Raw genomic sequence first — 88393 nt, forward strand, 5'->3', positions numbered from 1 at the left:
AAGTCGAAACTGGATAAAGTAGCCGATGTTTTGAACAATCTGAAAGGCAGCGATAATAAACTAATCCCTGTTATTTTCAGACCGTGGCATGAGTTTGACGGTAGCTGGTTTTGGTGGGGTGCCGATTACTGTACACCACAACAGTATAAAGAAGCATGGCAATTTACCGTTGAGTACTTGCGAGACACCAAAAATGTACACAACGTGCTATATGCCTTCTCTCCTGATAATTCGTACAGTACCGATACACAATACCTTAGCCGTTATCCCGGCGATGAGTATATTGATCTTTTAGGGATGGATAACTACGGAGATTTTGCCAATGGTAGTGCTAATGGCGTAACAACAGCCAACAATAAACTAAAAATGGTATCTGACCTTGCAAAAGAAAAAGTAAAAATTGCTGCAATGACCGAAACAGGCTACAGGGTTACATCATCTACCAGCCCACTGGATGGCTTTTTTGCCAACAATATATATAAAGCTATGACAGATAATAATGTAGAATTGGCTTTTGTAATGTTTTGGAGCAACAACCAGGAAGGGTATTATGTACCACCCGCCGGACAATCTGACACACAAGATTTTGTAGATTTTGCAAATAAAGCAGAATCAGTATTAGTAAACACAATCCCTGATATGTACATCATTTCAGAATAAATATCTACAACTATGAAAAACACTAAACTGCTACTATACTTTGCAGCCTTTCAGCTACTTATTTCTTGTGGGGATAAGAAGAAGAAAGAAGAAACAACCGAAAATCAAACCGAACAGGCCGCCATAGAAAGAATAACCGTAAAAGGAACACAGTTTTACAAAGGCGACCAACCGTACCATTATGTAGGTACAAACTACTGGTATGGCTCTTTATTAGGAGCTAAGGAAGGCGGAAACCGTGAACGCCTTGCCGAAGAACTGGACATGATGAAAGCCAATGGTATTGATAACCTTCGGATAATGGTGGGTGCAGAATCAGGGGAACAGGATTATACCGTTACCCCTGCGCTACAACCCAAACAGGGGGAGTATAACAACAATCTGCTCGATGGGCTTGACTATCTGCTTAATGAAATGCGCAAAAGGGATATGCGTGCTGTGCTTTACCTTACCAATAATTGGGAATGGAGCGGCGGTATGGCGCAGTACTTAGAGTGGAACGGTAAAGGCAAACTGCCCAACCCTAACATTCCGCCTAACACCTGGCCACAGTTTATGGAATATACCAAGCAGTTTCACAGTTGCGAACCTTGTATGGAAGCATTTAATAACCATATTAAATTTATATTGGGGCGCTCCAATGCTTATAATAACATAAAATATACAGAGGATAATACCATTATGGCATGGCAAGTAGCCAATGAACCAAGAGTATTTACCGCCGATAACGAAGAGAAATTTACCAAATGGCTTACAAATGTAGTAGCACTGATAGATGAACTTGACCCTAACCACCTGATTTCGACAGGAAGCGAAGGCAAAGCAGGCTCGGCAGATGATATTGCTATTTTTGAGCGCACACACAACAACCCGAAAATAGATTACTTAACCATGCATACCTGGCCAAAAAACTGGGGTTGGTATGACCATGCTAATGCGGAACAAACATTACCAAAAGCTATAGACGGAGCAATCAGTTATATTAACGAACACATACAAATAGCACAAAAATTCAGTAAACCGATAGTTTTAGAGGAATTTGGTTTGCCCAGAGCAGGAGAAAGTTTAGACAAAACCTCATCTACCGCAGATAGGGATACTTTTTATAAAGCAATATTTGAAAGACTGGAGCAAAGCGTAAAAAATAACGAGGCATTTGCTGCGGTTAATTTTTGGGGATTTGGCGGTACAGGTAAAAATGACCCTAACGATGGCAAGTGGGACAAAGGTGAAGATTATACTACCGACCCTCCTCAGGAACCGCAAGGGCTAAATTCAGTTTTTGCTTCCGATACTTCAACCCTTACTATAATAAAAGAATACAATCAGAAACTTAATCCGTAAAAGCAGTCTTTACTGTGTATTATTGAATATAGCTGTTAATCATGCGTTAAACGCCTGTACATTTCGGTACTATATTAGTAACTTTATGCTATCGAGATGATTTTTTAATTTAAAAACAATATTACTATGGCTATTGAAAATGAGAAGAACAGAGAGAAAAGCACAATAGAGAGTCAGAATGCTTCGGTAGGAAAAAGCAAGCCCGCCGACACATCGCCATCAAACGATCCGGCAATAATAAACCCTGAAGAATTGGCTACTTTTCCTAAACAGAAAGAAACTAAAAAACCCAACCTTGAAGAAGAGCGCGACAGTCACTTAGCAAACAAGGTAAGATCAGAAGAAAGAAGAGGGCGTAATATAACCAATACAGGCACTATGCCGGATGATGACGGGTTTATGTAAAAATTATATAAGTACAGGAGAAAGGAGCGAAAGCTCCTTTTTTTGATTAATGCTATAATAAATCTTGTATGAAGAAACATAAAAAACGCTGGATTACCATTGGGTCAATAATAGCATTTTTAATCATCGCTAACTTTGCCCTCGAACCTGTTGCCTTGCATTATGCCAACAAAGCGTTGAGCAAACTGGAAGGCTATGAGGGCAGCATAAAAAATATCGACATCCACTTATACCGAGGGGCTTATCGTATAGACTCGTTAGCAATAAACAAAATTGAAAAAGGTAATTCAAAGCCATTTGTTGCTGTAGATGCGATAGATATTTCCATTGAATGGAAATCCTTATTTAAAGGAGCGATTACAGGCGAATTTTATGTGGAACATCCGGTAATCAATTTTATAAAAAGAGGCGATGAAGTTGATACAGGAGGCGATAATGATTTTATACAAACCATAAAAGACCTCTCTCCTACCACCATAAACAGGTTCGAAATAAATAGTGGCGAAATACATTATATTGATTACTCCTCGAGCCCTAATATAGACATAGCTGCTACAAACATACACGCCCTTGCAACCAACCTTACCAATGTAGATAATAAAGACACGGCACTGCCCTCTGATATTATACTTACGGCTAATACCAGCGGTAACGGTCATATAAACAGCAGTATGAAAATTAATGTACTGAAAAAAGTTCCTGATTTTGATTTTAACTTTAAATTGGAAAAAATGGATCTTACCTATCTTAAAGATTTTACGGATGCCTATGCTAAATTTACTTTTAAAAAAGGAACATTTGATGTTACAACAGAGCTGGCAATGGAAGACCGGGAATATACAGGCTATGTAAAGCCCGTTCTGGATAATATCAGAATTATAGACCTTACACCCGATACGGAAAGAGAAAAGAAGCGAGGCTTTTTTAAAAAAGTATGGGAACTTATAGTAGGCGGAACTGTAGCCGTTGTGAAAAACAAACCAAAAGACAGGCTGGCTACCAGAATACCGCTTAAGGGCAACGTTAAGGGTACAGAACCCTTTACATGGACACTCATTATTAACGTACTGCGCAACGGATTTATAAAAGCTTTTGATAATAATATTGAAGGTTCTATTGATTTTAATGATGCAAAAGCAGAAAAAACTTCCGAAAACTAAATGCTGCCAATAACAGAAAACCAAACAATTATGAGCTATATAGAAATAGTAGGTATATTGGCTGCAATTTTTACAACAGTTGCAAATATTCCGCAAGCTATTAAAGTAATACGCACCCGTTCTACAAAAAGCCTTTCGGCAGTAACCTATTCTTTCCTTTTTATGGGTATGGTACTCTGGGTATTATATGGTATTGAGCGCAAGGATATACCCATTATAGTAACCAATTCCATAGCAGGATTACTATGCGGCATCATACTCACCATGAAACTGATTGGGCTCTACAATAACCGAAAGGATATAGAAACCTTTTCAAAATAAAAATAACAAGCATATTAATAAACCTAACGTTTAAGACATTGCCCCTATTACTTTTCAGGTTTCAAATAGTTTTACATAAATTTACCCCATTCGCTTTTGGCAATAATAGTTAACCTATAACTTATATGTATATTAATGCTTTGGGGTTTGCAGTTTGTGCAGCCATTATATTTTTTGCAGGTAAAAAACTGTCTTATTATGGCGACCTTTTAGCAGAACTTACAGGCATGGGCAAAGCCTGGATAGGATTCATACTCATGTCAACAGTAACCTCGCTACCCGAACTTATGGTGGGCATAAGCTCGGTGTCTATAGTAGGGTCTGCCGATTTGGCTGTGGGTAACATTGTAGGTAGTTGTGCCTTCAACTTAGGCATCCTCTCTTTGATGGATGTATTTATGCCCAAAAACAAACCACTTTTCAGCCAGGTATCGCAAAGCCATATACTGGCAGCTTCTTTCGGTATCATACTCATCGTTTTGGTAGGCTTAGGGCTGTATCTGGACGATATTGTCATTTCACCCTCTATGGGACTAATCAGCCTTTCTTTCGGAGTTATTTATTTACTATCCGTGCGCTCTATATACAACTATCAAAAAATACACCCTGTTGAGGAAGTAGCCGAAGCCATTCAGCAATCTCCTGAAATAACTTTGCGAAGCGTAAGCTTAAAGTACGCGGGTTTTGCTTTAATTATTATCGCTACGGCTTTGGCGCTACCTTACTTTGCCGAAAATATTGCAGCCTATACAGGTTTAGGAGAGTCGTTTGTAGGAACGTTGTTTCTTGCAGTTTCTACCTCTTTGCCCGAAATTGCCATATCAATAATAGCCATTCGTACAGGCTCTACAGATATGGCTGTTGGTAATTTATTAGGCAGTAATATCTTTAATGTGTTTATCCTTTTCTTTGGTGATATTTTTTATACAAAAGGACTATTACTAAAAGATGCATCAGACGCCAACCTTATCTCGGTTTTTGCGGTAGTTATCATGACTGCCGTAGCCATAATAGGCTTTATAGCACCGGGACGCAGCAAAAGGATATTTTTAGCATGGGATACATTGGCTATATTGTTATTATATATACTGAATATGATATTATTATATAAATTGTCTTAAATTTATATGGCGGTGTAACAAAATATGCTGCTTAGTAACTAATTAACAGCAATCAAAAAAATATAATATATATGACATCACACGAAATAGATTACGAAATATTTGGCGAAGAAATGCAGTATGTAGAAATAGAGCTCGACCCTCAGGAGGCTGTAGTAGCCGAAGCAGGCAGCTTTATGATGATGGATAACGGCATACAAATGGAAACCATTTTTGGCGATGGTGGTAACCAAAGCCAGGGCGTTATGGGCAAACTGTTCTCGGCAGGTAAGCGTTTGCTTACAGGCGAAAGCCTTTTTATGACGGTTTTTTTAAATCAATACCACGATAAGCGCAAAGTTAGCTTTGCATCGCCCTACCCCGGTAAAATTCTGGCTATAGACCTTACACACTATGGCGGTCGTTTTGTTTGCCAAAAAGATGCTTTTTTATGCGCTGCCAAAGGCGTAACCATAGGCATTGAGTTTTCTAAAAAACTCGGTCGCGGTTTGTTTGGCGGCGAAGGTTTTATTATGCAAAAACTGGAAGGCGACGGTATGGCATTTGTACACGCAGGCGGTACATTAGCTAAAAAAGAACTGGCAGCAGGCGAAATCCTGAAAGTAGATACCGGCTGTATAGTGGGCTTTACGAAAGAGGTAGATTATGATATTGAGTTTGTGGGCGGAATAAAAAACACATTGTTTGGCGGCGAAGGCTTATTCTATGCCACACTGCGCGGTCCGGGCACAGTGTATATACAATCTTTACCATTTAGCAGGCTTGCCGGCAGAATATATGCCTCAGCACCGCAAGGTGGTGGTAACCAGCGTGGCGAGGGCAGTATTTTAGGCGGACTTGGCAACCTGCTGGACGGCGATAATCGATATTAATCTTTTTATTATTACAATATTATACAACAACAGCAGGCAAAAGCCTGCTGTTGTTGTATATGGCATAATAGTGCAAAAACAGTAAAAATGATTTTTCTTAAATTAATTGACATTTGTCAAGTATATCTATTTTGTGCCAGCATAATTTTGTCGCAATAAAAAACCCAAAACCATGAAAAATTTTATTGCTGTTATTTTATGCATCACTGGATGCATTTGTTACGGACAAACCGGTGTAATAAGAGGTAAGGTTATCGACATACAATCGGAAACGCCACTTAGCGGTGCAACGGTAGAGGTTATAGATATGCCAAACGGCACTGCTACTACAGATGAATCGGGTAATTTTAAAATAGAAAACGTACCGTTGGGCAGACAATCGGTATTGGTAACATTTCTTGGTTATGAGGCATTTTTTGTAGGCGATATTGCTGTTACAACAGGTAAGGATGTGCAACTTAGCATAACCATGAATGAATCCTTTGATGAGTTGCAGGAGGTAGTTATTACCGCCGAGAGAGATAAAGTAAAAGCACTGAATAAAATGGCAACTGTATCGGCAAGGCAGTTTAGCCTTGAAGAAGTAAACCGATATGCAGGAGGAAGAAGCGATGTGGCAAGGCTTGCTGCAAATTTTGCAGGAGTCTCTACCGCCGATGACAGCAGGAACGATATAGTGGTGCGCGGTAACTCGCCCACAGGAATGTTGTGGCGCATAGAAGGCATACCTGTGCCAAGCCCTAACCACTTTGCAACCTTTGGCACTACAGGCAGCCCGGTATCAGCATTAAACCCCAACCTGCTTGCTAATTCTGATTTTTTAACATCGGCTTTCCCTGCCGAATACGGAAACGCCATTAGTGGTGTATTTGACCTTAACTTTCGAAAAGGAAATAACGAGGATTATGAATTTATGGCAAGCATCGGAGCTTTTCCCGGGTTGGAGTTTATGGCAGAAGGTCCGCTGGGTAAAAAAGGAGGCTCGTTTATAGGCGCGGCGCGCTATGGCGTGGCAGGTTTTGTGGGCGCGGGCGGTACAAGTGCACAACCTAACTATCGTGATGTTTCTTTTAATATCGATTTTGGTAATTTTTCTTTCGGTAACCTTACACTGTTTGGTATAGGGGGAACATCGGATATTGAGTTTTTAGGAAAAGATGCCGATGAAGATGATCTTTTTGCTGCTGAAGATGAAAACGCTGATGTTTACTCTGCATTTGGAGCTTTCGGGCTTACCCATACCATTACCATCAACGATAAATCATATCTCAGGACTACTGCCGGAGCATCTGTTGCTAAAAGTACTTATGAGCAGGAACGTTTATTTAATTATGGTACTCCTCAGGAAACTCCTTTACTTTTTACTGATGTTGATAATACCGAAAGCCGAATTACATTCTCTACGCTTTTTAATTCTAAAATAAGCCGGAGGTTTACATTAAGAACCGGACTGCTTTATGAAAATTTTTCGTTGGATGCCAACCTTTTTGACAGAGACCGACAGCCCGATAATGATAATGACGGCTACCCTGACTTAACTACTATATACCAAACCGATGGTACCTATGATGTTATACAACCTTATGCGCAGGGGCAGTTTCGACTTACGGAAAAACTTACGCTAAACGGGGGTATTCATGGGCAATATTTCTCAGTAAACGAAGAGTTTGCGATAGAACCAAGAGCTTCATTAACATGGGCTATAAGCCCCATACATTCTGTAAACTTTGGTTACGGAATACACCATCAAAATGTTGCTGCGCCGATACTTTTCCAGAATGCCAATATTAACGGCGAGTTGGTACAAACCAACAGAGATTTAGATTTGGTTCGCAGTACGCACTACGTGATAGGTTATGACGTTAAACTGGCAAAAAAATGGCGTGCCAAAGCCGAAGTATATTATCAGGATATTGCTAAAGCTGCTGTAGAACGGTTCCCGAGCAGCTATTCATCGCTTACCGAAGGATCTGACTTTGGTTTTTCTACCGATAAGCCATCGCTGATAAGCGAAGGGACAGGTTACAACACCGGTATAGAGTTTACCCTTGAAAAGTTTTTTAGCGATGGTTATCACGGGCTTATGACTACCTCTTTGTTTGAAAGTAAATATGAGGGCAGCGATGGTATAGAGCGCAATTCGCCATTTAATAACCAGTATGTTTTTAACCTGCTGGGAGGTAAAGAGTTTAAAATTGGCAGTCAAAAAACAAATGTTTTTTCTATTGATACTAAATTTACTACTGCGGGAGGCAGGTATTATACTCCTGTAGATTTAGCCTCGTCTGTTGCTGCGGGATATGAAATTACAGACGATGTCAGGGCATACAGCGAGCAGTATGATGCCTACCTTCGGTTGGATGTTAAATTCGGGATGAAGTTTAACAGCAAAACCAAAAAACAATCGCACCAGTTTTATATTGATTTACAAAATGTTACAAATAACAAAAATGTGTTTGTAAGGGAATATAACAGGTTAACCAATCGGGTAGATCAGGTCGATCAGATAGGCTTTTTCCCCGATTTCGGGTATAAATTTCAGTTTTAATTGATTCATATTATTTTTATTGATTTGATAAACAATATATACCCACTTAACGCTGTTGTTTAATGACTATTACATAAAAAAATGCTTGAACAGTTAAAGATATTTTCATTACGTTTCTGCGAACTATCAACCGAGGAACTCGGAAAACTTGCTGCGCTGTTTAGCCCAACACCTGTAAAAAGGCTCGACCACCTTTTTACTGAAGGGGACATGATTAATAAATTGTTTTTTATAAGCGATGGTGTTTGTCGCGGATATTACCTGAAAGACGGGACAGAGTGCACTACCAATTTTTATTTCGGTCCTTCAATCATGACAGATCTTATAGCTGTGAGAACAAAAAAACCTTCCTCACTAAACGTCCAGGCTTTAAAAAACTCGCAATGCTATACTGCTGATTTTGAAAATATTGAAGATATTATTTTTAAATATCCAAATGTATATACCATGTTTTTTAAAATGATTGAACATTTGTTTATGGAAAAAACAAAGCGGGAAGTTTCTTTTATATATGACAGCCCCGAAGAAAGGTATATTAAATTATTCAGCGAGCGACCAAAGGTTATTGCAGAGATACCTCAACAATATATAGCTTCATATATTGGTATAAAGCCTGAAACATTAAGCAGAATACGAAAAAAGATACTGTAATACAAAAAACTTAAATAGAGAATAAACGAAACAGCGAGCTTTAGGGCTCGCTGTTTCTACACATCTAAAAAAATTTGAATAAAATACGTTCAGTAATTAATATTTGGGCTGGATTCGCCGGGGGGCAAAATTTTTAAATTCTTTTTCCTAAAAACAAAGAAGCAGGCGGGTCCCGATTAGCAATTCAAGTTTTATTAACGTTCGGGGGGCTATAAAAATGAATCACATTCCCGCCTAGACTTCTTTTTCAGGATTTATCTATATATAAAAATATTATTATGTTTATCTCTTATCCTGATACAAAGTTGGGGAAATGATAAGGTATAGCACAGGTAGAAATTACCTGTTTTATAAAATCAGGTAATTTTACGTGTTTCTAAAAATTGATGAATAAAGTTTAAATAAGGGGTAGTTCTTCTACTTTCATTATGCCCTGTTGTATGGCATATATTACCAAGCCGGCTATGTTTTTTGCCCCTGTTTTTACAAACAGGTTGTTTTTATGCCCCTCGGCAGTACGCTGGGTAATAAAAAGTATATCGCCAATTTCTTTGGCTGTTTTTTGCCTGCAAATCAGGCGCAATACGTCTATCTCCCTTTCAGAGAGTGCCGCATCATCATTTAATATAGGTTTGGGTGTTTTTACGGCTATTTGCCCTCTTAGTACTTCGAGCTGATCTTCCTTAAAATAATAGCCTTGCTTGTGTACCGCCCGTATTACATCTACCAATTCAACGGGAGAGATTCCTTTTGGTAAAAAAGCCGAAACGCCTGTTTTTACCATAAAGCCCATAAATGATTTTTGATAGTGGGATGAAACTACTATAACCTTTATATCAGGATAATTTATTTTGAGGTGTTCGGTAACAGCTATACCATCCATACCATCCATTTTAAGGTCTAAAAGCAGTATTTGCGGAATGGTTTGCCCGGCAAGTTTGTCTAATAATTCATATCCACTGTTGGCTGTAAACAGCACTTGTATATCCTCGGTATTTTGTAAATACGATTGTAGCAGGCTTACTATTAAAGCATCATCATCGGTTATGCCCAGTATAATTTTATCCATTAGCCGTAATTTATGTAGCGGGAACAACAATAAGGGTTGTGGTTCCTTTACCTATAGTTGAGTCAACCCTATATTTGGCATTGAGGTACTGCATACGCAGCTCCATACTATTGAGCCCTAATCCTTTTTTTAAGATTGAGGTATCAAAACCAGCCCCGTTATCTTCTACCAAAAGTGTAAGACAATTGGACGTATGGCGCAAATGGACTTTTACCTCAGCAGCTTTGGCATGCTTAATTATATTAGTCATTAGCTCTTGCACTATGCGTACCATTTGTATTTTAATATTAGCCGATAATGTTTCTTCGAGTCTTACATCGCTAAAATAATCAATTTTAAGCTTTTCGCTCCATGGGTTAAGCAAATCGGCTATCAATTCCTGCAATGGTGTGTGCTCCAGTAAGGGCGGTGTCAGGTCATGCGATATCCTTCGTGCTTCGGCAATACCTTCACCCAGCATTATATCAATCTCGGTAGCAGGTACTCCTACCTGGCTTTTCATTCGTATTACGGTGAGTTTACCTATAAGACTGTCATGCAGGTCAGAGGCTATACGCATACGCTCTTTTTCCTGCGCCTGTAAGTTGGTTTCCAAAAGCTTTTTTTGGTGCTCCAGTTGCAGGCGGGCTTCGCGCAGGTTAGCCTCTGTCATTCGCTTATAGCCGGCATGCATTATTTTAACCACAAAAAGTAATATGGTAAAAATAAGTACCATTGCAATTGCAATCCATAACGCGATTACTTTCGGATCCTGCCATTTCTCCATATTTCACTTATTAAAAAACCATAAAAAATAACTACTAATATTAAGTTACATGCCCAAAAATAGAATTTTATACCACTTGCTTCATTTACTAAGAAATTAAAGGGTAAAAAAATTAAAGTATTTAGGGTAAAGAAAACTAATACCACTATATTTAACCTAAAATTATCCCATCTTGATTCCTTAAAGCTATTCATCTTTTCATATAGAAATGTAAGTGCTAATAAAATAATAATAAAATTATCTACTACTTTAGCGTAGGGTTGAAATTGTTCAGGTTTAGTATCATTTATAATAAAATAATATACTATTTCACCTATAATATAGATTGTCCCTAAGTAACCAGTAAAGATTAATATCTTATTTTTTTTAGAAAAAAGATAGTTTCTATATAGCAGTACAAAGACAAAAAGCTCTATCAGGCTATATACCAGAAGCATTATTTGATTATTAAAATAAAAATATTTTAATAATCTGCTTACAATGTCAACTATTAACATTGCAAGCAGATAAAAAAATATAGTTTTATGCAATCTGTCTATATACCTATAAGAAACTATACCAATAATTAAGCCTGTTGTAAGAAATATAGGGTAAAATTTCGGTAAATATTGGAGAATCTCAATAAACTTCATTAATCAGGATTATAACTGCAATAGGTAGAAGCTCTCAACAGATGCTGATGCACTAAATGGAGGAACTGGTTCTACATAATCATCATAAAAAACCCTGGTTTCATCTTTGTTGGTTACTACCAAATCGGCAATAGCGTGCCCAAACGGGTCATCAAGGTTGGCGCGAAGTGCGAAGTTAACCTGAGAGTCCGGCATTTCGAAATCTTCTGCATCAATTTTAAATGCTAAAAATATACCATCCGCAGTTTCGGCTTGTTTCGGCACCCATGTTTTATAATGATTATTCCATCGTTCCATTCTGTGTTTTGCCTCTCCTTCGGGTATTCTGCCCCCGCCTAAACTCCAAAAGACGGGGCTAACACTTACATATTGCGATATATCTTTTGCATACGCTTCATTATCATATTGGCTGGGTATCAGCATAAAAATCAAGCTATCATTATATATACCGGGGTAGGCATGTATATCTTCGGTAATTTCTGTAGAGCTACTCGCACTATAGTTAGATATATCAAAAAAGAAGCAATTTCCTTGCTCAAAATAAGTTACAAGAGCCTTACCGTCTCTGCTTATATTTTTCCAGTTGTTTATACTGTCGCTAATAGCTTGGTTTGTTAGGGTAAATGGTCTTTGTGTCATAATTGTGTTGATTTGGGTTAATAAATATGTGTGCTTGTATAGTATGAGCAAATATAAGAAGGTATTAACAAATGTACACACCAAGATTTAGATTATAACTAAAATATAAAGTACTATAACTTAAAGAGCGTTTTAATAATTAGGATAAATCATAGTCTTAAAAGGAGTACAAATACAATATTATTTAAATAATTATTTTAACTAAATAATAAATTTGGTATTGTAAAAAAAAAGACGCCTTTTTAGGCGCCTTTCACTAATATTAGAATATTTAAACGTATTTGCTGTTACAGAACTTCATGTTTAATTCCGTAAAGTGGCACTGCACCAGACCCGCTTTGGTTGTTTGCTCCTGCAAATGTTCCTGTTTTAATAGAGCCAGTAGGAACGTTAACTTCCCAGAAACTACCATCCTTGTCAGCTCCTGTACCCTTGTCACTCCATATTAAATTGCCAACTTGTGCTTCTTCAACCAAGTCTTCTCGTAAACAAACTACTGCCGCGTTGTCTGGTTTATTATACCCAGCAACACATAGTATGCCCATAGCTACGTACCCATCCGGAGCAATTGGTTCCCAAAAAGAACCATCCATATCGGCACCAGAACCTTTATCTGTGTAAATTAATTTATAATCTACCGGATGCTCTAAAACATTATCCTGAATGTCTTTAACAACAACTAATGAACCTGACGGAGAGCCGTAATTTGACTGTCCGTAAGAGCCAATAGAATGAAAACCAATCGGAATATCTATAGGGTTGTAAAAAGCGCCATCCATATCGCCGCCACTACCTTTGTCCGACCATGCTAATTTGAAAGAATTAACAATGCTAATTTTAATTTTTGCCATTTTTGTTTAGTTTATTTTTTAGTTATTATTTAACAGATACTCAAAGTATCATTTTTGTAATTAAGCTAATTGTAGCTACTCAATCGAATTTGTACTTATAATTACTTTTCAAATGTCAAATAAAAAAACCACTTTTGTCTGCGTATAATTACCTGATTTTAAATTATGTATAAATACTTATTTGTAAAGCACAGCCTATATTTAAATATCCTATTACATCAATTACTTATACAATGAAGAATTTATTTAAAATTGGTTTGTGTTTATAAATAATGGTTGTATATTTGCACCACAAACATCGCGGGATAGAGCAGTAGGTAGCTCGTCGGGCTCATAACCCGAAGGTCACAGGTTCGAGTCCTGTTCCCGCTACTAAGAAAACCCATCAGTAAAACTGGTGGGTTTTTTATTATACCCCCGTAAAGAATTCTGTGTATTTTTATACCGTAATTTTTTATACATGGCATTATATATAGTTTTAGGATTGTTATTGTTATTAGGGATTTATTTCTTTAAAGAATCCAAACGCCGGGTAGCACAGCCTTTTCCTGAAAAATGGCATGACTTGTTATTGGATAATGTGCTGTTTTATAGCAAGCTCCCCAAACAAAAGCAAATCGTTTTTCAAAAGCGTATGATGAAATTCCTGAGTGAGGTATATATTGACGGGGTACAGTTTGAAATAACAGATTTGGATAAAATCTTCGTTGCATCCAGTGCCGTAATACCTGTTTTTGGTTTTGACGAATGGCATTACTACAATTTAAGCGGAATTATACTGTATCCTGATCATTTTAATGAAGACCTTGAATTTGCCGACAATGTTGACTCGCGCCATGTTGGCGGACTGGTAGGTAGTGGCAGGTTTGAAAAACAAATGATTTTATCCCGAAAAGCACTCCATCAGGGTTTTACAAACACTACCGACAAAAACAATACGGGTATTCACGAATTTGTGCATTTAATTGACAAAATGGACGGGAATGTTGACGGAGTACCCCAAATATTATTGGGACACCAATATACCATCCCCTGGCTAAACCTTATTCATAAAAAAATGGAAGCCATAAACAATGATAAATCAGATATACGGGCATATGGAGGAACTAAACAAGCTGAGTTTTTTGCTGTAGCTTCAGAATATTTTTTTGAACGACCCCATTTATTCAGAAGAAAGCATCCTGAGCTGTATAAAATGATGAAAGCATGCTTTCGCCAAAAAGTAAAATCTGAATAATTATTTTAGCAAAAAAAGGTTCTGAAAACAAAATACGGCTATTAAACGTATCTTTTCATTACCTTTGCAGTATATTTTAACCTCTCATTCGAGAGGTTTTTTAATTTCCATACTATGGCACATAAAGCAGGTTTTGTAAATATTATAGGCAACCCCAACGTGGGCAAGAGTACCCTTATGAATGCGTTTGTGGGCGAACGCCTTTCTATCATTACCAGTAAGGCACAAACCACACGCCACCGCATACTGGGTATTGTGAATGGTGAAGATTTTCAGGTAGTACTGTCAGACACTCCGGGTATTATTAAGCCTGCCTATGAGTTACAATCTAATATGATGGATTTTGTAAAATCGGCATTTGAAGATGCTGATATACTAATCTATATGGTCGAGATTGGCGAGAAAGAACTTAAAGACGAAGCCTTCTTTAATAAAATAATTCATTCTAAAATACCGGTGCTGCTCTTATTAAACAAGATAGACAAATCCGGCCAGGAGCAACTGGAAGAGCAGGTACAGCTATGGCAGGAAAAAGTACCCAATGCTGAACTTTACCCCATATCGGCACTCGAAAACTTTAATGTAAAAGAAGTTTTTAACCGTATTATTGAGCTATTACCCGAATCGCCGCCATTTTACCCGAAAGATGCCCTGACCGATAAACCGGAACGCTTTTTTGTAAACGAAACCATACGCGAAAAAATATTGCTTAATTACGAAAAAGAAATACCCTATGCTGTAGAGATAGAAACAGAGGAATTTTTGGAAGATGATGACATTATTCGCATCCGTGCCGTAATTATGGTAGAGCGCGATACTCAAAAAGGAATTATAATAGGGCACAAAGGCGCTGCCATAAAAAAAGTGGGCATACAGGCTCGCGAAGACCTCGAAAAATTCTTTGGCAAACAAATACATATCGAAATGTTTGTAAAGGTTAATAAAAACTGGAGGAGCAACCCATATCAACTGAAACGTTTTGGGTACAATAATAATAAATAGTCTTATAAGTAAATAGGAAAAAGCCAATAGCCAATAGCTATTACTGCACGCTATTAATTAACTAATGGCTAATGCCTTATGGCTAATCACTTTTTATACTTACTTTTGCAAAAAATTTAAAACAAGTTAATGAATAATATCGTAGCCATAGTAGGACGCCCCAATGTAGGCAAATCAACTTTTTTTAACCGACTGATACAACGCAGGGAAGCTATTGTAGATTCCGTTAGCGGAGTTACGCGCGACAGGAACTATGGTAAAAGCGAGTGGAATGGTAAAGAATTCTCGGTTATTGATACCGGAGGGTATATAAAAGGGTCTGATGATGTATTCGAAGGCGAAATACGCAGGCAGGTAGAGCTTGCTATAGATGAGGCAGATGTTATTATATTTTTAGTAGATGTAGAAGAAGGTATTACCCCAATGGATGAGGAGGTTGCAAAACTGCTTCGAAAAGTAACCAAGCCCGTACTGCTTGCCGTAAATAAAGTTGATAACGCTATGCGCGAAAAAGATGCTATAGAGTTTTACAATTTAGGGCTGGGCGATTACTATACTTTTGCCGGAATGAGCGGTTCGGGCACAGGAGATTTACTGGATGCACTTGTAGAATTGTTGCCCAATGCACAAGAGCCTGACGAAAATGCCGAAGAGCTTCCGCGCTTTGCAGTAGTAGGGCGTCCCAATGCCGGTAAATCATCATTTATCAATGCACTTATTGGCGAAGACCGTTTTGTGGTTACTGATATTGCAGGCACTACCCGCGATGCTATAGATACTACCTACAACCGTTTTGGGTTTGAATTTAAATTGGTAGATACCGCAGGAATACGCCGTAAAGCTAAGGTAAAGGAAGATTTAGAATTTTACTCGGTAATGCGCTCCGTAAGAGCCATAGAGCATAGTGATATATGTATCTTAGTTATAGATGCCACTCGCGGATTTGAAGGTCAGGACCAAAGTATATTTTGGCTTGCTGAAAAAAACCGTAAAGGGGTAGTTATATTGGTTAACAAATGGGACTTGGTAGAAAAAGACACGATGAGCACACGAAATTATGAGCTCAAAATCAGAGAGGAACTGCAGCCTTTTACCGATGTGCCGATATTGTTCGTTTCTGCAATAACCAAACAGCGTTTGCTGAAAGCATTAGAAACTGCTGTTGAGGTTTTTGAAAACAGAAAACAGCGTATTGCTACCTCTAAACTTAACGAAATTATGTTGCCTATTATAGAGCAAAACCCACCACCGGCACTAAAAGGTAAATATGTAAAAATAAAATTCTGTATGCAGTTGCCCACCCCCACTCCACAGTTTGTATTTTTCTGCAACCTGCCACAGTATGTAAAAGAACCGTATAAACGTTTCCTTGAAAACAAGATGCGGGATATATTTAACCTATCAGGTGTACCGATAGATATCTATTTCCGTCAGAAATAATATAAAAAACCGAAGTTTACACTTCGGTTTTTTTGTTAATGTTTTATCTCCGTAACTCATAAACTTGCATTTTATATACTAAAGCGGTTATTTCGCAGTTTATAAGAGTAACCTTACTTAACCAACTAATAATATATTCATGCAAAAAGGCTTAACCCTCCTTCTATTACTATGCACGGCTTTATGCTTTAGTCAAAATGTAACGCTGAAAGGCAAAGTAACCGACCCTGATAATTTACCTCTCGAATCTGCTACCGTTTATCTCACTTCCGTTAAAGACTCTACGGTTATAGACTATACCCTAACTGACAAAAGCGGGAATTGGGAAATGAGGGCAAGAGTTAAAGATGAGCCTACAGACTTAAAAATATCTTTTATTGGTTTTACCGACTACAAACAACGGCTGGAAAAAATAACCGAAGATAAAGACTTTGGTACATTTAAAATGGCAGATAAATCTACCCAACTGAATGAGGTAGTAATAGAAAGTGAAGTACCTCCCATAAGGATGAAATCGGATACATTAGAGTTTAATGCATCCTCATTTAAAGTACGACCGGATGCCAATGTAGAAGCCCTGATAAAACAACTGCCGGGGGTAGAAATTGACAGCGAGGGTAAGATAACCGTAAACGGGAAAGAAGTAAACCAGATACTGGTAAACGGAAAACCATTTTTTGATAAAGACGGAAAAATTGCCTTGCAAAACCTGCCTGCCGAAATTATAGAAAAAGTACAGGTAAGCGATACTAAAACAAAAAAAGAAGAACTGACAGGGCAAGCGGCAAGCGGCAACAATGCCAGTATAAACCTAACCATACAGGAGGATAAAAACAAAGGATTATTCGGTAAGTTTATGGGAGGCTACGGTACTGATGAAAGGTATGAAAGCAGTGGCTTGATAAACTATTTTAAAGACAAACGAAAGATAAGCGTACTGGCTTCCAGCAACAACATTAACGCTTCGGGGTTTTCTATGAATGAAATATTCGACAATATGGGCGGCGGGCGTAACAGTAATACCTACAACATTATTAATGGCGCACGGAATAACGGCAGTGGTATTACCATATCGAACATGGTTGGGCTTAATTATGCGGATGAATGGATTAAAAATTTGGAGTCTAACCTGAGTTATTTTTATACCAGTGCCGATACTGAAAACAGAAACAGAACAAAACAGATTACTTACCTTACGGACAGCAACGGTGTTACCGGAAATAGTTTAATAACCGAATCGTCATCAACAACTGATAACGAACAATATGCGCATAACTTCAACACCCAGTTTGAGTTTAAAATTGACTCTACCTCTACTATTTATTTCGACCCGAAATTTAGCTTGGCAAATTCTAAGAACAGGAATACTTCGCAGGAGTCAACCCGCAACCAGGATGATATACTTCTTAATGAAAGTAACGGTTCTACTTTTTCTGAAAACGATAATAAGGGTTACAGCAGCTCATTAGATTATAATAAATCGTTTGGTAAAAAAGGGCGTTACCTGAATGTAGGATTTAATAATGACAACACAATTGATGAAGGTGCTAACTTTAATAACTCAATAACTACGTTTTATGACAATGAAACGGGAGAGGTAACTAATGATAACCGGGACCAGGTGCGCTATAACAGGCAGTTGAGCGACAGGTATACTATTGAATTAGAATATTCCGAACCTATTACCGATTCGCTGAAAATAATAACAGCGATAGATTATAGAATAGCGCGGGATATAGAAGACCGAGATGGTTTTAACTTTGAACCGGAAACCGATGCATATACCCGCAGAAACGACTCGCTTACCAATTATTTGGCGTCCGATATAAATACCGTTACTCCTACGATAGGAATAACATTAAACAAAAATAAATACTATTTGAGCATTTCGGGAGGAACAGCCATTACAGATTTTAATAATAACGGAAGCTACAGAGGTAATGATTATACTGTAAAGAAAAACTATATATTACCCAATATTGATGCAAACTTTAACTACAGGTTTACAAAAACAAAATCAGTGTATATGGGTTATGGCTATGATGTAGATTTTCCGCAAGCCAGACAGGTACTGCCTATAGAAGACGTTAGCAACGCACTGTTTACCCAAACGGGTAATCCTGATTTAGACCCTAATAAAAGTCATTTTCTGTACATGAATTATAGAAATTTTGATTATGCCACACGTTCCGGCTATAGTTTTTACGGAGGGGGCAATTTTTATGACAGCAGGATAGTAGCTACTACCGAGATTAGTAATACTGCCAAGCGTACAACCACTTATACCAATATATCAGGAACCTATAATACTTGGTTTGGGGGTAACTGGAGTAAGTCGGTAAAAGGAGAAGGACATACATACCGTTATAATATAGGGATTAACGGTAATTTTAATTTAGATAAAGGTTTTACAAATGGCGAAGCCTATGAAGCAAAACAAATAAGGATTTCCCCCCGTGTAAACTTTACTTGGGAGTATGGCGATTTACTTACCGTTAACCCCTCATACAACTTTAGTTATAATGAAACGAATTATACCAACTATACGATAGATGCAAACAATTATACCACGCACAGGTTGAATTTAGAAACCACATCGCGCTGGCCTAACCATTTTGTATTTGGTAACGACTTCGGGTACACCTACAATTCTAACTTGGGCGATGGGTTTAAAAAAGATTTTTACCTATGGAATACCAGCCTTGGGTATAACTTTTTAAATGAAAAGTTACTGTTTAAAGTAAAGGTTTATGATATACTGAACCAAAACTTAGGCACTTCCAGAACCATCACACCTACCTCTGTTTACGACCAGGAAAACATTGTACTGAAACGATATGTAATGTTCTCGCTTACCTATAAAATCGAGAAATTCGGAGGAAAGAAAAAAGATGATGACGCACACCGTATTTGGTGGTTTTAACACATAAAAAAGGGGCAACCTCAAAAGTGTCATTCTGAATGTAATGTAAGGGAGTGAAGAATCTCAATTGTTTAATAAACAAGAGATTCTTCCTTCGTCAGGATGACAAAAATGCTTGTTTAAGCACTTTTGAGACAGCCCTTTCTTATTTAAAAGTAAATGCTACGGTAAGCTTAAAAACAATATTATCATTAAAATCGTTATAAGCATACCCTCCGTACCGATAAAAAGCTCCTGCACCAAACCCTAAATATCCCATATTAACATAGTTCATTTTTATCAAATGGTCTGCTTGCAACCCTGTTTCCAGATAAAGTTTATCTTTTGTCTTAAAATCGATACCTTGCAGTAACTCCCGATTTTTTAAATCGCCCCAGCCAATATTGTTGTGAATAGAAATATAAGGCTGAAAGCTGCCTGATTTAAATAATAATCCGCCAAAACTATGGCTTGTAAAAAGATTCACATACCGGTCTGATACAAATTCATAAGGAAGTACGGTTTGAAAGGTGTTTTTTATAATAACCCTGATATCATTATCATAACTGCCCTCGCCGGTAAAAAGTAAACCGTAGGGCAAAGGTGTATCAATATACCCTCCTTCAACCCTAAAAGTTGTTTTTCCTAAGTTTTTAATAAAAAAAGAATGCTGTACAACAGCTTCAATTTTATTATAGTTAAAATCGCCGTCAAGAGTACCTTTTAAACCTTTGGTATAATTTAAATACAAAACGGGATAGGGTAAATCTGTGGTTACATTTTGCCCGAAAGACTGTACTATTTTTTCTTTATAGGCAAAGCGCATATTAACTCCTATTGTGGTATTGGTATATCGGTTTATAAAAGGAGCTACTGCGCCAAAGGCATAATCATATTTCGGAGTTATTTTGGCATGATTAAAACTTAAATTCCATTTAGTATAACGCAAAGCACGAAAACTTGTGGTAAAACTTTCTTCACGAAGCCTGTCCATACGATAGGCAATAACGCTGCGAAAGTCGTAATAACTAAATTCAGGAAATTTAAACCCGTGCTCCCCTATTTCCACTAAGTTGTCCTGATATTTTAGCCCCATTGTAAATTCATTTCTTTTGGAAAACTCATAATTTACCCCTCCGCCATATTTCCATTCAGAATCTTTAGTACCATAACCAAAAAAACCGCCAAGTTCCAGTTTTTTAAAGAGGCGTTCGTTAGTATAAAGCCCTAACCCTAATCGAAAACCTTCATATTTGTTATATACCAGTGTCTTTCCTATATCAATATCAACATATTTTATGGGAATCCTCCCTCTTACTGCTTTTTCCATAAAGGTAAGCAAACCATCAAAGTTATTTTTCTGCCCAATGCTGTCAATAATACGATAAGTACTTAGTTCTATAGTATCTAAAGGAATATTGCGTGCCTTAAGCCAAAAAAGACTGTCTTTTTGGGCTGCATCTTCTTTTATCCATACCGACTCTACTCTGAAATTTCGTTTATTTATAGGTACATTTATGGCTATACTGTCAATAAAACTTTTGCCTTGCACCATCATCCCCTTACCCTTTTCAGGATACTCCTTTAAATCTAACGCATAATCAAGCTGCTGCGGAAACCAATATCCTTCGGGTGTAAAAGTATATTGTTGCTGTATTCTTAAATCTATTTTTCCTTTTTCATGGGGCGATGCCGTAACGTTTTGAAGGGCATACTTGTTTGTATTAACATATAAAAGCCCTGTAAGTGCTTCAAAATTCTTTTTAGGCAATGGTTCGTATGATATAACATAAACAGTATCTCTGCTGGTATAAAGGGTATCCTGTAGTGTAAACCTGTATTTATTAAGACTTCCTTTGCTGATGGGGTTAAGATAATTTACATCCAGAAAAGGTATATTATCTTTATAAAACGAGAAGGGTTGTAAATCAGTAGCAAGGGAGGCAAATGAAGGGTTATTAAACCCTGATACTTTGGTTGCCAAAACTACTTCTTCGCTGTTATCAGGGTTCACAAATTTACGTTCGGTAACGGATTCCATCATAAAAATATGAGCATTTTTAAGCAACCTATTCATGCTGATGCTGTCATTTGCATCTTTATGCTTAAAATCGAAAACAACTTTATTGTAAGAACGGTAACGAAACGAACCTATGTTTTCGGGATTATTAAGCTCTTTATTGGCAATTACTTTCCGCATAATGGCATTAGCCGGATTTTCTCCGGGGTTAATAACAAGTTCTTTAAGCTCGTTGGCAGAAAAATTCATTGCTATTACTAAACCTTTCACGTCTCCTGACAGAGGTAAACTCACATTACTGTAACCTACATAGCTACAGGTAAGCGAGTGCAATGCTTCTTCGTTGCTGTAATAGGAAAAGCTGCCGTTAATATCTGCTGTAATACCAAGTTTAGGATTTTGGTTAAAAATAATATTGGCAAATGCAAGCGGATCGCCGGTTGTTTTATCGATAACCTTACCGCTGATATGATTTTGAGCATAAAGAAACAACGGACACGCCAGGAAGAAGAAACTAAAGAGTAATTGTAAACTCTGAACTTTGAAATATTTTTTTAACGGCATATTTTTTTCAGTATAAGCAATAAGTTTAATTTATTTTTAACAATATTTCCCTACAAATTTCAAGCCATGAAAAAACCTGTAAACCAACGTTTTATATCCATTCACTTCAATGCAACAGCAATATATTAATTTCTTTTTATTGCAGGCAAAGCTTAATTTGAATATATACGATAAAAGTTGCTGTACTATTTTAATTAACCCCCTGAATGAATGGCACAACCATTTTAATATTTTGATTTTAAGATATCTAAAATATAAAAATGATGAAAACAAGTCGTTTTTGATAGTTTTGAACAGTAAAAAGGGGCAGTAATTAACTGCCCCTTTTTTATATTTATATTCTGAGTATAAAATTACCAACCTCCTGATGCGCCACCGCCGCCAAAGCCGCCGCCGCCGAAGCCTCCTCCGAAACCGCCGCCGCCAAAGCCGCCGCCACCGGAATGACCTCCGCCAAAACCGCCGCTTCGACCAAGACTGCTCAGTATCAAGATATCGGCAAGTGTAGAGCCATAGCCTCCCCCTCTGCCGCCACGACCTCCGCCGCCACGTCGGGAAACAGCCGATATGATAAAAATAATAAGTATAACAGAAAAGATTATTGCTCCTATGGGAAAGCCTGTATCACGCTTTCTCTCACCTTTATATTCCCCCTGCATTACCTGCATTATAGCCGTCGTACCTTTATCGATACCCGCATAATAATTTCCGGCTTTAAATTCAGGTTTAATATCATTTTCAATAATCAGCTTGGAAACCGCATCCGTCATAAGGTGCTCTGTACCCCTGCCTGTTTGTATTGCCATCTTTCTGTCGTCAACCGCAATAAGCAACAGTATCCCGTTATCTTTTCCTTCCTGCCCTATGCCCCAAGTATCGGCTATATCAAAAGCATACTTCCAAATATCTTCGCCTCCTGTGGTATTTACAGCTACTACTACTATTTGGGTAGATGTAGTATCGGCATAGTTAATCAGCTTTTGTTCAATACTCTTCTTTTCGCTTTCATTTAAAATTTTAGTATCAAAATCGTAATAACTGGTTTGAAAAGATGGTTTTTTGGGTATATTGGCATTTTGCCCATAAGAACTTAAGCACAAAATGAGCAGCAATAATGTGGCTATATGTTTTGTATGTAGAGTAATATTTTTCATTTAGCTTTTTGAGATTTCATCCGGCAATTCGTTTGTATCGCCTTTATTATCATACGGAAAATATTTTTTCAGGCGTTCTCCTGCTCTCAATATACCTTCAACAAGACCGTCTTTAAATTTGGCATTTTTAAATTGAGAGATTACAGCATCTTTAGTACAATCCCAAAAATCATCTTCTACAACTTTATCAATACCTTCATCGCCAACAATGGCAAACGTTTTATCGGCAACGCCTACATAAAATAGTACCCCGTTGCGGGCAACAGTATTGTCCATCCCTAAAAGCTGAAAAACCTCCTGAGCTCTTTCGAGTGGAGGTTTTTCAGTATGATTTTCAATATGCACCCTTATTTCTCCCGATGTATTTTTTTCGGCAACGGCAATAGCATTTACTATTTCTTTTTCTTCGTCGGGAGTTAAAAAATCTTTGGTTGCAGCCATATCTTAGTTAAAATCAAATTTTACTTCAGGTGCTTTATCCGCACCCTCATCAGCTTTAAATCGTGCCATATCTTCAAACCCGAAAAGGCTGGCAAAAATTACCGACGGGAAGCTGTGTTTTTTCTTATCATACTTGTTTACAGCTTCATTATAACGGTCGCGCGCTACATTTATCCTGTTTTCAGTTCCTTCAAGCTGCGATTGCAAAGCAAGGAAGTTTTGGTTGGCTTTCAGGTCAGGATAACGTTCTACCGTTACCAACAATCTGGATAAAGCCCCTGATAAGTTCCCTTGAGCCTGTTGGAATTGTGCCACTTGCGCTTCGGTAAGATTATCAGCATCTACATTAATCGAAGTAGCTTTAGAACGTGCTTCTATAACATCGGTAAGTGTACCTCTTTCAAAATCGGCTGCTCCTTTTACGGTATTAACAAGGTTACCGATAAGGTCATTCCTTCGCTGATAACTGCTTTCTACATCTGCCCATGCCGTTTTGGCATCGGCTCTTACGCCTACAAGACCATTGTAAGAGAAAACCGCAATAAGTATTAGTATGATAACTATACCCCATCCTATCCATTTTTTGTTCATATCTGTGTGTTTTAAAGTTCGTTTTTAATATTGATTAATGTTGTTTTTACAGCTTCTAATTTACGAATTATCTCGAATTTATCCATGGTTTTCTTTTGCCCTTCTTTCAGGTGCACTTTTGCCCCTTCCAGTGTAAATCCGCGCTCTTTAACCAGGTGGTATATCAGTTGCAGGTTTTTTACATCCTCGGGCGTAAACATTCGGTTACCCTTAGCATTCTTTTTGGGTTTAAGAATGTCAAATTCCTTATCCCAAAAGCGGATGAGCGAAGCATTTACATCAAATGCCTTTGCGAGTTCGCCAATGCTGTAATATCGTTTTTCAGGAAGGTCTAAATGCATTAGTCAAGTGATTGGTTTTCCTGGTTAGCTAATTGAGAAATTAAAACATATTCTTTAGCCGAAATAGTACCGTAATAGAAGTTAATCGGGTTAATGGCTTTTCCGCCTTTATGCACTTCATAATGCAAGTGTGGCGCTTCCGATCTGCCCGTGCTTCCCACATAGCCTATAATATCGCCGCGTTTTACCTTTTGCCCTACTCGTGCTTTATACTTGCTAAGGTGGGCATACAATGTTTCGTAACCAAAACCATGTTTTATAACAATATGGTTACCATAGCCCGAAGCTTTATTGTCGGCGCGCCTCACTACCCCATCGCCTGTGGCATATATGGGTGTGCCCGTTTTAGCAGAAAAGTCCATCCCTGCATGAAACTTCCGTATTTTGGTAAATGGGTCGCTCCTGTACCCAAAACCCGATGCTACATGGCGCAAATCTTCATTTTTTACGGGTTGTATAGCCGGTATAGCAGTAAGAAGTTTCTCTTTATCTTTTGCCAACTTGGCTATTTCGCCCAACGATTTAGATTGTATTACCAATTCTTTAGCTATTACATCGAGCCGTTTGGTAGTATTAATAATAATATCTGAATTGTTGTAGCCTTCCAGTTCTTTATAGCGGTTTACCCCTCCAAAACCTGCCTTGCGCTGCTCTTCGGGTATGGGCGATGTGTTAAAGTACGTGCGGTATAAATTGTTGTCGCGCTCTGCTATACTTGCCAACACTTCATCTACCTGATCCATTTTACGGTTCAAGGCCTCATAGTGTATTTTCAAGTTCTCAATTTCGCGTGCCTGTAGTTTATCTTTAGGTGTTTCAAAAAACGGAGTGTTAAGCAGTACTATAAAACACAAGAAACCAAACAAACCCGAAGCTACTAAAAACAAAAGCACAACACCTATTTTTTTACCTTTCTTAACCTTTATTTTACGGTAGGCAAGTGTTTCGGAATCGTAATAATATTTTACCTTCGACATATTGCTAATTTATTCTATTTTTGCACCTTATTGCACCATTCTGTAAGGTCAAAACTAATAGACGCACAAAGTTAATGATTGTTACGGTTTTTCGTAACTTTTTTTCAGTTTTAAGGCTTTCAGGTGCAATTAATTTCAAAAAAATAAACAAAATTATACCCAAATATGAAATCGCGGGATATCAGGAAACAGTTTTTAGATTTTTTTCAGGAAAAAGGACACTTAATAGTCCCTTCGGCACCTATAGTAACCAAAGACGACCCTACGCTTATGTTCAACAACTCGGGCATGGCACAGTTCAAGGAATACTTTTTGGGCAATGCCATCCCTAAAAGCAACCGTATAACCGATACTCAAAAATGCCTTCGCGTTTCAGGTAAACATAACGATTTGGAAGATGTGGGTTTTGATACCTACCACCACACCATGTTTGAAATGCTGGGCAACTGGAGCTTTGGCGATTACTTTAAAAAAGAGGCTATCAACTGGGCTTGGGAACTGCTTACCGAAGTATATAAAATACCGAAAGACATTTTGTATGTAACCGTATTTGAGGGTAGCAAAGAAGATAATGTACCGTTTGACCAAGAAGCTTATGATATATGGAAAGGGCTTATAGCTGAAGACCGTATATTGATGGGTAACAAAAAAGATAACTTTTGGGAAATGGGCGACCAGGGACCTTGCGGACCTTGTTCGGAAATCCACGTAGATATCCGTTCTGCTGAGGAGAAAGCAAAAGTAGCGGGTAAAGACCTGATAAATGCCGACCACCCGCAGGTGGTAGAGATTTGGAATAATGTATTTATGGAGTTTAACCGTAAAGCAGATAAATCATTAGAGAAACTTCCCGCACAACACGTAGATACCGGTATGGGCTTCGAAAGGCTTTGCATGGTACTGCAAGGTGTACAGAGTAATTATGATACCGATGTATTTACGCCAATTATCCAAAAAATAGAACAACTTACGGGTAAAAAATATACGGTTAAAGCAAGTAACGAAGAAGAAGAAAAAACAAACATCGCTATCCGTGTAGTTGCCGACCACGTTCGTGCCGTAGCATTTGCCATTGCCGATGGGCAGTTGCCAAGCAACACGGGAGCAGGGTATGTTATCCGCAGGATATTAAGGAGGGCTATCCGTTACGGGTTTACTTTCCTTGATAAAAAAGAGCCTTTTATCAATGAGCTTGTTGCAATACTAAGCGAGCAAATGGGCGAATTTTTCCCGGAGATAAAATCGCAGCAAGGTTTGGTTACTAATGTGATTAAGGAAGAAGAAGCTTCTTTCCTTCGCACATTAGAGCAAGGATTACAGTTACTTGAAAACGTAGTAAGCGAAACCAAGGGCAAAGAAGTATCAGGTGCTAAGGTATTCGAGCTATACGATACTTTCGGTTTCCCGGAAGACCTTACAGCCTTAATTTTAAAAGAAAAAGGCTTTAGCTATGACAAAGCGGAGTTTGATGCCGAACTGAAAAAACAAAAAGACCGTAGCCGAGCCGCGAGTGAAGTGGCTACCGACGACTGGAATATTTTAACGGAAGGCAATACCGAAACGTTTGTAGGGTATGACCAACTGGAAAACGAGGTTAAAATTACCCGTTTCCGTAAAGTAGAGTCTAAAAAAGACGGCACATTATACCAGATAGTTTTAGACAAAACCCCTTTCTACCCCGAAGGTGGCGGGCAGGTTGGCGACAAAGGTGTTTTAACCTCTGCTAACGAAACCATTGAGGTGCTTGACACTAAAAAGGAAAACAACCTTATACTGCACATTACTAAGAAATTGCCTGAAAACACAAGTGCTGTTTTCACTGCAAAAGTAAATGGTAAGTTAAGGAGCGATTCGGCAAGTAACCATACCGCTACGCACCTGTTGCATCAGGCATTGCGTAGTATTTTAGGAACACACGTAGAGCAGAAAGGCTCATTAGTTAGCCCTAACTACCTGCGTTTTGACTTTTCGCATTTCGCTAAAGTAACTGATGAGGAGTTACAAAAGGTAGAAGACTTTGTAAACGCAAGAATACAGGAACACCTGCCACTGATAGAACGCAGAAGCATACCTTTCCAACAAGCGATTGAAGAAGGAGCAATGGCACTATTCGGGGAGAAATATGGCGATAATGTACGCGCTATAAAATTTGGCGAAAGCATGGAACTTTGCGGAGGTATTCACGTGCAAAATACTGCCGATATATGGTACTTTAAAATTGTGAGTGAAGGTGCGGTTGCAGCAGGTATTCGCCGTATAGAAGCTATAACGAATGAGGCTGTAAAAGATTATTTCACCACACAGGAAAATACGCTTAACGAAATTAAGTCGGCACTGAAAAACCCGCAGGATACCCTGAAAGCCGTAGCCTCTTTACAGGATGAAAATACTAAACTGAAAAAACAGGTAGAAGCATTACTGAAAGATAAGGCAAAAAACCTGAAAGGTGAATTAGCCTCAGAAATTGAAGAAATAAACGGCATAAAATTCCTTGCCAAACAAGTTGACCTTGATGCTACAGGAGCAAAAGACTTAGCGTATGAGTTAGGTAACTTGGGTAACAACCTGTTTTTAGTACTTGCCACAGCACAGGATGACAAACCTATGCTTACCTGCTACATCTCTAAAGAACTGGTTGCCGAAAAAGGGCTTAACGCCGGGCAGGTAGTACGCGAACTGGGCAAATACATACAGGGCGGCGGTGGCGGACAGCCTTTCTTTGCCACCGCAGGCGGTAAAAATTCGGCAGGGATACCCGATGCCCTTAAAGCTGCAAAAAACTTTATTAAATAATCATTTAAAAGCCATAATTTAAGTTGTGGCTTTTTTCTTTACAATAATATTTTATATTTGCTGCCGAAGATCATATTAATAATTAAAATCTAACTAATGAAAAAAGTTCTTACACTGGCAGCTATTGCCTTATTTACAATGACATCATGTTCCAGTGATGATGATTCTCCTGTTACAAACCCTGATGAAAATGTTGTGCTGCTTAAAAAAAGGATTTCGACAGATGATATTGAAGGAACTATTACTACCCTGTTCAACTATGACGGTAATAAGCTAACCTCTATGGTTTATGATGATGGGCTAATAATCGAATTTACTTATGATGGAGATAAAGTAGTTGAAGAAAGAATACTGTATAATGGTGAATTAGATGAAAAAGGAATATACACTTACAGTGGCGATAATCTTGTTCTGTATGAAAGGTATTCTTATGACATTAACGATGAAGTATATGAATATGTTAAAAAAGAATACGAGCATAATAGTAACGGAACTATTGATATAAGTATATATCAAGCAGAGAATGAAACCGAGCCATTAACACTTCAAGATAGTGGGCTGCTTACCTTTGAAAATGGAAATTTAATTTCTTATACAGAATGTAATCAACCACAATCATGGACATACGATGATAAGAACAGTCCATTCAAAAATATTGCTTCCTTTAATAATATAATGATTCTTCCGGACATCTTCGATAGTGGTGATGGCGGTGGACAAAACAACCCTCTTAACTGGACAGTTTATCATAGTAGTGGTACAGAAAATTTCCATACAACCTACACCTATACATACAATAGTGATGGTTATCCTCTTACTGAAATCTTTGCTTATGACGACAGCCCTATTCCTACAAACAGTCATCAGTATTTTTACGAATAATATATTGTTCTTTTTAAAATTCATTAGCCCTTCAATAATTGGAGGGCTTTTATTTTGTTTATTTATCTTTGCTGAAAATTTTCATCAATGCAATTCAGAACCCAAATACCTATCCCGAAAAGCAATCAGCCTATTGATTACAACTCGCAGGTAGTCTCTTTGGGTTCATGCTTTGCCGTAAATATGGGTGAGAAACTGAATTATTTTAAATTCAGGAATACTATTAATCCTTTTGGTATTCTCTTTCATCCGTTGGCAATAGAAAAGTTTATTGGCTATGCTTTGCAACAAAAGCAATTTACCGAAACGGATATTTTTTACCACAACGAGCGTTGGCATTGCTATGCCGCCCATAGCGACCTCAGCAATCCTGATAAAAATAAGCTTATAGACAACCTCAACACTGCTGTTACCAATACGGGCAAAGCCCTACACGAAGCTACACACCTCATCATTACGCTGGGTACGGCGTGGGTATATCGCCATAATCAGTCAGGTAACGTTGTGGCAAACTGTCATAAAGTACCCCAAAAAGAATTTAGTAAAGAGTTACTATCTGTAACTACCATAGTTCAAAGCCTGCAAAATAGCATGGCAATGTTGCGTGAGGTTAACCCCAACCTGCAATTTATTTTTACGGTATCTCCCGTACGGCATATTAAAGATGGATTTACGGAAAACCAATGGAGTAAAGCTAATCTTATTTCCGCTTTACACGAGGTATTGGCAATTACTCCTTCGGGGGCAGGAGGGCTTTATTTTCCCTCCTATGAAATTATGATGGATGAATTGCGCGACTATAGGTTTTATGCATCCGATATGATTCACCCTAACAATGTAGCGATAGATTATATTTGGGAACGCTTTACAGAAAGCTGTATTGCTCCAGAAGCATACAACACAATGAAAGAAGTTGACGCCATACAAAAAGGCTTACAACACCGACCTTTTAATGTTGATTCAGAAGAACATAAAGCCTTTTTGGAAAAACTGAATCAGCGAGCTGATAAATTGAAAGAACAATACCCACATATTAATTTTAGATAGTTTTCCTGAAAAAATAAAGTTTCATTATTTTTTGAAAGTTTAAAAATATATTCTATCTTTGAACTATGGAATTCAGCGAAGCAAAAAATAAGTTTATCCAAACATGGGGCGCATTAGGCTCGCAATGGGGCATTAATAAAACTATGGCACAGATACATGCTTTGCTCATGGTAGCCCCTGATGCACTTTCTATGGAAGACATTATGGAGGAGCTTCAAATATCGCGCGGTAATGCCAGTATGAACCTTCGCGCGCTAATGGACTGGGGCATTGTGTACAAAGAATATAAAGCCGGCGAACGTAAAGAATTTTTTATTGCCGAGAAAGACCTTGACGAACTGGCTGTAAAAATAGCACAAGAACGTAGCAAACGAGAAATAAAACCGGCATTGAAGGTATTAAAAGATGTTTCTTCGGGTGTGAAAAATGACACATCGGCAGAGGCAAAACATTTTACGGCGCAAACCGAAAAACTATATGACTTTGTACTGAAAGCCGATAACATGATTGAAAAAGTTACCGAAATGAAGGAGAACTGGATAGGTCGTTTAGTTATGAAAATAATGAAGTAAAAAAATTTAATATTAAATTTCAAATATTTTTGAAAGTTTAAAACAATAAATACTATGAAACCATTAAAACATATCAACTTTTTCTTTGTCGGTTTTCCGCTTTTTCTCGGAGGATTAGGCTTTATAATGCCTGGGCTATGGATGATTGCCGCACTCTTTACAATACTTACAGGAGGTTTCCAAGTGGTCGCAGCCTTAGGATGGACTATTATTAAAGGTTACAAAAATGTTCCATTAATAATTTACTGGGTTCTAACAGTAGTATTCTTTGTTATGTGGTACTTAACAAATTGGGGCTGGATATGGTTTCTACCTCCCTTCCTTGCCATGTATTTTACAATAATCCTTCATTACCTAAAAATAGACGAATTATGAAAACACTATCTAACCAAACCCTGCTTTATGATGAAGACTGCCCTTTGTGCCAGGCTTATACAGGAGCATTTGTTAAAAGCGGAATGCTTGATAACGACGGAAGAAAGCCATACTCTGAACTCAATGCTAACGAGCTAACCTTTGTAAATGCTGATAAAGCCGTTAATGAAATAGCTTTAATAGACCGAGAGAATAATACTGTTATCTACGGCATTGACAGCCTGATAAAAGTGATAGGTAACTCCTTCCCTGTTGTGAGTACTATCGGGAATATCAAGCCGATAAAGTTTGTGCTTAAAAAACTGTATTCATTTATTTCTTACAACCGAAAAGTAATTATTCCGGGTAAAAACAGTAATAACGTAATACAGTGCACTCCTGCTTTCAACTATCGTTACAGGATTGCCTTTATGCTTTTTGCCACCATAGTAACAGCCATAACACTGCTTAATTACGCTACTTTACTGCCAATCCCAAAAGGCGGTTTTGGTCGAGAAGCGGCTCTTGCCGTAGGGCAATTAGCATTTCAATTCATCTTTCTTTATAAACTGGATAATAAAACTGTATTGAATTATTTAGGCAATGTAATGACGGTTTCTTTGGGAGGTTCACTACTGCTGTTGCCAATGCTGTTAACTAATAGCTTTACTACAGTACCGGAAATACTAAATATAATATGGTTCGGCATTACAGTCACGCTTATGTTTGCAGAACACTTTCGCAGGGTTAAAATATTAGAACTTCCACCCTACTTATGCTTTACATGGGTTGCCTATCGACTCATTGCCCTTGCAATAATTCTAAACATATAGTCATGATAAGGATAATACACATCATAAATTCATTTGCCCTAGGTATTACCTTAATACTTTGGTGTACAGTCTTATTCGGAATGTACGCCCAACTAGTACTAGGTCCCTTGCAATTGATCTTGGCTTTGATAGTCACTTTCCGATATTACAGACAACTTAACAGTACCCTTAAAAAAGCCTTACTTATTTACTGGGGCGCTGCAATTATAAGCCTGGCGACAGCATATTTTTCATGGGATAACTTCCGGTTCAATGATTTAATTATAATTACTGTATTTATAATACCCATGTTAATTGCATGTTACTTTGGAAGATTAACGTACTTGATTTTAAAACACTTAAACACTCAGCAACCATGAAAAAATTAGTCATAGCCGCCGGCACAGGATTTTTAGGACAAGTACTCATCAATTATTTTAAAGATGATGTTGATGAAATAGTGATACTCACACGCGGTAAAGCCCGTAAAGAAAACAATGTGAGCTATATAAACTGGGATGCCAAAAGCTTAACCGGTTGGGAAACCGAACTGGAAGGAGCCGATGTACTCATTAACCTTGCAGGTAAGTCTGTCGATTGCCGATATAACGAGCGCAATAAAAATAAAATAATTACCTCGCGTATTGACAGCACAGCGGTACTCAACAAAGCAGTTTTGCAATGTGTCCACCCACCAAAGCATTGGTTAAATTCATCTACTGCTACGATATACCGCCACAGTCTCGATAAGCAAATGGATGAAACGACAGGCGATATTGGTTTTGATTTCTCTATAAATGTGGCAAAAATGTGGGAACGTACCTTTTTTCAGACTGAAACGCCGAAAACTAAAAAAACGGCATTACGCACCTCTATTGTTTTAGGTAAAAACGGCGGAGCATACCCTATGCTGAAAAAGCTGACGCAACTCGGTTTTGGCGGTAAGCAAGGCAACGGCAGGCAATTTGTAAGCTGGATTCATGAACTCGATTTTGCCCGTGCCGTAGCCTTTATAATCGAAAAAGAACTGGAAGGTAAAATAAATGTCGTATCTCCTGCTCCTGTGCGAAATAAAAATTTTATGAAAGCATTACAACACAGGATGGATATGCCCATAGCTATTCCCATAGGTAAAGCATTATTGGAAATTGGTGCAACAATTGTAGGTACTGAAACCGAACTGGTTTTAAAAAGCCGAAACGTAATACCTGCCCGATTACAACAACAAGGGTTTACCTTTGTAAATGGAGATTTAGAAAATGCCTTGAAAAACCTATAGCATCAAAACGCTGAAACCAAAAGCACTAATCCCAACCAGAATATCGGGATGCTTTCTACCCAAAAAAGCGTATAGTACTTTGGTCGGTCAGGCGTTGCAAAAAGTGTAAACAAAGCCGTAGATACAACCAGTATTATATTTACCAAAAGCTGTTTGTAATCTACCTCTGATTTAAAAAACTCCAGGCAGTAAAACAGGATTAATAAAAAAAGGTTGAGCCATTTCGTTTTCTGCACCCCTATTTTTTGAGGGACAGTCATAAGCCCGGGATCATCATCTTTAGAGTCTATAATTTCAAATATGAGTATCAGGATAATAATCAACAGAAATCGCTGAATAAATTTAAGCACCACATCGCTCGATATTGCTATTGCGGCATTAAACAAGGGCAATAATATGGTTATACCTGCCCAGCACAGTGCAACCATATATATTTTAATCCCCACCCAGTTGCGCATATTTCTCTTTTTCGGGAAAAACGGCACAGTATAAAGCAGCGTAAGCATAAAAAAGGCAACACCTGTCAATTGGGTTTTTCGCTCCAGGAATAAAAAACCCACACCTGCTGCCAGCAAGGTAAAAATACTCATTACAGCAATCGCCTTTATTTCAGGAGTAATATGTTTTTTGTTCCTAAAATGGCTTTCATACTTTACAAAATTATACCCCGTTATAGTACCAAAAAAAGTAAAAATCGCCATAGGCACATCAAACGGAATACGAAACATATGCAAGGTCATGAGCAATAATGATACTACCGAAAAAGCAACATGGATGCTGCCGTGTATATAAAAATGAAATATTGCCCTGAGTACCTTCATTAAACAAAAATAATCAATATGCTAAAAGTAATAGATTTATGATGAAAAATTCACAAAATCGAGCCCCAAAAAGCATTTTAATTCGGATATAAATAATTACTTTTGTGCCACTAAAAAACAACGCAGAAAATATACATGAGAACAGATGCTTTTGCTTTAAGACACATTGGACCAAGAGAAAACGACTTGCAGCATATGTTGAAAACCATAGGTGCAGAATCTACAGAACAACTGATATACGAAACCCTACCGGATGACATTCGCCTAAAGGAACCTTTACAATTGGATCCTGCCATGACCGAATATGAATACATGAACCACATCAGGGAACTGGGAGCTAAAAACAAAATATACAAATCATACATTGGGTTGGGTTATCACGCTACCATAGTACCGGCACCAATTCAAAGAAATATATTCGAAAATCCGGGCTGGTACACAGCCTATACGCCATACCAGGCAGAGATAGCACAAGGGCGTCTTGAAGCATTATTAAACTTCCAGACTACCGTTATTGAGCTTACCGGTATGGAAATAGCAAACGCATCGCTACTTGATGAAAGTACCGCCGCCGCCGAAGGTATGGCATTACTGTTTGATGTGCGTACACGCGATCAAAAGAAAAACAATGTAAATAAATTTTTTGTTTCGGAAGAAATCCTGCCGCAAACCCTGTCGGTACTGGAAACCCGTTCTACTCCTATCGGTATAGAGCTGGTAGTAGGCAATCATGAAGCCTTTGATTTCTCTGACGAATTTTTCGGAGCTTTATTACAATATCCGGGCAAATTCGGGCAGGTGTATGATTATACTGATTTTATAAACAAAGCAAAGCAAAACGATATAAAAATAGCCGTAGCTGCCGATATTTTAAGCCTTGTAAAACTGGTTGCACCGGGCGAACTTGGTGCTGACGTAGTAGTAGGTACTACCCAGCGTTTTGGTATCCCTATGGGCTATGGCGGTCCTCATGCTGCTTACTTTGCGACTAAAGAGGAGTACAAACGCAGCATGCCGGGCAGGATTATAGGGGTAACTATAGATGCCAACGGTAACCGTGCCTTGCGTATGGCATTGCAAACCCGTGAGCAGCACATTAAGCGTGAAAAAGCAACTTCTAATATTTGTACCGCACAGGTATTGCTCGCTGTTATGGCGGGTATGTATGCCGTATATCATGGTCCTCAGGGGTTGAGATATATTGCAGATAAAGTACACCGCTCTGCAGTAACTACAGCCGAAGCACTTAATGAGCTGGGTGTATATCAGGCAAACACCTCTTTCTTTGATACCATAGTTGTTAAAACCGATGTGGCAAAAGTACAGGCTGCTGCCGAAGCAAAATCGATTAATTTTTATTATATCGACAGAGAAACCGTTTCAATTTCATTTAATGAAACAACATCTTTAGCAGATATAAATAATATTGTACAAATATTTGCCGAAGCAATAGGCAGAGAAATTAAGCCTATAACAGCACTATCGGGTGAAACAGTAATCCCCGAGAAAATACAACGCACAAGCGATTTCCTGACACATGAAGTATTTAACAAATACCATTCGGAAACAGCTTTAATGCGTTACATTAAGAAACTGGAGCGTCGTGACCTTGCCTTAAACCACTCGATGATTTCTTTGGGTTCATGTACCATGAAACTAAATGCGGCTACCGAGATGTTACCGTTGAGCTTACCTTACTGGAACAGCATTCACCCGTTTGCCCCTATTGAGCAGGCGGAAGGCTACCAAATAATGCTTAAAAAACTGGAAGAGCAACTTAACGTTATTACCGGTTTTGCAGGCACTACATTACAACCAAACTCCGGCGCACAAGGTGAGTATGCAGGGCTTATGGTTATTCGTGCTTACCACCAGTCACGAGGCGATCACCACAGAGATATTGCCCTGATACCGGCATCGGCACACGGTACTAATCCTGCTTCGGCTGTTATGGCGGGAATGCAGGTAGTGGTTACCAAAACTTCGGAAAATGGTAATATTGATGTAGAAGACTTAAGGGCTAAAGCTGAACAGTATAAAGACAGACTGTCGTGCCTTATGGTTACTTACCCCTCTACACACGGGGTATATGAGGCTTCTATTAAAGAGATTACTAAAATAATTCACGATAATGGCGGACAGGTATATATGGACGGTGCTAACATGAATGCTCAGGTTGGGCTTACCAACCCGGCTACCATCGGTGCTGACGTATGTCACCTTAACCTGCACAAAACATTCGCTATCCCTCACGGTGGCGGTGGTCCGGGTGTTGGTCCTATTTGTGTGGCAGAACATTTAGTTCCGTTCCTGCCTACTAACCCTATAGTGCCTACCGGTGGCAGCAATGCTATTACCGCTATTTCGGCTGCACCTTGGGGTTCGGCATTAGTTTGCCTTATATCTTATGGCTACATAACGATGTTGGGTGAAGAGGGGCTTACAAACTCAACTAAATATGCAATACTGAATGCCAACTATATTAAAGAAAGACTAAGCGGTCATTATGAAATGCTTTATACCGGCGAAATGGGCAGGGCTGCACACGAAATGATTATTGAGTGCCGACCATTTAAACAAAATGGTATTGAAGTTACCGATATTGCAAAACGTTTGATGGATTATGGTTTCCATGCTCCTACGGTTTCTTTCCCTGTGGCAGGAACACTAATGATAGAGCCTACCGAGAGCGAAAACGTTGAGGAGCTTGACCGTTTTTGTGATGCTATGATTGCCATTCGTAAAGAGATTGAGGAATCCAATGCGGATGATAAAAACAACGTATTAAAAAATGCACCGCATACACAGGCAATGCTTACCGCTGATGAATGGCTACTGCCTTATACCAGAGAAAAAGCAGCATTTCCGCTGGATTACCTAATGGACAATAAATTTTGGCCTGCCGTAAGGAGGGTTGACGATGCTTATGGCGACAGAAACTTAATCTGTTCCTGCGCGCCTATTGAGGCTTATATGGAAAGTTAAGAAAATGGCTGCATTTAGCAGCCATTTTTATTTTATATCTAAATTTATTATAAAATGAAAGACATAGAAACAAGAGCTGATATTGAACTCTTTATGCGAGAGTTTTATGGCAGATTACTTGCTGACCCTGCTATAAACTATATGTTTACGGATGTTGCTAAAATAGACCTTGAGGAACACCTGCCCCACCTTGCCGATTTTTGGGAGCAGACACTGTTTTATAAAGGTAATTATCGCAAAAATGTATTACAAATACATCAGGAATTAAACGATAAAGAAACAATTACCGACCTGCATTTTGAAATATGGTTAAGCCATTTTACCACTACAGCAGACCTTCTTTTTTGCGGCAACAATACCGAGAAAATAAAAACAAGGGCACTGTCTATCGCTTCAGTTATAAAAATTAAAATATTTAATTAAAAAATTAATAATTTCTTAAAATAAGTCGCTTTATAATAAAATTAAAACAATTCTTATGCATGCATAAGGATATAAATTTAACACTAGTGTTTATTTAAGTATATTAGCTATAAAATAAGGATAGCATGAATATAAAAATAACAGGATGCGGGAGTTATATTCCTACACGTATCGTTAGCAATAAAGATTTTGCCAGGCATATATTTTTGGACGAGAATGGTTCACCGCTCCAATATACAAATGAGGTGGTTGCTAATAAATTTAAACAAATTACAGGGATAGAAGAGCGTCGATATGTTGAGGAAAACCTGGTGACTTCGGATATCGCCTTTTTTGCTGCTGAAAAAGCGGTGGCAGATGCAGGAATAGACAAAGAAACTATTGATTATATTATACTGGCACATAACTTTGGTAATGTTAAAGAAGGAGCTATACAGTCGGATATACTACCCAGTCTTGCCGCAAGGGTTAAGCACAGTTTAGGCATTAAAAACACTAAATGTGTGGCTTATGATATTTTGTTTGGCTGCCCCGGGTGGATAGAAGGTGTTATACAGGCACAGGCATATATAAAAGCAGGAATGGCAAAAAGATGCCTTGTTGTGGGTGCAGAAACATTATCTCGTGTGGTTGACCCTCATGACCGCGACAGCATGATATATTCTGACGGTGCGGGTGCTACCGTAATAGAAGCTACTGATGAAGAAGGTGGCATACTGTCACACGAAACAGCCTCTTTCACTTATGAAGAAGCCTACTTTTTATTTTTCGGCAACTCCTACAATCAGGAACATGATGCTGATGTGCGTTATATAAAAATGCATGGGCGTAAAATATATGAATTTGCGCTAAACCAAGTACCTCTGGCCATGAAAGAGTGTCTTGACAAAAGTGGCATTAGTATTAATGATCTTAAAAAGGTAATTATACATCAGGCTAATGAAAAAATGGATGAAGCTATCATTAATCGCTTTTATAAATTATACGATCAAACTCCGCCGGAAAGAGTTATGCCTATGTGTATACAAAAACTGGGGAACAGTAGTGTAGCTACCATACCCACGCTGTACGACATGCTGATAAAAGGCGAAATGGAAAACCAGGAGCTTAATAAAGGGGATGTAATACTGTTTGCTTCGGTTGGCGGAGGAATGAACATTAATGCTATAACGTACAGGATATAATAATCCGTTTATTTTAATTTTATAATTTTTAAGGCTTTGTCTATCCATACATTTACCTGATAGACGAGCCTTAATTTATATATAACAGTCACATTTATCAGTAAAGAAAGCCCTGTTTTATAGATTAGATTGAGAAGGTTTGAACTTATATCGGGTAACAAATACAAGCCTATACCCGATATCAGGAATACACCTGCCAGTTTTAAGAAATCCTTATCAAAAGGCAGTAATCCAAATTTTTTATAGATAAACCAAAGCTTGGCAACATTAAATATAGTCATCGATATAAGTGTGGCATAGGCCACCCCTGCTATACCTAAGTTGGTTTTATAAATGAATAAAATATTTAAACCCACATTTAAAAATATAAGTAATACTATGGTTACCATATTAAACCTGTAATATTTAGAGTAACTAATAATTTCGGTATTAAAACCCGTACCCATATTTATAAGTACGCTAAAACTGAGTATATATATTATAGGAAGCGTTTCTTTAAGAGCCTGCTTTGCAGGCAAAAGGCTAAATAAATCATCTAACCCTAAATAAATACAGCTTAACAAACAAGCTCCTGTAAAAAATAATAAGCGTGCCGTTTCTTTATACTTAACTTTTAAACCTGCAATATTACCCGATGTGATATATTCGGAAATTAAAGGTGCATAAAGTGCAAAAAGACCAACTGCCGGAACTTGTAACGTTGCTGCCATTGTAGCTCCGTTACCATATATCCCGTTAGCTTCTTCTGACAGTAAATTAAATATAAACAAACCATCTATCCTAAAAGCGAGTAGCGACCCCAAACTTCCTGCAAAAGAATATAAACTATAGTTATAGTAGTCCTTTTTTGAGAGTTGAGTAAATAGTGATTTGAAATTATATTTGAATCCGGGTTTAAAATGCCTGAATATATATATTCCTATCAATATAAAAACGAGGATATAGGATGTCATATAAATAAGCAAGGCAGGTTTTTCTGAAAGAAAATTATACAACAGCAACAAAAAAACACCGGGCAATATAATTTTAGGTATTATTTTTTCGTAAAAAGTAGGCAATGCCAGCTTTTGTATATCCTGGGCTTGCTTTCTGAACAGTTCAATATAAGCCAAAGCTATGGCTATAGGAAAAGCTATATATATATAATCAATATATACATAATCAAAAATAAAATTAGAAGTAACTATAAAAACCAGCACAAGCACACTGATTACGGATATAGAAATAAGGCTGTAATTAAATAGTTGTTTCCTTTTTTCATTTCCCAAAGACGGATAAAACTTTATAAGTGCGTGCGAAGCTCCTAAAACCATTATGGGAAAGAGCAGTTGCGATATAGTATCTATAAATTTAACAGTACCCGAAAAAGCAAAATTGAGAGGATAAATAAACAGAGAGGAAATAATACCTATAGCAGTACCCACATAATTTATAATTGTAAAAAAAAGAGCCTGTTTATGTAAATCTGTATTTTTCAAAGTAATATTATTCCTGATAACAAATATAACGGGAAATGTTTCAGTAAATATAGTTTTCTTTATTTTTGATACCATAAAAAAAACAGAATGTACGAAAACACTTTTCCCCATAAACGATATAAGCTTACTTTAGAATTTTTGCAAAAACATATACATCCCTCTGAAAAAATACTCGATTTGGGGGTAGCAAATCCATTCTCAAAAATAATGGCAAACGAAGGCTACATTGTTAACAATACTGACGGGGAGGATCTTGATTTTAACCAATCAGCACTCCAAAAAAGTAATTATGATGTACTTACTGCCTTTGAAATCTTTGAGCATTTGCTAAACCCTTTTACCGTTTTACAAAATGTAGCATGTAACAAGTTAATAATATCAGTACCGCTTCGCCTGTGGTTTAGCCCGGCATATAAAAGTAAAACAGATATGTGGGACAGGCATTATCATGAATTTGAAGACTGGCAATTGGATTGGCTTTTAGAAAAGACAGGATGGGTAATAAAAGACCGAAAAAAATGGACTAATCCTTCTAAAAAGCTCGGAATACGACCATTTTTACGAAAAATAACACCTCGATATTATATAATATATGCCGAAAGAATATAAAAACCGAAAGCGTGTTGCTTAACAATAAGATCAAAAATTTACTACTTTCCATTACGGTTGCTTTGGGCTGGAGAGTTTATTAAAAAAAGCCCTATTTGCATCCATTTCTATATAAATATGAAATATTACGTTATCATTCCGGCTTATAACGAAGCTGCTTTTATAAGCACTATGTTGCAATCGCTCGCACAGCAATCGGTATTGCCTGCAAAAGCTGTTGTGGTAAACGATAACTCTACTGACGATACTGCAAAAATTACACAATCATTTTGCACAAAACACCAGTGGCTATCACTCGTAAACAAAACGTCTGAAACAGTACACATGCCGGGCAGTAAGGTAATACAGGCTTTTATGGCAGGTTATGAAACGGTTGATGAGGATTATGACATTATCGTAAAACTGGATGCCGACCTTATACTGCCTCACGATTATTTTGAAAAGGTGTTGGATGTATTTTCCAAAAATAAAAAGGCAGGTATGGCTGGCGGCTTTGCCTATATAGAGCATAACGGCGAATGGATGTTAGAAAACCTGACAGATAAAGACCATATTCGCGGAGCGTTTAAAGCCTACAGGAAAGAATGTTTTTTACAAATAGGCAAATTAAAACCGGCTATGGGCTGGGATACCGTTGATGAACTCTTGGCAAAATTTTACGGATGGGAGGTAGTAACAATAGACAGCCTTAAAGTAAAGCACCTAAAACCCACCGGAGCAAGTTATACCAAAGCATCTCGATATAAACAAGGTGAGGCTTTTTATACACTGGGCTATGGCTTTACCATTACTGCCATTGCAGCAGCAAAGCTGGCTATGCGCAAAAAAAAACCTTTTCTGTTTGCCGATTATATAAAAGGCTTCCTTAAAGCCAAAAGAGAACGCAAAGAATTATTGGTAACCAAAGAGCAGGCAGCATACATAAGAAATTATCGGTGGAAGAAAATAAAAGGCAAACTATTTTAATAAAGTAGTATTAAAAAACTATTAAGAGCCATTAAAAAGTGCCCGCAATTAGGTACTTTAGCAGATATTTTGATTTTAAATGATAAAAGCTTTACACCAGATTGGATTATACTTCATAATGATAAAGGAAGTATTTACTAAACCCACCAAATGGAGAGTAATGAAGCCACTGATATTTAAAGAAATAGACGATCTTATAATCGGTTCTTTAGGAATTGTGGCCTTTATATCTTTCTTTATAGGCGGGGTTGTAGCTATACAAACAGCGCTCAACTTAACCAATCCGCTCATACCGAAAGATCTTATTGCATTTGCTACAAGACAATCAGTAATCCTTGAGTTTGCCCCCACCTTTATTTCTATAATTATGGCAGGACGTGCAGGCTCTTATATTACATCGAGTATTGGTACTATGCGGGTAACCGAACAAATAGATGCACTTGAAGTAATGGGGGTTAATACTATAAATTATCTTATTTTTCCTAAAATAGTAGCTTTTACCCTCTACCCGTTTGTTATTGCAATATCAATGTTTCTGGGCATCTTGGGAGGGCTTATGGCAGGCGTATATGGTGGGTTTATAGGCTTTGATCAGTTTATAGTCGGGATACAAACCGAATTTATACCTTTTCACGTTTTTTATGCTTTCTCAAAAACATTTATTTTCGGTATGCTCCTGGCAACTATACCTTCTTTTCATGGATTTTACATGAAGGGAGGCGCTCTGGAAGTTGGTAAAGCAAGTACTACGTCATTTGTATGGACCAGCGTAGTTATTATTCTTGTAAACTATATTCTTACCCAATTACTTTTAAGCTGATGATAGAGATAAAAAATATAGAGAAGTCGTTTGGAGAAACAAAAGTGCTAAAGGGTATATCTACCATTTTTGAAACAGGAAAAACAAACCTCATTATAGGACGAAGCGGCTCGGGTAAAACAGTATTGATAAAAACATTGTTGGGCTTAAACCAACCGGACTCGGGCAGTATATCTTTTGACGGAAGGATATACTCTGAACTAAGTCCTGATGAGAAAAGAACGCTGCGTACAGAGATGGGGATGGTATTTCAGGGCAGTGCCCTTTTCGACTCAATGTCGGTTGAGGATAATGTGGCTTTCCCGCTAAAAATGTTTACGACTAAAAGAACCTCTGAAATTAAAAACAGAGTAAATATAGTTTTGGACAGGGTAAACCTTAAAGATGCCAATAAAAAATTTCCTGCCGAACTTTCGGGAGGTATGCAAAAAAGGGTTGCTATAGCGAGAGCCATAGTAAATAATCCTAAATATTTATTTTGCGATGAGCCTAATTCTGGGCTTGATCCGGAAACTTCTATAGTTATTGATGAGTTGATACAGGAAATTACACGCGAATATAAAATGACAACTGTTATTAATACTCACGATATGAACTCTGTTTTACAAATAGGAGAAAAAATTATATTCCTTAAAAACGGATATAAAGAATGGGAAGGTAATAATGAGGAAATACTGGAAACCAGAAACAGATCGATAGTAGAGTTTGTTTATTCTTCCGAATTGTTTAAAAAGGTAAGGGAAAATCTCCTCGCCGAAGAAGACGAGGAGAATAATAATAACTAACTTCTCTTTTTCTTTTATTGCTCTCTTTGCAGGTATACCCAGCCTGTTACTTTTTTACCGGCGGATAACGTTACCACGTAAAAGTAAGTTCCTGTAGGCAGGTCGCCCTTATCACTCTGACCATACCACTCGTTTATATAATTCTCCCTTTCATATACCTGTAACCCGTACCTGTTAAATATTTGAAGGTCTTTTACATCAAGATTAGATAAGTCAAATGTTTGGTTATAGCCATCATCATTAGGCGAAATACCTCGCGGTATAAAGCATGATGTGTTTTCTACCATTATCGATGCTTCTACACTACAGCCTTCAGTATTGGTAACGGTTACAAAATATTCGCCTGTTGCAAGGTCTGTTATTACTGCTTCTTCACCAGTATAACTATAACCATCAGGTCCTGACCATTGAAACTGCGAACCGGTCATTTCATCAATATTAGTTATCGAAATAATGTATTCAAAATTTTCACAACCGGCTTCAAGCGCTACTTCAAACCCTGCTACATTTTGAGTGATGCTTACAGATTCTGATGTTTCACAACCACTATTGTTCACAAACACCTCATAAGTACCTATTTCAAAAACCTGAATATCACTGTCTGTAACACCTGATATAAGCTCTCCTTCATAATACCACTCAAAAGTTACATTCGCTGTTTCAAAGTTTTGCGGGGCTACGCCTATTATTGTACTTTGTCCTTCACACAAGGCGGTTTCACCTTGTATGTCAAAAGCAGGTATTGCATTAACGGTTACATTAACGGTAGCAACCGGAGATGTACAACCGTTTGCCGTAGCAGTAACACTATATATTCCCGTAGCAGAAACGCCTGCATCGGCAATAAGCGGGTTAGCATCTGCCGATGTAAAATTGTCAGGACCTGTCCATTGGTAAGTAACCCCGGCTTGCGGTACAACTGAAAACTGAACATCTTCACCTTCACACACGGGATTAACTGCTGCTAAAGAAGGAGTTTGCGGTATATCGTTTAGCGTAAGTGTTATAATTGCTTCATCAAAAGAATCGCATAATCCGTTTACAGTATATTTAAAATTGTAAGTTCCTGCTGCTAAACCATCGGTATCCAGCATATTTCCTGTAAGTGCGCCACTTGTATCAGTATCTTCCCATGTACCACCGTTATCATGCGGAGTAGTAAGGTAGTCCGTAAGGTTAATAACAGCTCCTTCATTACATACTGTATTACTTACATCTCCACCTGCATTAGGCAATGCGTTAGCTGTTACTTCATATTCCAATACTTGGTTCATACAAGAATTCTCGTTAGTAGTGGTTATACTGACATAATATGTACCTGAATCTGCTATTGAATCAAAATTAAGAAAGGTCAGACTGTTTGTGGTACTAAGTATGTTATCAGGGTTTGACGCTTCATACCATTCATAATTAAGGAATGAGAAAGGCTGTACCGAAAGCGTACTTTCTTCTCCTTCACAAAATCCTGAAGCAGAAATAGCAACAGGGTCTAAAGCATTTATATTGAACTGGGCGTTTACTATATTACCGCAATCATCAGTAACCTGAAAGTTATAGTAAGCTGCTTCTATACCCGAAAATATATTCGAAGTACCGTTATCAACTAAAAAGGGCTCTCCGTTTTTAGTTGTAATTTTGTAAGTAAACGGTGCCACACCCTCTACCTCTACGGCTACTTCTGTGAGTCCGCCCGCACACGGAAAGCTAAATACATCTGTTATAACAGGTGCTCCGGTAAAGGTAAAAGTATCTATAACAGAGAAGCAAAAGCTATTTACCGTGCTACTGTTAGAATAAGTATAGAAAGCCTTTATTATACGAAAATCGCCTATGGTGGAATAGAATGGTAATGCCTCCGGGGCAAGATTTAAATCAACAACATCAGAGTTCGCACCGTTTGGCAAGCCTGAGGTATAGGGTGTGCCTGTTACAGGGTCTCCCCAAGTATCGGTATCCTCGTCATAGCGTTGCAGCCAAAACGACTGTACATAATTACCGTTACTAAAGTGATTTACATCTACCTGAAAAGAACCGCAATAAGGTATTACCTCTACTTCATTGATTTGTATGGTATAACCTATTACATCTGTCAATTTGATGCGCTCTATGCCGCACTCATCATTAGTGGTAAACTCATAACTTCCTGCCGGTAACGAATCCATATAAAAATCGCCGTTGGTAGCAATATTGCCCGATACATCTATAGGATAAGTATCACTATATTCTGCAGGACCATCAGTAATAATTACAGTTACAAGGTCACCATCAGCATTAAGGCGTATTGAGCCAAAGCCTTCTTCGCATCCGGGGCGTTGTAATACGCTTATATTCGGGCTTCCGCCTGTAACCTCTACTTCTACCTCCTCTGTATATTCATCGCCACAGGAATCGATTATCTCAAAAGTATAGTTGCCTAAAGGCAAATCTCCCATCATAAAAATACCCTCGCCATCTACCAGCTCACTTACGTCTTGAGGAAGAGTTCCTTCATACCCTTCGTGGGCTTCGGTTATTATTATACTGGTTATTATTCTGGTATTAATTTCTATCTCTACACTGCCTACATCTGAGCCACATGTTGCATTTACGCTTACCTGTGGTTGCAGTTCCGGGGGTGAAATTTCGAAATCTCCGGTATAGCTTCTTCCGCAGGCGTCGTTAAGGGTTACGGTATAATTTCCTTCCGGTACAGGGTTACCTTCTGAAAAATATACTGCGCTGCCATCAAAATTAGGATGATTTACGTTATAATCGGTCGGGTTAAACCCTGCGGGTGCCACATCAAAACTAATTGTAACAGGCCCTACAAAATTAATGGGATTTATAGTAAGTGAATTATCATTACAACCAAAGTTATCTACTGAATTGCCAAACTGAAGTTTTTGATCAACTACATTATTATTTCTGGTGAAAATATTACCGCAAGCATCGGTTACCACTAAGTCGTAGTGATACTCCTGGTCATTATAAAAAGGGATTTCTGCATATACTGTATTTGGATTTGTAATACTGCCGGTTGTTACTGTTTCTGTAACTATTGACGGCGCGCCTCCTCCGGGCGGATATACAGAATATTGAAAAGTAAGTGGCCAAAAAATATTGTATCCGCTTGTAGCAACGGTATAATTATTACCCACTACTATGGTATTACAGTCAGGCAATTCTCCGCCTATAAATACAGGCCCTCCTATATTTATTGCTGTATTATCCTGTATTACCTGAACTGTGTTTACCACTGCCTCGCCACAATTATCATAAACCCTTATAGTGTATAACCCTGTAGGTAAGTTATTAAAAACATTTGATGGCTGTTGTGGTGTGGTTACAGGTCCTGATAATATTTCATAGGATACTGCATTGCCCGTAAGTACATTTACGGTAATCAATCCGTCATTACCACATTGTACTTTTTGGGTAGTAAGACCATAGGTAAGCAGTATTACCTGATTGGCAATAACAGCATTTGCCTGGCTTGTGTTAGACAATGCTCCTAATGATTGTGTGGCTACCACAAGATAGCTGCCTGCCGAAAGCCCGGTAGCAGTATTAGCAGTAACAACAGTTACGGGTGTGGTAGTATCGGGCAATAAATATACTGCATAATCTATAGAAGCCGCAGGATCATTGCCTGTAACGGTAAATGTAAGTGCTCCATTACCCAAACAGGTTTGGGGCGTGGGTGTAACTGTTAACGTAAATTCGGGAAGTTGTCCATAAGAAAACAGCGTACAGAAAAGCAATACAAAAACAGCGATTGTTTTTTTTATTGGTAGGTGATTAATCATAGAGTTTTTTTTAAACCTGATAAAGATAAATATTATGTTAATCAGGCAATGGCATCGATAGCTAATTTAACAGAAACATCTTAAACAGATTATACCCTACCTTAAAACCTTACTTTTTTATAATACTATGTTATGGTGAAGGAACAATGCTTATAAATTTTTTTATTTCCTGCTCTTTATTTTTAGGGTAAATTAAGAGTATATCTCCCCTATCTACTACTATAAAGTTATCAAGACCATCTATCACTACTGTTTTACCTTTATCCGTACGAATGATATTGTTTGTAGTATTTTCCATGAAAACTTCGGCATTAATTACTGCATTATTGTTTTCATCTTTGTTGAGCTTATCATAAAGCGAACCCCATGTTCCTAAATCATTCCAGCCAAAAGTTGCAGGTATTACATACACGTTATCAGCACTTTCCATTACCGCATAATCTATAGAGATATTATCTGACTTAACATAATTTTCATCAATAAAAGCTCTTTCTCCTTCAACGTTATAGTTATTATATCCGCCATCAAAAAGGGCATACATTGCAGGCTGAAATTTCTGAAATGCACTGATTATCGATTTTATGCTCCAAATAAAAATACCTGCATTCCACAAAAAGTTGCCACTGCTCAAAAAAGCTTTGGCTGTTTCATAATCAGGTTTCTCTCTAAAATGCGATACTTTTTTTACTGCATTGTTATCTGATTTATTATACTCAATATACCCATAGCCTGTATTAGGAAATGTAGGCTGTATGCCAAGTGTCATCAGCACATTTTCTTTTTCGGCATATTCAAACGAACGGCTGAGGTTATCTATAAAAGCATCTTCGTTTTCTATCCAGTGGTCGCTTGGCGCTACCACCATAACGGCATCCGGATTTAGCTTTTTGATTTTTAATGATGCATACAAAATACAAGGGGCAGTATTGCGCATAGCAGGCTCGAGTACTACCTGCTCCTGTTTTATTTGAGGCAGTTGTTGTAAAACCTGATCGTTATACTTATCATTGGTAAGAATAAATATATTTTCGTGGGGAATTATTCTTGTCAGCCTGTTAAATGTTTTCTGGATAAGCGTTTCGCCTGTTCCCAACATATCATGAAATTGTTTGGGGAACTCTTCTGTACTTACAGGCCAAAATCTTGAACCCACACCACCTGCCATTATTACTGCATAATAATTATTATTCATCACTTAGTTTTAAAAATATTTAGTAAAGATTTTATAAATCCATACAGTTAAAATGGATTTTTACTCTCTTTAGCATAATTAAGGCAGTAACTCTACCTCTGCATTAGGGTTAAATAAATAAATTTTGCCCGTACTCATCTCAAGGCACTCATAGCGTTTTACCCGTTGTGCCCCTTTTTTAAAAATTTTTCCGTTATGGATGCGGAAATTACTGCCATATGGTATCTCAAAGATATAATTCTTTTCTGACTTTTCATCAAATTGCTTTAATGCAATAGACAATGTAGCATCGGTATCGCTGCTTGCCTTTGGGTTTCTGAAGTGTCTTGCAAGCAGCGGTAATAACTGATTAGGGAAAATCTCAGGCCGAATGAACGGTACCATTAACTGCTGAAATGTATATTTCCACTCCTGCCCGTGAGGCTTTATGTTGCGCCCATATTTTTCAAATGCGGCAAGATGAGCTATTTCGTGTACGAGGGTTATTAAAAAACGATACTTGTTAAGGTTTGCATTTACCGTTATCTGATGATAACCCCGCGCATCCCTCCTGTAGTCACCATGCCGTGTAACTCTTTCGTTTACTATTTTAAGATTTACGCCATGGTGTTTAATCATCTCAAAAATGATGTCAACAGCATGTTCGGGTAAATATGGGGCGATAATATGCTTCACAATACTAATAATTCTCTATGGGGTGGTAGATGATACCTGCAGTACCTTTCCGTTATAATATTTATTCCCTGTAAGGGCAAAATTGCAAATATAATCAGCCATATCTTTTGCCGAAAGCGGTGCATTATATCCCGGGAACGCTTCTTGCAGCATCTCGGTATTTACAGCGCCAAGTGCCAATACATTAAAGGCTATTCCTTTTTCTTTATATTCTTCTGCCAAAAGTTCCGAAAGGGTTATTACTGCCCCTTTACTGGAGCTGTATGCCGATAGCCCCGCAAATTTAGCAGAGCCTTGCACACCTCCCATACTGCTTATGGTAACCACATGACCTCCTGCTTGCATATAGGGCAACACGGCTCGGTTTAATGCTGCTACGCCAAATACATTAACCTTATAGATATATTCAAACTCATCGGCTGTTATATCGCCAAAAGGTTTTAGTAGTAATGCTCCGGCATTATGCAATAGTATATCTACTTTTTTCCAGGTCGTTTTTAAAAAGTGGACTATTGTATCTAAATCTTCAGCAAATGAAATATCAACACTAAAACAGGTAATATTTTTATGGGCTGATAATGCCTGCGGTATTTTGCGCGACAGTGCTAATACCTGATGTCCGGCATCGGCAAACTGCAAAGCCATTTCATAACCTATACCCCTGCTTGTTCCGGTTATTATTATGTTTTTCATTATTTTTTAAGTGCTATTTCGTGTGTTTTGGCATTTATCATTTTTGTGACTACGGGCAACATCTTTTGCATAAAACTCGCCATGTGTGCCGTGTCCATATTCTCAAATTCATCATCAAGATGATGATAATACTGAAAAGTATTCATATTAGTAGTACATACGGTATGGGCAGGGATATTCATTTCTAAATAAAAAGGATAATTATCCGATGCTTTAAAAAGCTGATATTTTACTGCAAAATCAGTATAACCAAATAATTTTGCTCCGGCATACTCATTCATCTTCTCTGTTATGTTCGATCGGCTGTAGCCGGTAACATAGGCTTCTATATCCATCCCTAACGGCACGCCTATCATTTCAAAATTAAGCATTACATACGGAATAAAATTTGCCTGCTTTAATTTGCCTGCAAGATGATAGCTCCCAAGCAATCCTTTTTCTTCTGCCGAGAAGAAGCAAAATAGTATGCTGCGTTTATTCGCTTTTGTTTTGGCAAAATACTTTACCAGTTCAGTAACTGCCGTAGTACCCGATGCATTATCATCAGCACCATTATAAACGGTATCACCATTTTGTATGGCAGTCGCCATACCAATATGGTCGTAATGCGCACCGATAATTACATATTCATCTTTCAGTTTCGGGTCATTACCCTCAAGGTAGCCTACAATATTATACGCCGGTTTATCAAAATTAGAAAGTGTATCCCTGTACGTAATAAAATAAGGTTTAACACTGTTTTTGGTAAAAACATCTTCCAGAAAAAGCGCTGCTTTCTCGATACCCTCGCTACCGCTGTTGCGCCCCTGCAGGTCATCTGACGACAGAAAGCGTAATGTTTCGGCAATTTGTTGTTCGTTTACGGTATAACTTTCTTTTTTACTTTTTTGAGCAAATGATGTATTAATATACCCAAGAGCAATAAACAATAAAAGCAGTCTTCTGTTCATAGTATGTAGTTTATGTAGCTAAAATAAGAAAAATAAAACCGTTAGCATAAAAAATACCCGCCCTGAAACAGAGCGGGTAGTATAGTAGTATATCCTGTATGGACTATGCCAGCATAGTAACCGGATTTTCAATATATTGTTTTAGTGTTTGCAGGAACTGTGCTCCTGTTGCACCATCCACAGTACGGTGGTCGCAGGTAAGGGTAACCATCATAGTATTACCTACTACAATTTGTCCGTCTTTAACAACCGGTTTTTGTACAATAGCCCCTACTGAAAGGATAGCTGAGTTTGGCTGATTGATGATTGAGGTAAACTCCTGTATGCCAAACATACCCAAATTAGATACTGTAAAGGTACTGCCTTCCATTTCTTTAGGCTGTAGTTTTTTGTTTCTTGCTTTACCCGCAAGATCCTTAACATTAGCCCCTATTTGGGAAAGCGTCATATTATCGGCAAATTTAAGCACGGGTACTACCAGCCCTTCATCTACCGCTACGGCAACACCAATACTTATATGATGATTGTATATTGTAACATCGTCTTTCCATTGTGTATTTATTTGCGGATGTTTACGCAATGCCATAGCACACGCCTTAATAACCATATCGTTGAAAGATACTTTGGTATCCGGCAATGCGTTAATAACACCGCGTGACGCAATAGCTGCATCCATATCAAGCTCTATGGTAAGGCTGTATTCCGGAGCCGTAAATTTAGAATTACCTAAACTACGCGCTATTGCTTTACGCATTTGCGAGTTTTTAACTTCCTCAGTACTTTCTTCTCCGGCAGGTGTAAACGGTTTTACTGCCGATTCAGCAGGCTGCTGTGAAGCTGCTTGCGGCTGTTTAGCTTCCGGTGTATAGTTTTCAATATCTTTCTTAACAATACGACCATTCTCGCCTGTACCTTTTACCTCATTGAGTTTAATACCTTTTTCTTCGGCTATTTTGCGTGCTAACGGCGATACAAATATTCTGCCTCCATCATTAGCTTCTGTAGTTTCGTTTTTTGTTTCCTCCTTAGCTTCAGGTTTACTTTCTTTGGCAGGAGCAGCTTCTTCTTTGCTTTCACCCTCAGATGAACCGCCATCTTTACTGTAGTTTTCAGCTATACCGCTAACGTCTGTACCCTCAGGACCTATAATAGCTAAAATGCTGTCAACAGGAGCCGATTCGCCTTCTTTTACACCAATGTATAAAAGTGTACCTGCATTAAACGATTCAAACTCCATTGTAGCTTTGTCCGTTTCTATCTCTGCAAGTATATCGCCTTCGCTTACTTTATCGCCTACTTTTTTAAGCCATGTTGCTACAGTACCATCGGTCATGGTATCGCTAAGTCGTGGCATAGTAACCACTTTTACTCCTTCAGGAAGTTTAGAAGAAGTTTCTTTTTTAGGCTCAGATGATTTCTCCTCTTTTTCAGCTTCTTTTTCTTCTCCTTTTTTATCTTCAGCAGGTTCTTCTTCGTCAGAAGAACCATTATCTTTTCCGTTAAGCAATGCCTGATAGTCCTCGCCTTCCTTACCAATAATGGCAAGTACCGAATCTACAGGAGCGCTATCGCCTTCTTTAACGCCTATGTACAATAAAGTTCCGGCATCAAATGCCTCAAACTCCATTGTTGCTTTATCTGTTTCTATTTCGGCAAGTATATCGCCTTCATTTACTGTATCGCCTACTTTTTTAAGCCACGTTGCTACAGTACCTTCGGTCATGGTATCGCTCAAGCGCGGCATTGTTATGATTTTTGCCATGATTATTGTAGTTTATGTGGTAAAAACGGATAATTTTCCTGCTCGTAAACAACGTTGTACATTACATTCGCATCAGGATACGGAGATTCTTCGGCAAACTGTTCGCACTCGCTTACCAAATCCCTTACTCTGTTATCTATTGCCTCGATTTCTTCATCGGTAGCATAGTTGTTTTCTTTTATAATATCAAGCACCTGAGTAATAGGGTCAATTTTCTTATACTCCTCTACTTCATCCTTGGTACGATAATGTTGTGCGTCACTCATAGAGTGCCCTCTGTATCGGTAGGTTTTCATTTCAAGGAAGGTAGGACCTTCTCCTTTTCTTGCTCTTTCGATAGCTTCGTGCATTGCCTCTGCTACTTTTACAGGATTCATACCATCAACAGGACCACATGGCATTTCATAGCCAAGCCCCAGTTTCCATATATCAGTATGATTAGCTGTACGCTCTACTGATGTACCCATGGCATACCCATTATTCTCCACTATAAATACTACAGGAAGTTTCCATAACATAGCCATATTAAAGGCTTCGTGAAGTGATCCCTGACGCGCGGCACCATCTCCAAAATAGGTTAAGGTAACACCACCTGTTTCAAAATATTTATCGGCAAAAGCTATACCTGCACCTACGGGTATTTGTGCACCCACAATACCGTGACCGCCATAAAAACCGTGTTCTTTAGAGAATATATGCATAGAGCCGCCCAGTCCTTGCGATGTACCGGTAGCTTTACCTAAAAGCTCTGCCATAACCCTGCGGGGATCTACACCCATACCTATAGGCTGCACGTGGTTACGGTAGGCTGTTATCATTTTATCTTTAGAAAGATCCATAGCATGCAGTGCGCCCGCAAGTACAGCTTCCTGACCGTTATATAAGTGAAGGAAACCTCTAACTTTTTGCTGAATGTATAAGGCTGCAAGCTTGTCTTCAAACTTTCTCCAAAACTGCATATCCTCGTACCACTTCAGATAAACTTCTTTTGTAATTTCTTTCATTTCTGAATATTTGTTACTAATGTGATTTTAAAAAATTTATTTTTGACGCAAAACGTTTCCTCACACAAATTTGCGAAAGGCAAAAATAACACTTACGTTTTATAACTAAAAAAATAAAACAAAGTATTTTATTTTTTTCTGTGACTTTAAATAAAAAAAGGATTTCAATGAAATCCTTTTTTTATTTTTACAAGTATTTGTTTTCAAAAACTAAGGGTAGTAAGTTTTTTAGTGAGTCTGATTTATAAACTTTCCCCGCTTCGCCCATAAAGTAAATTTCGATGGGAATATCCTGTTTCATTTCATATTCGGCTATAGACTGCCTGCATGCGCCACAGGGCGGTATAGGCTCTTCTACCTTCTTTTCTTCGGAGGCTGCCGAAATGGCTATTTTTAAAATATTAGCTTCGGGATAGGTTGCTCCCGCATAAAAAACAGCTACGCGCTCAGCGCAAAGCCCTGACGGATAAGCTGCGTTTTCCTGATTAGAACCCAATACAATTTCTCCGTTATCAAGCAGTAATGCAGCGCCTACGTGAAACTTAGAATAAGGGGCGTATGATTTTTTCCTTATTTCGACTGCCTGTTGCATTAACATCTTTACATCTTCAGGAAGTTCATTTACTGAATTGAATGCTGTAAAGGTTGAAATTATACTGATGTTTTCCATTTATTAATATTCGTCGTATGTAGTATCGCCAAAATTAAATGTTAGTGAGAATCGAAGTGTGTTTTCTAACGGGTTTCTTACTTGTGATGCTGAGAAAAGGTAGGAAACGTCTATTTTTACCACTGTATATTTAAAACCGGCTCCAAGCGAAAAGAATTTACGGGCTCCTTTAGAATCATCTTCATTAAAATATCCTAAACGGAAGGCAAACGAATCCTGATAGGTATATTCAGCACCCAACGAGTAGGTAACCTCTTTAAGCTCTTCTCTAAAACCGTCCGGAGCATCGCCAAATGATTCGAAAATACCCGACACCCAACTTGTTTTGTTATAATCTAATAAGTCCTGACTATATTGCTCATCAAACTCAGCTTGCTTTTCATCTGCAATTCCATAATCTGCTTCACTAATGGTATCTTCGCCATTAATAATCCCATCTCCATTAGTATCTGAACTCGGACGAGCAATTGCATCATATTTTGCAGGAGGAGTAGGAACTAATAACTTTGTAACCTCTACATTTACAGCTACTTTATTAAACTCGTCAAAGATAAAATCGAAACCACCCCCCAGCCTCAAGTTAGCCGGTAAGTAATTTGAGTTGGTACTGTTAGTATCTTCATCATTATTGTAATTAATCTTCGGCCCCATATTCTGGAAATTGAAACCGGCTCTCCAACGACCGTTAAAATCTGTATAGGCTACCTCTTCTGACTGGTAGAAACCTGCCACATCAAATGCGAATGTATTTGCCGCAGTGGCATCGCCGCCTCCGGAGGCTTCGGGTATTCTTAAATTAGAGCTTATAAAACGACCGGCAACTGCCATGGCAAAACGTTCGCTCAATTTAAGTGAATAAGAAAGATCGACTGCTAACTCATTGGGAGTTCTTATTACTCCCGGATCATCAGGCGTTTGCCTAAGCTCAATATCTCCAAGCCCGAAGTAACGAAAACTACCTGCAAAAGCACTTCTTTCATTATATCTTCTGTAATAATTAACTTGTGCCAATGATATATCACCTGCTATTTCCGTAAGATAGGGCGTATAGCTAATACCTACTCCCTGCCCGTCAAGCGCAAAAGCGTATTTTGCAGGATTCCATTGCTGAGAATAAGTATCTGTAGATGTTGCCACACCTTGGTCTGCCATACCAGCAGCTCTTGCATCGGCAGCTATTAATAAGAAAGGTACTCCTGTAGTAATTGCTCTACTACTGGCATTACTTTGTTCTATAGTATAAGGTTGTTGCGTTACTTGTGCAACAGATACTTGTACACCCAATACAGAGAGGGTAAATAAAATAATCTTCTTCATTTCTGTTTTTAAAAATTTAAAGGTAACAAATATAGTATTTTTTACAGCAATACAAGCTTTTCATATTTATGCGCCGTTTTGTTTGTTGTTGATGACTTAACAGTAAGTTTATATATATAAACCCCTTTGCCTATTTTATCGCCAAAATCATCGCGTCCGTCCCATGTTATTTCTCTGCATAAAAAACCATCGGTAATTACAGTTTGATTGATGGTTCTTACCACTTTTCCTGTTACGGTAAAGACCTGTACTTGTACATCGAGCGGTTCAAAAGGGCGGTTATGATTAAACCAAAACTCTGTATAGCTTACAAACGGATTAGGATAATTAAGCACACGCTCCAGTTCCAGGGCATCATCTCCTGCCACTACAAATTGTATATCGGCTATAACAAGGTTATTATACACATCCCATGCTTTAAACGTTAGGGTATGTAAACCTTTTTCAAGATCGGAAAAAGGAAAACGAACCTGTCCTCTGGTATAATCGTCCAGACTGGCTTCATAATAATCATTCATCAAAAATGGGTTGGTCTCGTCGCCATCCAGTATCCCTATAATATCGTGCCCTATACCACTTGCGGTATTAATTCCGTGCTCATCCTGAAGAAATGCAAGCAGTATAGGCGAACTATTGGTTATACCACCCGACACGAATGACTCATCGTTCATATAAAGCCTTACAACAGGTGCTGTTCTATCTTCGGTTGCATTGGGATTAATTCCGCCAATTTGTATATCATTATCGTATCCTGTTTGATCCTGAAACACGCCATTTCGTTTTGCATAAAAACTAACACGACCGCTATCAACAGGTATGCGAATATCTCTGGGCACTACAAAACTAACGTCAAACTGTCCGTTTCTAACGGTTGCACTACCCCTGAAAATAGTTTCGCCAAGTGTGTTAAACTGGGTGTTTTCAGGAAGGTTACCATCATTATTTAACGTCTCCCTCTGGATGTTTTTATCAAAAACCGTTATTTCCAGTTCGCCATTATAGTTAGCTAAAAGGCTGCCGCTCTCGGTGGTAACATTCCCGGCAAGGGTTACATTTTCAAGTGACTTTATAGGTTCGGTAACATCGGCAACGGGAATATCATTTATTTTAGTGAGTACAATATTGGGTTCTGCCACAGCAAGCTTTAATGCCGGGTCGCCCACAAATGCTATTAACCGGTATGTTTCCTGATTTGATTTTGCCTGTCGCAATGCCTCCGCCATAGATGGGTATTGCCCGCCATCAAAAGCATATAGCTTGGAGGCAAGCGTGGTATTAAAACTAATAGCTGCCGATATAAAAATAGCCCTGGTGGTAGTCATCATGGCAATAGCCCCTCCGGTAGGGTTCCAGTAAATTTCCTCACCTGCTGTGGTACGATAGGGGTTATCAAATCGGGTAAGATCGCAGGTGGCTGTTATAAATAGGGTATATTTAAACCTGTTGGTAAACGCTATTGCATCTTGCGCTTCTAAAAGTCGTTCACTTGCGATACCATTTTCGCTGCCGTGCCCAAGATAATTGACTACCAATGTACCAAAGTTTATAGACCGTATTATTTGCTCTTTAGCATCCGGATAACGTTCTCCTCCGGATGATGCCTGCTGTACGTAAGAATCTATATATACTTTTCGCATATTAATAAAAGGTCTGTTTGCAATTATAGTTGCTACCAGTTCTTCCTGTTCGGGCACAAAGCTCACATCGCTGGCAGCATCCGCATCATCTGCTATAATAAGATATTCGTTACGCCACCTGCCATAAGCTTCTTCACTAAGGTATTCGGCTACTTTGTTTACCATTTCTTCTGCTTGGGTTGTAGTGCTCACCACAATACGCCCTACAGCAATATCGGCAGCGCCGCTGCCTGCCCCTTCTCCGTCATCCATCATCACAAAAAAATCATCCGACACATAGGTGGTTACTATGCTATAATTACCGCGCCCGGTATTATTTGGATCAAAATCATGATAAATCGGTACAATGTTAGTGTTATTAGGAATCCTGTCTTTAAAATCAAAAGAGGCATCTCCAAAAAGATTTACGTATTTTATCTTGTTTTGGTCGGAAGATGCATTGTTATAAATATATTTTACAAAATTTCTGATTGCGCCTATATCCTGTTTGCCGGAAGAGAACTCCTGATAAATTTTATCAAGGGTTACTACTTTTACATTTAAACCTGATTGCGACCTGTGAATATTGGCTAAAGATTCGGCTTGCGAAAGTAAAAACTCGGGAGTTACAATAAGATAATCAATATCCTGAAACTGCCCCTGAGCATTATTGAATATAGTGCCTTTCAGGTTTTGGTTGGCAACACGTGCATTAGACTCTCTTAAAGGCGTGTAATAATCTGATGGCACAACTGTTATATACTTTCTTACCTCGCCCATAGTGGCTTTAAAAGAAAATTGCGATGCATTGTTATCGGCTACTTTGGTGGCATTATATAGATCGGTAATATCCCAAACGGCATTTATGCCGGATGCATTGGTAAATTGGTATTGAATGACTCCTATATTATTAGCAGCGTCATTGTATTCAAAACGAAACTGTTTGTTGTTACCTGTCAGATTTCTTTTGGCTTTTATTATAATATAATCAAGCCAGGCATTCGAAGTGGGCACACCCCCATTATTATAATTTAACGAAACCGTAACATTGCTTGAAGGTGTAAACGTTGAACTAAGGTAACCGTCAAATCCTGAATCATATTGCCCTTGTGATTGAAAGGTTAAGCTGCCTACATCCTGCCCATTTACATTGACTGACATACTTGTGCTGTTTATAGAGGCTGCTGCCGCGCTTACTATTATTGTAGCATCAGTAGCCACAACATTGGGTATTTCAAATTCAAACTCTTGTTCGTTTTCAACATTAAACTGCTCGCCATGCCATTTCCTGCCCAGTCGCGCAATACTTACCAAATCTTTTTCATGATATAAATATTCATCAAAACTGGTCGTAGTAACATCAGGAGCGCCCACAGGTTCAGGCATTGTACTGATGCGCTTGCCCGTTCCGCCTGCTGATGTAACATAGTAGTATGACCTATCGGCAAAAAGGTTACTATGTGTGCGGCTATCGGCATTCCAGTTATCTACCCCTTCGGCATAAAACAATATATAATCGCTGTTATCAAAACTTCCGTCTTCCTCTCCTATAAATTGTATTGCATTCTCAGCAAGGTCGGCAGGATAATCTACTTCGTTAAGCAATGGCAGCATCCGTCCGCCATTACCATATATTTTTATATTTCGAGGATCGGTATTAACATCAAAGCCCAACTGTTGTAAAAAGCTTCGGGTAACTTTATATACCCCGGATTTTTCTACATAAAAACGATACCAAGCTCCTGAAGCAAGTACAGAGTTGGATATGGATGTAAAACTGTTGGTGCTTTTTACAGTGCGTTGCTGTGCATTAAAGGTAAAGGAATAGGAAAAAGATTTAATGCGTTTGTAGCCCGAGCCTTCCTTTATAATAGGTGACAGCTTTAGCTTAGCATACCAATCGTCACGAGATTTTATTGCCGAAACCGCAGCATTTGGAGCATTGCCAATTTTAGCATCAGAAATATCGCCAAGCTGGCTTGGGGTTATACTTTCGTAAACCACATTGGTAATACGTAACGAATTCGGATTTACAGCAGCAGTAACGGGAATATTGTTTGAAAAAAATAATTGCCTGTTATCTGCATCATAATACATATATTCCGATTGGAATTCCGGCAGGGTTACTGCCACATCACCAATAAATGACGGTACATTATCCTTCCACTCTAATGTAAAAACACCGCTTTGCTGCCCGAAAGAAGTCAGCGAAAATAAGCTGTATAATAATATGTATAATGGTAATTGGTATTTCATCACTTTGAGAGAACGCGAATAGAAAAAATATATTACAAAAAAATTAAAATTATTTTAAGCGTTGCGGAATGCAATATTACTTTAAAAAGCCCGTTCTAAAAAGACACATTTAACATAAATTTGGATTTTTATTAAATTTTTTAAAATCATGTTGTGGTTTAGCGGTTAATTATTATATTGCGCCACGAAATTTATTACATAGAGAAGATGAGAATTAACAAGAACACTGCTTTAAAATTGTTTATGGCACTGGCCGTAACAGTTGGTTTTACTGGTTGTAGTAAAAAAGGATCTGGCGGTAGCGGGAATACTTCTTCGGCTACAGGCTGGAAAATTAATGACAAGAAAGGCGGATTCCAGCACAACTCAAAGTACAAACAGCAGGAAACTGCACCCGGACTGGTTGAAGTGGAAGGTGGAACATTTACTATGGGTAGGGTAGCTGACGATGTTATGCACGATTGGAACAATACTCCAACCCAGCAACACGTACAATCTTTCTTCATGGATGAGACAGAGGTAACCAATGTTATGTATATGGAGTACCTGGACTGGCTAAAAAGAGTGTACCCCCCGAGTGAGGAAAACTATAAAAATATTTACGTTGGAGCACTGCCCGATACATTGGTATGGAGAAGTGCACTTGGCTACAACGAAACAATGACAAACAACTACCTAAGGCATCCCGCTTATGGCGATTATCCTGTGGTAGGTGTTAACTGGATACAAGCTGTAGAGTTCAGCAAGTGGAGAACAGACCGTGTAAACGAGTCAGTTCTTGAAAGAGAAGGTTATCTTAAAAGAGATGCTAAAGTACTTGATGTTACTGCCGAGAGTACCTTTAGCACAGAGGCTTACCTTGAAAGCCCAAGCAAAAGTTACGGAGGTAACGAAGAAATCGTTTACAAAGGCCCACGAAATAAACTGGCAGGCGATGAAGAAGCTAAAAATGTATATGCCCAAAGAACTTCAGGTTTAATATTACCTGAGTACAGACTGCCTACTGAAGCAGAATGGGAATATGCTGCTATTGCACTTGTGGGTAACCGTGAGTACAACCTGTACAGAGGTAATAAAAAATACCCTTGGAAAGGACAATATACCCGTAACGGTAAAAGACAAACCAAAGGCGATCAGCTTGCTAACTTTAAGCAGGGTAAAGGTGACTACGGCGGAATCGCAGGATGGTCTGATGACAATGCAGATATTACTGCACCTGTTAAATCTTACCCACCAAACGATTTTGGTCTTTATGACATGGCTGGTAACGTAGCCGAATGGGTTGCCGACGTATATCGCCCAATAGTAGATGATGAAGGAAATGACTTTAACTACTACAGAGGTAACGTTTATATGAAAAACAAAATTGGCGATGACGGAAGAGCTGAAATTGTAACCGCTGAAACTATAGAGTATGACACGCTAAGCAACGGACGCATACAGTACAGAAACCTACCGGGACAAATTGCTCAGGAAAAAATTACTGCTGATGATGTTTTCTTAAGACAAAACTATACAAGAAGTGATAACAGAAACTATAGAGATGGTGATGTACAATCGTCCAGATACTACAGTTATGATGCTAACGAAGAGGACGGGCTTGATGATAACAGAAAAATGTATGACTCTCCTAAACACTATGTAGGTGTTGACAGTATCGGTGAGATGGAGCGTCAGTGGGATGATTCTTCCACAAGAACTACACTGGTAAATGACAACGTAAGAGTATTTAAAGGAGGCTCATGGAGAGACAGGGCTTACTGGTTAGACCCTTCTCAAAGAAGATATTTCCCGCAAGATATGGCTACTGATTACATCGGGTTTAGATGTGCAATGTCTAAAGTAGGACCAAAATCAAGCAGAAAAACTGCCAGAAATTAAATAAATTTCAACACAAAAATATTTAATAAAGCCCTATCTTAGGGCTTTATTTTTTTCATATATGGACATAGCCCAACTCTACAGTTATTTTAACCAATGTGCTTCAATAGCTACAGATACCCGAAAAATTGAATCTGACACATTGTTCATAGCTCTGAAAGGAGATAATTTTAATGCTAATACTTTTGCAGAGGAGGCTTTGGCAAAAGGAGCAAAATATGCCGTAGTAGATGAACCTGAATATCAAACGGATGAAAGAATACTTCTTGTGGATAACACGCTTATTGCTTTACAAAAATTAGCCAATTTTCATAGAAGAACGCTTGGACTGCCGATTATAGCCCTAACAGGCAGCAACGGAAAAACAACTACAAAGGAGCTTATTAATACTGTACTTTCTTCCAAATATAATACTACGGCAACAGTAGGCAACCTCAACAATCATATCGGTGTACCTCTCACACTGCTCTCTTTTACTAAAGATACTGAAATAGGTATTGTAGAAATGGGAGCCAACCATCAAAAAGAAATAGAATTGCTTTGTGATATAGCCGAACCTAATTTTGGATACATCACTAATTTCGGAAAGGCACATTTAGAAGGCTTTGGCGGGTATGAAGGGGTAATTAAAGGCAAAAGTGAGCTTTATACCTACCTTAAAAACCATGTAAAAACTGCGTTTGTAAATCTTGACGATTCTATTCAAAAAGAAAAAACAGCAACCATTTCCCGGTTTACATTTGCTGTTAATAATCATAATTGTGATGTAAATATCGAAGCTATAACAGCAAATCCTATGGTAAAGATTGTTTACAAATCTCAAGAAATACAAACTAACCTGATAGGTATATATAATGCAGCTAATATAAGTGCGGCTATTGCTATCGGGACGTATTTTAAAGTAAGCGATATAAAGATTAAAAATGCACTCGAAGCCTACATTCCTAACAATAACCGATCGCAACTGATTGAGAAAAACGGAAACAAAATAATACTGGATGCTTATAATGCCAACCCAAGCAGTATGGGTGCTGCCATAACTAATTTTTTGCAGCTTGAAGGCGAAAATAAAATTGCCATACTGGGCGATATGTTTGAATTGGGTGCTGAAAGTACCGAAGAGCATAAAAAAATAGTTTACCTATTGGCGCATTTGGACAACGTTGAGATTTATTTTGTGGGCAAAGCCTTTTTTACAAATCAAATTGAAAAAGAAAACATACATTTTTTTGCAACTTTTGATGATTTCAACAGTCATTTCGCAAAGCAAAAAATAAAAAACAGTACATTGCTCATTAAAGGCTCGCGAGGTATGGCACTGGAAAGGGTTATGGAAGTTTTATAGAATATTACATATTTAGGAAACACCAATTGCTTTCTTTATATTGCCTGCCTGAACCTTATCACGTAGGATAAGTATAAAACACTATGGCAAATAAAAATTCAGAGTAATGAAAAACAAAATTTCTCATAAGCTGAACGAATTGCAGGCAACAGCAATTTGCGGTAACGATATTAGCTCTTCCTGTTTGTATGTATCTGCTTTAACCATAGGACACGCCGGGCAATATGCATGGATATCCTTACTTATCGTGGCTTTTGTACTTTTTTTATTCCGAAGAATTTATGGTGAAGTAGTTGGCGCACTACCCCTAAACGGAGGTGCTTATAATGTATTGCTCAATACTTCTTCAAAAAGGGTTGCCTCTATAGCTGCGGTACTCACGGTGCTATCATATATGGCAACAGCTGTAATATCGGCAACAGAAGCTATGCATTATCTGGAAACCATATTTAGCGGCTTAAATATCCATATAGCTACAATAGTGGTGTTAGTGATTTTTACAGGATTATCGATAATAGGTATAGGCGAATCAGCTATGGTAGCTGTATTTATATTTATTTTCCACCTGATATCGCTGTCGCTGTTGGTACTGGTGTCAATATTCTTTTTGTTTTCTAACGGTATGGAAACCTTTCACCTCAACTGGGAGGTTCCCACAACAACCCATAGTATATTCTATATACTATTTTTAGGCTTCTCGGCAGCCATGCTGGGTATATCCGGTTTTGAAAGCTCTGCCAACTTTGTAGAAGAGCAAAAAAACGGAGTGTTCCCAAAAACACTTCGTAATATGTGGGCCATTGTCAGCTTTTTTAATCCTGTAATAGCTATATTGCTTATTGCCATAATACCAATGACCCAAATAGGCGACCATCAGGAGTCGCTACTCTCCTACCTTGGGCATACTACAGGCGGAAGCTGGTTATCGTGGCTAATATCTATAGATGCCGTAATGGTATTATGCGGAGCGGTACTTACATCATTTGTAGGTGTTTCAGGATTGTTAAAGCGTATGACACTTGACAGGATACTGACCAATTTTTTTCTTAAAGAAAATAAAAGAGGATCAAGTTACCGTATCATCATTAGCTTTTTCATTCTCTGTGTATCTGTATTTTTAGTAACCGAAGGTGCTCTGGAGGCATTGGCAGGCGTTTATACCTTTTCTTTTCTTGCTGTAATGTGTCTTTTTGGTATTGGTAATTTACTGCTGAAAATAAAACGAAAGCGACTGCCAAGACCGGAACGCGCCAAAGGCATCTCTGTTGTTGTTGCCATCGCCTTTGTAGTAATGGCATTTTACGGCAATGTTGTGCTTAACAAAGAAGCTTTTACCACTTTTATAAAATACCTGATTCCGGCAATTATATTTGTTATAATAATGCTCAACAGGTCTGCCATAATACAAATAAGCCTCGACGCTTTGGAGTACTTTTATAAACCTATACGACGAATCGTAATAATAAGTAACCGCTACCTGCAAAAAATGCAACGAAAAATAAATGCACAAGAGTTTGTGTTTTTTACCAAAGGCGATGATGTAGCTATACTGAATAAAGTAATGCAATATGTACAGCAGAACGAAACGACAAGAAACTTGAAAATTGTAAATGTACTGCATGAAAGTAATGGTAATGAAGATTTGAAAAAAGACCTGAAAGTACTCGACAGGGCATATCCTGAAATAAACATACAGTTTATAGAAATTAAAGGGGTTTTTGGTCCTGATTTGATTGATGATTTATCTCGGGAATGGAATATACCCAAAAACTTTATGTTTATAGGTTCTCCCGGCGATAAATTCCCCTATAAAGTAGCCGATTTGGGCGGTGTTCGTCTGATAATGTAAAAAGTATCTTTACCCGGAGTAATACTCCTATTTTTAACTACAACATCAGTAGGTTTGGTTACATCTGTTTCTTTTTTGTTACGCAACTTTGTAATATCAAAAAATACAGAAATATGAAAATTGTAGTAACAGGTTCTTTAGGAAACATCAGCAAACCACTAACTGAAGCGTTAGTGCAAAAAGGTCACGAAATTATAGTAGTGAGCAGTAATAACGAGAAACAAAAGGATATTGAAGCACTAGGTGCTGTCGCTGCCATTGGCTCACTGGAAAATGCAGATTTTCTTGCAAACACTTTTGCAGGTGCAGATGCCGTGTACAGTATGGTGCCCCCAAACAATTACTTCGACCCCAACCTCAACCTTATAGCATATTACGAAAAAATTGGGCATAATTATGCACAAGCCATCAAAAAATCGAACATAAAACGTGTGGTTAACCTTAGTAGTATTGGTGCCCATTTAAATAAAAATAATGGTATTTTGCTTGGTGCCCATAATGTAGAGGGTATTCTGAACGAATTGTCATCGGATGTAGCTATAACCCATATACGTCCTACGGCTTTCTACTACAACCTGTATGGTTATACAGATATGATAAAAAGCGAGGGAGTTATTGCTGCTAATTATGGTGCGGAGCGCAGCATACCTTGGGTTTCTCCTAAAGATATTGCCACGGCAGTTGCAGAGGAGCTTACAACACCGCTCATAGGCAGGAAAACGCGGTATGTAGTAAGCGAAGAGCTAACCGGAGATGAAACAGCAAAAATTATAGGAGCAGCTATTGGTAAACCCAATTTAAAATGGAAATTAATTCCGGATGAAGATGCACTCAATGGGTTGATAGCAATAGGCATGAACCCAAAAGTTGCTGCAGGATTAGTCGAAATGTATGCGAGCCTTTATAACGGGAAATTATTAGAAGATTTTTACCGTAACAAACCGGCTGTTATGGGTAAAGTAAAAATGGCAGATTTTGCTAAAGAATTTGCTGCTTCCTTAAGTTAAAATTGATTAATTTTAAAAATGCCTGATACAAAACCCCATAGAATTAAAACAATAAGCCAATACCACCAGTACAGAGGCCTGCCTAAACCTGAGCATCCTCTGGTTAGTGTATTGAGCTTTGACTCTGTAAATACTATACCGGCAACTAAATCGTCAAGTTTAGTACTGGATTTTTATTCTATTGCGCTTAAAAGGAATTTTAGCACAAAACTGAAATATAAGTATGGGCAACAAGAATATGATTTTGATGATGGCATACTATTTTTTATTGCACCCGGTCAGGTATTTTCAATAGAAGCAGAAGGAGCTATTAAACTTTCAGGATGGATGCTGCTCATTCATCCTGACTTTCTTTGGAATGCTCCTTTAGCCAAAAAAATAAAGCAATATGAATATTTCAGCTATTCAGTACACGAAGCGCTCCATCTTTCGGAAAAAGAAGAAGTAATGATAACGGGTATTATACAAAACATTACACAAGAATATCACTCCAATATTGATAAATTCAGTCAGGACGTAATTATTGCCCAGCTTGAATTATTACTCACTTATGCCGAAAGATTTTATCAACGCCAGTTTATCACAAGAAAAATAAGCAATTATAAAATTCTTGACCGTTTAGAAAGCATCCTTACGGAATATTTTAACAACGATAATTTGGCACACAAAGGACTGCCTACAGTACAACACATAGCTGATGTACTGAATGTAACACCTAATTATTTAAGCGGACTGCTGAAAGTATTGACAGGGCAAAGCACGCAACAACATATACATAACAAACTAATAGAAAAAGCGAAAGAAAAATTATCAACAACCAATTTATCCGTAAGCGAAATTGCTTATGAATTAGGTTTCGAGCATTCGCAGTCGTTCAGCAAATTGTTCAGAACAAAAACCAACTTCTCCCCTTTGGAGTTCAGGCAGTCTTTTAATTAGAGCATACCACTATACGTCCCGTTTTAAATTTTGGGTACTTATATTAAAAAAGTTACTTATAATTTTCGGTTATTCCGTTTGCCATATTACTTTCGCAGCACAAATGCAACATGAAGAAGAATTGAAACACGAAAGCGAAAACAGTATAAACTACTTTTCTGAAAACGCTGTAAAAGGAATAGCGCTGCCCGAGCGGTTTACATTTCCGTTTTATTATGAGCCGCACGCATTAACAAAAATTGCGGCTGCCGAATTACAACACTATCTTGAGACCCAAACAGACCTGAACCATAATTTTGGTATTATAAAAGACGGTCACGGTCTTGCTATCGGAAAAATGTTTGGTGTTTTAGTTGTTCAGGATAAAAAAGGGAAATTAGGTTACCTGTCAGCTTTTTCCGGAAAGCTTGCCGACTCCAATGAGCACTCAAAGTTTGTCCCCCCCGTTTTTGATATGCTGATAGAGAATAGTTTTTTCCTGAAAGAACAATACATTCTCAACAGCATTAATGATAAAGTTAAAGAAATAGAGACCGATGAAAATTATAAAAACCTCAAACAGCGTTTTAATCAATTATCAGCTCAGTCAGTTGAGGAAATAGCCGCTTTTAAAAAAGAATTAAAAAGCAATAAGCAAAACAGGAAAAAGCTTCGTGAAGAACAAAAGCAAATATTAAGCGAAGCGGATTATACTTTTTTTGAAGCCTATTTAATTCGGAGCAGCCTGCACGACAAGCACCAGTTTAATGTGCTTTGCCATACTTGGCAACAGCGTTTAGATACTGTCAAATCTGAATTGGCACAATTTGATGAGAATATAGAAGCCTTAAAAAAGGAACGGAAAGAAAAATCGGCAGCTTTACAGCAGCAACTTTTTGAACACTATGAATTTCTGAATAAAGACGGTAAAAAGAAAAGCCTCCGGGCAATTTTCAGTGAAACTGTTTTTGGGAAACCACCCGCCGCGGCAGGAGAATGTGCCACCCCAAAACTATTACAGCATGCTTTTTTGCATGGTTATAAACCACTGGCTATGGCTGAATTTTGGTGGGGTGCACCGCCAAAATCGGAAATCAGGAAACACAAACAGTTTTATCCCGCCTGTACGGGTAAATGCCAACCCATTTTAAAACATATGCTGGAGGGGATACTTATGGATGAAAACCCACTGTTAAAGAACCCGGGCGAAAGCAAAAAACTCGAGATAGTATATGAAGATGATAGCCTGATAGTGGTTAACAAGCCTGCGGAATTGCTCTCTGTTCCCGGAATTAACATACAGGATTCTGTACATACACGGCTCAAAGCGTTATTTACCGATATTGAACCGCTTATCATCCATCGGTTAGATATGGCTACTTCGGGGCTTTTGGTAGTTGCTAAAACCAAAGACGCGCATAAGCATATCCAAAGGCAGTTCCTGAAACGAACGGTAACAAAACGCTATACCGCTTTACTCTCTAAAGTTATTGAGGGAGATGAGGGAGAAATCCGCCTCCCGTTAAGGGGTGATTTGGATAACCGACCAAGACAACTGGTATGTTTTGAATTCGGAAAAAAAGCTGTTACCAAATGGAAAGTTATCCAAAAAAATGAAACTACAACTAAAATCCACTTTTGGCCACTTACCGGACGAACACATCAGTTACGGATGCACGCAGCACATGAAATGGGGCTTAATGCACCCATTGTAGGAGATGATTTATACGGCACAGGCTGTAACAGGTTGCACCTGCATGCTGCGCACCTTGCCTTTGTGCATCCTAAAACCGGAGAAAACCTTTGCTTTGACGTAAAGGAAGAGTTTTAATGATTGCCAACGTTTTATAGTGCAAATACTTTTTTTATTTATGTTTTTAGTTTTTTAAGGGTAAAAAGTTCCAGTGCCTGAAATTTGTGCTGTATATACACCACCATCAGGCGAACCAACAGTACTTGGCATGGTTCCGGAAAATGAAAAAGTATTTGCTCCTGTTTTTATAAAAGTTCCTTCACCAAAAACAGAGCTAAACCCATATTCACTAAAGTTAAAACCATCTGTGGTATAAGTACCGTTTTGAGCATCTACAGTAAAGTTTATGTAATTACCATCATAACAATTATATTCACCGGAAAATTGAAATACCGTACCTATTGGACTATTCATCAATTCAATCAGTTTATTACTATAAAAAAACACATTGTCACCAACATCATTCATAAACCGTAGATTACTAAAATCACATCCCGCTTCATCATCAACATAAAAATTATAAAGAGGATAAATAACATTTGATGTGTCAGGGAATACTAATCCCGATCCACTTAACGTAAATTGAATTTGACCCGAATATTGAGGAGTATTATTAACTTCAATATCAAAACTACCGGAAAAATTACTAAAATCATCTGCATAACTATAATTTAGTGTTGTGCTTACAGGTAATGAAGATGGTGTACCGTTTATTTTAATTTTTATATTCAACATTCCGTCACTTTGCAGGTTTGCGCTTTCTAATATTAGGTTAGGATGGTTAATGCTGAGTGTAAGATTTTGCATTATCTGATTATTTACATCGTAACCTTCAGGAGTAACAGTGTCCGGTAAAGTAACTAACGGAATAGTGCTAAAACTCACCAAAGGGATATTATTGTTTACCCATTGTATTGAGGTATTAACTTTTGCAACAAAAGCATTTAGCTTATTTTTTGTTTCAAAATACAGTTTCATGTATTCTTGCTGACTACCGGAGTCTGAGTCAACAATTTGTTGTGCTCCTATATTAAAAGGCACCGTTTTGGCAACATCATCTGTAAAGCTTAGTACAGCGTTTGTAGTCCTGCCGTTAGTACCAAGTATTGAATTAATTTTAAGCTGAATGATATTAACATTATTATCTATAAGGTCAAAATGATAATCGAGGGCACTTGAAATACCAGCAATAGCAACACCTATTGCTATAGGACGTATAATATTGGAGGGTTCTAAAACCGCTACTGTTCCGCCTACAATACCTACCGCAAGCGCGGCTTTAAACTTTAGCACCAATAATTTATTGGCGGCCATATCTATCTCGCTCATAGGAGCTCTTCCTGCCGTAACATTACTGTAATCTGATAAAAAAACGGCATCTATTATCGTTTTATTTACTTGATAAAACCTTGCTACTTCTGTTTTATCTCCTTCCGAAAGATTGTCATAATAGGAAACCATATTATTATAATTACTGATATAGTCCGCATCGGCAACAGTACTGCTCAGTCCCGAGTTGAAATCTTCAAAATTTGTAAAGAATGGTGTTAAAGTTTCTGTTACCGATTGAGACAATACCGCATCGACAACTTCATATTTTATTTTAGTATTATTAAGGTCGGTAATTATCAATTCGTTTTCACCTAAAGATGCATCTCCCGCAACATAAAATACCAACTCATGATCGCCTGTCTTAGAAAGCTGTATGGGTTTTCCGCCAAGTGTACCATTATATTCCTCATCAGACAAACTTACAGATTCGGTATCAATTGTTACAATTTGATATCTTGATACTACTCCTCCATTTTCATCAATCGGGTTATCTTCACTATCATCATTAGAACATGAAAAAGTGAAAAGAACTGCTAAAAACAGTGAAAATTTTAATAGAATTGATTTCATAAATAAAAATTTATTATTTTGTGTAAAGTTTGTAAAAAAAAGATTGCGAAAAAATAACTAATAATAGTGATTTTATCCCCCTCCTCAATGCGATGGAAATTTTAAAATATGACGAAGTAAAAAAAACATGGTATCAAATAGGTCGATATCAGAAAAACGATAAAAATCCGGAATTAGAAATAGAAATTCATAAAAAGCTGTTGAATATATTTCAAGCCGGCGATTTTTACTATTATATTTTCAGCCCTCCTACTGCTGAAATAGAATTTACCAGCGAAGAAGTAAAAAAAATGTGGGGGTTTAGCAACGCTAATGAATTTAGTGTAGAGTATATTTATGAAAATTTGCATCCTGATGATAAGTCCCGCTTTGTGGCACACGAGTATAAGGTAACTGAATTTTTTAATTCACTCCCACCCGAAAAAACCTTAAAATATAAGGTAAGTTACGATTACAGGATTAAAGGCACTGATGGTAAATACAAATGGATATTACAGCAAGTACTTACGATTCAAAGCGATGATAAAGGCTCTGTTTTAAGAGTTCTTGGCATGCATACAGACATTACACATATAAAAACAGATAATAAGGCTTCGGGACTTTCTTTTATAGGTCTGGATGGCGAACCATCATATCATAATGTTCCTACAGACTTGTTAATCCTAACATCGGGAAAAGAACTATTTACCAAAAGGGAAAAAGAAATTTTAAAATATGTTGTGGAAGGCAAAACAACCCATCAGATAGCAGATATACTTTCTGTATCAGTACATACCATAAATTCTCACAGAAAAAACATATTGCAAAAAAGCGAATGTAATACAGTTGCCCAGCTTATAACTAAAACCATTAATAACGGATGGATATAAACATGTATAATTCAAAACTAAAATCCTCATGCGTTTTTTACAAAGGATTGTATTTTCTTTGGATTGTTATGGGTTAAAACAGGATGCTTAATACTGTTTTACGGAGAAGTCCTGTAAATTATAAAAAAACAATACAGAAAGTATTAAGTTTTGTTGCCATAAAAACTGTTTTATTTGTATGTTTGCGCGCGCAGAAAGTTTTTCATCATATAGCTGATTGCGTTTTATACTATTTGTTTTGAGTACATTATAACTTTTTATATATAAAATGCAAAAACTAAACAAACTTATCATCCTGCTTGCCATTATCGGTCTTAAGTTAAGCCCGCTACAAGCACAAACTACAATTCTTGAGCAATCATTGCTAACGCAGCAGAGTTTTGACACATTTACACCCATAAGTGTAACAGGTGAACAAAACTGGAATTTTTACGACCCTTATGGTGCTGTATGCAGTGGCTTTTTTGGAGGAGAAAATTATGCAAACGAAGACTGGCTCATTAGCCCGGCTATGAATTTATCTCAAATGGATAATGTAAAACTTACCTTTAGCCACACTCGAGGCAACGCAGCCGTAATGAATGCAGGGGTTAATGAAGGTTGGTATAAAGCATTTGCCACAGCCAACTTTACCGGAGATCCTTTAACAACAGAATGGATTGAGCTGGAAGGGCTTAACCAGAATATAACATCGGCATGGCAATTTATTTCTTCGGGTGAGCTTACCATACCTGAAGCTGCAAAGTCACAAAATTCAAGAATCGCCTTCCGTTACATATGCAGTTCAGACGAAAGTGCAACCTGGGAAATAAAAAATGTAAAAGTTACCGGGCAAGCCCCCGGTACGGATAGTTTCAAGATTACGAACTGGAACACCGAATGGCTGGGTTGTGAGCAATTTGGTCCGAATAATGAAGATTTGCAAATCGAAAATGTAGTTTCGGTAATGCTTTCAATGAATGCTGATATTTACTGCATTCAGGAAGTTTCTAACACATCTTCAAATCCCTCTATCCAAACATTAGTATCATTATTGGGCAGCGACCAGTGGGGCGGGGCTATTGTGCCTTCAAACACAGGCGCCTGTAACCAAAGGCAAGGCATTATTTATAAAAAATCAAAAGTGCAATTGGTCGATTCTTTCGAGTTGATGAGCGGAAGCCCTTCACAAGGCAACTCGTATCACTACAATTGGACAAGTGGTCGTTATCCTGCTGTATATCATGTAAACCTGATTGCGGGCAGTGAGTTAATACCTCTTTATCTGGTAAACATTCATGCCAAGGCAGAAGATGGTGAGGCCGAGAGCTATACCCGCAGGTTAGGAGGTTCGCAAGGGCTGAAAAACATACTTGACGGAACGAACTACAATACAAAAAACATAATTGTTATTGGAGATTTTAACGATTACCTGATAGGAACATCAAGTGATGCCTGCAATTGTACCAATTCGCCGTTTAAAAATTTTATAGATGATGAAAACAATTACAACGGTATTACCAAAAATATTATAGATGTAAACACAAACTGGGGAACACGCCCGCTTATTGAGCATTTTATAATTTCTGACGAATTATTTGACAATTATATTGCAAACAGTGCTGCACAGGATGTAACTATACCCCAAACTATCAACAATTTTTATAACACCACTTCTAACCACTTGCCTGTAAGTGCAAGGTTTGAGTTTACAACAGTGGCAAGCCAGGAAGAATTTGATACCACACAGGCTTCATGGACAATTTATCCCAACCCTGTTAAAGACAATTTGAACATAACCATTACAGGAACAATAGAGAGCACAACCGCAGAAATTTACGACCTTACAGGCAGATTAGTACTTCAGGAAAATATAGGTAACAATACTGTTAACGTAAGTAACCTGCCGGCAGGTATCTATATTTTGAGAATGGATAACAGAAACGGAAAGTTTGTAAAGGAATAAGTTTTATAAAATAAAGAAACTTTCAATAAAGCAGCCATCGAGCTGCTTTATTATTTATTAGTAAGCCTTTAAACAGAAAAAGCGTAAAATAAAAAAGCAAGCTACTATAGCTTGCTTTTTGTGGGCTGTAAAGGATTACAGTCGAACACCTTGTGCCTATTCTAACTCTATTTAGCAATATTTAAAATCATTAATTGATAATCATTTCGAAATCGAGTGAATATAAAGTGTGAGGTTTCTATCGAACACAGATTGATTGCATTCGCATAATTTTCTTAATAGACCTAGTATATTGAATCCGGGTAATCTCAGCGATTGAGAACATCATTACCCAACTTAAACTTACTTGAAATTTGTTTTCAAACGTATAAACTCTTGCATGACCGGATTCATATATCTGGGTAGTACTTGCTCGCTGGATTTTGAAAACATTATTGAACCTATATATTTAAAATCATCAATTTGCTTTGTGTCATATGAATGTGATTTAATTGCTAAATGATTATTAATCATGTAAAATGCTAATATCTCGCTTTTAGCATGCTCGACCCTTTCACGGCTGTCCAGATTATTTATATCATTTTTATCATAAATATACATTTCTGAAACGAAAAGGATGCTAACTATCTTATCTACTTCAAGGCGTTTAGCAATTTCGTTAAACTTTCTGTATAATGTAGTTTTGATCGAGAATCCGAAAGTAACTAATTCAAACGTATCATCACTATATAATATCATACAAGTAGGTAATAGCGATTTTCCCATTTGAAAAATCACTAGGTGCATCATTTCAAATTTATTAAATAGGTCGCCAGTAGGATACACTTTATTTAGATTTTCAATAGGAACCCTTATCTGGCCTTGACCGATTCGTATAGCAATTCTTGAAGCTTTCTCAAAATATCCCTTTTTACAGTAAAACACATAATCATCAACAAAAAGCATATCTCTAGGTACTTTATAGAAATTCATCACTTCTATTTTACTTTCCAGTTCATCGGATAGTTTACAATCCTGATTGATTTGATTCTTCATGTCAGCTAATAAAAGCTTCATTTGGTTTATCCCGAAAATCAAATTATCATACAAATCTTCACTATGCCCATATTCATAAAATAAAAATTCAGCCGAAAACATTACTTCTAATTGACCGAAACTTATAAATGTCGTTCGCAGTGAATCAACTATTGTCGAAATTTCGACATCATCGTCAATTGTAAAAACTAGTTCAGGCAGTGACAATGTCTGACCAAAATAAATATTAATTACAATCCGCTTCTCAAGATTAAAAGGCTGTTGCTTAAGTACCTCGTTCCGTTTTTCTATAAACCATTTACCGACTTGGTTAACTAGGTATTTATCGCGCAATTTTTCGTACGTAGGCATGAATAAGGTATTAGCCAAAGATTTTTGCAGCACAAAGGTGACATTTCTATATTCCGAAAAGAAATTATCCAGATAACTTATATTGTCGAAGAAGTTTGTCCCTTTTTCAAATTTTTCTAAACTGTTTAAGGCGCTATAAAATTTATGCAGTGCCGGATATAATAGGCCTCTTGAGTTATTCATCTATTTTTTTATTAAAAATTAAAGATATGAAATAACAAATCAAGAATTAGTAATATCTATTATGAGTATTAACAGATATCAAGAAACAAGAAATTAACCTAACGTGATTGAATAAATTAAAAAATCCAGTTTTCACTGGATTTTTTAATTTTTCTGTGGGCGATGAGGGATTCGAACCCCCGACCCTCTCGGTGTAAACGAGATGCTCTGAACCAACTGAGCTAATCGCCCTTATGTTGCTTTAACATTACGGAGTATCCTTGTTTGTTATTGCGAGTGCAAATATAGTCCAGTTTTTGGTATTTGCAAACATAATTTTAAAAAATTATAAAATTTCTGCTACTACAAAGGTGCTGCCGCCTATATAAATAAAATCATTTTTTCCGGAATCCGACAAAGCAGCTTGATAAGCATCTGCAACAGAAGGATATAATTTTCCCTGCAAACCAAATGCATTAGCCTCTCCTTGAAGAATCTCAGCGTGTAAGCCCCTCGGCACATCAGGCTTACAAAAGTAATAACGTGCCTCTTTAGGCAACAAGGGTAATATATTACTCAAATCTTTATCATTAACCACCCCGAAAACAATTCGTAAAACGTCAAATTTTTGTTGCAGCACCTGCTTCATCACCATTGCTAAGCCGTGTGGGTTGTGTGCGGTATCGCACACTGCTACAGGGCTGGTATTTATTTGCTGCCATCTGCCCATAAAACCGGTATTGGCAGTAACAGTAAGCAATCCTTTTTTAATAGCCTCTTCAGGTATTTCAAAATGCTTTTGTAATACAGCTATGGTTTGCAACACTGTTTTTTGGTTTTGTACTTGGTAAACCCCTGTTAAATCTGAAGGATATAACTCCCGCACCTCATCCTGTGCAAAATAAATAGGTGCATTATGCTCATGTGCTGCTTTTTCAAAAACAGGTTTAGTTTCAGTTGTATATTCGCCTATAACTACAGGTATATTATCTTTTATAATTCCTGCCTTCTCCCCTGCTATTTCGGCTTCGGTAGTGCCTAAAAACTGGGTATGGTCTAACCCTATATTGGTTATTACCGATACCAGCGGAGTGATGATATTGGTAGAGTCGAGCCTGCCGCCCATTCCGGTTTCTATAACAGCAATATCAACTTGCTCTTGGGCAAAATAATCAAAAGCAAGTCCAACAGTCATTTCAAAAAAACTGAGTTGTTGTACCTCAAAAAAAGACTTATTGTTGTTTATAAAACGGCACACGTGGTCTTCGGGAATATCCTGCCCGTTTATCTTGATGCGCTCTCTGAAATCTTTGAGGTGGGGCGATGTGTATAAGCCTGTTTTATAGCCTGCCTGTTGTAACACTGATGCCAGCATGTTTGATACCGACCCTTTACCATTGGTACCTGCTATATGTATGGTTTTTATTTTACGCTCGGGGTTGCCTAAATGTTGCGCCAGTAACAGTGTGTTGGTAAGGTCTTTTTTATAGGCAGATGCTCCCTGCTGCTGGTACATAGGCAGTCGGCTGAACATCCATGCTGTAGTTTCTTTATAGTTCATAACAAAAAAATGGCAGAATATCATCTGCCATTAAAATTACTATTTTTTTATACTATTCTTGCAGTTATACCAGTTGCTTTAATGCAATTTCAAAAGCTGTATGGCTTATATTGGTTTTAGAGCTGTTTTGTGCATATACATTTTGCATTGCTCTTTGTATCGTTTCAGAAGTGTCTTTAAATACAGCTTCGTCCGTCATGCTTACTTTTTTCTCCATAAAATAGGCAAATACTCTTGCCATACCACAATTAGAGATAAAGTCAGGAATCAGGCTCACTTTGCTGTCAGTAGCTTCCATGATAGAACCAAAGAAAATTTCTTTGTCTGCAAACGGTACATTAGCCCCGCAGGAGATAACTTCAAGCCCTGATGCTATCATATTATCTATTTGCTCTTTAGTTACAAGTCTTGACGCTGCACATGGGGCAAATATTTGTGCGCCCGCTTTCCAAATTTCCTGATTGATGGTTTCAAACGGAATCATATTTTCGGCAACCAGTTTATTACCGTCTTTATTAAGGAACAAGTTTCTTATTTCTTCAAATGTAAAACCTTCTTTATTAAGCACACCGCCGTCGCGGTCTATAATACCTACTACTTTTGCTCCCATTTCGGCAAGATAGAATGCTGCTGCCGAACCTACGTTACCGAAACCTTGTACTATGGCTTTTTTACCTTTTACATCACCTCCATATATGCTATAAAAATGGCGTACGGCTTCGGCAACACCATAGCCTGTAATCATATCGGCAACAGTATATTTTCTGTTAACATCAGGAGAGAAAGCGGGATTTTCTATCACTTTAATTACTCCCTGACGTAATTGCCCTATCCGGTTTATTTTATCGGCTTCGGTAGGCTTAAAGTGTCCGTTAAACACGCCTTCCTGCGGATGCCATACACCGCACTCCTCTGTCATCGGGATAACCTCATGAATTTCATCTACATTTAGGTCGCCACCTGTACCATAGTAGCTTTTCAGTAATGGGGAAACGGCTTTGTACCAGCGTTGTAACACACCTTTTTTACGTGGGTCGGCAGGATCAAAATTTATTCCGGATTTGGCACCGCCTATTGCAGGGCCTGAAACGGTAAACTTTACTTCCATTGTTTTGGCAAGCGATAGGACCTCGTTCATATCAAGTCCTTTTCTCATTCTTGTTCCTCCGCCGGCTGCACCGCCACGCAGGGAGTTTATCACTGTCCAGCCTTCGGCTTCGGTTTCGCTGTCTTTCCAGTTAAATACTATTTCGGGCTCTTTATTTTCGTATTTGCTTAATAAATCTTTCATTTGTTGCGTTTTTTTAAATCGTCACAAATATATAAAACATATAAATGAGAATTTTGTATTTTTTTATCCAATTGGAAATGTAACTTTAATTGTTGACCCGCTATGGGGTTGTGAGGTGATTTCTATGCTGCCGCTTAACGCGAGTACGCGTTTATTAAGATTTCTCAGCCCGATACCACCTTTTGTTGTTTGTATGTCAAACCCGACACCGTCATCCGTTACGGTTATATTTATATTATCTCCTTCTTTATTGATTACTACTTTGGCAAAACCGGCTTTGGAGTATTTGTTTATATTTTGAAGTGCTTCCTGAATAATCCTGTAAATGTTAACTTTAAGTATATTGGATAAAGATTCCCAGTCTATACTTCTGTCTATATCTGATTCAAATATAGTGTTAAACGAATTCTTCTGATTGGCTATCATATATTCCAGTATGCTTTCAAAGCTTTTTTCTTGTTGCAACATGGCATTTTTACTAAGATCGTGCGATACTGCCCGTATTTCTGCCTCTACAGTTTGTAATTCTTTCAGTAGTCCTTTTCTTTTCTGGATTGACTCATCATCGGATTTTTTATTGATAAAATCTAAATTAAGGCGAACGGCATAAATATTATTAAGTATGCCATCATGGAGTTCCATAGCTATTCTGTTTTTTTCTTCCTTACGGGCAAGGTCAATTTTTGCCTGTTGCTCACTCATTAAAAAATATACTTCTTCATTTGCTTTTTGCTGTTCCTGTATAAGCAGTAGTTCTTTATTTTTTGAATTAAGGTAATAAATAACAAAAATGGCAGCTATAAAGAGTAATATTACTGCCGAAATACCAATAATGAAACTGTTTTTCTTTACTAAGGCTTCTTTTTCATCTTGCAGTTTTTCAGTTTCATATTCTATACGGGCATATTTTTCACGGTTAGCGCGAGCTATATCCTGCAAGCTATCGCTTACTTTAACATATCTGTTAGAATAATACACTCCTTTTTCTTTGTCGAGCTCTGCAAGCAGTTTTAGGCTATTGAGTATATCAAAATGGCTTTTTATCTCTTTGGCTGTGTTATAGCCTGTTGTAAGATATTTTAGTGCTTTTACGGTATCCTGCTTTGAGGCAAAATATTCGCCAAGATGAATATTACTTGCTACTATGCCCGACTGATTGCCAATACTGTCTCTTATTTGCAATGATTTATAAAACAGTTGGGGTAGTTCAGAATCGTCTCCTGCCTTAAATTTGGCATATGCCATATTGTTTAGCAGCTTGGCATAGAGGGAAATATAATCTTGCTTAATGCTGGGTAACCGCATTGCATCGTTGTATAGTGATGTTGCTTTTTGATAGTTACGTTCTTTAACATATACTCCGCCCATATTGTTATAACAGGTAGCTTTATAAAACTCAATAACACTTTCAGAATAGCCTTCTGTTCTGAAGGCATCTAATTGTTTCAAAGCAAGTTGATAGTATTTTAACGCGTCCTGATTATTGTTCTGACCATCTAATGCACTTGCTATGAGGTTATAACAATTATAGATATGCACGGTTCTATTATCCTTAATAAGTAACTCAAGTGCCTTAATAGCCTGTACTTCACAAAGTATATACTCTCCAATATTATAATAAATATATGCTTTATACAGAATTATTTCCCCTAAACTCCCGGGATCATTAAGGTTAACAAAGAGCTTTTCTGCTTGGTCATAATAATAAAAAGCAGTATCATTATTAGCTTTTGCATAATGTATATCGCCAATTCTGTACATTGTTTTTGCTATATCCAATGTATCTTCTGATTCTATTGCTATATTTAGGGCTTCTTTACTTACCGATAATGATTTGTCATACAAATTAAGATTATAATAAGCAGCTATTGTACGGCTGTACAAATAACGGGTAATAGAATCGTTTTGATTAGTTGATTGCAATTCTGAATAAGCCGAATCTATATATTTTTGACGTTGCTTAACGTCCAGAACGGTATTGTTTGAATCATCAAGATATTGTCCGGCTTTGGTTTTTGATAATGTTTTGTCATCAGGTGAATTACATGACATGGCGCACAGTAGTACACCTAAGAGAAGTAGTATTTTTCGAAGTATCTTCAAATTTTTGAGGGCAATAGTATAATACTATTGCCCTCAAAAATACTATATTTTTATGATAACTTTATAATTATGGTTTCATAGGTGGTTTAGGCAGCTCTTTATCGCCATTATCTATTGGCTGTAAAGTATTAGCCTCTGTTTCTGTGTTCATATCGCTGTCATCAGTAGAGCAAGATGTAGCTGTTAAACTCAAAAAAGCTACAAGACCTAAAATAAGAAGATTTTTTTTCATGATAATCAAATTTTTGTAATTGTTAGGATGTGTGTATTTATTTATTCAATATTTTTTTTCCGAAACAAACGCTGCAGCGATTATTTCTGAGACAAAAATAGGGGCAATAAACAACGTAGCACAATGATTTACAAGGCGTTTAGTAAAACACACGGGTCTGCGAGTAACTCGACTGATTTTAGGGGTAATCAGTTACATTACAAATATTCAGGAGCTATTTTGCGTATTATGGCATCAACATTTTCCTTAAAGGTTTTGGAAAATGATATCGAAATATCGCTGTGGCTAAGGTAGCATAATGATTTTCCTGTATTGATACGCGAAATATAATTGCTGTTTACAATATAACTGTTATGAATACGGAAAAAGAACAAAGGCAGATTTGCCTCATAATGTTTTAATGTTTTATAGGCAGTAAGTTTTCTGCCGTTTTGCAGATAAAAGTCAGTAGTATTATTATCTGCTTTTAAATACACAATATCATGTAATGATATAAACTGATAATCGCCGTAAGAGCGTATGCAAATGGTATTATTGGCTATTACAGGATTTGTTTTCTGGAATTTCAACAGTGTTTTGCGCAACTCTGTTATACTGAGTGGTTTTAATAAATAGTCGGATACGCCTGCTTTTATGGCATCGAAAGCATATTTTGGGGTACTGGTAAACGCTACAAAATAAGGCAGGATATCTAAAAACTGATATAAATCGCTGATTATGGATAGTGAGAGTTTACTCCCCTTCTGTTTAGAAGCTACTTCTAAAAAAACAATTTGCGGCTCGAGTTCTAATATTTTATTTACAGCCTCATCTTTATCTTTTGCAATGCCTGCACAATAGTATTCCGGGAAACCTTCAAATATTGCTAAGATTTCCTTTATACTCTCGTCATTATCATCTATTATCAAATATGAATATTGCACTTAAAAAAAATTAGGCAAAAAAATTTTTTGCAATTTATAAATAATCATCTTGTATGTTTTACGGTTTTCCCGTAAAATTTGTTAATTTTGTATATATATAAATTTCATGTCACAGGATTTAAACATTTTAATCGTTGATGATCACCCCATGACGGTTAACGGATATGTAAATGTTCTATCCGAAGAAAAATTTGAAGGTTATAACTTAGTTTTTACAAAAGCACTCAATTGTGAAGACGCCTATAATCTTATCTCGAAGTCTGCAACTGATGGAAAACCATTTGATATTGCATATCTTGATTTGAGCCTTCCGCCCTATCCTGATAAAAATATTTTTTCGGGATTTGACTTGGGCGTGCTTATAAAAAACACCATCCCCGATTGTATAATTATTATACTCACCATGCATAGTGAAGCCTCATTGGTAGATAGGCTTATTAAAGAAATAAACCCCAAAGGTATATTGTGCAAAAGTGATATTGATATTGACGAATTTCTTAATGCTTTTAAAATTATTTTTGAAAAAAACGACACCTATCTCAGCAATAAGATTGTAAAATCGATGAAAGATAAGGTTTTTGACAATTATAACCTGGACAATTACGATAAGCAAATACTCATGCGCCTATCTGAAGGGATACTGACCAAAAATATACCCAACTATGTACCCTTATCGCTAAGTGCTATAGAAAAAAGAAAAGCACGTATGAAAAACATGCTGCTGCAAGGACAAAGTGGTGACGATTATGAATTGATAGAAGCCATCAAGAAAATGGGTGTGTTGTAGGTTGCATAATAACCCCCGAACTGTGGTTGGCTTTTGCGCCCGTTACACTACATAAAACATTTACCTCATTCCGTAATTTAAGTACACCCAGCAATGCAAATAGCAAAGCCTCTTTGTACTGTATTGTTTTATTATCAGGTATAACAAGCCTTGTTGCCGGTAAAAATTCCTTAACTTTTTTTATTAAAAAACTATTATACGCTCCGCCACCCGTTATAAGCAGGCTTCCATTTGCCTTTTTAGCTATAATTGCTTTTGCTATTTGTGTAGCGCTATGTGTTGTAAATGTGCATAATTTATCTTTTACGGCGGCATCGCTACGCTCCATAACAGGTAATATTACTTCTTTTACAAATTCAAACCCTAACGATTTGGGATAAGGAGCCTTGTAATAATCGAGATTATTCAACGCTTCCAGTAATTCAGGCACTACGGTGCCGGCAGCAGCTATAGCACCGCCATCATCATAAGCATGACCTAAAATGCCGGCATAATAATTTAATACCGTATTTACAGGGCAAATATCATACGCTATGCGCTGCCCATCTTCTTCAAAAGAAATATTGGAAAAACCACCCAGATTGAGGCAAAAATCATATTCAGAAAACAACAGCCTGTCGCCCATTGGTACAAGCGGGGCACCCTGACCGCCCATAGCAACATCCTGCACCCTAAAATCGCAAACAATTGTATGGTGAATTAAGTTGGCTATTTGGGGCAGGTTACCTATTTGAAGTGTAAAGCCGTTGTGAGGCTGGTGCAATATGGTGTGCCCGTGCGAACATACGGCATCGAGGTTACCAATTGCATTTTGAGTTATAAACCCATTGATAATGTTTGCAAGCAGTACTGTATAATCCTGATTAAGCTGTGCCAAAGTATTAATATCAAAATCTATGGCTGATTGCAACCGTTTTACCCACTCGGGACTATACGAAATTGTTTGGGTTTCATGTATTGCATAGCTCCATTTTTGTTCTTGTAAGGTTAAGGAAATATGCGCCAAGTCCACCCCATCAAGCGATGTACCCGACATAACTCCTAAAACGTTATAGTTTTGCTTATTCATCGGCTAAAATTAGTTATTCTAGTTGAAAAATTGGCAATTAATAATTACATTTGGGCACAATAAAACAAAAAACAAAGCTACATACTTATGGATTTTAAACTTACTGAAGAACACCTGATGATACAGCAGGCGGCAAGGGATTTTGCACAAGCAGAATTACTGCCGGGTGTTATAGAAAGGGATGAAACACAAACTTTCCCTACGGCACAAATAAAGAAAATGGGAGAGCTTGGCTTTATGGGAATGATGGTTGACCCAAAATATGGCGGCAGCGGGCTTGATACTATATCCTACGTACTCGCTATGGAAGAGATTTCTAAAATAGATGCCTCAGCTTCAGTAGTGATGTCAGTAAATAATTCGCTTGTTTGCTGGGGACTGCAAACATATGGCACAGAAGAGCAAAAACAAAAATACCTTACCCGTCTTGCCACCGGCGAAATTATAGGGGCTTTTTGCCTATCTGAACCGGAAGCGGGCAGCGATGCTACATCGCAAAAAACAACCGCTATAGATAAAGGCGACCATTACTTGGTAAACGGTACAAAAAACTGGATTACTAATGGCAGTACTGCCGATGTATATTTAGTAATAGCCCAAACCGACGTAGAAAAAAGACATAAAGGCATCAATGCTCTCATTCTTGAAAAAGGTATGCCGGGCTTTGAAATTGGTACTAAAGAACAAAAACTGGGTATCAGAGGTTCTGACACGCACTCGTTAATGTTTACTGATGTTAAAGTACCTAAGGAAAACCGTATAGGTGAAGATGGTTTTGGTTTTAAATTTGCCATGAAAACGCTATCCGGCGGACGTATAGGTATTGCTTCGCAGGCTTTAGGTATTGCTTCAGGAGCTTATGAGTTGGCTCTTAAATACTCGAAAGAGCGCAAAGCTTTTGGTACAGAGATATGCAACCACCAGGCTATTGCTTTTAAACTGGCTGATATGGCTGTGAGTATTGAAGCAGCCCGCTACCTTTGCCTAAAAGCAGCATGGGATAAGGATAACCATAATAACTACGACATTAGCGGAGCTATGGCAAAACTGTATGCATCGCAAGTAGCTATGGATACCACCATTGAGGCGGTACAGATACATGGCGGTAACGGATATGTTAAAGAATACCATGTGGAACGATTGATGCGTGATGCTAAAATAACGCAGATATATGAAGGAACATCTGAAATACAGAAAATAGTAATATCAAGATCGATTATATCTCAATAAAAAAAAGCCGGTTTTCACCGGCTTTTTTTATATTCCTTCAGCCTTCGAAGTTTCGGCAGTAACTAACCGAAGTATAGAGCTTACCAAATCCTCTTTATTCAGGTTTATATCTATATGTATAAAATCGACGTCTTTTTCCAATATCGCTCCACCCTTTGTAGGAGAGCAAAGTATCGTTTTCATGCCGGGGCGTTGTAATTTCATATAGTCAATCAGTTCCAACTCGTCATTAAGAAAAAATATAAGAGAGTCTGCTTTATCCTCTGAGTCTTCCTCATCACAATTATTTACACTGAAATGTTTTAATTGGTAGTCCTTGGGCATATTATTTTTTAACAAATCAAAATATCCTAATTGATTGTCATAGATCCAAATCTTCATAATAGTTGCAATTTTTAAAAATTCAAATAATAATTATTAAAACATAATTATATAGCTACTATTTAGTCGTTTTTAATCGAAGAAAAATAGCTGTATGTCGAAAAATATAATATGCCCCCCGGTAATTATTTATTCTTTACTACTTTTACGTTAAGAAGTACACTAAGTAATTAAAAAACGAATTAAAAAAAGAACTTATTTTGTTTAAGTTTAGTTAAATTAATTATTCAAAAATAAGATTAATTATTCAATATCAATCTCAACTATTAATTATTTTTTAAATTACAACACACCTAAAACTAAATAAATTATGAATGTAATCGGGCAAAAGATTAAAAAGCTAAGAGAAGAAAAAGGTATTACCCAAGAAGCAATGGCTTTGCAACTGGATGTAACACAAAGTAATTACGGAAGACTTGAAAAAGATGATCGTAGGCTTAACGTTGTTAAACTCCTGAAAATAGTAAGAATATTAAATACAAATATATCTTATATATTTAACGAAACCGAGAACAGCAACGTTAACGAAAACGCAAATCTTAATAATACCAACAAAGAGGTTTATGACATTCTTATAGAAAGCCTTAGATCGGAAATACAACATCTTAAAGAAGAAATAAATTTCCTTAGGGTAATTGTAAAAAGCTAATAGCTCTTATCAGTACTTAAGGATATAAAGCCCTGCTACTTATAGTAGCAGGGCTTTATATTTACAGGGCAATTCCATAAAAAACTTTAAAAAATAAAGGATAATACTAACGCACCATAGAAAAATGCCCTTTGTGTACACGCCCGTCTTGGCGGGTAACTACAAACCAGTAATCAGTAGATGGCAGCCTGTTTCCGTTATAAGTACCATCCCAGCCATTACTCTGCGCATCAAAACCGGTAATAAGTTTACCATACCTGTCATATACAAAAACATACAATTCAGGCTCAAAAGAAGAGAATGGTATTCGCCACGTTTCATTTATACCATCGCCATTGGGTGTAAAAAATTTAGGATAATTTAAAAGCACGACCTCTTCTTCCACCACTCCGCACCCATTAATATCCTGAATATACACAGTATATAAACCCGCTTCGAGACCTGTAAAAATATTTTCGTTTTGGTAGATGATCCCATCAAGAGAGTACTCATAATTTCCGTTGCCTGTTGCAGATACAATAATTGCATTATTATCATACGTCCAGTCCTCTGTTTCAATACCAACTGTTGCTGCCGGCGCTGACAATTCTACCACAATATCGCCACTCGCATCACATAAACCATCCATAACAGTAACAGTATAAATACCGGCTTCATCTACAGTAATAGAGGGCGAAGTTTGCCCTGTTGACCATAAATAACTATCATATCCGTTTCCTGCAAATAGTGTTACGGTGCTGTCATCGCATATATAATAGGACTCCTGCAATTGCAATACAGGATTTTCATTAAGTAATAATTGAAATGAAACAACATCATAACAAATCGAAATATAGCTATGAATAAGGCGGGCATAAATAGTAGTTACAGGCTGGGTTGCTATGTATAAGTCATCCAAAGGGTTAGTTCCCGCATTGGCATCAGCCTGAGAGATATGGTATGTAAGTATGTACAAATCCTCGCTCTGATTACCCAAAATGGTCTCATTTAACTCCGATAAATTGAACTCATGTGAGATACCTGCTTCATTATCTGGATCAATACAGTAAAAAAGATCTTCCGGCTCATTAGCTGCTACCAAGTCAGGCAATATATCTATATTTTGTGTTATGCGAGATATATTTCCGCAATCATCCTCCACAACAAACCTGTAAGAACCCGATGCCAAGTTTGAAAATATATTATTGGCACCATTATCAATAATAATCTCGTTAGTCAAAGCATCCTCAATTCTGTAATTTAAAGGCGGTATGCCATCTGCATCTATATATACATCATCTGGACTATCAATACAAGATAACTTATAAAAAGCATTAATTCTTGGCTGATCGAGATAGTTAAACGTTCCCAACTCTTCAAGACAGTTTTTAACCTCGCTTCCGTTACCAAAACTTTCAAATGCTTTTATAACCCTAAAGTCGCCCGAAAATGTAAGATTAAATATAGTAGTATTGTTTTCCAGTGATAAAGAATTGTCTTCGGTTGGCACAGTCCCTTCAGTATATACAACGTTAGTATCAGGATGCCCCCAATCTCCCGTATCTGCATTTACAAGTTTTTGAAGCCAATAGGTAGGCACTCCTGAAAAAGCGGCATCATCAGTCATCATAATATCAAAAGAGCCACAGTTTGGTATAAAAGTAAACGGATTATCAGATGGCTGGTAACCTAATACCGTTATTGTTAACTCCCGCTCAATACCACAAACATCTGTACCCAGAAATGTATAATTACCTTCAGGCAAATCATCAATATACAAATCACCCGATGCTATACTGTCCGACAAATCAGCAGGCACATCCCCTTCGTATGATGCAGGAGCAGACAGTAGCGTTACAGTTGTTAGCGACCCATTACCGCTCGACATTTCTACCGAGCCTATACCTATAGTACAATCAAAGGCAGTACTTATAGTAAAATCCCGTTCAACAAATACCGGTACTGTTACCGGCACTTCATATACCTCGCCGCACACATCGGTAATCCTGATTACATAATCTCCCAAAGGCAAGTTAGTCAATGATAGTCTGCCGTTACTGTTTATAAAAGAAGACACATCATGTGGCAAAGGTGTTGTAAGTGTTTCTATATAAGCCGCAGGAGCTTCCAATACTTCTACAGCAACAATATCCCTGTCAGGCACTGTAGCTGTAATTCTTCCTAAGTCTGAAAAACAACCGTTGTTCCTTCCCGAAACAATAGGCTCGGGAGTGTCTATTACAACTTCAAAATCCACAGTAGCAGTACGGCCGCAAGCATCGGTCAACTCAATTAAATACTCCCCTTCGGGAATAGTATTCTCTTCATTACCATACTGAACAGTAGCATCTTCAAAAGGTTCCAGATGTTGCGAATTGAATAATACAGGATTAAACCCTTCCGGAGCTGTAACAAACTCCAACGAGTAAGGAGGGCTGTACTGGCTGGCATTCAGAATAAGATAATTATCACCACATTCTAATTCCTCAAGCGAATAGGCAAGTATCGGTTCAGGATTAACAGTCATACCCGAATTTCCATATTCTATACCACAACCATTTACTATCGAAATATCATAAGTATATGGATTATCATATAGCTCAAATTCATGAATCAACTCGAATAAATTGGGAGCACCCTCATTATATGTATAAATTTCTATAATATCAGGATCACCATTAGGAGGGTGTATAGTATAAGTAACCGTTAACGGATAACTAATAACAACCCCTTCCGGATAAGTAATAGTATTAGTTATAATCACAGAATCACAATCAGTAGTAATTTCCTCCTCATAAGCAGGCATTGTTACTGTAGGATTTGCCGCTTGCAATACCAATGTATATGTTGTTACTACACCTTGCCCGCAAATATCAAAAACACGAATATTATAAGTTCCCGATTGTAAGCCTGAAAAAACATTAGAAGTTTGTATAGGTCTGGTTTCCGGACCGGAAATAATTTCATACTCAGCGGCCGTACCATTAGTAGTAATAATTTCTATCTGACCACCAACAGAACAATTCTGATTGATAGAATTAATATCATAAGCAAGAGGCTCTATAATATTATTAATGACTACAGAAACTTGCTGTGAATTGGACTCACCATTTAAAGATTGAGTTGCAATAACAGTATAAGTACCCGAATCGAGATTAGATACAGAAAAAGAGTCAGTAACAGCAACAGGATTTTCTAAATCAGGTTGCAAAAATACTGTAAAAAGAAAATCAGATCCCGTAGTTACATTACCAACATTGAATGTAAGTATAGCATTATCATCACAACTCTCATCTGTCCCAACAACATTAAGGGTAAAATCCTGCAATTGAGCAAATGAAAAAAGTGTGAAAAAACATGCGAGAATTAATGTAAAAAAAAACCTTACCATCTGTTTAACAACGTTATAGCAACTATTAATATGTAATTAAAAACAAGAACTATACCACATCCAAAAACAAGTATACAATAGTATACCAGCAATGCTAAAATAATTTAAAGCATACGAGCGAGACAAATGTAAGTATAAATCAAAAAGAAAAAACTCAGTACCAACCCAAACAATAAATTTAGTATTAACAATTACAAATAGTTATTAACGTAAAAATCCCAATAGGGGGTTTATGAAATTCATTTAAAAAAGGTTTAGTATTTGATATAAACGAAAAAACCCTATCCTTATTGGATAGGGTTTTTAAAAGAAAGGCGACGACATACTCTCCCACAAAATGCA

71 protein-coding genes and 2 tRNA genes (1 of these 73 cut by a window edge) are annotated in these 88393 nt (G+C 37.7%); 39 read left to right on the forward strand and 34 right to left on the reverse strand.

What is annotated here, in order from left to right; genetic code table 11:
* From E0W68_RS04315 to E0W68_RS04355, 9 genes are all read left to right on the forward strand, one after another.
* Positions 1 to 660, forward strand: the 3' portion of a protein-coding gene (locus tag E0W68_RS04315) for a glycoside hydrolase family 26 protein (protein ID WP_135218176.1). The gene continues 576 nt to the left of window position 1, outside the view; only the last 660 of its 1236 coding nucleotides appear in the window; the start codon falls outside the window, past its left edge; it ends in the stop codon at positions 658 to 660.
* A 12-nt stretch (positions 661 to 672) separates the two neighbouring features.
* Positions 673 to 2004, forward strand: a complete 1332-nt coding sequence (locus E0W68_RS04320; RefSeq protein ID WP_135218177.1) for a glycoside hydrolase 5 family protein — start codon at positions 673 to 675, stop codon at positions 2002 to 2004.
* Positions 2005 to 2130: 126 nt separating this feature from the next.
* The gene (locus E0W68_RS04325) at positions 2131 to 2409 is read left to right on the forward strand and encodes a hypothetical protein (RefSeq protein ID WP_135218178.1); all 279 of its coding nucleotides are present in this window, start codon (positions 2131 to 2133) and stop codon (positions 2407 to 2409) included.
* A gap of 68 nt (positions 2410 to 2477) precedes the next feature.
* Positions 2478 to 3569: a DUF748 domain-containing protein gene (locus E0W68_RS04330; protein ID WP_135218179.1), complete on the forward strand. Its 1092-nt coding sequence runs from the start codon at positions 2478 to 2480 to the stop codon at positions 3567 to 3569.
* Between the two features lie 30 nt (positions 3570 to 3599).
* Positions 3600 to 3890, forward strand: coding sequence for a SemiSWEET family sugar transporter (locus E0W68_RS04335; RefSeq protein WP_162845799.1), 291 nt, complete (start codon positions 3600 to 3602; stop codon positions 3888 to 3890).
* A 125-nt stretch (positions 3891 to 4015) separates the two neighbouring features.
* The gene (locus E0W68_RS04340; protein ID WP_135218181.1) at positions 4016 to 5011 is read left to right on the forward strand and encodes a sodium:calcium antiporter; all 996 of its coding nucleotides are present in this window, start codon (positions 4016 to 4018) and stop codon (positions 5009 to 5011) included.
* Between the two features lie 71 nt (positions 5012 to 5082).
* A complete protein-coding gene (locus E0W68_RS04345) occupies positions 5083 to 5883 on the forward strand; it encodes a TIGR00266 family protein (protein WP_135218182.1) in 801 nt (266 codons plus the stop codon).
* 172 nt (positions 5884 to 6055) lie between these two features.
* The gene (locus E0W68_RS04350) at positions 6056 to 8431 is read left to right on the forward strand and encodes a TonB-dependent receptor (protein WP_135218183.1); all 2376 of its coding nucleotides are present in this window, start codon (positions 6056 to 6058) and stop codon (positions 8429 to 8431) included.
* 81 nt (positions 8432 to 8512) lie between these two features.
* Positions 8513 to 9082, forward strand: a complete 570-nt coding sequence (locus tag E0W68_RS04355) for a Crp/Fnr family transcriptional regulator (protein ID WP_135218184.1) — start codon at positions 8513 to 8515, stop codon at positions 9080 to 9082.
* Positions 9083 to 9479: 397 nt separating this feature from the next.
* On the opposite strand, the gene E0W68_RS04360 is transcribed toward E0W68_RS04355, so the two are convergent.
* The 5 genes from E0W68_RS04360 to E0W68_RS04380 form a co-directional block, all read right to left on the reverse strand.
* Entirely contained in the window at positions 9480 to 10151 is a 672-nt protein-coding gene (locus E0W68_RS04360) for a response regulator transcription factor (RefSeq protein ID WP_135218185.1), read from the reverse strand.
* A 10-nt stretch (positions 10152 to 10161) separates the two neighbouring features.
* The gene (locus E0W68_RS04365) at positions 10162 to 10917 is read right to left on the reverse strand and encodes a sensor histidine kinase (RefSeq protein ID WP_135218186.1); all 756 of its coding nucleotides are present in this window, start codon (positions 10915 to 10917) and stop codon (positions 10162 to 10164) included.
* Entirely contained in the window at positions 10890 to 11549 is a 660-nt protein-coding gene (locus E0W68_RS04370) for a hypothetical protein (RefSeq protein ID WP_135218187.1), read from the reverse strand. The genes E0W68_RS04365 and E0W68_RS04370 overlap by 28 nt, the downstream gene beginning before the upstream one ends.
* A gap of 9 nt (positions 11550 to 11558) precedes the next feature.
* Positions 11559 to 12188, reverse strand: a complete 630-nt coding sequence (locus E0W68_RS04375) for a hypothetical protein (RefSeq protein WP_135218188.1) — start codon at positions 12186 to 12188, stop codon at positions 11559 to 11561.
* A 287-nt stretch (positions 12189 to 12475) separates the two neighbouring features.
* Positions 12476 to 13039: a Vps62-related protein gene (locus tag E0W68_RS04380; protein WP_135218189.1), complete on the reverse strand. Its 564-nt coding sequence runs from the start codon at positions 13037 to 13039 to the stop codon at positions 12476 to 12478.
* 299 nt (positions 13040 to 13338) lie between these two features.
* On the opposite strand from E0W68_RS04380, the gene E0W68_RS04385 reads away from it, so the two are divergent.
* The 5 genes from E0W68_RS04385 (at position 13339) to E0W68_RS04405 (ending at position 19641) form a co-directional block, all read left to right on the forward strand.
* Positions 13339 to 13411: transfer RNA gene (locus tag E0W68_RS04385), tRNA-Met, on the forward strand.
* An 88-nt stretch (positions 13412 to 13499) separates the two neighbouring features.
* Positions 13500 to 14276 (forward strand): M90 family metallopeptidase, encoded by a 777-nt coding sequence (locus tag E0W68_RS04390; RefSeq protein WP_135218190.1) that lies wholly within the window; start codon positions 13500 to 13502, stop codon positions 14274 to 14276.
* A 114-nt stretch (positions 14277 to 14390) separates the two neighbouring features.
* Positions 14391 to 15278: a GTPase Era gene (gene era / locus E0W68_RS04395; protein ID WP_135218191.1), complete on the forward strand. Its 888-nt coding sequence runs from the start codon at positions 14391 to 14393 to the stop codon at positions 15276 to 15278.
* Between the two features lie 129 nt (positions 15279 to 15407).
* Positions 15408 to 16718 (forward strand): ribosome biogenesis GTPase Der, encoded by a 1311-nt coding sequence (der, locus tag E0W68_RS04400; RefSeq protein ID WP_135218192.1) that lies wholly within the window; start codon positions 15408 to 15410, stop codon positions 16716 to 16718.
* 139 nt (positions 16719 to 16857) lie between these two features.
* Positions 16858 to 19641: an outer membrane beta-barrel protein gene (locus E0W68_RS04405; RefSeq protein ID WP_135218193.1), complete on the forward strand. Its 2784-nt coding sequence runs from the start codon at positions 16858 to 16860 to the stop codon at positions 19639 to 19641.
* 145 nt (positions 19642 to 19786) lie between these two features.
* On the opposite strand, the gene E0W68_RS04410 is transcribed toward E0W68_RS04405, so the two are convergent.
* From E0W68_RS04410 to E0W68_RS04435, 6 genes are all read right to left on the reverse strand, one after another.
* Positions 19787 to 22204 (reverse strand): DUF5686 family protein, encoded by a 2418-nt coding sequence (locus tag E0W68_RS04410; protein ID WP_135218194.1) that lies wholly within the window; start codon positions 22202 to 22204, stop codon positions 19787 to 19789.
* A 353-nt stretch (positions 22205 to 22557) separates the two neighbouring features.
* Positions 22558 to 23358 (reverse strand): TPM domain-containing protein, encoded by an 801-nt coding sequence (locus E0W68_RS04415; RefSeq protein WP_135218195.1) that lies wholly within the window; start codon positions 23356 to 23358, stop codon positions 22558 to 22560.
* Positions 23359 to 23799 carry a TPM domain-containing protein gene (locus E0W68_RS04420; RefSeq protein WP_135218196.1) on the reverse strand — a complete coding sequence of 147 codons (441 nt, stop codon included), beginning with the start codon at positions 23797 to 23799 and terminating at the stop codon, positions 23359 to 23361.
* Positions 23800 to 23802: 3 nt separating this feature from the next.
* Entirely contained in the window at positions 23803 to 24390 is a 588-nt protein-coding gene (locus tag E0W68_RS04425) for a LemA family protein (protein WP_135218197.1), read from the reverse strand.
* An 11-nt stretch (positions 24391 to 24401) separates the two neighbouring features.
* On the reverse strand, positions 24402 to 24731 hold the full coding sequence (locus E0W68_RS04430) for a MerR family transcriptional regulator (protein WP_135218198.1): 330 nt from the start codon (positions 24729 to 24731) through the stop codon (positions 24402 to 24404).
* Positions 24731 to 25708, reverse strand: coding sequence for a M23 family metallopeptidase (locus E0W68_RS04435; RefSeq protein WP_135218199.1), 978 nt, complete (start codon positions 25706 to 25708; stop codon positions 24731 to 24733). The genes E0W68_RS04430 and E0W68_RS04435 overlap by 1 nt, the downstream gene beginning before the upstream one ends.
* A gap of 165 nt (positions 25709 to 25873) precedes the next feature.
* On the opposite strand from E0W68_RS04435, the gene alaS reads away from it, so the two are divergent.
* From alaS to E0W68_RS04470, 7 genes are all read left to right on the forward strand, one after another.
* Positions 25874 to 28501, forward strand: coding sequence for an alanine--tRNA ligase (gene alaS / locus E0W68_RS04440; protein ID WP_135218200.1), 2628 nt, complete (start codon positions 25874 to 25876; stop codon positions 28499 to 28501).
* A gap of 96 nt (positions 28502 to 28597) precedes the next feature.
* Entirely contained in the window at positions 28598 to 29383 is a 786-nt protein-coding gene (locus E0W68_RS04445; protein WP_135218201.1) for a hypothetical protein, read from the forward strand.
* A gap of 87 nt (positions 29384 to 29470) precedes the next feature.
* Complete coding sequence (locus E0W68_RS04450) at positions 29471 to 30430, forward strand: GSCFA domain-containing protein (protein ID WP_135218202.1); 960 nt, start codon at positions 29471 to 29473, stop codon at positions 30428 to 30430.
* A 65-nt stretch (positions 30431 to 30495) separates the two neighbouring features.
* Positions 30496 to 31002 carry a GbsR/MarR family transcriptional regulator gene (locus E0W68_RS04455; RefSeq protein ID WP_135218203.1) on the forward strand — a complete coding sequence of 169 codons (507 nt, stop codon included), beginning with the start codon at positions 30496 to 30498 and terminating at the stop codon, positions 31000 to 31002.
* Between the two features lie 54 nt (positions 31003 to 31056).
* Positions 31057 to 31377, forward strand: a complete 321-nt coding sequence (locus E0W68_RS04460; RefSeq protein WP_135218204.1) for a hypothetical protein — start codon at positions 31057 to 31059, stop codon at positions 31375 to 31377.
* The gene (locus tag E0W68_RS04465) at positions 31374 to 32189 is read left to right on the forward strand and encodes a thiol-disulfide oxidoreductase DCC family protein (RefSeq protein ID WP_135218205.1); all 816 of its coding nucleotides are present in this window, start codon (positions 31374 to 31376) and stop codon (positions 32187 to 32189) included. The genes E0W68_RS04460 and E0W68_RS04465 overlap by 4 nt, the downstream gene beginning before the upstream one ends.
* A gap of 355 nt (positions 32190 to 32544) precedes the next feature.
* Entirely contained in the window at positions 32545 to 33447 is a 903-nt protein-coding gene (locus E0W68_RS04470) for a TIGR01777 family oxidoreductase (protein WP_135218206.1), read from the forward strand.
* A gap of 2 nt (positions 33448 to 33449) precedes the next feature.
* Here E0W68_RS04470 and E0W68_RS04475 read toward each other — a convergent pair whose 3' ends face one another.
* Positions 33450 to 34268 (reverse strand): UbiA prenyltransferase family protein, encoded by an 819-nt coding sequence (locus tag E0W68_RS04475; protein ID WP_135218207.1) that lies wholly within the window; start codon positions 34266 to 34268, stop codon positions 33450 to 33452.
* A gap of 135 nt (positions 34269 to 34403) precedes the next feature.
* Here E0W68_RS04475 and gcvP point away from each other — a divergent pair, with 135 nt between their 5' ends.
* The 3 genes from gcvP to E0W68_RS04490 all read left to right on the forward strand — a co-directional run bounded on the left by gcvP (position 34404) and on the right by E0W68_RS04490 (position 38860).
* On the forward strand, positions 34404 to 37253 hold the full coding sequence (gcvP, locus tag E0W68_RS04480) for an aminomethyl-transferring glycine dehydrogenase (protein WP_135218208.1): 2850 nt from the start codon (positions 34404 to 34406) through the stop codon (positions 37251 to 37253).
* 54 nt (positions 37254 to 37307) lie between these two features.
* Entirely contained in the window at positions 37308 to 37676 is a 369-nt protein-coding gene (locus E0W68_RS04485) for a group III truncated hemoglobin (protein WP_135218209.1), read from the forward strand.
* Between the two features lie 125 nt (positions 37677 to 37801).
* On the forward strand, positions 37802 to 38860 hold the full coding sequence (locus E0W68_RS04490; RefSeq protein ID WP_135218210.1) for a 3-oxoacyl-ACP synthase III family protein: 1059 nt from the start codon (positions 37802 to 37804) through the stop codon (positions 38858 to 38860).
* Positions 38861 to 38868: 8 nt separating this feature from the next.
* On the opposite strand, the gene E0W68_RS04495 is transcribed toward E0W68_RS04490, so the two are convergent.
* The gene (locus E0W68_RS04495; protein WP_225990325.1) at positions 38869 to 40338 is read right to left on the reverse strand and encodes an MATE family efflux transporter; all 1470 of its coding nucleotides are present in this window, start codon (positions 40336 to 40338) and stop codon (positions 38869 to 38871) included.
* An 87-nt stretch (positions 40339 to 40425) separates the two neighbouring features.
* On the opposite strand from E0W68_RS04495, the gene E0W68_RS04500 reads away from it, so the two are divergent.
* The 4 genes from E0W68_RS04500 (at position 40426) to E0W68_RS04515 (ending at position 43518) form a co-directional block, all read left to right on the forward strand.
* Positions 40426 to 40947 carry a methyltransferase domain-containing protein gene (locus E0W68_RS04500; protein ID WP_135218212.1) on the forward strand — a complete coding sequence of 174 codons (522 nt, stop codon included), beginning with the start codon at positions 40426 to 40428 and terminating at the stop codon, positions 40945 to 40947.
* A gap of 117 nt (positions 40948 to 41064) precedes the next feature.
* Positions 41065 to 41913 (forward strand): glycosyltransferase family 2 protein, encoded by an 849-nt coding sequence (locus tag E0W68_RS04505; protein WP_135218213.1) that lies wholly within the window; start codon positions 41065 to 41067, stop codon positions 41911 to 41913.
* Between the two features lie 79 nt (positions 41914 to 41992).
* A complete protein-coding gene (locus tag E0W68_RS04510; protein ID WP_135218214.1) occupies positions 41993 to 42733 on the forward strand; it encodes an MlaE family ABC transporter permease in 741 nt (246 codons plus the stop codon).
* Positions 42733 to 43518: an ABC transporter ATP-binding protein gene (locus E0W68_RS04515; RefSeq protein ID WP_135218215.1), complete on the forward strand. Its 786-nt coding sequence runs from the start codon at positions 42733 to 42735 to the stop codon at positions 43516 to 43518. The genes E0W68_RS04510 and E0W68_RS04515 overlap by 1 nt, the downstream gene beginning before the upstream one ends.
* A 14-nt stretch (positions 43519 to 43532) precedes the next feature.
* On the opposite strand, the gene E0W68_RS04520 is transcribed toward E0W68_RS04515, so the two are convergent.
* The 10 genes from E0W68_RS04520 to porU form a co-directional block, all read right to left on the reverse strand.
* Positions 43533 to 47303, reverse strand: coding sequence for a T9SS type B sorting domain-containing protein (locus E0W68_RS04520; protein WP_135218216.1), 3771 nt, complete (start codon positions 47301 to 47303; stop codon positions 43533 to 43535).
* A 130-nt stretch (positions 47304 to 47433) separates the two neighbouring features.
* Positions 47434 to 48495: a mannose-1-phosphate guanylyltransferase gene (locus tag E0W68_RS04525; RefSeq protein WP_135218217.1), complete on the reverse strand. Its 1062-nt coding sequence runs from the start codon at positions 48493 to 48495 to the stop codon at positions 47434 to 47436.
* A gap of 78 nt (positions 48496 to 48573) precedes the next feature.
* The gene (locus E0W68_RS04530) at positions 48574 to 49170 is read right to left on the reverse strand and encodes a SprT-like domain-containing protein (RefSeq protein ID WP_135218218.1); all 597 of its coding nucleotides are present in this window, start codon (positions 49168 to 49170) and stop codon (positions 48574 to 48576) included.
* Positions 49171 to 49185: 15 nt separating this feature from the next.
* Positions 49186 to 49863 (reverse strand): SDR family NAD(P)-dependent oxidoreductase, encoded by a 678-nt coding sequence (locus tag E0W68_RS04535; RefSeq protein WP_135218219.1) that lies wholly within the window; start codon positions 49861 to 49863, stop codon positions 49186 to 49188.
* Positions 49863 to 50813 (reverse strand): M20/M25/M40 family metallo-hydrolase, encoded by a 951-nt coding sequence (locus tag E0W68_RS04540; RefSeq protein ID WP_135218220.1) that lies wholly within the window; start codon positions 50811 to 50813, stop codon positions 49863 to 49865. Before E0W68_RS04540 ends, E0W68_RS04535 begins: the two co-directional genes overlap by 1 nt.
* Before the next feature lie 103 nt (positions 50814 to 50916).
* Positions 50917 to 52575 carry a pyruvate dehydrogenase complex dihydrolipoamide acetyltransferase gene (locus E0W68_RS04545; RefSeq protein WP_135218221.1) on the reverse strand — a complete coding sequence of 553 codons (1659 nt, stop codon included), beginning with the start codon at positions 52573 to 52575 and terminating at the stop codon, positions 50917 to 50919.
* Positions 52576 to 52577: 2 nt separating this feature from the next.
* Positions 52578 to 53579 (reverse strand): pyruvate dehydrogenase (acetyl-transferring) E1 component subunit alpha, encoded by a 1002-nt coding sequence (gene pdhA / locus E0W68_RS04550; RefSeq protein ID WP_135218222.1) that lies wholly within the window; start codon positions 53577 to 53579, stop codon positions 52578 to 52580.
* Between the two features lie 187 nt (positions 53580 to 53766).
* Positions 53767 to 54249: a cytidine deaminase gene (gene cdd, locus E0W68_RS04555; RefSeq protein WP_135218223.1), complete on the reverse strand. Its 483-nt coding sequence runs from the start codon at positions 54247 to 54249 to the stop codon at positions 53767 to 53769.
* A gap of 3 nt (positions 54250 to 54252) precedes the next feature.
* Positions 54253 to 55566, reverse strand: a complete 1314-nt coding sequence (gene porV / locus E0W68_RS04560; protein ID WP_135218224.1) for a type IX secretion system outer membrane channel protein PorV — start codon at positions 55564 to 55566, stop codon at positions 54253 to 54255.
* Positions 55567 to 55607: 41 nt separating this feature from the next.
* Positions 55608 to 59438 carry a type IX secretion system sortase PorU gene (gene porU, locus E0W68_RS04565; RefSeq protein ID WP_135218225.1) on the reverse strand — a complete coding sequence of 1277 codons (3831 nt, stop codon included), beginning with the start codon at positions 59436 to 59438 and terminating at the stop codon, positions 55608 to 55610.
* A gap of 207 nt (positions 59439 to 59645) precedes the next feature.
* On the opposite strand from porU, the gene gldJ reads away from it, so the two are divergent.
* The 6 genes from gldJ (at position 59646) to E0W68_RS04595 (ending at position 68269) form a co-directional block, all read left to right on the forward strand.
* Positions 59646 to 61319 (forward strand): gliding motility lipoprotein GldJ, encoded by a 1674-nt coding sequence (gene gldJ, locus E0W68_RS04570; RefSeq protein ID WP_135218226.1) that lies wholly within the window; start codon positions 59646 to 59648, stop codon positions 61317 to 61319.
* Between the two features lie 61 nt (positions 61320 to 61380).
* A complete protein-coding gene (locus tag E0W68_RS04575) occupies positions 61381 to 62664 on the forward strand; it encodes a UDP-N-acetylmuramoyl-tripeptide--D-alanyl-D-alanine ligase (protein ID WP_135218227.1) in 1284 nt (427 codons plus the stop codon).
* Positions 62665 to 62770: 106 nt separating this feature from the next.
* Positions 62771 to 64513 carry an APC family permease gene (locus E0W68_RS04580; RefSeq protein WP_135218228.1) on the forward strand — a complete coding sequence of 581 codons (1743 nt, stop codon included), beginning with the start codon at positions 62771 to 62773 and terminating at the stop codon, positions 64511 to 64513.
* A gap of 113 nt (positions 64514 to 64626) precedes the next feature.
* A complete protein-coding gene (locus E0W68_RS04585; protein WP_135218229.1) occupies positions 64627 to 65520 on the forward strand; it encodes an NmrA family NAD(P)-binding protein in 894 nt (297 codons plus the stop codon).
* 18 nt (positions 65521 to 65538) lie between these two features.
* Positions 65539 to 66459, forward strand: coding sequence for a helix-turn-helix domain-containing protein (locus E0W68_RS04590; RefSeq protein ID WP_135218230.1), 921 nt, complete (start codon positions 65539 to 65541; stop codon positions 66457 to 66459).
* Between the two features lie 103 nt (positions 66460 to 66562).
* A complete protein-coding gene (locus tag E0W68_RS04595; protein ID WP_135218231.1) occupies positions 66563 to 68269 on the forward strand; it encodes an RluA family pseudouridine synthase in 1707 nt (568 codons plus the stop codon).
* Between the two features lie 54 nt (positions 68270 to 68323).
* Here E0W68_RS04595 and E0W68_RS04600 read toward each other — a convergent pair whose 3' ends face one another.
* Positions 68324 to 70093: a hypothetical protein gene (locus E0W68_RS04600; RefSeq protein ID WP_135218232.1), complete on the reverse strand. Its 1770-nt coding sequence runs from the start codon at positions 70091 to 70093 to the stop codon at positions 68324 to 68326.
* A gap of 92 nt (positions 70094 to 70185) precedes the next feature.
* Here E0W68_RS04600 and E0W68_RS04605 point away from each other — a divergent pair, with 92 nt between their 5' ends.
* On the forward strand, positions 70186 to 70962 hold the full coding sequence (locus E0W68_RS04605) for a LuxR C-terminal-related transcriptional regulator (protein ID WP_135218233.1): 777 nt from the start codon (positions 70186 to 70188) through the stop codon (positions 70960 to 70962).
* Between the two features lie 268 nt (positions 70963 to 71230).
* The gene (locus E0W68_RS04610; RefSeq protein ID WP_135218234.1) at positions 71231 to 72907 is read left to right on the forward strand and encodes a T9SS-dependent choice-of-anchor J family protein; all 1677 of its coding nucleotides are present in this window, start codon (positions 71231 to 71233) and stop codon (positions 72905 to 72907) included.
* Positions 72908 to 73249: 342 nt separating this feature from the next.
* Here E0W68_RS04610 and E0W68_RS04615 read toward each other — a convergent pair whose 3' ends face one another.
* The 7 genes from E0W68_RS04615 to E0W68_RS04640 form a co-directional block, all read right to left on the reverse strand.
* Positions 73250 to 74476, reverse strand: a complete 1227-nt coding sequence (locus tag E0W68_RS04615; RefSeq protein WP_135218235.1) for a hypothetical protein — start codon at positions 74474 to 74476, stop codon at positions 73250 to 73252.
* A gap of 156 nt (positions 74477 to 74632) precedes the next feature.
* Positions 74633 to 74707: transfer RNA gene (locus tag E0W68_RS04620), tRNA-Val, on the reverse strand.
* A 94-nt stretch (positions 74708 to 74801) separates the two neighbouring features.
* Positions 74802 to 76016, reverse strand: coding sequence for a bifunctional folylpolyglutamate synthase/dihydrofolate synthase (locus E0W68_RS04625; RefSeq protein ID WP_135218236.1), 1215 nt, complete (start codon positions 76014 to 76016; stop codon positions 74802 to 74804).
* A 64-nt stretch (positions 76017 to 76080) separates the two neighbouring features.
* Positions 76081 to 77307 (reverse strand): Glu/Leu/Phe/Val dehydrogenase dimerization domain-containing protein, encoded by a 1227-nt coding sequence (locus E0W68_RS04630; RefSeq protein ID WP_135218237.1) that lies wholly within the window; start codon positions 77305 to 77307, stop codon positions 76081 to 76083.
* A gap of 63 nt (positions 77308 to 77370) precedes the next feature.
* Entirely contained in the window at positions 77371 to 79359 is a 1989-nt protein-coding gene (locus tag E0W68_RS04635) for a tetratricopeptide repeat-containing sensor histidine kinase (RefSeq protein ID WP_135218238.1), read from the reverse strand.
* Positions 79360 to 79477: 118 nt separating this feature from the next.
* The gene (locus tag E0W68_RS13825; RefSeq protein WP_162076708.1) at positions 79478 to 79642 is read right to left on the reverse strand and encodes a hypothetical protein; all 165 of its coding nucleotides are present in this window, start codon (positions 79640 to 79642) and stop codon (positions 79478 to 79480) included.
* 197 nt (positions 79643 to 79839) lie between these two features.
* The gene (locus E0W68_RS04640) at positions 79840 to 80565 is read right to left on the reverse strand and encodes a LytR/AlgR family response regulator transcription factor (protein WP_135218239.1); all 726 of its coding nucleotides are present in this window, start codon (positions 80563 to 80565) and stop codon (positions 79840 to 79842) included.
* Between the two features lie 106 nt (positions 80566 to 80671).
* Between E0W68_RS04640 and E0W68_RS04645 the strand changes: the two genes are divergently transcribed.
* A complete protein-coding gene (locus E0W68_RS04645) occupies positions 80672 to 81352 on the forward strand; it encodes a response regulator (RefSeq protein WP_135218240.1) in 681 nt (226 codons plus the stop codon).
* On the opposite strand, the gene E0W68_RS04650 is transcribed toward E0W68_RS04645, so the two are convergent.
* Positions 81330 to 82421, reverse strand: coding sequence for an anhydro-N-acetylmuramic acid kinase (locus tag E0W68_RS04650; protein ID WP_135218241.1), 1092 nt, complete (start codon positions 82419 to 82421; stop codon positions 81330 to 81332). The genes E0W68_RS04645 and E0W68_RS04650 overlap by 23 nt on opposite strands.
* Positions 82422 to 82508: 87 nt before the next feature.
* Here E0W68_RS04650 and E0W68_RS04655 point away from each other — a divergent pair, with 87 nt between their 5' ends.
* Positions 82509 to 83651: an acyl-CoA dehydrogenase gene (locus E0W68_RS04655; RefSeq protein ID WP_135218242.1), complete on the forward strand. Its 1143-nt coding sequence runs from the start codon at positions 82509 to 82511 to the stop codon at positions 83649 to 83651.
* Between the two features lie 27 nt (positions 83652 to 83678).
* Here the strand turns inward: E0W68_RS04655 and E0W68_RS04660 are convergent, their stop codons facing one another.
* Positions 83679 to 84032 carry a hypothetical protein gene (locus E0W68_RS04660; RefSeq protein ID WP_135218243.1) on the reverse strand — a complete coding sequence of 118 codons (354 nt, stop codon included), beginning with the start codon at positions 84030 to 84032 and terminating at the stop codon, positions 83679 to 83681.
* 310 nt (positions 84033 to 84342) lie between these two features.
* Here E0W68_RS04660 and E0W68_RS04665 point away from each other — a divergent pair, with 310 nt between their 5' ends.
* Positions 84343 to 84681, forward strand: coding sequence for a helix-turn-helix domain-containing protein (locus tag E0W68_RS04665; protein WP_135218244.1), 339 nt, complete (start codon positions 84343 to 84345; stop codon positions 84679 to 84681).
* Positions 84682 to 84787: 106 nt separating this feature from the next.
* Here E0W68_RS04665 and E0W68_RS04670 read toward each other — a convergent pair whose 3' ends face one another.
* Positions 84788 to 87988 carry a T9SS type B sorting domain-containing protein gene (locus E0W68_RS04670; RefSeq protein WP_162845800.1) on the reverse strand — a complete coding sequence of 1067 codons (3201 nt, stop codon included), beginning with the start codon at positions 87986 to 87988 and terminating at the stop codon, positions 84788 to 84790.
* Positions 87989 to 88393 lie beyond the last annotated feature (405 nt).

It is taken from the genome of Flavobacterium salilacus subsp. salilacus, assembly GCF_004634195.1.
Classification (GTDB): domain Bacteria; phylum Bacteroidota; class Bacteroidia; order Flavobacteriales; family Flavobacteriaceae; genus Flavobacterium; species Flavobacterium salilacus.

Coding starts and splice junctions, on each gene's coding strand:
- E0W68_RS04320 (WP_135218177.1), top strand. CDS start 673: ATGAAAAACACTAAACTGCTACTATACTTTGCAGCCTTTCAGCTACTT.
- E0W68_RS04325 (WP_135218178.1), top strand. CDS start 2,131: ATGGCTATTGAAAATGAGAAGAACAGAGAGAAAAGCACAATAGAGAGT.
- E0W68_RS04330 (WP_135218179.1), top strand. CDS start 2,478: ATGAAGAAACATAAAAAACGCTGGATTACCATTGGGTCAATAATAGCA.
- E0W68_RS04335 (WP_162845799.1), top strand. CDS start 3,600: ATGAGCTATATAGAAATAGTAGGTATATTGGCTGCAATTTTTACAACA.
- E0W68_RS04340 (WP_135218181.1), top strand. CDS start 4,016: ATGTATATTAATGCTTTGGGGTTTGCAGTTTGTGCAGCCATTATATTT.
- E0W68_RS04345 (WP_135218182.1), top strand. CDS start 5,083: ATGACATCACACGAAATAGATTACGAAATATTTGGCGAAGAAATGCAG.
- E0W68_RS04350 (WP_135218183.1), top strand. CDS start 6,056: ATGAAAAATTTTATTGCTGTTATTTTATGCATCACTGGATGCATTTGT.
- E0W68_RS04355 (WP_135218184.1), top strand. CDS start 8,513: ATGCTTGAACAGTTAAAGATATTTTCATTACGTTTCTGCGAACTATCA.
- E0W68_RS04360 (WP_135218185.1), bottom strand. CDS start 10,151: ATGGATAAAATTATACTGGGCATAACCGATGATGATGCTTTAATAGTA.
- E0W68_RS04365 (WP_135218186.1), bottom strand. CDS start 10,917: ATGGAGAAATGGCAGGATCCGAAAGTAATCGCGTTATGGATTGCAATT.
- E0W68_RS04370 (WP_135218187.1), bottom strand. CDS start 11,549: ATGAAGTTTATTGAGATTCTCCAATATTTACCGAAATTTTACCCTATA.
- E0W68_RS04375 (WP_135218188.1), bottom strand. CDS start 12,188: ATGACACAAAGACCATTTACCCTAACAAACCAAGCTATTAGCGACAGT.
- E0W68_RS04380 (WP_135218189.1), bottom strand. CDS start 13,039: ATGGCAAAAATTAAAATTAGCATTGTTAATTCTTTCAAATTAGCATGG.
- E0W68_RS04390 (WP_135218190.1), top strand. CDS start 13,500: ATGGCATTATATATAGTTTTAGGATTGTTATTGTTATTAGGGATTTAT.
- era (WP_135218191.1), top strand. CDS start 14,391: ATGGCACATAAAGCAGGTTTTGTAAATATTATAGGCAACCCCAACGTG.
- der (WP_135218192.1), top strand. CDS start 15,408: ATGAATAATATCGTAGCCATAGTAGGACGCCCCAATGTAGGCAAATCA.
- E0W68_RS04405 (WP_135218193.1), top strand. CDS start 16,858: ATGCAAAAAGGCTTAACCCTCCTTCTATTACTATGCACGGCTTTATGC.
- E0W68_RS04410 (WP_135218194.1), bottom strand. CDS start 22,204: ATGCCGTTAAAAAAATATTTCAAAGTTCAGAGTTTACAATTACTCTTT.
- E0W68_RS04415 (WP_135218195.1), bottom strand. CDS start 23,358: ATGAAAAATATTACTCTACATACAAAACATATAGCCACATTATTGCTG.
- E0W68_RS04420 (WP_135218196.1), bottom strand. CDS start 23,799: ATGGCTGCAACCAAAGATTTTTTAACTCCCGACGAAGAAAAAGAAATA.
- E0W68_RS04425 (WP_135218197.1), bottom strand. CDS start 24,390: ATGAACAAAAAATGGATAGGATGGGGTATAGTTATCATACTAATACTT.
- E0W68_RS04430 (WP_135218198.1), bottom strand. CDS start 24,731: ATGCATTTAGACCTTCCTGAAAAACGATATTACAGCATTGGCGAACTC.
- E0W68_RS04435 (WP_135218199.1), bottom strand. CDS start 25,708: ATGTCGAAGGTAAAATATTATTACGATTCCGAAACACTTGCCTACCGT.
- alaS (WP_135218200.1), top strand. CDS start 25,874: ATGAAATCGCGGGATATCAGGAAACAGTTTTTAGATTTTTTTCAGGAA.
- E0W68_RS04445 (WP_135218201.1), top strand. CDS start 28,598: ATGAAAAAAGTTCTTACACTGGCAGCTATTGCCTTATTTACAATGACA.
- E0W68_RS04450 (WP_135218202.1), top strand. CDS start 29,471: ATGCAATTCAGAACCCAAATACCTATCCCGAAAAGCAATCAGCCTATT.
- E0W68_RS04455 (WP_135218203.1), top strand. CDS start 30,496: ATGGAATTCAGCGAAGCAAAAAATAAGTTTATCCAAACATGGGGCGCA.
- E0W68_RS04460 (WP_135218204.1), top strand. CDS start 31,057: ATGAAACCATTAAAACATATCAACTTTTTCTTTGTCGGTTTTCCGCTT.
- E0W68_RS04465 (WP_135218205.1), top strand. CDS start 31,374: ATGAAAACACTATCTAACCAAACCCTGCTTTATGATGAAGACTGCCCT.
- E0W68_RS04470 (WP_135218206.1), top strand. CDS start 32,545: ATGAAAAAATTAGTCATAGCCGCCGGCACAGGATTTTTAGGACAAGTA.
- E0W68_RS04475 (WP_135218207.1), bottom strand. CDS start 34,268: ATGAAGGTACTCAGGGCAATATTTCATTTTTATATACACGGCAGCATC.
- gcvP (WP_135218208.1), top strand. CDS start 34,404: ATGAGAACAGATGCTTTTGCTTTAAGACACATTGGACCAAGAGAAAAC.
- E0W68_RS04485 (WP_135218209.1), top strand. CDS start 37,308: ATGAAAGACATAGAAACAAGAGCTGATATTGAACTCTTTATGCGAGAG.
- E0W68_RS04490 (WP_135218210.1), top strand. CDS start 37,802: ATGAATATAAAAATAACAGGATGCGGGAGTTATATTCCTACACGTATC.
- E0W68_RS04500 (WP_135218212.1), top strand. CDS start 40,426: ATGTACGAAAACACTTTTCCCCATAAACGATATAAGCTTACTTTAGAA.
- E0W68_RS04505 (WP_135218213.1), top strand. CDS start 41,065: ATGAAATATTACGTTATCATTCCGGCTTATAACGAAGCTGCTTTTATA.
- E0W68_RS04510 (WP_135218214.1), top strand. CDS start 41,993: ATGATAAAAGCTTTACACCAGATTGGATTATACTTCATAATGATAAAG.
- E0W68_RS04515 (WP_135218215.1), top strand. CDS start 42,733: ATGATAGAGATAAAAAATATAGAGAAGTCGTTTGGAGAAACAAAAGTG.
- E0W68_RS04520 (WP_135218216.1), bottom strand. CDS start 47,303: ATGATTAATCACCTACCAATAAAAAAAACAATCGCTGTTTTTGTATTG.
- E0W68_RS04525 (WP_135218217.1), bottom strand. CDS start 48,495: ATGAATAATAATTATTATGCAGTAATAATGGCAGGTGGTGTGGGTTCA.
- E0W68_RS04535 (WP_135218219.1), bottom strand. CDS start 49,863: ATGAAAAACATAATAATAACCGGAACAAGCAGGGGTATAGGTTATGAA.
- E0W68_RS04540 (WP_135218220.1), bottom strand. CDS start 50,813: ATGAACAGAAGACTGCTTTTATTGTTTATTGCTCTTGGGTATATTAAT.
- E0W68_RS04545 (WP_135218221.1), bottom strand. CDS start 52,575: ATGGCAAAAATCATAACAATGCCGCGCTTGAGCGATACCATGACCGAA.
- pdhA (WP_135218222.1), bottom strand. CDS start 53,579: ATGAAAGAAATTACAAAAGAAGTTTATCTGAAGTGGTACGAGGATATG.
- cdd (WP_135218223.1), bottom strand. CDS start 54,249: ATGGAAAACATCAGTATAATTTCAACCTTTACAGCATTCAATTCAGTA.
- porV (WP_135218224.1), bottom strand. CDS start 55,566: ATGAAGAAGATTATTTTATTTACCCTCTCTGTATTGGGTGTACAAGTA.
- porU (WP_135218225.1), bottom strand. CDS start 59,438: ATGAAATACCAATTACCATTATACATATTATTATACAGCTTATTTTCG.
- gldJ (WP_135218226.1), top strand. CDS start 59,646: ATGAGAATTAACAAGAACACTGCTTTAAAATTGTTTATGGCACTGGCC.
- E0W68_RS04575 (WP_135218227.1), top strand. CDS start 61,381: ATGGACATAGCCCAACTCTACAGTTATTTTAACCAATGTGCTTCAATA.
- E0W68_RS04580 (WP_135218228.1), top strand. CDS start 62,771: ATGAAAAACAAAATTTCTCATAAGCTGAACGAATTGCAGGCAACAGCA.
- E0W68_RS04585 (WP_135218229.1), top strand. CDS start 64,627: ATGAAAATTGTAGTAACAGGTTCTTTAGGAAACATCAGCAAACCACTA.
- E0W68_RS04590 (WP_135218230.1), top strand. CDS start 65,539: ATGCCTGATACAAAACCCCATAGAATTAAAACAATAAGCCAATACCAC.
- E0W68_RS04595 (WP_135218231.1), top strand. CDS start 66,563: ATGCAACATGAAGAAGAATTGAAACACGAAAGCGAAAACAGTATAAAC.
- E0W68_RS04600 (WP_135218232.1), bottom strand. CDS start 70,093: ATGAAATCAATTCTATTAAAATTTTCACTGTTTTTAGCAGTTCTTTTC.
- E0W68_RS04605 (WP_135218233.1), top strand. CDS start 70,186: ATGGAAATTTTAAAATATGACGAAGTAAAAAAAACATGGTATCAAATA.
- E0W68_RS04610 (WP_135218234.1), top strand. CDS start 71,231: ATGCAAAAACTAAACAAACTTATCATCCTGCTTGCCATTATCGGTCTT.
- E0W68_RS04615 (WP_135218235.1), bottom strand. CDS start 74,476: ATGAATAACTCAAGAGGCCTATTATATCCGGCACTGCATAAATTTTAT.
- E0W68_RS04625 (WP_135218236.1), bottom strand. CDS start 76,016: ATGAACTATAAAGAAACTACAGCATGGATGTTCAGCCGACTGCCTATG.
- E0W68_RS04630 (WP_135218237.1), bottom strand. CDS start 77,307: ATGAAAGATTTATTAAGCAAATACGAAAATAAAGAGCCCGAAATAGTA.
- E0W68_RS04635 (WP_135218238.1), bottom strand. CDS start 79,359: ATGTCATGTAATTCACCTGATGACAAAACATTATCAAAAACCAAAGCC.
- E0W68_RS13825 (WP_162076708.1), bottom strand. CDS start 79,642: ATGAAAAAAAATCTTCTTATTTTAGGTCTTGTAGCTTTTTTGAGTTTA.
- E0W68_RS04645 (WP_135218240.1), top strand. CDS start 80,672: ATGTCACAGGATTTAAACATTTTAATCGTTGATGATCACCCCATGACG.
- E0W68_RS04650 (WP_135218241.1), bottom strand. CDS start 82,421: ATGAATAAGCAAAACTATAACGTTTTAGGAGTTATGTCGGGTACATCG.
- E0W68_RS04655 (WP_135218242.1), top strand. CDS start 82,509: ATGGATTTTAAACTTACTGAAGAACACCTGATGATACAGCAGGCGGCA.
- E0W68_RS04660 (WP_135218243.1), bottom strand. CDS start 84,032: ATGAAGATTTGGATCTATGACAATCAATTAGGATATTTTGATTTGTTA.
- E0W68_RS04665 (WP_135218244.1), top strand. CDS start 84,343: ATGAATGTAATCGGGCAAAAGATTAAAAAGCTAAGAGAAGAAAAAGGT.